Below are 99,486 nucleotides of genomic sequence, written 5' to 3' on the forward strand. Positions count from 1 at the left end.
ATCAGCTGGGTCACGGTGGTCTTGCTCATGTGCAGGGTTTCGGCGGCTTTGGTGAAACTCCCCGCCTCTACTACTCGGGCGAAGGCTTGCATCGCGTCAAAACGGTCCATATCCCACCTCTGACAGGGGCTCGATTGTTTGGTATTTGCAAACAGTGATCGCCAAGGTTGCGCGTTTATCGCGCCGAGGCAAGTCCCTACAGTTGCTCCATCACCGGTTTTCAACCCATTGAAGGAGAAACCCCATGACCCTTGCCCAGCCAAAACGCGACGTGGTCTTCCCGCCCGGACGCCATGCCCTTTACGAGCGCAATCGTTATTCTCCAGCGGTCCGTTCCAACGGTTTTCTGTTTGTCTCCGGCCAGGTCGGCAGCCTTGAGGACGGCTCACCGGAGCCGGATCTGAAACAACAGGTGCGACTGGCCTTCACCAACCTCAATGCCGTTCTCGGCGCGGCCGGCGGCAGCTTCGATGACGTGGTGGACGTGACGGTGTTCATGGTCGACCCGCAATCGACCTTCGAAACCATCTGGGAAGTGGTGCCCGAGTTCTGGGGCGAGGCGCCGCATCCGACCATCACGGCGGTTGGCGTGACGTGGCTGTATGGGTTTCAGTTCGAGATCAAGGTGATTGCCAAACGGCCGGAATGACCTGATATCGCGTGGATTTGCAGCACGGGCCGACGGCCTTCAGACTGTCGGCCCGCATTCCTTTTGCGATCCATCGCCCTGTCCGACACCTTGCTGGAGCCCAGTCTGCCCGGCATCGCCCTGCGCCGCCGGCACTGGAATTCGTCACTGGCCGCAACGACTCGAACCTCGTGCCCATCCGCGAAAGCCTGTGCCGCTGGACGCGGATCGCGCTGTCGGACGGCACCGCCGTACGGCTGGTGGAAACCCTGTAGACCGGAACACCCGAGAACGCATGAACACAAACATCACAATCCGCAACGAACGCCCCGAAGACATCGACGCCATCGCCCGAATCACCGAGGCCGCGTTCCAGCACGAAGAACACTCCAGCCACACCGAACAATTCATCGTCAACGCCCTGCGCAGCGCCGGCCAGCTCAGTGTGTCGCTGGTGGCGGTGGAAAACGACACGGTGGTCGGCCATGTCGCCATTTCCCCCGTGACGATTTCCTCCGGTGCTCAAGGCTGGTACGGCCTCGGCCCGATCTCCGTATGCCCGACCCGCCAACAGCAAGGCATCGGCTCGGCGCTGATGAAAGCCTCGCTGGCGCAATTGCAGCGCATTGGCGGCGTTGGCTGCGTGGTGCTTGGCGATCCGGGCTACTACAGGCGTTTTGGCTTCAAGGCCCATGCCGGTCTGGAGTTGCCGGGGATTCCGGCGGAATACTGTCAGGCGTTGGCGTTCGAAGGTGAGTTGCCGGTCGGTGTCGTCAGCTACCACGAGGCTTTTGACGCCACCGAGTAGGGCCCGGACCGCTTAACGCACCAACCACCGCGCCATCAACCGCGAACTCTGCGGTATCAGCCAATACACCATGTTGAACGAAATCAACCCGGCCACCAGCATCTTGAACAACCACCCCGGCAATCGCAGGTCCGCCAGTTCCAGCAGCGCCGCCAGTGCCCAGGGCATGGACACCGACAGCGGCCACACCACCAGCCATGACACCAGCCATTGCTTCCAGCGTGCGCCGGCCTCGGTGGTCATGGTTGTTGACGCCGCAGCACGGCGCGATGGTAGATGCGGTCGCGGGTCAGGGTCATCGGGTCGCGGCTCAGGGCGATGCCGTCGAGCAACCGACCGGGGCTGAAGTCGAGGCGTTGCTGGGCGGTTTGCTGATCATCGGCGGGCACCACAGAGTCGAGGGTGAAGATGCCCAGTTCGACTTCGCGGCGGTTTCTTGGCCACGGGATCGAGCCGTCTTCAATCACGTCGCCCGGCGCTGCCAGTTGCGCGATCAAACGCATCTGCGCGGGGCCCTTCGCCAGTCGTGCCGTCAGTTCGTCCTGCAAGTACTCGGCTGGCATACGGGCGGCTTGCTGGTCGCTGAGCAGCGATTGGCCGGTCAACGGTTCGATGCGATAGCGAACGATCTGCTCCCGGTTTTCCCGGTTACTGAAAACCAGCGCGTTCACGCCGAAGTATTCGATGCTGGTGTAGCTCGACGGCGCCGGTTTCGGCGTTTCCAGAAAGTGCCTGGCCCTCGGATGCTCTGCCAGAAACGCCTGCAACGGCTGCGGATCCCGCGGCGTCGCGACCGTTGCAGCAATGCCTTTCAGGAAGCCGAGAAATTCCAGGGGCGTGGCCACCGGAAAACCGTCGAACGAGTGGCCGACAATGTCGGTGAACTCGCCGTTCGGCAGCTTGAAGCGCACCGCAAAGCCGCGCGGGCTGGCCAGCGGATCGCCGTCCACCGTGGCCGGCACGCCGCTGAAGTTGGAGAACCGCAGCACCACCGGTACCGGTTTCCCCTGCAAATGTGCTGCTCGGCTGAGGGTCGCCGCCGCGGGTGAAGCGGTGAAGGTCCCGTTCACCAACAGACCTTTGGCATGGGTCGCGCGAAAGCCTGGATGCTTGCCGAACGTGGCATACAGCGCATCCAGCAGCGCGTCGTAGAGTTTGTCCTGTGACACCGGATCAGTCCTTGTGAAAGTCAGAGGTTGTTCGCCCGCGGCATAAGCCGGGGACGCGTTAAGCGCCCCCGCCAGCAGCGCGACGATCCACGGTCGGGATAATCGCATCGGGGTCACTCCTGACGCCGACCGGGGTTGAGCGCGATGTGTTTGTACTCGACAAAATCATCCATCGCCCCCACACCGTTCAGACGCCCCTGCCCCGACTGTTTGAAGCCGCCCTCCTCGAACTCGTCGTAGACCACCGCCCAGTCGTTGACCCACACCGTGCCGGCCTCCAGATCCCGGGCGACCCGCAGCGAGCGGTCGATGTCGCGGGTCCAGACGCTGGCGGCCAGGCCGAACTCGCTGTTGTTGGCCAGTTCGATGGCTTCGGCTTCGCTGTCGAATACCTGCAGGGTCAACACCGGTCCGAAGGTTTCGCGCTGGACGATGGCCATCTCCGGATCGCTGACCCGCAGCAGTGTCGGCCGATAGAACGCGCCCTTGGCCAGCGGCCCGTCAGTCACAGGCCCACCGCGCACGATGACTTGCGCACCGGCAGCAATCGCCTCTTCCACCACCTGATTGACCCGTTGCACGTTGGGCTTGTCGATCAGCGGCCCCATGTCACTGGCCGGATCCGCCGCCGGCCCGACCCGAACGGCTTCGAGCCGAGCAGCAAGGCGTTCGGTCAACAAGTGAGCGATGTCCCGCTGCACCAGCAGTCGCGAACCGGTCATGCAGAACTGCCCCGAAAACACTGTGAGCGCCTTGACCAGCGTCGGCACCACGGCGTCGAGGTCGGCATCGTTGAACACCAGCATCGGCGTTTTGCCGCCCAGTTCCAGGCCGAAGCGCTTGAGGTGTGGCGCCCCCGCCGCCGAAATCGCCCGACCGGTGCCGGTGCTGCCGGTGAAGCTGATGACCGGCACCTGCGGTGACTCCACCAGATGGATCGAACCGGCCGCGCCCTGCTCGCTGAACAGGTTGATCACGCCACGCGGCAGCGACGGCGCTTCACTCATGATCCGCGCCACCAGCGCGTTGGTCTGCGCGGTCTGCCCCGGCATTTTGATGACCGTGGTGCAACCGGCGGCCAGGGCCGGCGCCAGCGAGCGGATCATCAGCACCACCGGCGAATTCCACGGCACGATAATGCCCGCTACACCGACGGCCTGACGGATCACCAGAGATATCTTGCCGGGCCGGGGTTGCGCGGCGCGGCCATATTCGGTGCGGGCCAGCGCGGCGTAATAGCGCAATTTGGACGGCACCATGCCGACTTCGAAGGCGGCCTCGGGACGGATTTTGCCGTTCTCCAGCGCCAGGGTGTCGATCAGCTCGGCGGCGTTGAGTTCGAAGACGTCCGCCAGTTCCAGCAAGACCTGCGCACGCAGCTGACTGTCGTCTTTCCATGGGGTGTGCGTGAAGGCCCGTTGCGCGGCGTCGATGCCTTGCTGCGCTTCAGCCAACCCGCCTTCGGCGTAGCGACCGATCAGCTCATAAGTCGCTGGGTCGATGGAATCTTTGTAGTCACCGGAATCCAGCCACAGGCCGTCGATCCAGTTCAAAACCTTGGTGTTGTTCATGGCGAAAACTTCCTTGGATTCAGGCATAGAGACCGGCGATTTTTTCGGCGGTGGCGATCACGGTGAGGTTGGTGGCAACCGACGGCACGTCCGGGAAGATCGAGGCGTCGACCACTCGCAGGCCCTGCACGCCGATCACTCGGGCTTCAAGATCGACCACCGCATGCGCATCTCCCGGCCGGCCCATCGGCGCGGTCGAGGTCGGGTGGTGATAGGTGTCGAGCGTGGCCTTGACGCTGGCCAGCAAGGCGTCGTCGGAATCGTTGCCCTGCCCCGGATTCAACTCCGAATGAATCAAACCCTTGAGCGGCGCCGTCGCCCCGATCCGCCGCGCCAGACGAATACCGTCCAGCAGACGCTGGCGATCCATCGGCTCGGCGAGGAAATTCAGATCAATGTTCGGCGCCACTGACGGATCGCGACTGGCCAGCGTGACCTTGCCCCGTGACAGCGGCCGGGTCAGCGCCACCGCGAGCACGAAACCGACCTGGGTCGGGCTCTGGTCGTGGGGGAACAGGTGGGTCGCGGTGATGTGAATATCCAGATCGCCGTGTTCGGCGCTGCGGCTGTGAGTCCAGAGTTTGGCGCCGATGGCCGGTGACTGGCGGCCGATCAGGTCGGGTTTAGCGGCGTAGGCGTTGTAGTAGAACGGGTGATCCGCCAGGTGTTGCCCGACCGGCAATTCGGCGACCGGCTCAATGTCCAGCGCGCGCAGATCGTCGCCAGGGCCGATGCCGGAGCGCAGCAGGATCGCCGCGCTGCCATAACTTCCCGCCGAAAGAATCACTTCGTTGGCGCGCAATTGCTCGCCATTGGCCAGTTGCACGCCCACCGCACGTTTGCCGTCGAACAGCACCTTGTCCACCACACTGTCGGCGCGAATCTGCAAATTGTCGCGGGCGCGCACCTCGTCCGTGAGGTAAGCCATGCCGGTGTTGACCCGCACGCCGTCGACGATGTTCATCGGGTACGGGCCGACGCCGTTGGCATTTGCGCCGTCGAAGTCGTCGATCATCCGGTAACCGTTGGCGACCGTGGCGTAGATGAAGGCTTTCTGCATTGGCGTGACGTCGGCGCTGCCGAGCTGACGCACCGGCAGCGGCCCGTCGTGGCCATGCAGTGCGCTGGCGCCGCCGCTGTGGTTTTCCAGTTTCTTGAACGAGGGCAGCAAGTCCTCAAAGCTCCAGCCCGGCAGATCCCAGCGCTGGAAGTCCGTTGCTCGGGCGCGAATCGCTACCGCGCCGTTGATGGCCGAACTGCCGCCCAGCACTTTGCCGCGCAGCGCGCCGATCGGGTGTTCGACGTAGCCTGGCCGGGAGGTGTAACCCCACTCGAACTGGCGATTGCCATTGGCACCGACCACGTCGCTGCTGGCGACGATTTCGGGGTACTTGCCCGGGGCAAAACTCTGGCCCGCCTCCAGCAACAGCACCTGGCGCCGGGTGTTTTCACTCAAGCGACGGGCCAGCACTGCGCCGGCGGAACCGCCGCCCACCACGATCACATCGACCGGGGCACGCCGGGCAGAATTTACAAGGGTATCGTTCATCGGTTTCTTCCCTGTCAGGCGTCAAAGCGCGCCTGTTGAGGAAGAGCTTATTGAAGGGTTCGAGGGCTCATAAGCCGGGACAAACCGAATCGCGGTTTCGCTTTTCCCGAACGGCTCAACCTGTCGAATGGGCCGCGAGCAATTGCTCCCACACCGGCGGACTGCCGATCTGTTCGCAGAGAAAATCGGTCAACGCCTGCAACTTCGGTGAGGCCCGCTGGGAGCGCCGATACACCGCTGAAATATTCCCGCCCCGGGGCGCGTAAGGCGCCAGCACCTCTTGCAGTTCGCCGTCCACGATAGCTTGCGCCGCCAGAAACGTCGGCAGGATCGCCAACCCCATGCCGGCCTTTGCCGCTTCCATCAGTTGATGGCCGTTATTGGTGCGCATCCGGCAACGCACGCGAAACGATTCCAGCGCATTGTTCACCGGCAACGTCCACATGCCGTGGGGTTCGCGGTTCACGTAGAGCATGGCGAAATGCTCGGACAGTTCCTGCGGCGTTTGCGGCGTGCCATGGGCGGCCAGGTAATCGGGACTGGCGCAGATGATGTGGCGATTGGAGGTGATGGTTTTCGCCACCAGCGAGGAGTCCGGCAACTCGCCGATGCGGATCGCCGCGTCGTAACGTTCTTCGTGCAGGTTGACGTGGCGGTCGTCGAATTCGATGTCCAGCCGCAACTCGGGATAGCGCACCGCGAACGACGACAGGATCGGCGTCAGGTAACGAATGCTGAACGCCATCGGCGCCGCCAGTCGCAGACTGCCGCGCAGGCTCGATTGAAAGGCCAGCACCGCGTCCTCGGCCTCTTCTACCTCCGACAGAATCCGCACGCAATAACGATAAAACACTTCCCCGGCCTCGGTCAGCCGGGCCTGCCGTCCACGTTCGAGGACGATGCTGCCGAGGCGTTTTTCCAGTTGTGCAATCCGCTGGCTGACCATGGATTTGGCGGTGCCCAATTGCCGGGCTGCCTCGGTGATACTGCCGGTGTCGACCACCATAACGAACGATTGCATCTCGCAAAGCTTGTTCAAGTTCTACATCCAGTGTGTGCAAGGTCAGACGGCGCAATCTACGGCTCGTCCGGCATCGCCCACCAGAGCCGAAAACGGGCCGCTGCTTCCCACACAATGGACAATCGGGCTTGTATAGTTGGCGTCCCTTTTCCAGCGAGTCTCGCCCCGTGCTAGACCTCAATGACTTGCAGTATTTCGTGATGGTGGTGGACCACGGTGGCTTTGCGCCGACGGCGCGGGCGCTGGGGATTCCCAAGTCCAACCTGAGCCGGCGCATTGCCTTGCTTGAGGAGCGTCTGGGCGTGCGCCTGATCATCCGCAACACCCGGCACTTCTCGGTGACGGAGCTGGGCCAGACCTACTACGACCATTGCCGCGCAATGCTGAAACAGGCCGAGGCTGCCGAAGCCGCGATTGCCATGACCCGCGCCGAACCGGGCGGCGTGTTGCGCGTGACCTGCCCGACGACGCTGCTGGAAGAATGCGTCGGCGGGATCATCACGCGTTTCATGGCGATGCACCCGCGCGTCGAAGTGCATCTGGAGGCCAGCGACCGGCAGGTCGACGTGGTGGCCGAAGGCGTCGATCTGGCGTTGCGGGTGCGACCGCCACCCTTGCAGGATTCCGAGCTGGTCAGCCGGGTGCTGTCGCAGCGGCCGCAATGCCTGGTCGCCAGCCCTGCGCTCTTGAATCGACTGGGCGAACCCCGTGAGCCGCGAGACCTGTCGCGCTTCCCCAGCGCTCACCACGGCAGCCCGCAGCAGGTTTACAGCTGGACGCTGTTTCATCAGGACGGTTCTGAGTTCACCCTGCAACATCGCCCGCAGTTGATCACCAAAGGCTTGCCGATGCTGCGCTGCGCGGCCATCGACAGCGTGGGCGTTGCGCAGATGCCGATGTCGCTGGTGCATGACTTCATCGAGCGCGGCCAATTGGCGGTGGTGCTGCCCGACTGGGCGCCGCGCACGGAGATGATCTACGCGGTGTTTGCCAGCCGTCAGGGCATGCTGCCGTCGCTGCGGATGCTGATCGATTTCATGGCCGAGCAGTTCGAATTGCTGGACGATCCTTTGCGCGGAATGCGTGCAAAGGCCTGAGAGCATTGCTCACGCTTTGTGTTCAACCGCTTCACCAAAGCGCTATGGATGCCATTTCTGCGATCAATATTCTGTCCTCATGTTGTTTTTGCCCCGGACAGAAAAGAGCGCAAGCCATGCCCAGCCCGAGAACGCTGTACCAGAAGCACATCGACAGTCACACCGTCTGCACCCCGAGCCAGCAGCTTGCTCGCCAGCGTGGTTTCCAGCACCGAGATGCGTTTACTGACGTAGGCCGGCGAATAGCCCAGCTCATCGGCGGCGCTGGCAAAGCTGTTCTTGCGGATGACGGTAAGAAAAACCTTGAGGTCTTCGGGCAAGGGAAACTGGTCACGATTGGTGTTCATTGATCGGCTTTTTTCCAGACTGAGTGTCGCAATCCGTGAAAAATAGCCGCGGCCATGACCGTTCGGCGCTTTTTCTGGCAGCCCTGCACAAACGGGTCTAGGGTTGCGTGGCTGGCATAATGCTGGCCACTTGGCAAACGTCGCTCGACGTGCGCCATCAGCGGCACTGGAAGAAAAATCAGGGATGGTTTTTGTGCTTGCGCGGGTATTGCACTCTTGAAGAGTGAACGACCTATCCCTGTGTTTCGTTGCTTTCTATCAAGGACAGAAAGATGACCAACGTACAGGCGAAATTCCTCCGTTTGCCCCTTCGGCAACTTCTCTCATTGATGCCCGAGGCCAGACCCGACGGTTTTGGCTGACGACGCTTGCGCGTGAGCCGGCGCTGCGGCGTCGCCCCTGCGCGAACCCGATTTACGGATTGATCAGATCCCGACGGATCAGGCAGTCACGTCGCCGAGAATCCCGGCTGCCGGTGATTCTGGCGGATGTCGTTCGCCTGCCTGTCAGGAAAGGCGCCCCTTCTGCGCAAGGGGTCGAGCGGTAAATACCCACGAGGAAGGCCTCGATATGACCGGTTCAAACCACAACATCCCGCCCTACGGCGTCGCCATCCAGAGCGCGATCACCGACGGCGACCTGCAGCAGATGAAGACTTTGTTGAAGCAGCGCGATTCAACGAAGCCGGAAGCGAAGGCGCTACAAACCGCGTACGAAAAACTGGCCAAAGAAGTTTCTCGACTGGAAAAACCCTAAGGCCAATTCCCACATTGCAATGGAGGCAATCAACATGTCAGCAACTCAGCAAAATGTCGGCTTGTTCCCGGTGAGCTACCGGATCGGTACCGGCCAGCCAGGGGCGCAGAGTCTTGCGCTGAACCTGCTGGTGTCGACGCCGCAGCAGCAGGTCACCGGCAACGCCGCCGTGACTCAGGCGACCAATCCGCCGCTCGACATCGACTCGGACGTCTGGGGCGAATACACCTACATGACGGTGATGAAGCCCGGTGTCAGCAAGATCCTGATCACCGCCCAGGGCAACCATGGCGGCCCCGGCTCCAACTCGATCATCAACTTCAAGATCCATCTGGTGGTCGGCACCGACTGGCGCGAAGGCGTGGCCAACTATGAATACTTCGACGGCCAGCGCTGGCACGAACTGAACAACGTACCGGCGCATCTGGTGGAGGTGCCTTCGAACGTCCTCCAGCCGTTCAATCCCGGCCCGGTGATCGAGCCGCACAAACCGGTTCTGCCGCTGTATGCCGCGCCGATTCAGGGCGCCATTGCCAGCGGTGACCTGGCCCAGATGAAAAGCCTGTCCGCGCAGGCCAGGCAGCAGCTGGAGCAATTGCCGCAATTGCGCATAGCGGTGGACTCCGCCAAGACAGAAATCAGCCGCTTGCAAAGTCGCTGATCGGCTATCGGACCCATTACTTTCACAAGGAGCAGCATCATGTCGATCGGACTTTTTCACACCCGCCTCATCGCCAGCAATTCACTGCTGGGCGCACCGGTCCTGACCCTCGATATCGTGGTCGATACCGTCCGCAAAAAAGTCAGCGGCACCGCCAGCGTGTTTCAAAGCACCTGGCCACCGGTGAATTTCCATGCCCGGGTCTGGGGCGACTATTCCGAGGCCAGGCTCACGCCATCCACCGAGACCTACCTCATTCTCACCCTCGACGGCAGCCCGAGCGGCCCGCTGAGTCAGATCGCCCAGACCTTCCACCTCAAGGGCATTCTGAACGACTGGACCAGCGGTTTTGTCGATTACCGCTACAACGAAAGCGGCCAGTGGCAGGACGTGCGGCACGTCGCCGTGCATCAGGCACCGAGCGTCGAGCCACTGCCGCCCGAGCATCACGTCCAGCCGCTGTATGCCGTGGCGGTGCAAACGGCAAAGGAAAGGGGCGATCTGGCGCAGTTGAAAGTCGCCGTGCAGCAAGGCGAGCAACAACTGGCCCACGAGGGCGCACTGCGCAGTGCCCTTGAGCAACTGAATGCGGAAATCGCGCGACTGGAAGCGCGCTGAGGCGTACGGCCCGGGCGCGGTCATGGTGACCGCGCCCGGTCTTCCAGCCAATCGAGGTCAGTCCAATCGTGCCGCGCACAGGCCCGTGCGCAAGGATCTCCCATGACAGACAACCGCCCTGCCCGCTACCTCAGCGACACCGACCTCAAACGCTACGTGCCGGTGCACGTGGTCTGGGAAATCACCCTCGCCTGCGACCTCAAGTGCCTGCATTGCGGCTCCCGCGCGGGGCATCGGCGTCCCGATGAACTCAACACCCGCGAATGCCTTGATGTCATCGACTCCCTGGCTGCGCTCGGTACGCGGGAAATCACCCTGATCGGCGGCGAAGCCTACCTGCGCAAGGACTGGACGCAATTGATCCGCGCGATCCACGACCACGGCATGTACTGCGCGATCCAGACCGGCGGGCGCAATCTGACCCCGGCGAAGATGCAGGCGGCGGTCGATGCGGGGCTCAACGGGGTCGGGATTTCCCTGGACGGACTCGCCCCGCTGCACGACAAGGTGCGCAATGTGCCAGGCTCGTTCGACAAGGCTGTCGACACCCTGCGCCGGGCCAAAGCCTCGGGGCTGGCGGTGAGCGTCAACACCCAGATCGGCGCGGCCACATTACCGGACTTGCCGGAACTGATGGACACCATCATCGAACTCGGCGCCACCCATTGGCAGATCCAGATCACGGTAGCCATGGGCAATGCCGTCGACCATCCGGAACTGTTGCTCCAGCCGTACAAGCTGTTGGAAGTGATGCCGCTGCTCGCCCGGTTGTACCGCGAAGGTTTGGATCGCGGCCTGCTGATGAACGTCGGCAATAACATCGGTTACTACGGCCCTTACGAACATCTTTGGCGCGGTTTCGGTGACGAGCGGGTGCACTGGAGCGGCTGCGCGGCCGGCCAGACCGTGCTCGCATTAGAAGCGGACGGCACGGTGAAAGGCTGCCCGTCACTGGCCACCGTCGGTTTTTCCGGTGGCAACGTGCGCAACATGAGCCTGCACGACATCTGGCATTACAGCGAAGGCATGCACTTCGGTCGCCTGCGCTCGGTCGATGATCTGTGGGGCTACTGCCGAAGCTGTTATTACAACGACGTCTGTCGGGGTGGCTGCACCTGGACGTCGCACTCGCTGCTGGGCAAACCCGGCAACAATCCCTACTGCCATTACCGCACCCTGGAATTGCAAAAGCAGGGTTTGCGCGAGCGCATCGTCAAAGTCGAAGACGCCGCCCAGCGCTCGTTTGCCGTCGGACGCTTTGACCTGATCACCGAACGCATCGACACCGGCGAAAAAGTCAGCAGCGTCAGCGACAGCGGACAGGTGATCAAACTGGCCTGGATCAATCAGGGCCAATCCTCCCCCGAAGAAGGACGCCTGCCGACGCAATTGGCCCTGTGCCGCAGCTGCCTGCAATACATCCACCCGCACGAATCGATCTGCCCGCACTGTCGCGCCGATGTTGCCGCCGCCGAGGCCCGCCACCTGACCGACCGGGCCCGGCAGCAGGCGATCATGAAGACGCTGAGCGATTTGCTCGCGGGAGTGCCGAGTTCGTTGAGCTAAGACGGTGGCAGCGGCCGTTCGCCCGCTCGCCGCGAAAAATCTCGAACTCGCTCGGTGGCGCTGCATCCAACTTTTAAGCCAACGGAGGTCAGCGCCATGAACAACGACAACAAAGCCCAACCCACGGATACGTCCGGCAAACCGGTCGATGTGGTCAACCGCGATCTTGAGGACCGGGACCACGATACCCGCGGCGTGGATGAGGTCATCACGCCCTCGTCCACTCGCACCAAGGAACAGGACGCCGAGACGTTACAACGCAAGGTTGACGAAATCGAACGCAAGGTTGCGGACGGCAACTGATCGGTTAGCCCGAGCAGGTCTTTCGGGCTTCATCGGTGGCCCTGATTGTCAGGGCCATCGCTGGAAACGCCCGGAAAACCTGACCGGCGATGCCATTCGGGAAATAAGTAGCTGTTTTCCATGAAATTTATTGTCTTGAGGGGTTCCCAGATCGGAAGAACGCTGGTAAATTGCCGCCCACTGTTGCAGAGGTCCTCCCGGGACTGAAACCAATAGCTACAGGGGCGTCGCCAAGCGGTAAGGCAGCAGGTTTTGATCCTGCCATGCGTTGGTTCGAATCCAGCCGCCCCTGCCATTTTTCCTCGTTTCACCCTCCTCCGTTTCATCTCTGCCTCAACGGCACATCATTTCTTTGTATTCAACGTAATCGCCGAACGCACCAGTGCTTTCAAAGCCTTGGCATCGATCGTGTCGTCTTCGTGAACATCAATCGCCCGCCGGGTATTGCCTTCCAGACTGGCATTGAACAGTCCTGACGGATCCTCCAGCGCCGCGCCTTTGGCGAAGGTCATTTTCACCACAGCCTTGTAGGTTTCCCCGGTGCAGATGATTCCGTTATGCGACCAGACCGGAACACCGCGCCACTTCCACTCCTCGACGACCTCCGGATCCGCCTCATGAATGATCGTGCGAATCTCGGCCAGTTTCTGGCCACGCCAGTCGTTCAGTTCCTTGATTCTCGCGTCGATCCGCACAGACGGATTCTCAGTCGCCACGCCGCCGCTATCCTTCTTCATTTCCTTTTCCTCCCGAAAAACCTTGTCCGCTATCCAGCCTAGCGCCGACTGCGCCAAACGCCGGGCAAAAAAAGCCCCGCAAGGTGCGGGGCAAAGGAATTGGTTGGTTGCGGCCAACCAAAGGAGCATCGTCAAAAGCGTTAACCGTCAGGCGTTACAGGCACTCCTGGGCAGCCCGTTCAAAACTCGACGGCAGGAAACTCGACGCCAGCAAGTGGCGCTCATACAAAAACACCTTGCCGCCGTCCGGTGCCTTGTAGGCTTCAAGGACGTTGTCCGCCGCCACCTTGCTCGGCACCACGATCCGGTAGCTGCGCTGGGTCTGCGACACGGTCGGGTTCAGCGCACTGCCCTGCAGTTTCGGCACCACGCATTCGGCGTACTGGGCGGGCGTCTTGTGCGTCTGCAGGGTCAGCGTCGGGTCGTTCGGCGCAGAGGCGCAAGCGCTCAGCAGTAAAGTGACAGAAGCCATGGCAGGGATAAAAAAAGCACGCATGGATGAAATCCTGAAAATAAAAGGTTCGGTTATTCGGCAACGTTCAGTGTCACGGGCACTGCCGTTGCCGTTTTTGATTAAGGTGTTCAGCCTGCACTCACCAGGGCCTTGAGCGAATCATCGAACTGCTTCAACGCACTCAGTTGCAGGTCGCGCTGCTGTTCGATCCCGGCAGCGATTTCAGGCGCGGCCTTGTTGTGTACCCACACCGACGGCAGCTCCTTCTCCACCGCGCCTTCGGCCTTGCCGATGTATTGCAGGTTGGCGTCGTAGAAGCGTGCGGCGAACCGCGCTTCGACCTGACTGTTGCGTTGAGTCAGCAGACGGTTGTGGGTGTCGAGCATCACCACTACGTCTGGACGGGCCTGCACCAGCGCATCAAGGTTTTCGTAGACGGTCACCGAGAGAAACTGGTGTTGCAGCGAACTCATCAGCCAGTCGATGGCCAGTTCCGGGTCGGAGCTGTCAACGAAAGCCTCACGGATCCGCGCATCGAGCGCATCCTTGGCACCGTTCACCGCAACATCGTGGTAACGCTCGAGGTATTGCAGGTTGTCCAGGGTGTTTTCGCTGTACAGCACACCGACGGTTTGCGAGTGCTGCAGCGCGGCACTGCTGGCGGCGACGGGCAGAAAATGGCACGACTTGGCGTCGTCTGCGTAAGCCGGGGCTACGGTAGCGGCCACCCCGCCCATCAGCAGGGCGACGACAGCCAGTCGGGTCAATGTCTTCATCGCGCAAATTCCTTCAGCAGCGTGTTCGATGGAGGCGATTTTCCGCCCATCGGCGCCAAAGCAGAACTTGCGTTTCTTGATGGTCACTATTACTTGAACCAATAGTTACGCAGCGTGCAGACTGCAGCACACTCAATCACAACGAAAACAGATGAGGATTACCCGTGCGAACCTTTGATCTGATCCGCGATGCCGTCGTGCCAGAATTTCGCGACCGCGTGGCCGAATACCTTGTCGAATACGAAACCGTGCTGGGCCAGTCAGCGGACGATTCGGAGTCGGTGCGGGCCGTGGCCAATCAATTGCGCGGCTATCTGCGCGGCCTCAACACCACGCGAGTACTGGGCATGGCGGACTGGGAAGAACTGGACCGGCGCGTGCTGAACACCTGGCTGGCACCTGCTCGATGACACGCTAGCCTCTTCAGGCCGGGAGCCACCACCTCGGCCGGCGTGCCGCTGCAGCGCGTCAGTCAGGAGCCGTCGCCCCTCTGCGCAGCGGCAAGTTGAGGATGAATTTCTCGCAGTCGTCGGAATAGGTCAGGTCGACCGGATCGTCCGGGTTGATCAACAGCAATTCGCCCGGCACCAGATGATGCTCGCGCTGGTGCCCGCGCCACAGGCAGTTGCCTTGCAGCAGGACTTGCAGGTGATACACCGTTTCCAGTGCAAGTGAAGTGACGCGAACGCTGCCGCCATAGCTGATGCGGCACAGGTCGAGGTCGGCGAGTTTGCGGTGGTTGAGGCTGGCTTGCGGATGGGTGGTTTTGGACAGGCCGATGAAATGCTGGCCGACGTGCTGATTCACATAGTCGGAGACGGCATACGGGTCAGCGTGGCGAAACACGCTGCTGCGGTCACTCAGCAGGCGGCTGTCCATGGGCAAGGCACTCGATCTTGTCGTTATGGTGATGGTCACGGTTTACGCCATCACCGGTCACAGTACGCCGGCGAGCAAGATCGGGCAATTGGACGAAGGTTCGGGTGTCCGGTGATCGAACGGTTTCATCGAGCAGATATGTTCAGGCCAATGTATGCCAGTAGAAATGAATGAATTCGTCTTCATATTCGGCGAAAAGCGAGACGATGAAATCCGTTTTCATCGAGTACATCAATAACGCACCGATGAAACCGGAAGGCTCGTGCAGTGGTTGCTTGAGCGGCACGATCAGTTCGACCGCCCGTTCTGCCACCAACTGGTTGAAAACCTCTTCGGAAATCGGTTCAAACTGCGCGCCGCCAACGTATTCCGGGAAGCTGTGATCCCCACCTGGTTGACGTTCGTGCCACTCGGCATTCAGCCACACATTCAAGCCGTTCGTATGATGCGATTTGCTCACACGGGTGATTCGAATGTACTCCTGACCGCAGGGGACGAGGAAGGCGCTCGATGGATACGTCAGGTAGTAAAGACCGGGACAATCGTTGTGGCAGGGCCAAAAAAGCAGCTGTTGTCGCGTGAGTTGGTCAAAGTCGTTTCTGTCGAACATGGGAACCTTTGGCTGATAAGGGGATGAGCATACATTTGCAGCGCCAAATTTTTTTCAGGTGGCAGGACAACGCGGCTCTGCAAGGTGAACCCAGCCCCTCAAAGCAAACTCCACGACACCCCGACATACATCGCCATGCCCTCGCCCGGTGTGGATCGTGCCGCGTCCAGTCCTTTATCGTCATAGCCCGGCGTAACGGTAGCGGCGTAGTGTTTGTCGGTCAGGTTGCGCATGTCCAGCCAGGTCTGCCAGTCGCCTTTCGGTGCGTTGTAGCCCAGTGTGGCGCCGAAGGTAGCGTAAGGATCGGCGTAATAGCTGTTGGCGTAATCCACTGCGGTTTTCGAGACCAGTTGCGTGTTGACCGCCGCGAAGAAACCTTGCGGGAAGTCATAGCGCAGCTCGCCCTGGTAGTAATGCATCGGCAGGCCCGGCAGGCGGTTGTCGCCGAAGCGGTCGTCGTCGCGGTAGTGGAAGTCGCTGAAGGTGTAGGCCTGACGCAGGCTAAACTTGCCGCCATCGTTCGCTGACCACAGGTTGCTGTTGAGGCTGGCTTCGACACCTTGGTGTACGGTCGGGCTGGCGTTGAGTTCGTAAGGCGTGGTGGCGTTGGCGTCCGGCAACACCGAAAGCAATTCGTGGCGCACCTGCGCGTAGTACCAGGCCAGGCTCCATTCGCCGAGGGCGCTGTCGCCACGGCCGCCGAGTTCCAGGGTGGTCGCGGTCTGGTTTTGCAGCTTGACCGGATCACGCTGGGTGCCGGTGGCGGCGCCGCTGCCGGCCGGGAACCGGACGTTGGAGCTGTAGATCAGCGACCACGGATGCGGCGCTTCGACCGAGCGGCTGAGGTTGCCGAACAGTTGCAGATCCGGCGTCAGCTGATAGCGCAGGCCCAGACGGGGCGCGTAGTCCCAGTCGCCGAGGCTAGTCTTGCCGCCACCTTCCGGATACGTGACCGCGCTTTCGCGGCGGGTGTAGATCGCGGCGAGGCCGGTGGTCAGCCACAGGTCGTCGGCGATTTCCAGGTCGTTGCCCACGTGCAGGACAGAATCCGAACCCTGATAAGTGAAGTTGCGCATGTGAGTGCCCGGCGCATAACCGGCAGTATTGCCGGTGGGAATCCGCACCAGCTCGCTGGCACCGTCGTTGGGCAGGTGTTTGGTTACCCGTAAGCCCACCGTGCTGTGGCTTTCTAGACCCCAGAGCGTGTCGCGGCGCTTGTAGTCGAACGTGCCGCTGACATCGGTGTACGCCACCTTCAGGCGATTGGGGCCTTCGCGCAGATCCATCGGGTAGTCGTGATAGACCAGACCGGTCTGGATGCTCGAATCGTCGTCGATGTAGTACGTGGTCTTGTTGCCGATGAAGGTGCTGCCGGGCTGATCGCGGCTGTCGTTGCGCGTCACGTAGGCCGGGTTGGCCGCACGCGGATCGTGCTCGATGGCGTGTTTGGTCACCCGCCCGGCGAGGTCGTTGTCGGTTTCGCGATGACGGATGTAGAAGCGGGTTTCCAGATTCGGATTGAAGCGATAACCGAAGTTGGCGATCACGCCCTGGCTCTTGCTGGCGGTGTGATCCTGATAACCGTCGGAATGCGCGTCGGTCATCGACAGGTAGTAATCGAAGTCGCCCAGCACCTGACCGGAGCTGACTTGCCGCTGGGCATAACCGTGGCTGCCCATGACGTAACGCACATTCAGCAACGGCGCGTTGTAGCCGGTGTGGCTGACGTAATCGACGGCGCCACCGAGGGCCAGCGCACCGCGATCAAAACCGTTGGCGCCGCGCAGCACTTCGACATGGTCGAGCCACAGGGGCTCCAGCAATTCATAAGGCGTGCCGCCGGGGCCGGTCAGCGGCAGGCCGTCGAGCATCGTGTACAGCCCTGATGCGTGGGCGCCGGGAGCGCGGTTGATGCCCGAGCCACGGATCGAGATTTTCGTCCCTTCGTTACCCGCCGACTGGGCATAGACACCGGGCTGATACGCCAACACGTCCTGATTGCTGGCGACCCTGCCCTGCAAAGGCTGGCGCATATCCACCACGTTGCTGCCACCCGGCACCCGAGCCAGACGAGCCTTCGCCTCTTCCACCGACGCATCTTCACCGCTCTGATCCTCGGCCCCGATCAGCACTTGCCCCAGTTCCAGCCCCTGGGATTGCGCCTTGAGCGGACAGACAAGGGCCAGTCCCAGCAAGGCAGCGGGCAGGGTTTTGAGCGAAGGCATCGGGTGAACTCCAGACAGGCGGGAACGGACAGTGACAACTGCGACGCAGGAAAGAACGAAGGAAACACATGGCGATTTTGTTTTTTGTCAGGTAAACAGGCGGCTGAAATTCGGGACATTGATTTGAACAAGGGAGATGCAGGGATGGCCGAAGAAGTTCTGAAGTCGAAGATGGTCAACTTTCTGGTGACCGATGCTGAACTGAACTACGAAGATGTAGGCGAGTTCTACGAGGTCGTGGGGAGCGGCAATGTCGGCGTACTGGCCGGGGTGCTCGAGGGATTCAGAAATCACTATGGCGGATTGTGGGTGGGCGGCAGAGTCACCGTCACCGAAAACGCCGTTTACTTGAATGCCAATGCCATGAACCGCATGGTTCAGGACGGGACACTGGATGTCGAGATACCGATGCCGACGATCCGCAAGGTCACCGTCGAAGGCGGTTTCCTGACGAAGATCGTCCGTCTCGACACAGACGCCTACAGTGTCAAATTCCGCTGCTACGGTGCCAAGGACGTTGCCTCGCTGATCGCCAGGCAGGCCCTTTCGCAGTCGTTGAAACGCGCGCGTTAATAAGGCCTCGCCTGAATGCCCGGGTCGAACCCGGGCTCAGAGGGAGCCCGCGAAGTCAGCGTCCATCGCGGGCCGGTCGTAATCGAGAAGATACGTCTGATGCCGGTGATACAGCCTTGAAAGTAGCGCCTTGTTGGGCCCGACCACGTCCATCCCTCGGTCGTCGTAAGGGAAAACCATCACTCCGGCCTTCAAGTTGAACAGGTAGACCGCGCAGCGAGGATTCGGCGCGATTGCCCCAAAATCCGCAGCCAGTGCACACCAGAGCAATGCCTGAAGCAACCTTGCGGGCGTTTCGAATGCGAGATTGATCCAGTACTCGGGTTCGCTTTCGCAGAACCAGTCATCCGGGTCAGTGGGTTCACTCCAGATCGAGCGTTGTGCAGGTATCTCGATGCCTGCCGAACGAAGGGACTGAAGCAACGATCGATGGGCAAATCGTTGGCCATCGGAGTGGAAACGCAGGCAGGTCACCAGCGTGGACTCACCACTGAAAATGTCGGCGCAGATCTCGGTCGACTTTCGCAAGGCCAACAGGAACTGCTCGATCATTCCTCCCGTTTCGGAGAGTTCGAAACGCAGTCCTCCCGGGCAGGAATAAAACAGAGGCCTTGCGAAGGCCTGATCGGTAAAAATCCGCTCGATTTCAAGATGAAGATTCACTGAAGTCCTTTCCGGTCAATGTGGCGTGGGCGGCCATGCCGCCCTGTTAATTCTTGCACTTGGCCAACACCACCTGACAGGTATTGGGCGTTCCGCCCGAGCGGCCGGCGTAGCGCATGCAGTTATTCATGGATTTTTTTTGCGCGATCCCCAGGGTCGCTCCCCACGCAAGACCGCCCTCGCCTGACGTCGGCACCGCTTTGGCATAGCAGCGATCACCGGTGGTCGCGTAGTGAGCCTTGCTCGAACAGGACGCCGTCAGGATCAACAGGAACGCGCACAGGCCATACGAGCATCGGCGTACCCAGAATTTGCTCATCTCGTTTCACCTGCAGCAAGTGGGGCTGACCTGTTCAGTCTAGCCGCAATGACTCGGTAGCCGCTCATTGCTCCGTCGCCTGTCGATACTGACGTGGCGTGAATCCGGTCGACGCCTTGAACTGGCGGGTGAAAGCACTGTGATCGGTGTAGCCACATTGCAACGCCACCTCGGTGATCGGCAGTTCGGTGTGCAACAGGCGATGGGCCTGTTCCAGCCGCACTTTCTGAATCATCTGCCTCGGCGTCAGGTGGAACACACGTTTGCAGTAGCGCTCCAGTTGCGCCACCGAGATACCGGCGATCCGGGTCAACTCGCCCAGGGTCACCCGTCGATTGAAATGCGCGCGGATGTGTTCGTCGACCGCCGCCAGGCGCTGAAACGCGGGATGGGTTTCGCTGGCCGATTGCAGGTCCACCGAAATCCCCGCGAGGCCGATGATGTCGTCGTCACGGTTGTACAGCGGACGCTTGTGCGTCAGGCACCAGCCTGGTTCGCGACTGCCGTACAGGTGCAGTTCCAGCTGATCCTCCAGCACAAATCCCTCTTCCAGCACCCGTCGATCCTGCTCGGTATAGCCCGGCCCCAACTGCGCTGGAAACACCTGCGCACTGGTTTTGCCGAGCAGCGGTTTCAGGTCTTTCAGGCCGCAGCGCTGCACCAGCGTGCGATTGGCCAGGACGTACCGCGCCTGCACATCCTTGATGAAAATCGCCGCGTTCGGAATCACGTCCAGCATCGGCAACAGCGGCGCCACCCCCGCCAGCAGTGCCTCGAGGGTGTGGGGACGATTGTGCTCATCGTCCTGGCACAGGATCGCAAATGCGTTGTGCATGGTGACGGTTTTCCCCGGTGAGTGGATCGGGCTGAGGCGTTCGCGTGCAGATTGCAGCAACGATCCAAGCGTGTCGAGCGCCGCTGTCGTTCTTCGCAACTGTGCCGATTTCGTCATCCAGAGCTGCGCAAAACATCAATCGCCCGACGCCTGATGAGTTCACTGTTTAACCGTTCCTGTGACTCACACCTGCCTATCCAATAACTCACAAGAAGGCGATGCCATGTCAGGCCAAGGCAAGTTCAAAAAACAACTTTCATTGATCGACCTCACCTTTATCGGACTGGGGGCAATCTTCGGTTCCGGCTGGTTGTTCGCAGCCAGTCACGTGTCGGCGATTGCCGGGCCGGCGGGGATTTTTTCCTGGTTGCTGGGCGGGTTCGCCGTGTTGCTGCTGGGCATCGTCTACTGCGAACTGGGCGCGGCATTGGCCCGCGCTGGCGGTGTGGTGCGTTACCCGGTTTACAGCCACGGGCCGCTGCTCGGTTACCTGATGGGTTTCATTACGCTGATCGCGTTTTCCAGCCTGGTGGCGATCGAGGTGGTTGCCTCGCGCCAATATGCGGCGGCCTGGTTTCCGAGCCTGACCAAAGCCGGCAGCGGTGATCCGACCCTGCTCGGCTGGCTGGTGCAGTTCGGCCTGCTCTGCGTGTTCTTCCTGCTCAACTACCGCAGCGTGAAGACCTTCGCCAAGGCCAACAATCTGGTCAGCGTGTTCAAGTTCATCGTGCCGCTGCTCGTGATCGGCGTGCTGTTCACCTTCTTCAAACCGCAAAACTTTCAGGTTCAAGGCTTCGCCCCTTTCGGACTCTCGGGCATCGAGATGGCCGTCTCCGCCGGCGGTGTGATCTTCGCCTACCTGGGCCTGACCCCGATCATCTCGGTGGCCAGCGAAGTGAAGAACCCGCAACGCACCATTCCGATTGCGCTGATCCTGTCGGTGCTGCTCTCGACCGCGATCTACGTGCTGCTGCAAATCGCCTTCCTCGGCGGCATCCCGACCGAATTGCTCGCCAATGGCTGGGCCGGGGTTTCCAAGGAGTTCGCCCTGCCGTATCGCGACATCGCCCTGGCGCTGGGCGTGGGCTGGCTGGCGTATCTGGTGGTGGCGGACGCGGTGATCTCCCCGAGCGGCTGCGGCAACATCTACATGAACGCCACGCCTCGGGTGATCTACGGCTGGGCGCAGACCGGCACGTTTTTCAAGGTCTTCACCCACATCGACGAAAAGTCTGGCATCCCGCGTCCGGCACTGTGGCTGACCTTCGCCCTGTCGGTGTTCTGGACCCTGCCGTTCCCGTCGTGGGAAGCACTGATCAATGTGGTCTCCGCCGCGCTGGTGCTGAGCTACGCCGTGGCGCCGGTGACCGTCGCCGCGCTGCGGCGCAATGCGCCGGACATGCCGCGCCCGTTCCGGGTCAAGTGCATGGGCGTGCTGGGGCCGGTGTCGTTCATCATCGCTGCACTGATCGTCTACTGGTCGGGCTGGAACACCGTGTCCTGGCTGCTCGGCCTGCAAATCCTGATGTTCGTCGTCTACCTGTTCTGCGGCCGCTTCGTACCGACCGCCCACCTCAGCCTGTCCCGGCAAGTGCGCTCATCCGCGTGGTTGATCGCCTTCTACGGCGTGACCATCGTCCTGTCGAAACTCGGCACCTTCGGCGGCCTGGGCATCCTCACCCATCCGTTCGACACCCTGGTCGTCGCGGCCTGTGCGATGGGCATTTATTACTGGGGCGCCGCCACCGGCGTACCGGCGCATCTGCTGCGTCTGGAATCCGAAGAGGATGAAAGCGAAGTCGCTGCGACCTCCCCCGCCGCCTCCACTAACCCGCGCACTGCCGGCGCTTACTGAAATCACTCAACGGGACCTGTCCATGAAACGAGTACACGTCATTGATTCCCACACCGGCGGCGAACCCACGCGCCTGGTGATGAAGGGTTTCCCCGATCTGCCCGGCCGCACCATGGCCGAGAAACGCGACGCCCTGCGCAATCAGCATGACCAGTGGCGCCGCGCCTGCCTGCTGGAGCCGCGCGGCAACGAGGTGCTGGTGGGCGCGCTGTATTGCGAGCCGGTGTCACCGGACGCCACTTGCGGGGTGATCTTCTTCAACAACGCCGGTTACCTCGGCATGTGCGGGCACGGCACCATCGGCCTCGTTGCATCGCTGCAACATCTGGGGCTGATCGCACCGGGCGTGCACAAGATCGACACGCCGGTCGGCCCGGTCAGCGCCACGTTGCATGAAGACGGCGCCGTTACCCTGGGCAACGTGCCCGCCTATCGTTCACACAAACAGGTGGCGGTGGAAGTGCCGGGGTACGGCCGCTTTCTCGGTGACGTCGCCTACGGCGGCAACTGGTTTTTCCTGGTCTGCGAACACGGCCAGTCGCTGACGATGAACAACGTCGACACCCTGACCGACCTCACCTGGAAAATGCTCAAGGCCCTCGAAGACCAAGGCATCCATGGCGAGGACGGCGCGCTCATCGACCATATCGAACTGTTCGCCGATGACGCCGAGGCCGACAGCCGCAACTTCGTGATGTGCCCCGGCAAGGCCTACGACCGCTCCCCTTGCGGCACCGGCACCAGCGCCAAACTCGCTTGCCTGGCCGCTGACGAAAAACTCGCGCCCGGTGAGCGCTGGGTGCAGGCGAGCATCACCGGCAGCCAGTTCGAAGGCCGCTTTGAATGGGAAGGCGAGCGCATCCGCCCCTACATCACTGGCCGCGCCCACATGACCGCCGACAGCACGCTGCTGATCGACGAAACCGATCCGTTCGCGTGGGGCATCTGAGCCGCCGCGCTGCACTTTCAAACCCCTCTGAATGACCGTTCCAAGGAGAACAATAATGAGCGACAACATCTTCACCGGCTGCATGCCCGCCCTGATGACCCCGTGCACCGCCGCGCGCAAACCGGACTTCGACGCGCTGGTGGCCAAGGGACGCGAGTTGATCGACATCGGCATGAGCGCGGTCGTGTATTGCGGCTCCATGGGCGACTGGCCGCTGCTCACCGAAGCCGAGCGTCAGGAAGGCGTGGCGCGGCTGGTGGCCGCCGGGATTCCGACCATCGTCGGCACCGGCGCGGTCAACACCCGTGAAGCGGTGTCCCACGCGGCCCATGCGGCGAAAGTCGGCGCGCAGGGCTTGATGGTGATTCCTCGGGTGCTGTCCCGTGGCGCTTCGGCGGCAGCGCAAAAAGCCCACTTCGCGGCGATTCTGCAAGCGGCGCCGAACCTGCCGGCGGTGATCTACAACAGCCCTTACTACGGCTTTGCCACTCGCGCCGACCTGTTCTTCGAACTGCGCCGTGAATACCCGAACCTGATCGGTTTCAAGGAATTCGGCGGTGGCGCCGATCTGCGCTACGCCGCTGAAAACATCACCTCCAAGGACGATGACGTAACTCTGATGGTCGGTGTCGATACTCAGGTGGTGCACGGTTTCGTCAACTGCAACGCCACCGGCGCCATCACCGGCATCGGCAACGCCCTGCCCCGCGAAGTGCTGCAACTGGTGGCCCTGAGCAAACAGGCCGCCAAGGGTGACGCCAAGGCCCGGCGCCAGGCCCGCGAACTGGAATCGGCGCTGGCGGTGCTGTCGTCCTTCGACGAAGGCACGGATCTGGTGCTGTATTACAAACACCTGATGGTGCTCAACGGCGACAAGGAATACACCCTGCATTTCAACGAAACCGATGCCCTTAGCGACTCACAGCGTCGTTACGCAGAAGCCCAATACGCGCTGTTCCGTCACTGGTACGAAAACTGGTCGGCGGAGCAAAACTTCGACTGACCTGCCGCTGCGCTCAAGCCCGTCGCCCCCCACGGCGGCGGGCCTTATTCGTGACCTGTTTTATTGATAAGGAATGCGCCATGACCCTGACGGGCCAACTGCTGATCGGTCAGCTAACCCTCACCGGCGACCGCGACGTCATCCACGGGATCAACCCCGCCACCAACACCCCATTGGAGCCAGCCTACGCCGGCGGTTCTGCCGAGCATGTCGAGCAGGCCTGCGCACTGGCCTGGGCGGCGCTTGACCGTTATCGCGAGACATCGCTCGACGCTCGGGCCGAATTCATTGAAACCATCGCGGGCGAAATCGAAGCCCTCGGTGATGAACTGATCGACCGCGCCCTGGCCGAAACCGGCCTGCCGCGCCCGCGCCTGCTGGGTGAACGGGGCCGTACCTGCCAGCAACTGCGACTGTTTGCCCGCACCGTACGGGCCGGCGAATGGCTGGATGTGCGAGTCGACACCGCCCAACCGCAGCGCCAGCCAATGCCGCGTTCGGATCTGCGTCAGCGGCAGATTCCACTGGGGCCGGTGGCGGTGTTCGGCGCGAGCAATTTTCCACTGGCGTTCTCGGTGGCCGGCGGCGATACCGCTTCAGCGCTGGCCGCTGGCTGCCCGGTGATCGTCAAGGCCCACGGCGCCCATCCCGGTACCAGCGAACTGGTTGGCCGTGCGGTGGCACGGGCAGTGAAGGCCTGTGGTTTGCCGGAAGGTGTGTTCTCGTTGCTCTACGGTTCGGGCCGTGAAGTGGGCATTGCGCTGGTCAGCGATCCACGGATCAAGGCCGTCGGTTTCACCGGTTCGCGCAGTGGCGGGCTCGCGCTGATCAAAGCGGCCCAGGCCCGGCCCGAGCCGATCCCGGTGTATGCGGAAATGAGTTCGATCAACCCGGTGTTGCTGTTCCCGGCTGCGCTGCAGAATCGCGCCGAGACGTTGGCCCAAGGCTTTGTGGCTTCGCTGACGTTGGGCGCCGGTCAGTTTTGCACCAATCCCGGTCTGGTGATCGCCCACAAAGGGCCGGCGCTGGACGCCTTCATTGGCGCCACCAGCGAACTCATCCAGCGCAGTCCCGCGCAGACCATGCTCACACCGGGAATTTTCAATGCCTACGAATCCCGCGTGAATGCCCTGGCGGAAAACGCCCGGGCGCGTATTGCCGCCGTCGGCCAGCAAGCAACGGATCCGAATCAGGGCCAGGCTCATCTGTTCGTCACCGACGCCGCCGACTTTCTCGCCGATCACACCTTGCAGGCCGAAGCCTTTGGCGCCGCTTCCTTGATCGTGCAATGCGCCAGCACCGCGCAAACCCGTCAGGTGCTCGAACAGCTGGAAGGCCAACTGACCGCCACGCTGCATCTGGATGACGAGGATCTGCAACAGGCCCGCGCATTGCTGCCAACCCTGGAGCGCAAGGCCGGACGTCTGCTGGTCAACGGCTGGCCCACCGGCGTTGAAGTCTGCGATGCGATGGTGCATGGCGGGCCGTTCCCGGCGACTTCCGATTCGCGCACCACGTCGGTGGGCACCGCGGCGATCCTGCGTTTCCTGCGCCCGGTCTGCTATCAGGATTTCCCCGACAGTCTGCTGCCGACCGCGCTCAAACACGCCAATCCGCTGTCGCTGCGCCGCTTGCACGATGGCCAAAGGGAAACCGCGAAAAATGCCGAATAACCCCCACGACATTGCTGTGGTCGGCGCCGGCATCATCGGCGTCGCCAGTGCCCTGCGCCTGGCCCGTCAGGGCATGCGGGTGGTGGTGATCGACCCGCAGGAACCGGGCCACGGCGCCTCGTTCGGCAACGCCGGGCACCTGGCGACCGAGCAGGTGTTTCCGATTGCCGACAGCTCGATCCTCAAACGTCTGCCAACCATGCTCCTGGACCCGATGGGCCCGCTGCGTCTGGACTGGAAATACCTGCCCCGCGCCCTGCCTTGGTTTACACGACTGTTGCTGAACCTGCGCTCGGCGCCGTACCAGCGCACCGTTGCCGGGTTGCGCGCGCTCAATGAAAGCTCCCTCGACGCCTGGCACCGTTTGCTCAATGACATCCAGCGTCCCGACTTGCTGAAGATGGAAGGGTCACTGCTGGTGTTCGAACGCCCCGACTCACGCCCGGCCCTCGAAGCATTGCAGCGACGCCTGCAACAGCAACAGGTGCCCGTCGAAGGGTGGCAGGCCGGAGCGGTACGCGAGGCCGCGCCGCAACTCAGCGAACAGATTCAGGGCGGTCTGTTTTTCCCGAACACCGGGCATTTCATCGATCCCTACCGCGTCGTGCGTGAATTGGTCGAGGCGGCGAAAGCCCGCGGCGTGCAATTTTTGAAGCAGGCGGTTCAGGGCGGGCAACTGCACGAACATGGCGTCAACCTGATGACCGAAACCGGCACGCTGTCCGCTCGCCAGGTACTGATCGCCTGCGGCGCCCACTCGGCAAAACTCACCGCCGCACTGACCGGCAAAAACGTCCCGCTGGACACCGAGCGCGGCTATCACCTGATGCTGCCTCACGAACACAACCGACTGCCCTTCCCCGTCACCTCGCTGGAGCGCAAATTCATCATGACCCCGATGTCCGAAGGGCTGCGCCTGGCCGGCACCGTCGAATTCGCCGGCCTCGAAGCCCCACCGACCATGGCCCGCGCCTGGCAGTTGCATCGGTTGAGCAAGGGGTTGTTTCGTGATGAGTTGAGTATCGAGACGGCCACGCCGTGGATGGGATTTCGGCCGTCGCTGCCGGATTCGCTGCCAGTGATCGATCGGGTGTGTGACGGCAAGGTGCTGCTTGCGTTCGGGCATCAGCATCTGGGGCTGACGCAGGCGGCGGTGACGGCGGAGATGGTTGGGAGGCTGGCTTTGCCATCGGTGCAGGACACCGCGCGCATTCTTCCGTTGAACGAGCCCTATCGACTGGATCGCTTTTGAGTGGCCGTCTATCGGGCGCCCTGCTGATATTCACGGGGCGTACAACCGAACTCTCGACGGAACACCGTGTGCAGGTACTGCGCGGATTTGAAACCGCACGTGCGGGCCACGTCCGCAATCGCCGTGTCGGTTTTTTCCAGCCCGCGAGTGGCCGCCGCCAGTTTGAAACGCAGAATCTCGTCATGCACGCTGCAGCCTCGCACCGCGCGAAAGTGCGACTCCAGCGAGGAACGCGACACGCCGACATAAGCCGCCACTTGCGCGGTCTTGATGCCCTGGCAGGCATATTGGCGGATGAACAGCAGCGCCTGCATCACGTAAGGGTTGCCCAACGGTTGATGCAGGCTCGACACCTGCACGTTGACCGCATCAGGCGGAATCAGAATGTGCGTGCCCGTGGACGGTTTGCCATGCAGCATCTGGTGCAGCAAATGCGCGGCGGTGCGGCCCATGGTTTCGGTGCCCTGAATCACTGAACTCAGGGGGACCCGGGTCAGACTGCGTGTCAGCGGGTCATTGTCGATGCCGATCAACGCCACCTGCTCCGGCACGGCGATGCCGGCGGTCAGGCAGGCTTGCAGCAACTGCCGGGCGCGGGCATCACTGACCGCGATGATGCCAATGGGTTTGGGCAGGCTCTGCAGCCAGGCGATCAGTTGTTCGACGGCGCTGTCCCACAGCGGTGCGCTGGTGCCCATGCCGCGATAGACCTCGGCGTGCAGGCCGTCCCGTTGCATCAATCTCAGAAAGGCTTTTTCGCGCTCCTGAGCCCAACGATTGGCCTGCGCCTCAGGCAGGCTGAAGCAGGCGAACCGTTGCAGCCCGGCCTCGACCAAGTGTTCGTAAGCCAGTGTGATCAGCGCGTTGTTGTCGGTGGCGACGTACGGGATCCCTTTCGGATAGGCCCGCTCATCCTGATAGGAACCACCCACCGCCACCACGGGCAGCTTGATATCGGCCAGCGCCTCGCCAATCAGCGGGTCGTCGAAGTCAGCAATGATGCCGTCACCCTGCCAGCGCTCGATGCCTTTCAACCGGCAGAGAAAGTCCTCTTCCAGAAACAGATCCCAGGAGGCGCGCGTGCTGCTCAGGTAGTTGCCGATGCCGCTGATGATGCCGCGGTCATAGATCTTGCTGCCGTTGAACAACAGGGCGATGCGGTGAACAGGCGGTACGGTTTTCATTGTTTTCAGGCTTGTTCCGGGCCTCTTGCCGTAGAGGCGGTTTGCACAGACTAGGCGCGCTGACGGTGAATCTCAATACGCAAAATCGCACTGCGTGTTGGTGATTTTCGTAATCGGCAGGCACAGGGCCGTTGCTAGTATCGGGACACGCCCAAGAACAACAACCAAGAACAAAAAGGACATTGCCAATGCCGTACTTCCCCGATGTCGAGTCGATCCGCTACGAAGGTCCTGCCAGCGATTCTCCCCTTGCCTTCCGTCACTACGACGCCGACAAAATCATCCTCGGCAAGCCCATGCGCGAACACCTGCGCATGGCCGCCTGTTATTGGCACACCTTTGTCTGGCCGGGCTCCGACGTGTTCGGTGCCGGGACGTTCAAGCGCCCGTGGCAACACGCCGGTGACCCGATGGAGCTGGCCATTGGCAAGGCGCAGGCCGCGTTCGAGTTCTTCTCCAAGCTGGGTATCGACTACTACTGCTTTCACGACACGGATGTCGCCCCCGAAGGCAATTCACTGAAGGAGTACCGCAACCACTTCGCCCAAATGATCGATCACCTGGAACGCCATCAGGAACAAAGCGGAATCAAGCTGCTGTGGGGCACCGCCAACTGCTTCAGCAATCCGCGCTTTGCCGCCGGCGCCGCCAGCAACCCGGATCCTGAAGTGTTCGCCTGCGCCGCGGCCCAGGTCTTCAGCGCCATGAACGCAACCCAACGCCTCAAAGGCTCCAACTACGTGTTGTGGGGCGGTCGCGAAGGTTACGAAACCCTGCTCAACACCGACTTGAAACGCGAGCGCGAACAACTGGGTCGCTTCATGCGTATGGTGGTCGAGCACAAGTACAAGATCGGATTCAAAGGCGACCTGCTGATCGAACCCAAACCGCAGGAGCCGACCAAGCACCAATACGATTACGACAGCGCCACGGTGTTCGGTTTTCTCCAGCAGTTCGGTCTGGAAAAGGAAATCAAGGTCAACATCGAGGCCAACCACGCCACCCTGGCCGGTCACAGTTTTCATCACGAGGTGGCGACGGCCGTCTCGCTGGGGATTTTCGGCAGCATCGATGCCAACCGCGGCGATCCGCAAAACGGTTGGGACACCGATCAGTTCCCCAACAGCGTCGAGGAAATGACCCTGGTCACCTATGAAATCCTCAAGGCCGGCGGGTTCGGCAATGGCGGGTTCAACTTCGACTCCAAGGTACGGCGCCAGAGCCTCGACGAGGTCGATCTGTTCCACGGTCACGTCGGCGCCATGGACGTCCTCGCCCTGTCGCTCGAGCGGGCCGCCGCCATGGTCCAGAACGATCAGCTTCAGCGGCTCAAGGATCAACGCTATGCCGGCTGGCAGCAGCCGTTCGGCCAGTCGGTGCTGGCGGGTGAGTTCAATCTCCAGACATTGGCCGAGCACGCCTTCGCCAACGAGCTGAATCCGCAGGCCGTCAGCGGCCGGCAGGAAATGCTCGAAAACGTCGTCAACCGGTTTATCTATCGCTGATCGCCAACGGGAACTGCAGACGCTGTGACATTTGCGCGACAAATCTGTAGTCCGTTGCGTCTGCTGATTCTCTACAGTTCCACCAGCCCGATATTCATCGTCAGGCCGTGTCTTTCAAACAAAAATAAAAGGACGCACCACCATGAAGAACGTAAAACGCACGCTGCTGGCCAGCGCCCTGGCGCTGTTGTCGCTGCCGGTTTTGGCCGATGCGGCCCATCCGAAAATCGGTTTCTCCATTGATGATCTGCGGCTGGAGCGCTGGTCCCGTGACCGGGACTACTTCGTTGCAGCAGCAGAAAAAATGGACGCCAAGGTCTTCGTGCAGTCGGCCGATGCCAACGAGCAGAAGCAGATTTCGCAAATCGAAAACCTGATTTCCCGTGGTGTCGATGTCATCGTCATCGTGCCATTCAACGCCACCGTGCTGACCAATGCCGTGGCCGAGGCGAAGAAAGCCGGAATCAAGGTCGTGTCCTATGACCGTCTGATACTCAACGCCGATATCGACGCCTACATTTCCTTCGATAACGAAAAGGTCGGTGAAATGCAGGCCAGCGGCGTGCTGCATGCAGCGCCCAAGGGCAATTACTTCCTGCTGGGTGGCGCGCCCACCGACAACAACGCGAAAGTGTTGCGCGAAGGTCAGATGAAGGTGCTGCAACCGGCCATCGACAAGGGCGATATCAAGATCGTCGGCCAGCAATGGGTAAAGGAATGGAACCCGACCGAGGCGCTGAGCATTGTTGAAAACGCCCTGACCCGCAACGACAACAAAATCGACGGTATCGTCGCCTCCAACGACGCCACGGCCGGCGGCGCCATCCAGGCCCTGGCCGCTCAGCAACTGGCCGGCAAGGTGCCGATCTCCGGGCAGGACGCGGACCTGGCAGCGGTCAAGCGGGTCATCTCCGGCACGCAAACCATGACGGTTTACAAACCGCTGAAACTGATTGCCTCCGAAGCCGCCAAACTCTCGGTGCAACTGGCACGCAACGAGAAACCCGCCTACAGCTCGCAGTACGACAATGGCAGCAAAAAAGTCGACACCATCCTGCTCACCCCGACGCCCTTGACCAAGGACAACATCGACCTGCTGGAACAGGACGGTTTCTATACCAAGGCGCAGCTCGCCGGAAAGTGACACTCACTGCGTGATACCCCCGCAGGAGCCCTGCTCCTGCGGTTTCAGTCCAGTATCGGCCGCTTGTGAGTCTCTGCCATGTCCGACTATCTGTTGCAAATGAACGGCATCGTCAAAACCTTCGGCGGTGTCAAAGCGCTCAACGGCATCGACCTCAAGGTCAAGCCGGGTGAGTGCCTCGGGCTGTGCGGCGAGAATGGCGCCGGCAAGTCCACGCTGATGAAAATCCTGTCTGCGGTCTACCCCCATGGCACCTGGGACGGTGAAATCCTCTGGGAGGGTCAACCGCTCAAAGCGCAATCGATCAGCGAAACGGAAGCCGCCGGCATCGTCATCATTCACCAGGAACTGACGCTGGTTCCCGACCTCTCGGTGGCCGAAAACATTTTCATGGGCCATGAGCTGACGCTGCCGGGCGGACGGATGAATTACCCGGCGATGATCCACCGCGCCGAAACCCTGATGCGTGAACTGAAAGTGCCGGACATGAACGTGTCGCTACCGGTTTCGCAGTACGGCGGCGGTTATCAGCAACTGGTGGAAATCGCCAAGGCTTTGAACAAGCAGGCACGCCTGCTGATCCTCGACGAGCCGTCATCAGCCCTGACCCGTTCGGAAATCGAGGTGTTGCTGGACATCATCCGCGACCTCAAGGCCAAGGGCGTCGCCTGCGTCTACATCTCCCACAAACTCGATGAAGTGGCCGCCGTGTGTGACACCATTTCGGTGATCCGCGACGGTAAACACATTGCCACGACCGCCATGGCGGACATGGATATTCCTCAGATCATCACCCAGATGGTCGGTCGGGAAATGAGCAACCTCTACCCCACCGAACCCCACGCCATCGGCGAGGTGATTTTCGAGGCGCGGCACATCACCTGCTACGACGTCGACTACCCCAAACGCAAACGGGTGGACGACATTTCGTTCAGCCTCAAACGCGGGGAAATCCTCGGCATCGCCGGGCTGGTCGGTGCCGGCCGCACAGAGCTGGTGACCGCGCTGTTCGGCGCCTACCCCGGTCGCCACGAAGGCGAAGTCTGGCTGGACGGCCAACCCATCGACACCCGTACGCCGCTCAAGTCAATTCGTGCCGGCGTGTGCCTGGTGCCCGAGGACCGCAAGCGTCAGGGGATCATTCCCGACCTGGGTGTCGGCCAGAACATCACCCTGGCCGTACTGGACAGTTTCTCGAAACTGACCCGCATCGACGCCGAAGCGGAACTGGGCAGCATCGATCGGGAAATTTCGCGCCTGCACCTCAAGACCGCGAGCCCGTTCCTGCCGATCACCAGCCTGTCGGGGGGCAATCAACAAAAAGCCGTGTTGGCGAAGATGCTGCTGACCAGGCCCCGGGTGCTGATTCTCGATGAGCCGACCCGAGGGGTGGATGTCGGCGCCAAGTACGAGATCTACAAACTGATGGGGATGCTGGCCGCCGAAGGTGTGTCGATCATCATGGTGTCTTCGGAGCTGGCCGAAGTGCTCGGTGTGTCCGACCGCGTCCTGGTCATCGGCGAGGGTCAACTGCGAGGGGACTTCATCAACCATGAACTCACCCAGGAACAGGTGCTCGCCGCCGCACTCAGCCAGCCTGACAGCCATAACAATAAAGCTCGGAAATCCGCGTAAATGAATCAGGTCAAACAACTCTTCACCCGCTACAAGATGCTCGCACTGGTGTTTGCCGTGGCGTTGATCTGGCTGTTCTTCAGCTGGCAGACCGAGGGCGGATTCCTGACACCGCGCAACCTCTCCAACCTGCTGCGTCAGATGTCGATTACCGGGATTCTTGCTTGCGGCATGGTGCTGGTGATCATCAGCGGCGAGATCGATCTGTCGGTTGGCTCATTGCTGGGCCTGCTCGGTGGCGTGGCAGCCATTCTCGATGTCGTCTATCACATACCGCTGCTGGCGAACCTCAGCCTTGTGGTGGTGTGCGGCCTGCTGATCGGCCTCGCCAACGGCTACATGGCGGCCTATCTGCGCATTCCGTCGTTCATCGTGGGGCTTGGGGGGATGCTGGCGTTCCGGGGGATTTTGCTGGGAATCACCGGCGGCACGACCATTGCGCCGGTGTCGCCGGAGCTCGTTTACATTGGCCAGGGTTATTTACCACATTCGGCCGGCGCGGGACTGGGTGTCCTGCTGTTCGCGCTGACGTTGTTCCTGACCTGGAAACAACGACGCAATCGCGCCCTTCACGGCCTGGCGGCACACTCCCTGGTGCGGGACGTGGCACGCGTGTTGTTGATCGGCGCGGTGCTGGCGGGTTTTGTCCAGACCCTCAACAGCTATGACGGCATTCCCGTGCCGGTCCTGCTTCTGTTGATTCTATTGGGCGGATTCAGCTACGTGACCAGCCAGACCGTGTTCGGCCGACGTGTCTATTCGGTGGGCAGCAACATGGAAGCGACGCGCCTGTCCGGTATCAATGTGCAGGCCGTGAAACTCTGGATTTTCGGGATCATGGGCGTGATGTGCGCCCTCGCCGGCGTGGTCAACACTGCGCGCCTGGCCGCCGGCTCCCCCTCGGCCGGCAGCATGGGCGAACTCGACGCCATCGCCGCCTGCTTCATCGGTGGCACCTCGATGCGCGGCGGCTCCGGCACGGTCTACGGCGCCCTCCTCGGCGCGTTGGTCATCACCAGCCTGGACAATGGCATGTCCATGCTCGACGTCGACAGTTACTGGCAGATGATCGTCAAGGGCAGCATTCTGGTGTTGGCTGTCTGGGTGGATGTGAGTACCCGGACCGGGCGGCGTTGACAGGCTGCTCGTTGTTTCCAGTGTTGCGCCATCCCAGGCCTTTATCCGGAGCAGACCAAAGCCTACATTGGCGTCCATGGCACCGGATCACGCCGGTGCAATTTCATCGATAACCGAGGAAGTCAACATGGCACGCATTGTCAGGACTCATGAATACGGTGACGCCAGCGTCCTGAAACTGGAAAACGTCGACGTCCCGGCGCCCGCTGCGGACGAAGTGCAGATCGAGGTCAAAGCCTTTGGCCTGAATCGCGCCGAAGTGATGTTCCGCAATCACGCCTATTTGCAGGAAGCGGAGTTTCCCAGCCGTCTCGGCTACGAAGCCGCCGGTATGGTGGTCGCGGTTGGCGCCAACGTCAGCGAATTCAACATTGGCGATGCCGTCAGCCTGATTCCGCCGCTGGACATCGCGCGCTGGGGCACTTACGGCGAGCTGGCCAACGTGCCCGCCCACCTCACCGTCAAACACCCGCAGAACCTGTCGTTTGAACAAGCGGCGGCGGCCTGGATGCAATACGTCACCGCGTGGGGTGCGCTGGTCGAACAGGCCAAATTGCAGAAGGACGATTTCGTGATCGTCACTGCCGCTTCCAGCAGCGTCGGCCTGGCTGCCTTCCAGATTGCCAGAATGGTCGGTGCCACTTCGATTGCCGTCACCCGGACCCGCGCCAAGAAACAGGCCTTGCTCGACGCCGGCGCGGCGCACGTGATCGTCAGCGACGAAGAAGACATGGTTGCAGCGGTCATGGCGCTGACCGACGGCAAAGGCGCGCGGGTGGTGTTTGATCCGGTGGGCGGCCCGTCGTTCGAACCGCTGACCCAAAGCATGGCCCGGGGCGGCATCCTGCTGGAGTACGGTGCCCTGAGCCCGGAACCGACGCCGTTCCCGCTGTTCACCGTGCTCGGCAAATGCCTGACCCTCAAGGGCTACCTTTACTCGGAGATCGTTTCCGACCCGGCCACCCTGGCACGCGCCAAAACTTTCATCGGCGACGGGCTGGCGTCCGGCGCGCTGAAACCGATCATTGCCAGGACATTCGCCCTGGATGACATTCAGCAAGCGCATCGCTTTCTTGAAGCCAATCAGCAGGTCGGGAAGATTGTTGTCACGGTTTGAGGTGACGAATCCCCTGCTCTACTGTTTGCGGTAGAAACGACGAAAGCCTGCTTTTTTCAAAGCAGGCTTTCGTCCATTCAGCATCCGGTTATTTCTGATGCGCCGTCAGTGCGGCATAGCCGTTCATCAAGTTACGGTAGTTCGGGATGCGCTGGGACAGCAGGTTGCCCAGGCCTTCAATGTCGTTGCGCCAGTCGCGGTGCAGTTCGCAGGCCACCGAGAACCAGTTCATCATCTGCGCGCCCGCCTGGGTCATGCGGTTCCACGCGGCTTGCTGCACGGTGGTGTTGAAGGTGCCGGAGGCGTCGGTCACCACGAACACGTCAAACCCTTCCGCCAGCGCCGACAGGGTCGGGAACGCTACACACACATCGGTCACGACACCGGCAATGATGATCTGCTTGCGGCCGGTGGCCTTGATCGCCTTGACGAAGTCTTCGTTGTCCCAGGCGTTGATCTGTCCTGGGCGGGCGATGTATGGCGCGTCCGGGAACATTTCCTTGAGTTCCGGCACCAGCGGGCCGTTCGGGCCTTGTTCGAAGCTGGTGGTGAGGATGGTCGGCAATTCGAAGAATTTGGCCAGATCGGCCAGCGCCAATACGTTGTTCTTGAACTCGTTTGGCGAGAAGTCCTGAACCAGAGAAATCAGACCGGTCTGGTGGTCGACCAGCAGAACCACGGCGTCGTCTTTGTTCAGGCGGTTGTAGGTTGGAGTGCTCATGTGTGAATCCCTTTTTAGTTGTGCAAGTGCGTTTGCGTTCAAGATGGGCACAGATTACTGACTCGCCTGAAAGCGATAAATCGGCTGAAAAGCGTTACACCGTCAACCGAAACAGGACAATAAATTCAAACTGCCGAGCAGATCACACCGCCATCCCGACCTCCCCGCCGATCCTTGTCACACTGTTCCGATCGCTCACAACGACCTTCAGGGAAATGTTGATGCCCGGACGCAACACGCAAGCACCCACGCCGGATGAAACACCGCGCGCCCCCCGCCAAGGCGCGAAGGCCGGCTCGACCTTTCGCTGACCGTCAGTTTCATGCTGATGGTCGTCGTGGCTTTTCTGGATCTGGAAAGCCATGTTCAAAAGGCCAGGCGACGCATGTAAGCTCAAGATCGTAACGAAAGCGAACACCTCTACTGTCAGTATCGACGCACGGAAGCGTGAGCGCCTCCAGTCCGGTCACCCACTAAACTGCGCACAGATTAAACGTTAGTTGTTTCAATTGGAGAATGAGCGTGAATTTCAAGGATGCAAAAAGCAAGTCAGTAAGAAAACGTCTACTAGGCGTGGCAATAACTATCCCGGCAGTTGTATCTACCGGGGTATCGTTTCTGAAAATGATTTATTTCCGTCTCGATGATGGATCACAGCTAGGAAGCATGATTGCCCGACCATTCAAGGAGCTCACAAGCTGGGCATATCAACATACGCCCTATCTCAATTTTTTCTGGGAACACTCACCGCTCCCAGATCACCTCAACTTCTCAGAAGTACAAAATTATTATTTCCTAGCCATTTACCTACTGATTTTCATTGGCGCTGCTTTATATGCATCCGGTGCAAAGCTTTCTTATCGCCTCGCAAAAATCAGTGAAAAAATCGAGGACCAGATTTTAGAAGAGTCAATCAAAGGCACGGCAGCCCGCAGTCGAGAAGAAATTGAGCGCTCTACGGAGATACCCTCGAACAGTGTCTTTTCCCAATTCCACCAACTGTATTTAGCACCTGTCGTAACAGCGCTATTAGGTGCTGCACTGGTGAAAATACTTGGTATTTGAATTAATGCCGCGAATGCAATGCTGATTTATGGAGGGATCAGCCTTGCAATCGGCCCACACTCCCTCATATCAAGGAACATCTGCGACCCATTCGAGAGGAAGGACATGCCATGACCACTCAAACCGAAACTGCCATTCTCGCCGGCGGCTGCTTCTGGGGCATGCAGGATCTGTTGCGCCGCTACCCCGGCGTACTGCAAACGCGGGTCGGTTACACCGGCGGCGATGTGCCGAACGCCACTTACCGCAATCATGGCAACCACGCCGAAGCCATCGAAATCGTCTTCGACCCTGCCGTGATCAGCTATCGGCAGATTCTCGAATTCTTCTTCCAGATCCACGACCCCAGCACGCCCAACCGTCAGGGTAACGACCTTGGCCCGAGCTATCGTTCGGCGATCTATTACCTGAACGAGCAGCAACGCGATATCGCCGAAGACACTGCGGCCGACGTCGACGCATCGGGCCTGTGGCCGGGTCGTGTGGTCACCGAAATCGAACCGGCGGGGCCGTTCTGGGAAGCGGAACCGGAGCATCAGGATTACCTCGAGCGGATTCCGAATGGCTACACCTGCCACTTCATTCGCCCGAACTGGAAGCTGCCGAAACGCGGTTGAGGTGCAGCGGGGTCGGTGCGCAACGCGGTGTTCGTCGCATTGCGCCTGATCCCTTTCTATTGTGCGGCCTTACGATCGAAAAGCGCCCATGCCCTCCACGCTCATCAGCTTCGTCACCTGGCTTGCCCTTGTAACGCCGGCCCAGGCTGACCCATGCCCTGCCGGCGAAAAACAAGTGTGCCTCGACAGCTGCATTTGCCTGCCGGACCCGGGGCGTCTGTCTGAAGACCTCTTCCGGATCGCGGCCCCGGCTCTGGCGCTGGCGTTGACTCAGGCCCACGCCGAAGCCGCCAGCACCGACATCAAACCGATTCCCCCGCACATCCGGGAGCAACTGCTGCGCTGGTATGACCCTGGCGTCCTCGATGCCGTGCACTACAAGGTCACCGACGACGGCCAATACAACGCTGCCACGGCCATCCTGCAAAACCCGGATGTCGGTGCGGTGACGCTGATCGACATCATCCTGTTCCGCGACGCTGAAACCGCAGAACACAACGTTGCGCTCTGGGCCCACGAACTAAAGCATGTGCAACAGTTTCAGGAATGGGGCGTCGACGGGTTTGCGCAGCGCTACACGCAGGATTTCAATGCGGTCGAGGCGCCAGCGTATGCGATACAGGGCGAAGTCCGACGTTGGCTGCGAGCCGAAGCCCGGTGATCGGACATCCCCTGCGTCCATACCGGGGATAGCTCCCACCGTTCAAGCACCAGAAAAAACCTAAGCCTTGCCCGCCGCAACCGCCGCCCGCGCCTGCCCATGTTGCCGCGAGGTCACCAGCCCGATAAAGGAAATCGCCAGCGCCAGGCCGATGGTCGACGTCACTTCCAGACGATGCTCGGGCGTCACCATCATCACTGCGAGCGCGGCGCAGATGAAGGCGATCACCAGCCACGTCAGCCACGGAAACAGCCACATGCGAAACGTCAGCTCGACATTCTGCCGACGCAGCATCCGGCGCATGCGCAATTGCGAAACCGCGATCACCAGATACACCAGCAACGCAATCGCGCCGGAGCTGGCAAGCAGAAACTGGAACAATCCTGCCGGCATGAAATAGCTGAACAGCGTCACCCCCGCACCGATCACGGTGCTGGCAATCACCGCCGCTCTCGGTACGCCCGCCGCGGAGGTCACCTTCAGCGGTTGCGGAGCGTCACCGCGACGCCCCAGCGAGAACAGCATCCGCGAGGAAATGTAGATCGAGGAATTCATGCAACTGGCCACCGCGATCAGCACGACCACATCGACCAGGAATTTGGCGTGGGGAATGTTCATCAGCTCCAGCGCTCGCTGGTAAGAGCCGACGGACGCCAACAGCGGATCGTTCCAGGGCACCACGGAAATCACCACGAAAATCGACAGCAGATAAAACACCCCGATGCGCCAGATCACCGAGCGCGTGGCCTTGGCGATGTTCTGCGCCGGGTTGCTCGATTCGGCGGCCGCGATGGTTACCGCTTCCGTCCCGATAAAGCTGAACATGATGGTGATAAAGGCCCCGACCACCGCCGACAAACCATTGGGCGCGAACCCGCCGTGCTCTTCCATCAAGCGGCTCAACCCGCTGGCCTCACGCTCTGGAACCCAGCCCATCAACACCGCAAAACCCAGCCCGATGAACCCGATGATCGCCACCACCTTGGCCATCGCGAACCAGAACTCGAACTCGCCGTACTTGGACACACTGAACAGGTTGGTCACCACCAGCAAAATGATCGACAACAACGCGAACAACCACGCATCGACCTGGGGAAACCACTGATTCAACACATGCCCGGCGGCCAGCGCTTCAATCGGAATGACCAGCACCCAGAACCACCAATACAACCACCCGATGGTGAACCCCGCCCAGCGCCCGATGGCCTGATCGGCATAGGTGGAAAACGATCCCGTGTCCGGGTGGGCGACGGCCATTTCACCGAGCATGCGCATGACCAGCACGACCAGCAGGCCGGAGAAGAGATAAGCGAGCAAGACGGCCGGGCCGGCGGCGGCAATGGCGTGGCCGGAGCCGACAAACAGCCCCGCACCGATGATGCCGGCAATGGAAAGCATGGTGACATGACGCGGCTTGAAGCCCTGCGCCAACTGACCGTTCGAGTCCTTCGAGTTCAGGCTATTCATTGTTTTTGTTGTTCTCTGGTGATCGACATTTGGGCGTACTGACGACATGTCAGGCGATCATCATTTCTTCCTGTTGCCCTGCTCCAGAGCGGCGCACCTCAAGCGCTGCAGCGTTACAAATCGGTCGGACGACGACGCAGGGCGATGAAATGATGCGTCACCTTACGTGCCCGGCGTTGATCGCAAATAGCCTGGGAGCGGCATGGGGGCGTCTGATTTCGACATGGCGACGGCAGCGCGTTTAAGCGTTTTTCGAATGATGTTTAGAAACGCCCGGCATTACTTCCCCACGGCTACAGCGTCTTGCGTCATTGCCTACGACTGCGCCAGAATCCGCCGGCTTGTGCGTCTGGGGTGCGGGTTTTATCGTTTCCGGGTCACTGAAAAACAGTGATCGGGTTTGGTAGCCCGCAGCGCTGACGCATCGCGTCACCTCATGCAGTTGCATTCATGCGACTGGATTTATGGTGGCCATGCTCAGGGCTTCTTCGGAAGCGCCGGTTCCAGTGCTCCGGTCTACCAACCTGCGTATGGTCGCCACCCCTCGTTTGGTAGCGAGAGTGGATGACTCCCATTTAATAAGTGCTGGAGATTCATCTATGTTCAAACCAACACCGAACCCACCGGAAACCGATCCGGTATCGCCCTACAAATTCCCCGATTCTCGAACCCTGAACGAAGCGGCAGAACGTGCGCTCGATCACTACCTCACCCCGCAGCAACGGATCATGGGCAGCCATCACAAACACGACCCCATGTACATGGCCAACCCGGCGTACAACACTGAATCCCTCTTGGCCAATGCCAGCGAATCATTGGGATCGGCCAGTGAAATGCTCAATAACTTCGCTGCCACGCTGGAGCCTGGCCATCGCAAGACTGCGATCGGGATTGCGCAGTTGGTGATGTTGAGTGAGTTGGCGGTGAATCAGGCGCTGGATCATGTTGAGGTGAAGACCTGAAAGCCGACTCCTCTGTCATGACTGATTAGTAGAGGGCATGAGAAAACGATGCTAGCCGGAGCTGCCACAGTAAATGGCAGCTATCGGCCAAGTGCGGACTGACGGACTCCGTCAATTAGCGCGAACCGGCGAACTGCTCCGTAACAACCGCGGCACCTAACGACTTTCGTAGATAGGTTGCCGATGCCGGACACAAATGCTTGAACTGGACGGTTTGACTGATAGCGACCGGCGCTTCACCCCTATCGAAAATTTCATACCCGTTGGCTGTAAAAAATCCAGTCGCGCTTTGAGTTAACAAGTGCAACCGAAGCCCCCCCTGGAAGGCAGCATATTGTTCCAGCTCTGACAGCACAGCTTTGCCAAGCCCTTTCCCACGATGCGAATCACTAACGACTAGTGAGCGAAGCAGCATGTCTTGACCAGAACCCTCCAGCCCGCCTTACGCGATCCAATTTCCGTCCATCTCAAAACGGAAAAACTGCCTACCCGGTTCGCTTAAATCATCAAAAGGCAATGCGGCTTGACTCAGAGCCTCACGGAGCTGACTCAATCCGTTCGCCTCGATTTTAAACATCTGCATTATCGGTGCCTTCTATAGCTCCCAAAGCACTCAACGCTAGCAGACTTAGCCGTTTTTGGCCTTGTCGCCGGTCGACACGGTATTGGACCCTTTGGGGGCGATTTCTGCCAGTCATGACAGGCAGAAATCGGCCAAAAGCGGTATTCCGTGAGCGGCAGCTTTCGGCCCAGGCTGTGTGAAAACGGATTCGGTGGGACGCGTCGCCGGTTTGTCAAAAAATGCGGGGAAAAAAATGGAAAAAGATGGGGACGCATCTATTTTCGCCCAAGCTGCTATTGAACAAAACGCTCATTCCAGCGAGGTCACCAAGCAAGTTTCGATACCCTCCAACCTCTTGGGCCATTCGTTAATCAGAACGACTGCATCGTCACCTTGATTCAGGTAGATCAGGTAGTCGCCTGTCTCGAAGGCAACTTGAAAGCCGACAAGCCAAACCTCTCCGCCCGCCACTTTATCGACAACACCTTGAACCGCTGTGATGATTTTGTCTTCGAGGAAGAGAGCTGACCTATTGCTAAGCAGATTTTCCCTACGCCACGAGCAAACGCTGGCGGCATCAAGCGCGAAGGGTGTGGGCGGTCCCAGATCGGACTCATCAGCTCCCACACGCTCCCCATCGTTTAGCAGGTACATCGCAACGTTCTGATGTTCGCCACACCGCCAGAGCAACGGGCCTACGTCGGACAGGCATTTTTCCTCGTTGAAGTAATATTGGTCATGCAATAACTCAACAAGTCGCTGCCCCTGCAGCAGCTGCGCATTTCTCAAGTCATTCGCCATCCTCTCTCGGGAGGCGGCATAGCGGTTAAACACTGGGCACTTCCCTATTTATTCGCAATCCAGGCTCTCGGAATCGCCCGATGATTCCGACAAAATCGCCTGATATCCACCCTTTTCAGGAACATATGAAACGAACTGGTTACTCGCGCCTTTTTGCACCCAAAGACGCCCACAGTTCGTGCATTCATAAACATCTAACGTCCGGTGGATGTGGAGGCTCGATAATCGGCTTACCAGTTCGTCGGTCGCGTTGACCCAAGGCGCAAACTCACCGAACGCCTCGGCAATCACGGCCTTGTCACCCGACTCGGCAGCAGTCATCAGAGGCTTGAGTTCATGGTTTACCTTTTCCCAGAATGCATCCTCTACTTCATCGCGAAGCAGGCTCGCCTTATAGGGCAAGCTGTCAGTCTGATCGACAATCACGTGCCCACATCTGCAACCCAATTTGCTCATTTGCGGTTCGATACCTTTGTCTGCCAGCCATCGGATTCCTGCCAAAGTTCATGAATCATAGAGATTGTCACTCCCGCTCAAACCGCCCCACCGAAAACGACGAAAGATCCAGTTCACTCTCCCCCCGCAAACACCACTGCGCAAACGCCTCCCCCAGCGCCGCCGAGTGTTTGAACCCATGCCCGGAGCACGCCGACACCACCAATGTGTGCTGCAACCGTGGATGCTCATCAATGATGAAATGCCGATCCGGCGTGACGGTGTAGGCGCAGACCGCTGACTTCACCACCCGATCCGTCAGCCCGGCAATCCGCCCCTGCACCTGCTGCTCGTACATCTCGCGTTCTTCCTCGGCCGAGATTGTGCGATCCAGCGTCTCGGGCGTGGATGTGCTGTGATATTGCGCCGTCGCCACTTTCAAACTGCCCTCCCCCGGCAACGCGGGAAAGCCATAGAAATCGTCGTCCGGGCCGTGAGTGAAGATGAACGTGGGTGAGTGGCCGACCAGTTGCGCGTCGGGCTCGGTTTCGAACCAGAACAGTTTTTGCCGATAGACGCTGAGCAGTTTGTCGAACGGTGCGCCCAGCAGGCCGCCCGCCCAGTTGCCGGCGGTGACCATCAGTTTGTTCGCCCGCACGGTGCGCTGGTCGGTGGTGACGGTGACGCCCTGTTCGTCCGACCGGATGTGGGTCACGGTCTCGCCCTTGTAGAGCGTGGCGCCGTGTTGTTCGGCCAGTCTGAGCTGCACGTCGATGCAGCGTTCGGGCCGTACAAAACCGCCTTCGGGCTCGAAGTAGCCAATGGCGTCGTCGCGCACCTGGGCAAACTGCGGGAAGCGCTGGCGGATCTGGGCAGCGTCGAGGACTTCGTGTTCGATGCCGTAGGTCTGTGCCAGGGCGATGGTGCGCAGGGTGAAGTCGGTTTCGTCGGCGGGATCGAAGTCGGGGCGGGAGGTCAGCACCAGCAGGCCGGTCTGTTCGAACAGGGACTCGCCTGACAGCGCTTCCAGTTCGCGCCAGATGCGGTGGGAGTTGCGCACGATGGGAACGTATTGCGCGCCCTCGCCCACGGACAGCCGGGTGATGCGGGTGTCGCCATGGCTGGAGCCGAATGTGTGCGGCGGATGGTGGCGGTCGATGCCGACCACGTTGACCCCGGCCTTCGCCAGTTGATACACCGTGGCCGCGCCCATGGCGCCGAGACCGATGACCAGTGCTTCGCATCGTTCCATGATTGATTTCCGCTCAGGCAAAAGAGCCACAGTGAAGCGGATCAGGCGATGGAAAACAATCCGCTGAAAGCCGCGCTCTGGCAAAAATGCGGGAAGCGAGCTGATGGGCGTCCCACTTACTGTCAATCAGCCGTCTGTCGGTGCTAGCGGTAGTCGAACGAAATTTGATAGTCGTTTGTACTCAGAGCGATCTGGTGCTGAAAATACGGCTGAATGGTCGCAACCCACTTTTCGACGACGTTGAAGCTGCCATTATTGATGTTGCCCTCCACTGGAATGCCTAAGGCATTCAATACTGACTCATCATCCCCCAGATCTTTTGACGTCTCCTCGCCCTGGAATTCCAGGGCTGCTGTGTCATACCACTCCAGTCTCAGCTCCAGTCCCATCTTTTTCTCACAAATATCTTTTTTGACGAAAAAAGGGACGGTGGCCCCGTCCCCTTTGCTCTCCGCAGTATCAGTACTTCGCACAGGTGCCCATGAAATACTCCAGACCGCTCGGGAAGCTGACATTCAGCAGGGCTCCCAGTGCCGCTACCTGATCCTCGCGCAGTAACAACTCACCTGGTTCCAGTTCACTCAGGGGCTTGGATTCAATGAGTTGCGCAACTTTTTCATTCATTTCGCTACCGTCGATATCCAACTCGAACTGCAGCGTGTCGTCTTGGACGTCATCGGGATAAAAGCCGGTTATTGAAAGGAAGAGCATGGTTTCATCCTTAATTCTTGGTGGTTCTTCTATCAGGCTCTGCTGGTCCGGTTTGCTCACCCGTCAGGTGATTGAACTCACCCAGATGTGTGGTTCCTAGTTTGTCGTATTTTTCTACAGCATTACTTTTGTAGTCCCACTCATAAATTCGGCCTTTACGGTCTACCCAGCGTGCTCGCCGCTTTCCTCCACCTTGTACCGATGATTTCGACTTCACCCTGACTGCATCGGGGAATGCTGGTAGCGTCTTTGGATGACCGTAATAAGCATGGTCGGATGGGCGGCTGAGAACAATGTACAGCGGCCGAACCCCGGACTCCGCCGGAAACACCAAAATGAAATCCCGATACTCCGGCGGATAAACCGGATTCACCAGAATCCCGTCCGCCGCTTTCGTCGGCGGGTACACCCAGATATGCGGCGCTTGCGGAGCAGCCTCCAGCGCTGGAATTCCGAGGATGTCGGAGCCGTCTACAGCTGGCGTCCAAACCAGCTCAACACCTTCGCCAAGGTCTGCAATAAACCGGCTACCGCGTGCCGCGAACTGCACAACATCAACCATCTCCCAATCGCGATTCTTGCCGGTGTAGAAGCCGTAACCCTTGAGGCTGCCATCGGCCTGCTGTTCGACACGCAGGCGTACGCGAGTTCGGGCCTGTTTGAGGGCGAGCAGCTGGTCTTCGGTGTAGAGGGCGCTGTCGCCCAGGTTCGAGGGCATGAACATCGCCACCAAACCGAGCAATGGGCTGATGACGGCAGCAGAGGCCATCGCGGGCAATGCCTTGAACGCTTCACCCGCGAGGGCAAAAGTGCCCAGCCCCGCAGGAATGGCCGTGCCGCTGATTTTCTTGAGCTCAACCCCACCGCTGTCATCGGCCTCACGGCCACCGAGCAAAATCAGCTCGCCGTAATCCTTGAGGCTGTCAGTCGGCACCATCCCCGCAGGATTCGCGTAATCGATGATCGCGTCCGGCAACTTGCAGGACTTGGCAAACACGCAGCCGGCGCGCACCGGCTCAGGCTTGTTCGCCGCTATCTCGCGGCTGCGCTCGAAGGCGTCCTGCCTCGCCAGCATGGCGTCGTACTTGTCTTGTCGGTCTTGCTGATCGGCCAGTTCGGTGGCCGTCATATAGCGGTAGGTAACGTGATGCCCGTCGCCTGCCGGTGGGTTGGGAACCCGGGAAATGTCCTTTTGACCAGCCACTGATTGTCCTTTCGTTCATGCATCGGCAGCCCCTCGCAAGGGGCTGCACGACGTTAACGAAGCAGGAAAATCGTGGCTGTAGGACGTCTCTCTAAAGACGTGGAGATTGTTCGACGTGAATGGATTGCATCTCGGCAACGACCGCCTCGATCAAACACAAGGCCGTCGGCGACAGGCTTCTGCCCTGCAAACTCACCACGCCAATTTCAGAATGAAATCCCGGCCTGTCCACAACATGCAGTTCGATCAAACGCCCCACCCGAATGTCTTCGGCCACGGCGCCATGGATGACGCCGAGGATGGTGTCGGTTGAACCAGCGACAGTTTTGAGCAAGGCCACGTCGTCGCACTCCAACACGATAGGCAGCGCCTGGCGGGTGGAGATGCCGAGGGTTCGGGCGGTTTCGAGTTTCAGCACCTCCGGCAGGCGCGTCGTGGCGACGCCGTAGCCTTCCAGTTCGCCCATCGCCACTTTACGCCCGGCCAGTGGGTGCTCCGGACGTACGAAAAAGCCTGCCGACACCTGGCCCAGCGAACGGATCAGCAGATCGGATTCCGTCGTGAAGTTGCGGATATCGGCAACGAAGAATTCGATCGCTTCAGCACGCAGCCGCGCTTCGAGAATCTGCCAGTTGTTCACTTCCACCCGCAGGGTGACTGCCGGGTGATCCAGGCGCAGCCGCGGCACCACTTGATGCATCAACATGGCCGCCGGGAACGGCCCGACGCCGAAGGCGAGGCTGCCCAGTTGGCGGTCGCTGTAGAGCGCCATGTCCCGCTCCAGCGAACGGGCATCGAACAGCAACCGCCGCGCCCGCTCGATCAGAAAGGCCCCCGCCGGCGTCGGACGGACGTCGCCGGTGTCGCGATCGAACAAGCGCTGCCCGGTTTCGCTCTCCAGCGCCTGAATGCTGCGGCTCAGGGCCGGCTGGCTGAGGTGCACGCGCTCGGCTGCGCGACCGAAATGGCGTTCATCGGCCAGTGCGAGCAGGTGTGACAGTCGTTTGAGGTCCATTCGCCCGATGCTAGCGACGCATTATCCGGATGTAAACAATGCATTGGATACATCGCCGCCCTGCCCCTAGGCTGGAGCGCATTCGACCCTCGGAGAACAACAAGAATGAAACCGACCCTCTATACGATCATCGCCCTGACGCTGGTGTCCCTCGGCGGCTGCGACAACCAGCCCGGCGTCGCAGCCGGCGACGCCACGCCTGCCACGGCCGCGGTGATCCAGGCGTCGATCAAGGGCCTGGACCTCAGCGACAACCGGGACATGGAAGATGCCCAGCGCGGTTTCATCGCCCGGCCCACCGGCAAGATCCTCGGCGCTGACGGTAATGTCCTGATCGACTTCGATGCCTACCGCTTTGTCGAAGGCCAGGCGCCGGCCACCGTTAACCCGAGCCTGTGGCGGCACGCGATGCTCAACGCGCAGATCGGTCTGTTCAAGGTCCGCGATGGGATTTACCAGTTACGCGGTTTCGACATCGCCAACATGACGCTGATTGAGGGGCAGACCGGCTGGATCGTGGTCGACCCGCTGACCTCTAGGGAGTCCGCCGCCACGGCGCTGGCCTTCGCTCGCGAGCATCTGGGCAACAAACCCGTCACCGCGATCATTTTCACCCACGATCATGCCGACCATTTCGGCGGTGTGCTGGGCATCACTTCGAGCAGCGAAGTCGCCCAGCGCAACATTCCCATCGTCGCACCCGCCGGTTTCATGGAGGAAGCCACCAGCGAAAACATCCTGGCGGGCCCGGCGATGGCGCGGCGGTCGATGTATCAGTTCGGCAAGAACCTGACACCGGGCGCCACCGGCATCGTCGACACCGGGCTGGGCAAAAACGTCGCTTACGGCAGCATGGGCATCCTGCCGCCGACGCAGATCATCGACCAGCCGATCCAGCCGCTGGTGCTCGACGGCGTCAGCTTCGTGTTCCACAACATGCCCGGCGCGGAGGCCCCGGCCGAGCTGACCTTTTCGATCCCCGCGCTCAAGGCATACGGCGGTGCGGAGCTGCTGACGCAGACCATGCACAACCTGCTGCCGATCCGTGGCGCCAAGGTGCGCGATGCGCTGCGCTGGTCCGACTACATGCAAATCGCCCTCGACGAGCTGGGCGACACCGAGGTCTATTTCGGTCAGCACAACTGGCCGATCTGGGGCAACGAGCGGATCCGCGAATTCATTACCAAACACCGCGACGTCTACAAATACCTGCACGATCAGACCGTGCGCCTGATGAATGCCGGTTACACCCCCAACGAGATCGCCGACAAGATCCAGCTGCCGGACTCACTGGCGTCGTACTTCGGCACCCGTGGCTATTACGGCGACCTGCGCCACAACGTCAAGGCGATCTACCAGCTGTACCTGGGCGCCTACGATGGCAACCCTGCACACTTGAATCCTCTGGTGCCCAAAGAATCGGCAAAGCGCTACGTCGAATTGATGGGAGGCAACGCTAAAGTGGTCGAAGCCGCTCGCGTGGCCTATGACAAAGGTGAATATCGCTGGGTCGCCGAGCTGCTGGATCAGGCCGTGCTCAATAAGCCCGACGACGCGGCCGCCAAGGAACTGCTGGCCCGCGCGTACGAACAGATGGGCTATCAGGCGGAATCAGCGACCTGGCGCAACAGCTACCTGACGGCGGCGATGGAGCTGCGCAACGGCCCGCCGGCCAAGGGCGTCAAACGCTCCGACCTGATCGAACTGATGAAGCAGACGCCCACCGAACGCTTCCTCGAAGCCATGGCCGCAAGCCTCGACGGCCCGGCGGCGGATGGCAAGCACTGGACGTTCAATCTGGTGCTGACCGATACGAATGAATCGTTCGTGCTGTGGATCGAGAACGCCGTGCTGCACTATCGAAAAGGCCCGACGGCAGAGAATGCCAACGCAACGCTGACAGTCACCAAGGACCTGTTCGTCCAACTGCTCGGCGGCACCGCCGGGCTGAAGGAAGCGCTCACCTCCGATGATCTGAAGGTCGAAGGCAGTAAAGTCGATCTCATGAGATTCCTCGGGCTGCTGGAAAAGGCGCCGGGGAATTTTGCGATTGTCGCCCAGGCGCGTGACTGAACCGGTACGTGTCGACGGTGGGTTGCACGGTTCGAAAACAGGATCAGGCAAGCAATCCACAGAAATGCACAACAGCCTGTACGAGCAATCCGGGAAAAATGGTCCCTCGACACATTCATCAAGGACCACTCCCATGCTCGTACACGCCTACGGTGCCTACGCCGGCGACCAACCCCTTGAGCCGATGCAGATCCATCGCCGCGCGCCCGCAGCCCATGATGTGCAGATCGATATCGCCTTCTGCGGCATCTGCCACTCCGACCTGCACCAGGTGCGCGCCGAATGGGCCGGGACACAATTCCCCTGCGTACCCGGGCACGAAATTGTCGGTCGCGTTTCGGCAGTCGGCGCGCACGTTTCCGACTACAAGGTCGGTGATCTGGTGGGTGTCGGCTGCATCGTCGACAGCTGCAAACACTGCGACGACTGCGAAACCGGTCTGGAAAACTACTGTGACGGCATGATCGGCACCTACAACTTCCCGACCCCGGATGCACCGGGCTGGACCCTTGGCGGCTACTCGCAAAACATCGTGGTGCATGAGCGTTACGTGCTGCGCATCCGCCACCCCGAAGCTCAACTGGCCGCCGTCGCGCCGCTGCTGTGTGCGGGCATCACCACTTACTCGCCACTGCGTCACTGGAACGCCGCGCCGGGCAAAAAAGTCGGGGTGGTCGGCATCGGTGGCCTGGGCCACATGGGCATCAAACTGGCCCATGCAATGGGCGCGCATGTCGTGGCGTTCACCACCTCCGAGTCCAAGCGCGAAGCCGCCAAGGCACTGGGCGCCGATGAAGTCGTGGTGTCGCGCAACGTTGAAGAAATGGCCGCGCACACCAAGAGTTTCGACTTGATCCTCAACACCGTCGCCGCCCCTCACGATCTCGACGCGTTTCTGGTGCTGCTCAAGCGCGACGGCGCCCTGACGCTGGTCGGTGCTCCCGCCTCGCCGCATCCGTCACCGAACGTGTTCAACCTGATCATGAAACGCCGGACCATCGCCGGTTCGATGATCGGCGGCATCCCGGAAACCCAGGAGATGCTGGACTTCTGTGCCGAGCACGGCATCGTTTCCGACATCGAGCTGATTCGCGCCGATCAGATCAACGCGTCCTACGAGCGGATGCTGCAGGGCGATGTGAAGTATCGGTTCGTGATCGATAACGCGACGCTGGCTGGCTGAACCGTCACTCCGGCAACCCCGCCAACCGCAAACCTTCGGCAAACCGGGCAACGTCTTCAGGCCGTTGAATGGGCAGCCACGCGCTCAGGCTGGACACCCGCAACGTCGGGTCCAGCTGACGCACCCGTTCCATGGCCTGCCCGGCTTTGTCGGCTCGCCCATTGAGCGCGTGGCTCGCGGCGATCAGGGCCGCCGCTACCAGCAGACAGGGCAGGTTGCCCTGCGCTTTCTCGGCCCACGAAGTCGAGAGTTCGAAACGACCGGCGAAGAAGTGCGCCAGCGCCATCCCGACCTGCATGCGGAACATTTCCGGATCCAGCGGGCTAAGGCGCACGGCGTGCTCAAGGTTGGCGATGGCGGACTCGGTTTCGCCACGCAAGGCACGCAGGATGCCACCCAGATACCAGGCCGGCGCCAGATTGGGGTTGAGCAATCGAGCTCGATCAAGCAAGGCGATGCCGCAGTCGACATCCCCGGTCAGATGGGCCAGGGCATGACCGCAACGGGTCACGCCCCAGCTCCACGCCCATGCGCGCCAGCCGCGCACCTTCGGCGATTTCCCGGGGCCGGTCGGTCATCCAGCCGTTGAGCTTGCGCCAGAAGTGGCACCACGCGGCCATGCCGTATGCCGAGGCAAATTCCGGATCCAGTTCGATTGCCCGGTAGAACAACGCCAGTGACTGCTCGATCGCCTCACGGGTGCCGATGTGCAGCTTGGCCGTGCCCCGCAGGTAGTAATCGTAGGCATCGAGGCTGTCGGTGGGCTTGCGTTTGGCCCGCTCGATTTCCGCGCGCTCCAGCTGTGGTGCGATGGCGCCCACGACGCTCTCGGCCACCTGATCCTGGAGTTCGAAAATATCGTCCAGCAGACCTTCGAAGCGCTCGGCCCACAGGTGCGTGCCGCTGCACGCATCAATCAACTGGCCGGTGATGCGGATCTTGTTGCCGCACTTGCGCACGCTGCCTTCCAGCACGTAACGCACACCCAGTTCCTGACCGACGCCTCGCGCATCCACCGCCCTGCCCTTGTAGGTGAAGCTGGAGTTGCGGGCGATGACGAACAGCCAGCGCAGACGCGACAACGCGGTGATGATGTCTTCGACGATGCCGTCGGCGAAGTAGTCCTGCTCGGGGTCGCCGCTGAGATTCTGGAACGGCAGGACGGTGATCGAAGGTTTTTCCGGCAGGACAAGTGTCGTGGCCACTTCGGGTATCGCAGGCGCTTCGGGTACATTGACGGGGCTGTCGCACGGGATGATTTCACCGACAAAGCGATAGCCCTTGCGCGGCACCGTACGCACCAGGCGCTGCTGCTCACCGGTGTCGCCGATGGCCTTGCGCACAGCGTTGATGTGGCTGGTGATGGTCGACTCGGAAACGATCCGGCCACTCCACACGGCGTTCAACAGTTCGTCCTTGCTCACCACCCGCTCGCGGTTGCTGACCAGCAGCAACAGCAGATCGAAGACCTGCGGCCCGACCGTCACGACTTGTCCGCGCCAGGTCAGTTCCCGGCGCTGCTGGTCGAGCAGGTAGTCTTCAAACACGAATTGCACGGTGGCTGTTCTCCGGTCTGGCGCCCCCGACTCTGTGTCCGAGCGGGCGATTGTCGTGCGCCCAATGGTACGGCAGACCCTGGGCCCTCGCACCGGTCTGGGCATTGGTCTACGCATCTGCCGACGGATTGGCCTGTCTGGACAAAAAACCAAGGCAAACCCAAGGTCACCACAAGGACTTGCCCGAGCGCCGCAAGCATGCTCAACCCACATCGACAGCAACGGTTGCCGTCGGCAAGTGGAGAGATGTCATGAAGATAGTCGTTATCGGAGGCACCGGCCTCATCGGATCGAAACTTGTGAACAATCTGCGCGAACGCGGCCACGATGCACTCGCCGCCTCGCCTAACACCGGCGTCAACAGCATCACCCGCGAAGGTCTGGCCGATGCGATGGACGGTGCCCAGGTGGTGGTCGATGTGTCCAACGCCCCTTCGTGGGAAGACCAGGCCGTGCTCGATTTCTTCGAGACCTCCACCCGTAACCTGCTTGCCGCCGAAGCTGCCACCGGGGTTCGCCATCACGTAGCGCTGTCGATTGTCGGCAGTGAGCGCCTGCCCGCCAACGATTACTTCCGTGCCAAGGTCGCGCAGGAAAATCTGATCAAGGCGTCCGGCATTCCGTACAGCCTGTTACGGGCCACGCAGTTCTTCGAATTTGTCGGCGGCATTGCCCAGTCCGCCACCGTCGGCGACGAAGTGCGCCTGTCGCCGGCATTGATCCAGCCCATGGCCTCCGACGATGTCGCCGCTGCACTTACCGACGTGGCACTGGCCGCGCCGATCAACGGCACGCAGGAAATTGCCGGCCCCGAAGCCATGCCGCTTGACGAGCTGGTCCGCCGCTTTTTCCGCGCCACCCACGACTCCCGCAAAGTGATCCCGGACGTCCACGCCCGCTACTTCGGCGACGTGCTCGACGACCAGTCGCTCACCCCCGGTAGCAGCAACCCGCGCCTGGGCTCGACGCGCTTTGAAGACTGGCTGGCGCAATCGATCCAGCGCTAAAACACCCCACCTGTTTGAAGGAGTATCGCCATGTTCAGCCGAATCCTGCTGGCCGCCACGTTTGCGGCCCTTTCAATCTCATCCGTCTCGGCCGCCGAGCCGCAGGGTGGCAAGGTCACCGTGGTGTTCGACCGCGCCCTGCCCAACGTTCCGGGCAAATCCATGCGGGGCGTGCTGGTGGAATACGCGCCCGGTGGATCTTCGCCGGCGCACTTTCATCCGAAGTCCGCGTTCATCTACGCCACGGTGCTTGAGGGCGCCGTGCGCAGCAAGGTCGGCGACGGGCCGGAGAAGGTCTACAAGGCCGGGGAAAATTTCGTCGAGCAACCGGGTGATTTCCACGCGGTGAGCGCCAATGCCAGCACCACCGAACCGTCCCGTCTGCTGGCGGTGTTCGTGCTCGACAGCAACGAGACCGACCTGGTCAAACCGGTCAAGCCGTAACCGATCCATTCGCCGATCCACCTTCGGCAGCCCGGCTGCCGGGGGCCACCGCTTATGGAGGCAATCAGGGTCGGCTTTGCAAACCATGCCCGATCAAAGCATTGATCTTTCGCCCCACACCCAGTAAAAAACCGTCTCCCCTTCCCACCCTTGCAAGGAGCAGCGGATGCTCGAACTCGCCACGCAACGCCTGGACCTGCGCACGATGGTCGAATCCGACTGGCCGCTGTTCCTCAGGCTGCATTCCGAGCCGCAAACCATGCAGTACGTGTTCGGTGAAATTGCCGAAGAACAGGTGCGCAAAGGCTTCGAGCATCGGCTTCCGGCCTGGGGGCCGCAGTCGGATCACTGGTTGTGTCTGGTGGTGACCGACAGGGCCAGCGGGCAGGAACTGGGCGTGACCGGATTCCGTATCCTGTCGCCGGGGCATGCCGAGGTGGGTTGCCTGTTGTTGCCCGAGCATCAGGGCAAAGGCTTCGGCACCGAGTCGCGGCAGGCGATCATCGACTATGCCGCCGCCATCGGCCTGGATTCGTTGGAGTCGACCGTGACCGACGGTAATATCGCGTCCTGCAAGGTGTTGGAGAAATGCGGTTTTGTATTCGAGCGCCGCGTGCCGCAGGCCTATCAGATTGGAGATCGGTGGTTTGACGACCTGATCTACCGCTATCAAATCAGCTGACCCCGTTTTATCAGCGACCGCCAAGGAGGCCCTCGTCGTGAATCCTTATCAATGCCTGCCACCCCGCGCTTTCTGGCGCACTGCCGTGGCTGACAAGCCCGCGCTGAACATCGATCAACTGTGGACGCCACGATTCGAAATCGGCAACAAGGACGCCATCGTCACCGCCGGCTCGTGTTTCACCCAGCACATCGGCCGGGCGCTGGTGGAACGCGGCATGAACTGGCTGGATGCGGAACCGGCCCCGGCCGGTTTGCCCGAAGCCGACTGCAAGGCCCACAACTATGGGGTGTTCTCGTTCCGCACCGGCAACCTGTACACCCCAGCGATGCTGTGCCAGTGGCTCGAATGGGCGCTGGGCGTGAGCCTGCCACCCGACGAAACCTGGGCCCATGACGGGCGATTCTTCGACCCATTCCGGCCCGCCGTGGAACCCGACGGATTTGCCAGCGAAGACGCGCTGTTCGCCTCGCGCGAAGCCACCCTCGACGCCATCCGCACCGCCCTGCGCCGGGCCAAAGTGTTCGTGTTCACCCTCGGCCTGACCGAAGCCTGGCAAAACCGCCAGACCGGTCTGGTGTATCCCGTGTGCCCCGGCACCGTGCGCGGTACTTTCGATCCGCAGCTGCACCACTTCTGTAATTTCGGCTTCATGGACACCTATGGCGACATGGTCAGGGCGCTGGAGCTGATGCATTCGATCAACCCGCAACTGCGTCTGCTGCTCACCGTGTCACCGGTACCCCTGACGGCAACGGCCACGGGCGAGCATGTGCTGAGCGCCACCACCTATTCCAAATCAGTCCTGCGCGCCGTCGCCGGGCAACTGTGCGAAGACCTGCCCGACGTCGACTATTTCCCTTCTTACGAAATCATCACCGGCACACCGTTCAAGGGCGCGTTCTACCAACCCAACCAGCGGGAAGTCACGCCCGAAGGCGTGGCGTTCGTCATGCAGCAGTTCTTTGCCGGGCTCGACGCCGTTCAACCGCTGCAGGTGCCGGCCAGCATTCCCCCCACCTGCGTGCCCAGCGAGGAGCTTGTCTGTGAAGACGCCGTGCTCGATTACTACGCCTAGGTTTCTGCTGCTGGGCGACTCCCATGCCGGGGTCATCGGCAAGGCGGCGCAGGCCCGCGAGCTGCCGTTCAGCGGCGGCCCGCTGGGCACTGGCCGGGATTTCGCGGTGGATTTTTTCAGCCTGACCCGCGATGACGTGGTGTTTCGGGACGCCGAGATGGAACGCCTGTATCGCCAGGCCCTGGCGCCGTTCGACGTGCCGCAACTGGCGAAGGTCGGGGTGCCGCTGGTCAGCACCCTCGGCCTGAGCCTGCACTACCTCGCCACCGCGCCGAACTGGACCTGCTACCAGACGCCGGACGGCGAATTCGACGAAGGTTTTCTCGCAGGTCCCCTGTTCGAATCCATCGTCGACACCTTGTCCAAACCTGCGCTGGCGTTCTATGAACAGGCCCGGGCGATGAACCTCAAGGTGTTTGCCGTGCTGCCGCCGCAGCGGGTGCCGGAGTTGTCCGACTCGCGGGTGTTCATGGCCGCGCAGGCGCTGCTGATCGAGCGCCTGCAAGGGCTGGGCATCGAGCTGATCGACGTGCGCGCGGCAGCGAATGATGAGCAGGGTTTTCAGCTTCCGGCGTATTGCGAAGTGGATGACCCGCTGCACGGCAATCTGGCGTTCGGCGAGTTGATCGTCGAGCAACTGCTCAAACAAGGTCTGTGAATGACCGGTGGGAACGGCACCCGCTCCCACCGGTTTTTCTCGATTCAAGCCTTGGGCTGCGTCCCCAGAATCGTCACCCGCTCGCCATACCGCGAGTGCGGGAAATAATCCCAGACCGCATGGTGCTGGGTGCAACGGTTGTCCCAGAACACCAGCGTATTTGGCGTCCAACGCACGCGACAACTCAAAACCGGCTCTCGAGCCACCCGATCGAACAGCATGTTCAACAGCACCTGGCTTTCACCGCCGGACAACTGGACGATGTGTGACGTGAACCCGGAATTGACGAACAACGACTTGCGCCCGGTTTCCGGGTGGCGAACCACCACCGGGTGTTCGGTTTTCGGCAGGTTGGCCGGCGCCTCATAACCCTTCCACGGAATCGCGCCGTCGTGGATCGCGGTCAATTCGCCGAGAAACTGCTGCATCGTCGGCGACAGCATTTCCAGCGCCAAGTGCATGTTGGCGAACAGCGTATCGCCGCCGGTGCCGATGGCCGGGGTTTCCTTGACGTACAGCATCGAGCCCATGGACGGTGCCAGATCGGCGGTGCCGTCGGTGTGCCAGGTTTCGCCGGCCACGTAGCGCGATTGCGCATTGGCGCGGATCACCACCAGCTCCGGGTCATCGCCGTCGATGTCCTCCACCGGCAGCGCTCGCAGTTCACCGAACAGCCGGCCAAACGCCTTGTGTTCGTCCACCGTCAGGTGCTGATCGCGGAACACCACCACGTGGTTCTCCAGAAAGGCCCGGCGGATTTCCGTGAGTTGTTCGTCGCTCAGCGGTTGCGAAAGATCGACGCCGCCGATCTCGGCCCCGATGATCGGCGTGATTCGCTCGACCGTGATGTGCTGATACGGCGCGCGCCGTTCGGCGGCGATGCGCTCGATTGCCTTGAGTGCCAACTGATCCATGTTCCCTCACCTTTTTTATTGGAACGACACCGACGACTGCTCGCGCAGCGAACGCGGGCGCATGTCGATCCAGTGCTCGTTGATGTAATCCAGACAGACCTGACGCTCGCCGCGCATCCCCGCCTCGCTCCAGCCGCAGGCCATCGGCTTGCCCGCCGGCCACAGGGAATACTGACCCTGGGCGTTGATCACCACATCGAATTGCAGGTGTGCGTCATTCATGTCGTTCTCCTGTTGAACGGGATTGCAGTGTGGCCAGACTCCGGTCGAGCCCGGCGGCGAGATGGTTGAGTGCGGCATGCCGCTGTTCGTCGCTCGAAGCGCAGGCCCCGACGTACACCCGCACGGACGCCCCGCAGACCTGCGCGCAGGTGTCTGCATCGTCGCCCGCGAAAGCCCGGGCCGACACCTCGGCGTTGGCGCTGGCATGAGCCTGGGCAAACGCCGTGGCGGCGGCCTCGGTATTGAGTTGCGCGTAGTACTCGGCGAACGCCTCGGCATCGCCGAAGTGCTCGGCAATCATGGCGCTGTTGGCCGGTGCGAGGCCGTAGGTCATCGCACTGGCGTGAGCCTTGGCGTAAGCCGCGTCGTAGGCATAGGCCTTGCGATACAGCGCCAGCAACACCGGTTTGAGCGTGGCCCGCCATTCGCCCTGACGCCCGAGCACGCCGAGTGCCGCCCGCTGATGCAGGCTTTGCAAAGCGAGCAGCGCCTGCCGATGTTCCGGCAAGGCTTCGCCGAGCATCGGCAGGACCACGTCGGCCTGCCAGAGATGAAACAGCTGAAACGGCACCTGCTCGTTGAACCGGCTCAAACGCAGACGCAAGGCCTCGTCCGGCTCGGCTTCGCACAGCACCTTGGTCAAGGCCAGCCACCATTGCGGCATCGAGGTCGGTTCACTCATGGCGCAGGCTCATCCGTACCAATGACCTCGGCCAGCAACCGCGCCCAGCGGCCCGCCACGATGCCGTAGTGATCGGTGTCCAGGGTTTGCCAGCTGCGCAACTGCGGCAGCAGGGCCTGCCAGTTGCGTTGCAGATCATCCGGATTCCAGGCATTGCCCAGCCCATAAGGATTGGCCTGCCCGGCACTGAACAACCGCACCGTCGTGGTCACCAGTGCCGGCGGCTGGAAGTCGATCATGCTGGCCATGTTATTGCGGCAACACACCGTCAGCCGTTGCAGATACGCCTGACGTTCTTCGGCCATACCCTGCCCTTCGACCTCCGGCCAGCGCTGGGCGAACTCGCGCTGGAACACCTGCTCGATGGTCTGTTCGTCGATGCCGGCCAGTTGCGCACCGGCATCCGGCGCGGGCGGGTCGATCAGGTACAGCAACGGTTGCCTGAAGCGGTCGGCCCGGGCCTGATGACACAAGGCCTGCGCCACCCACGCCCCGAACGACCAGCCAGCCAGACGCCAGGTGCTGCCGTGCGGAAGGTGGGCCTTGATCGCCTCCAGATACTGGCTTGCACGTTCGTCCACGCTGATGTTCGGCAACTGCGGCACACGCAGCGCCGGGTCGGCGATCACGCACACGCCCAACTCCGCCGGCAGTGCCGAGACCAGTTCCCGATAGGCCTGAACATCGCCACCCACCGGGTGGATCAGGTACAGCCAATCGCGGCCGGCACCAGCATGCCATTGATCGATCCGCACCGCGTCGTGCCAGCCGTGCGGTGCAGCGTTGGGCGCCTCTTCAACCGTGGCGGTCGAGACCAACCCCAGCACTTCGCTCAGGCTGACCTTGTGGCTGAATTGCGACAGCTGGAACACCTCACCGGTGGCCGCTTGCAGCTCGTCGATCAGGTCGAGCAGCGTCAGCGAGTCCGCGCCCAGGTCGTACAGCGAATCGTCATCTTCAAGCTCAGCCACACCGAGCCACTTGCACAGGCACTCACGCAGGCGCGCCGACAGATCCACGCCCTTCGGCGCCTCGACCGCTGCGGCCACTGCACCATGGCGAACCGGATAAAACCTTCGCGCCGTGTCGATGCCGGTGGTCGAGATCAGCAGCTGCGGCAACTGCGTCGCCATCGCCAGATCGAACACCCGACAGCCCTCTTCGGCCGACAGACCGACCGTCAGATGCTCCAGATGCGCGGCGTCCCCGCCGTTGCTGGTGGTGGCCATGCCGATGTCACGCCAGATGTCCCAGTTGATCCCCAGGCGCAGGCAAGCGTCGGCCGGGTTCGGGCGATAGTGGCTGAAGCCGTCGAGCACCCCGCTGGCCGCTGCGTAGTCCAGATGCCCCGCGCCGCCGAACAGCGCCGACATCGACGAGCAGTACAGGACAAACCCCGGTTTCAGATGCTCGATCAAGGCTTCGACCGCCAGCATGCCGCGAGTCTTTGCAGCCATGGCCTCGGCCATTTTCCGGGCATCGCGATGGCGAATCAGGCTGCCCGCACCGACACCCGCCGCATGAATCACCCCGCTCAGACGACCGTAACGAACGGCCAGTTGATCAAGGACCTGCGGCCAGCGCAGCAGGTCGGCCATATCCGCGTTGATGCAGTCGATCCGCGACGTGTACGCCGCCAGCGACGCGGGCAATTGCCCTTGGCGCGAAATCAGCACCACACGGCGTGCAGGTGCCTGCAACAGGTGTTCGCACAAGGTCCGGCCGATGCCGCCGCTGCCGCCCAGCACCAGAAACGTACCGTCTTCCGGCAGAAGCCCTGATGTCGTTGCTGGGCCGGTCAATGGCTGAGGCAGCAAGCGTGGCTGCCAGAGGTAACCGTCACGCACCGCCATTCGCCGAGGCAGTGAGGCCGGATCGGCAAGCAACGCTGTCAACTCGCCGGCCTGCGCTTCGAGGCGCGACGACGGCCAGTCCAGCCAGTGGCAACGCACCGGGTATTCCTGCGGCACCACTTCGGTGATGCCGGCCAGTGCTGCCAGCTCGGGACGCTGAACCGCGCCGTCCACCGGGCATGCCTGCCATGACATCAACCACAACCGTAGACGTGCCGTGCGCGGGGTTTGCTCCCAGGCCTGCATCAGCGCACTGACCGTGTCCAGACTGGCCCACTGCGCCAGATCCAGCGATTGCTCGTTGACCGCGCCCGACACCGCCAGTGGCAAGGCATGCAGCCAGTCGAGTTCGCCGAGTTCAGGTTCTGCAACGTCGGTGAGCAAATGGTTCAGTGCGTCAGTGTCCAGCGGATCCAGCTCGAATCGGTCCGAGCTCAGGCGCTTGAAGCCATTGCCGGTGCGCACCTGAATCACCCGTCGATAGACAGTGTTCAGGCTCGCCAGCAACGCCGATTCCGGCGCTTCATGGCTGCACAGAATCAGCACCTCACGGGATTCCACCGTCGCTGTCGCGCTCAGGCGTCGGATGCGCACCCACTGTCGTTGGTGGAACCAGTCCGCCAGCGGTTGTCGCGCAAGGGCTGGCGTTTCAGGTTCAGCAGCTACAGGCGTCGGGAAACGATACGGCTGAAGATCGAACGATGACGGCGGCAGATCCCACGGCGGCGGTGCCGAGCGCTGCGGCCACTGGATATTCGCGCCTTCGTACCAGGCGTCCAGCAGCTCCTGCGGCGATTGATCGACGATTTTAAGTTGCGCGCCCGAAGCGGTGACTTCCTTGATCGCTGTCGGCTGCAACGGAATGTCGTCACCCGACCGGCAGACCATCGCGAAGCGCCAGCGCAACTGCCGGCGACCCGACTGCAAGTGCCGCAGCAACGCAGTGCGCTGTTCCGGGTTCGCGTGCAGGTATTGGCGAATCGCCGCGACATCGCGCAGCAACTCCGCTCGACTGTGGGCCGAGACCATCAGCAGCGGCAACGTTTCCTCGACCCCATCCTGCACCTCGGGCGCAGCGCCGACGATGACATGCGCATTGGTCCCGCCAATCCCGAAACTGCTGACACCGGCCAGTCGCCGCCGCCCTTGCGGCCATGGCCGGGACGTGGTCGGCACGTAGAACGGCGAATGCTCCAGATCGATCTGCGGGTTGATCCGGCCAAAACCGAGGTTCGGCGGCAGCATGCCATGGAACACCGCGAGGCTGGCGCGAATCAGCCCGACCACCCCCGCCGCCGCGCCCAGATGACCGATCTGGCTTTTCACCGAGGCCAGCGCGCAACTGCCGGCCGGCGCATCGCCGAAAGCCTTGGTCAATGCCGCGACCTCGATCGGATCGCCGAGCAAGGTGCCGGTGCCGTGGGCCTCGATGTAGCCGATGTCGGCACCGGTCAAACCGGCCCGGTTCAAGGCATCGCGAATAACCGCGCTCTGCCCGGCCACCGACGGCGCGGTGTAACTCATCTTGGCCCGACCGTCGTTGTTCAGCGCCGAGCCTTCGAGCAGCGCATAGATCCGGTCGCCATCGGCCCGCGCCCTGGCCAGCGGCTTGAGCACCACCACCCCGTAACCACTGGCGCCGAGGGTGCCGCTGGCGTCATCGCTGAACGGACGACACAGACCATCGGCGGAAAAGATGTGTTGCGAGCGGTGCCGGTAGCCCTCGGTCAGGGTCGGGTCGATCAGCACCCCGGCCGCGAGCATCACGTCACTGTCGCCCTGACGCAGCATCGAACTGGCCAGGTGCACGGCGATCAGCGAACTGCCGCAAGCGGCCTGCACACTCAGGGCCGGGCCGTTGAGGTCCAGGTGATACGCGGCTTTGGTCGCCAGAAAATCCTTGTCGTGATGCAGCGCCAATTGGAAGCCGTCCGGCAGATCGTCGTCGGCGGTTTCGCGCAGCATTTGCTGGAAGTACGTGGTTTCGCCGCAACTGGCGATCAGACCGATGCGCGGACCATCCGCCGACGGGACGATGGCCGCGTGTTGCAGGGCCTGCACGCACGCCATCAGCAGGTGCCGCTGTTGCGGGTCCATCAGGCGCGCTTCCTGGCGGCTGATGCCGAAGTACTCGGGATCAAAATCGAGCATGCCGGCCAACTGACTGCGGGCGCCGACCAGGCCTTCGTCAGCGGCAAAGTGTTCGATGCCCAACTCATTGCCTTGCACCATCGCCCAGAACTCGGACAGGTTCTGCGCCCCGGCCACATTGACCGCCATGCCGATGATCGCCATCGGCGGGTGACCTGCATCGGTGGGCCGTACACGCGCCGCCACGTCCATCGATCCAGTCGAGAGGTGCGCCGCCAGACGTCGCACCGTGACGTGTTCAAACAGGTCGGCCATCGTCACCTTGTGCGGCAGTTCTTCGGCGTAACGGCCATGCAAACGCATCAGGCCGAGGCTGGTGGCGCCGGCCTCGAAGAAGGTCTGCTCCGGTTCGATGTCACGACCGATCACAGCCTGGAACAACTCGCTCAGTTGTCGTTCCAGCGCGGTCAATTGAACAGCCGGTGCTGGCGTGCTGCGCCGCTCCAACGCCTCGCCCAGATTCAGCAAAGCCTTGCGGTCGATCTTGCCGCTGGGCGTGCGTGGCCAGAGGTCGAGCCGTCGGTATTCATCGATTCGCACATGGGCCGGCATTAGCCGCGCCACCTGACGATCCAGTTCATCGGAAGTCGCAGGCTCACCCTCAAGCTGCAGCCAGGCGATCAGCCGTGGTGGATCGGCCTGCACCGCCACCACCGCGTTGACCACTTCCGGCACCTGCATCAGCGCCGCCTCGATCTGCCCCAGCTCCAGCCGATGGCCGCTGAGTTTGATCTGCTGATCGTCACGTCCCAGGTAATGCAGGCAGCCTTGGGCATCGGCCCACGCCAGATCGCCGGTGCGGTAGTACAAACAGCCGTCTGCCAGCTCGACGAACCGCGCGGCGTTCAGCCCAGGATCAGCCAGATAACAGCGGGCAACCATCGGCCCCGCCACCAGCAGATAGCCGCGACGGCCCATCGGCACCGGGCGATCATGCTCATCGACCAGCAGCAGCCGGGCATTGCCAACGGCATGGCCGATCGGTGCGCGCAATGGCCAGTCCCGCGCCACGGGCGGCAGGCGCAAGGCGCTGACCACGTGGGTTTCGGTCGGGCCATAGTGATTGAACAGCGTGGCGTGCGGCATGCCGCCGAACCAGTGGCGCAGCGCATCCGTGCAGAGCAATTGCTCGCCCGCCGTGATCACCTCGCGCAACGCCGACGGGTAAATGCCCCGGGCCACGGCGGTTTGCGCCAGATGCTGCAAGGCCACGTACGGCAGGAACAGGCGCTCGATCCGCGCCTCGACCATGTAATCCAGTAACGCCTCGGCATCCTGACGCCAGCGCGGCGTGATCAGGTGATAACAACCGCCGCCGCACAGGGTGCTGAAAATCTCCTGGAACGACACATCGAACGACAGCATCGAGAACTGCAGGGTCACCGCTTTGGCCGGCAACTGCCCCTCGGTGCGCTGCCATTGCAGCAGGTTGCACAGGGTGCGTTCCGACACTTGCACCCCTTTGGGCGTGCCGGTCGATCCGGAGGTGAACAGCGTGTACAGCGGCCGTTCACCGACGTGGCGTGGACGTTCGAACGTTCCGGCATCGGCGCGCAGATCGACCCGATGGGTGGCGAATCGTCCGGCGTTCAGGTCATCCAGTGCGGCCTTCGTCATATCGCTGAACAGCACACAATGCGGCTGCGCCTGTTCCAGCACCTGCTGCTGGATCGCCACCGGATAGGCGGGATCCAGCGGCACGGACGTCAGATTGAGTTTGGCCAGCGCCAGCAAGGCGACGATGTGTTCCACCGAGGCGTCGAGGAACAACACGACATGCAACGGTGCGAACCCGGCCGGCAACGGATGACGCTCGAGCAGGTTTGCCGCCAGAGCATCGGCCAGCGCATTCAGTTCGCTGTAGGTGAGGCGTTGCTGGCCTTGAACCAGCGCGACCGCCTCCGGTGTGCAATGCACTTGATGCTCGAACCCGTCCGCCAGTGTGTTGAACGGCAGCGCAATCCGAGGGCCCTCGCTGGCCGGTGGCAGGCTGCGTCGATACGGCTCCAGCAAATCGTTGAGGTTGGCCGCCGGGGTTTCCAGCAACAGGTCCAGGCCTCGGCGAAACAGCGCATTCAATGCCCGCATCTGTTCGCCATCAAAATAGCTGCACTGATATTCCCACCAGCATTCCAGTTGCGACCCGCTGCCCACCATCAGCAGCGTCAGCGGGCACTTGGCGTGCAAGTGTTCGTTGAATTCCAGCGTCGCGCGCAGGTTCGAATCGGCCAGCGCTGCGTAATCGGTGTTTTCCAGCACGAACATGAAATCGAACAGCGAGGGGCTCGACGACAGCCGCAGGTCTTCCACCAGATCCGCCAGCGCCACGTCCTGCAACGCCAGCACTTCGCGCACTGTGACGGTCTGCTTGCGCACCTGCTCGCTCAGGGTCAACGCCTGTTCAACGGCGGTCGGGATCAGCACGGTGTTGGCAAACATGCCGACCGTGTCTTCGAACTCCACCAGTGGCCGGTTGGACACCGGGCTGGCGATCCGTGGCCGCTCGCACCCGGTCAGGGCGTACAGGCTCCAGGCGAAGACACTGAACAGCACTTCGAAACGGGTCAGCCGCTGCTGGGTGCAAAAGCGTTCGAGGGCCGCGCTGCGCAGTGGGCCCAAGGGTTCCCGGTGCAACCGGGCGGCGGGGCTGATTTCGCGCATTGGCATCAACGCCGGCGACGGTTCCTCCTGCCGGCGATGCAATTCGGCGAGGGCGCGGCGCTGGTCGCGGTAATGCGGATCGACGCTCCACTGGCGCTGCCACTGGCCAAACTCCAGCGTCGTCAGTCGGGCGGATGGCTGCGGGCTGTTGTGGCCGTGCAGGACATCGGTGTAAAGCTGATTCAGGTCGTCGAACAGCAGGTTCACCGACCAGCCATCGACGATGATGTGGTGCAGGTTCAGCAACAGCCGGCAGCTGCCATCGGCAAACGGCAACAGCCAGGCTTGAAACAGATTCGGGGTGGTCAGGTCGAACGGCGCGGCGAACACCAGCTCGGCGAAGGCTTGCCAGTTGGCCTCGGTGAAATGACCGACCGCAAAGGTGCGACAGACCGGACCCTGTTCGGCAATCACCTGATCGAGCTCATCGGCACCCGCCACGAATGCCGTGCGCAATCCCGGATGACGCTGCACCAGATGCCCCAAAGCCTCGGCCAGTGCCGCAACGTCGACACCTGCCGCCAGATGAAGAATCAGCGGCACGCTGTAGGCGGTCGAGGTCGGCGAGCGTTGTTGCAACAGCCACAGCCGGCGCTGTTCGGCGGTCGCCGGCAGGCGTTTGGCGTTACTGACCGGGGGCGCAGGTGGGTAGATCGAATCACCGTTCGTTTCACCGGTCAGTTGCTCGGCCAATGACGAGAAAGTCTCGTTGAGCAACGTGTCGAGAGCAATCTCGCGCTGCCAACGGACACGGATCGCAGAACGCAGGCGCATCGCCTTGAGCGAATCGCCGCCGCTGCCCAGCCAGTCGTCCTGCGCGCTCAAGGACGGTTGGCCGAGCAGCGAGCGGGCTTCTTTCAGCAGCCAGCCCAAGGCAGGCGAAATACTGCCATCGTCAACGGCATCCATCACTGGATGCCACGGACTCAACCCTTGGGCCAGCAAGCCGTCACGATCAATCTTGCCGTTGGCCGTCAGCGGCAGGCGCTCCAGCAGGAACAGCTGATGCGGCCGCATGTAGGGCGCCAGTTGTGCCCGCAGATGATTTTCGAAGGCGTGATAGTCCAGATCCCCGCGAGGCACGATGAACGCCAGCAACTGATGATCTTCAGCCGCCTGACGCCGCGTGCAGACGTACACCTGCGCCACGCCTGGATGCTCCAGGATCCGTTGCTCCACTTCCCCCGGCTCGATCCGGAAGCCACGAATCTTCACCTGCCGGTCGATCCGCCCCAGGTATTCGATCAAGCCTTCGGTATTGCGTCGCACCAGATCGCCGGTGCGGTAATGCACCTGCGCGCCACCGTCGAGGCCGGGCAAACGGACGAACTGGCGGGCGGTTTCTTCGGGCCGGTTGCGGTAGCCACGGGCGACACCGCTGCCACTCAAATACAGCTCGCCGACCTCGCCTGCCGGCACCGGTCGCTGCCGATCATCCAGCACCTGCACGCCGGTATCCGGCAACGGTCGGCCAATGGGCGCCGAGTCACCGGCAAAGTCACGGCTGATCGGCCAGCACAAGGCAAACGTGGTGCATTCGGTCGGGCCGTAGACGTTGAAGATCCGGCAGCGGCTCTCAGGATTGGCCCGATACCAGCCGCGCACGGCGGCAGCGCTGATCTGCTCACCGCCGATCAGCACCTGACGCACGCTGGAGAAACACGACGGCCACTCGGCGATCAAGGTGTTGAACAGCGACACCGTCATGAACAGATTGTCGACCTGCGTGCGCTCCAGCACCTCGGCCAGACGTCGCGCATCCAGCACGTCCTCGTCAGCGATCATCACGCAGCAACCGCCGTTGAGCAGCGGCGCACACAGCTCGAAACTGCAGGCATCGAACGCCGGGTTGGACAGGCAGGCAAACCGGTCCGTCGGACGAATCTCGATATAGCCGTCGGTGTGCGCCAGCCGCAGCAAGCCGCGCTCGCCCACCTCGACCGCTTTTGGCGTGCCGGTGGTGCCCGAGGTGTAGAACAGGAACATCACCTCGGTGAAGTCTTCGGCCAGCGCTTGCGGCGGAGCGTCCGGCTGATCGAACAAGGCCTCGACGCCGGTTTGCCAAAGCGAAGCCGACCACAACGGTTCTTCGTCCAGGGTCATCAGGCCGACACACGCCGCATCCGCCAGCATCAGTTCCCGGCGTTTGCGCGGACTGGCCCGATCCAGCGGCACCACCACCGCGCCGACTTTCAGCGCGCCGAGAATCGCCGCCAGCCATTGCCAGCAGCGCGGCATGCACAGCGCCAGCGACTGGCCGGGCTCGACGCCGCGCGCCAGCAATCCTCGAGCGATGCGCTCACTGGCGCTGGCCAGCTCGGCGTAAGTCAGGGTGACCGACTGATCGATCACCGCCGGGGCTTGCGGATTTCGCGCCACTTGCTCGGCAAAACGCGCAAGCAACGGCCTGTCTTTGGACGCACTCATCATTTCGCCTCCTGCGCGTCGAAGCGGTGCAGCTCCCGACGGATGATTTGCGAGACTCGATGGATTTCCGCGCTTTCGAGCATGTCCCAGTGCCCGCCGCTGACCAGTTTCGCCAGATAGCCACTGCCTGCGCGGCGACGCCAGAAGCCGCGCAGCTCATGCAACTGATGGCGGCTGAAATCTTCCCGCGCCTGGATCAGCACCACACGACCGGTGCGCGGCGCGCAGTCATAGGCGGCCATCGCGAGCCGGTTGTGGTTGTAGATGTTGAAATAGCGCTCGACCTGGGCGTCTTCGATGCCGGGATACATGCCGTTGAAGCGCACCAGTTTGTCGCGGAACTCGGCCATGTCCACGGTGCCGATCTGCTCGCGGAAACCCGGATCGTCACTGCCCTGGGTGTCGAGCAGCACCACCGTCACCTGACGATGCCCCGCCGCCGTCAACCGCCGCGCCATTTCATAGGCCACCAGACCGCCGAACGACAGCCCGGTGAGAATCAGCGGTTGCTGCGTCAGCGGTTCGATCTGGCGCAAGTAGGCCTCGGCCATCGCTTCGACCGTCGGCTCGGTGTTCTCCCCCGGATTCAGTCCCGGCGATTGCACCCCGTAAACGCCGGTTTCATCCGGCAGCACCTTGGCCAGCGACAGGTAACAGAACGCCGTGCCGCCCGCCGGGTGAATGCACACCACGTTTTTTTGGCCGGTGCCGCGCCGGAATTCGATCAGGTTGCTCTGGGCCAGCGCCGGGTTGGCCCCGACCCGCAGCCAGCCGCCCAGCGCTTCGATGGTCGGGTAGCTGAGCACCACGCGCACGGGCACTTCGACCGAAAACTGCTGGCTGATTTCATGGGCCATTTTGATCGCGGCGATCGAGGTGCCGCCGACATTGAAGAAGTTGTCGCGAATGCCGATCTGCGGCGCCAGCAACAGGCTTTTCCAGATCTGGTACAGCGCCAGCTCGATGTGATCGCGCGGGCTGCTCAGGTTGACCTGACGGTTGACCATTTCTTCATCCGCCAAAGCGGTCAGCGCCGCACGGTCGACCTTGCCATTGGCGGTCAGCGGCAAGGCGTCGAGCCACAGGTAGCTGCCGGGGATCACCGCTCTGGGCAACGTCGTCGCCAGATGGGCGTGCACCGCTGCTTCGTCCACGGTGTCGGCCACCACGCAACAGGCCACCAGCCGCTGATCCTGCGCCGCTTCGCCGACCATCAACACCACGGCGCTGCGGATACCCGGAAACGCTTCGAGCCGGGCTTCGATCTCGCCCAGTTCCAGGCGCACGCCGCGCAATTTGACCTGAAAGTCGTTGCGACCGAGAAACTCCAGCTGACCGTCCGGGCGATAACGCGCCAGATCGCCGCTGCGATAGAGCCGATCCCCTGCCACAAACGGATTGTCGATAAAGCGCTCGGCACTGAGCTGCGCCAGCCCCAGATAACCCCGGGCCACGCCCACGCCGCCAATGTGCAGATGCCCGGTCACGCCCACCGGCACCGGCTGGTCGCGGTCATCGAGCACGTAAAAACGGTTGTTGGCAATCGGCCGACCGATCGGCAGTTGCCGGGCCGGCACCTCGGCGCCGGGCTCCAGGGTCCAGATGCTGTTGATCACCGTGGTTTCGGTCGGACCGTAGACATTGTGCAGCCGCGCATGGGGCAGACGTTCCTGAAAGCGCCGGGCCAGGGCTGGCGGCAGTTCACCGCCACCACTGAACACATCGGTCAGCGACGTACACTGGCTGACCTCGTCGACCTCCAGAAACAGCTGCAACATCGCCGGCACGAACACCAGCGCCGTGACTTTCTGCTCGCGCACCTCGCGTGCCAGGTACGCCGGCTCGTAATGCCCGCCGGGCCGCGCGATCACCAGCCTTCCGCCGGTTGCCAACGGCCAGAATGTCTCCCACGCCGAGGCATCGAAACCGAACGGGATCTTGTGCAACATCGCCCCCGCCTCGCCGCAGACCTGCAAACACCACAGCAGCAGGTTGCTCAGGCCACGGTGGGCGACCATCGCGCCCTTGGGCAAGCCGGTGGTGCCGGAGGTGTAGATCACGTAGGCGAGATGGTCAGGGGTAACGCCGACACTGCGCGGATCGAGATTGTCCGTCGGCAACGATGCCCAGCTCGCGGCGTCTTTTTCGAGGTCGAGGACTGGCGCTTCCCAGTTCGAGCCTTGCACGGCCTGGCGCAAAATCCCGTGCGCCGAGCCGAGGGTCAGCAGCACCGCCGGCGTACTGTCGCCGAGCATATGACTCACGCGTCCCAGCGGATAATCCGGGTCCAGCGGCACATAGGCGCCTCCGGCCTTGAGCACCGCCAGTAGCGCCACCGGCAATTCCAGCGAACGCTCGATGCACACCGCCACGCGCACGTCCGGGCCGACGCCCAGCGTGCGCAAATGCCGCGCCAGACGGTTGGCCTGGGCATTGAGTTCGGCATAGCTCAGGGATTCACCTTCGAACACTACGGCGCAGGCCTGAGGGTTGCTCGCGGCCTGCGCTTCGACCAGTTGGTGCACGCAAGGCGCCGCTTGCGTCAGCGGCGCGGCGCGGTTGAAGTCCACCAGTACCTGTTGACGCTCAGCCTCGTTCATCAACGGCAAGGCATTGATCGGTTGCTTGGCATCGGCGGCGATCTGTTCGAGCAAGTGACGGTAGTGCCCGCTCAGGCGTTCGATGGTTGCGATGTCGTAGAGGTCGGTGTTGTATTCCACCAGCAAGTCCAGCCGCCCTGCCCGCTCGACCCATTCGAACGCCAGATCGAACTTGGCCGTGGCACTGCTGGTGCCGTACGGCGCCAGTTCCAGGCCGGGCATCTGCAGCGCGTTGCCTGGGGTGTTCTGCAGCACCAGCATCACCTGGAACAACGGCGAATGAGCGGGATCGCGTGGCGGGTTGACGGCCTCGACCACGCGGTCGAACGGCACGTCCTGATGGGCATGGACGTCGAGCATCTGGCCACGCACCTCGCGCAACAGCTCGGCGAAGGTCTGCTGCGGATTCAGGCGTTGACGCAGCACCAGCGTGTTGACGAAATGACCGATCAGCGGCTCGACTTCCGGGCGATTGCGGTTGGCGAACGGCGTGCCGAGGCACAAGTCCTGCTGGCCGCTGTGGCGCCACAGCAACACCGCCAATGCGCCCAGCAGCACGTTGAACAGCGTGCCTTGGGTCTGGCGGGCCAGCGCCGTGAGTTCGCGCAAGGTGCCGCCATCGACGGAGGAACTGAACGTGGCCCCGACATAGCGCTGCACCAACGGGCGCGGCCGGTCGGCGGGCAGGGTCGACAACAGCGGCGCGTCGTCCAGGGTGCGGCGCCAGTAATCGAGCTGCGCGTCCAGCACCGCACCGCCCACCCGCTGTTGCTGCCAGCAGGCGTAGTCGGCGTATTGCACCGGCAACGGCGCAAGTGACGGGGTTTTGCCACGCAGATAATCGCCGTACAGCGTCGCGACTTCATGCAGGATCACGCCCATCGACCAGCCGTCGGCGATGATGTGATGCACGCTGTACAGCCACAGATGTTCGTCGTCGGCCACGCGCAGTAACGACGCCCGCAGCAATGGGCCGGTGGCCAGATCGAATGACGCCCGGGCATCTTGCTCGACGGCGATTCGCACGTGCTGCTCGCGCTCGTCGGCAGACAACTGGCGTAGATCCGTCACCGACAATGACAGCGGCATCGACGAATGCACCACCTGACGCGGTTCGCCGTTCACGCGGCAAAACGTCGTGCGCAGGACTTCGTGGCGGGCCACCAGTTGGTTCAGCGCCCGCTCCAGCTGCACGACGTCCAACTGCCCTTTGAGCGTTACCGCCGTCGGCACGTTGTAGAACGGATTGCCGGGTTCCAGTTGATCGAGAAACCACAGTTGCCGTTGCGAAAACGACAATGGCCAGGACCCGTGCGCGCCGGATCGGCGGGGAATTGCCGCGTCACCCTGCCCGCCGAGCAAGGCGATCAGTTCCTGCTTGTGACGCTTGAGCGCCTGGGTCAGTTCTTCGGTGAGAAACCCGCGCGGCGCCTTGCAGCGCAGCCTGTCACCGTCCACCTCGAGCACCACGCCATGGCGAGCGAACAACGCCAGCAATTGATCGGCATTCATACTTCGAACTCCTCCATGTCTTCATCGTCCAGGCTGGCGGTCACAGGCTCGATGGCAAACGCCTCGACTGGCGCGCGGTGTTGTTCATCGGCCGTGCGCAGCCCGCCGATCATCGAGTAGATCAATTCATGGCTTGGCCCGAGGTCGAACAGCATGGTCAGTTGCTGCTCCTCGACCGAGCCGATGCCGCACAGACCCAACCCGTGCTCGACGGCGGTCATGCTCAGCAACTGGGCCATGGCGCCGCTTTCGATGTGGCAGAAGTCGCGGCTGCGCTCGCCATACAGCGGGTGGATCGCGGCCATGTCGGCAATGAAAAACAGCGAGAACGCGGCGTTCTCGTACACCGGACGGTTGACGAAATAGTCGTAGGTGTCCGGGTCGAGTGCGCCGCTCTGGAGCGCCAGCAGACGATGCTGGCGGGGATCGTAGTAATACGCGCCGCCGGGCACGCCAAGCACGCGATCCGGCTTGACGTAGAGGTACGCCTGAATCGGGTACAGCCCGCCCGCCGACGGGAACTGGTATTTCACCTCGCCGTCGAGTTGCCCCTGGGCCAGTGCCGCCAGTACATGGGCAAAGGCCTGGGTGGCGATCGGTTGCAGAGCGTATTGACGCACCGAGCGGTAGTCGCTCAAACGTCGGGCGAAGGCCGGGTCTTGCGGCAGGTCCAGCGCCAGCGCCGGCAGGGTCTGAGCGAAGTCGCGGCGTCCGCGCTGTTCGGCCTTGAACTGCGCCCGCTGCTGCGGATCCTCGATGATGTCCTGTACGGGTTCCTGAGCCTGCTGAACGTTGCCAAGCAGATCCTGCCGCGCCCGGTTCTGGCGGTACATGCCGAGCAGATGCAGCAAGGTCGGCTGGGCCAGCAATTGCGCCACGTGCGGGCGGAACTGCAAGGCGCCGGACAAGGCGTTGCTGATCCGGACGATATCGATCGACGTTGCGCCGAGGTTCAGCAGATTGGCGTTGGCGGCAATGGATTCGCGCTTGAGCACGTCCTGCACGATGTCCACCAGCCGTTGCTCAAGCGGGCCCTCGACTTCCAGCGCCGGCCCTTGTTCCTCGATTTGCTCCGGTTCAGGCAGGCGTTTCTTGTCGACCTTGCCGTTGGACGATAACGGCCACGCTTCAACAAAGGTGAACGACGGCGGAATCATGTAGGCCGGCAGTTTGTCGCTCAGGTAGGCGCTGAAATCGCTGGCCTGCAACGCCGGGTCGGCCTTGAGCACATAACCCGCCAGACGCTTCTCGCCCAGCGTGCTGCCCAGAATCCGCACCACCGCGCTCTGCACGCCGGGATGGCGATTGAGCGCGGCTTCGATCTCGCCCAGCTCGATGCGATAGCCCTGGACCTTGACCTGATTGTCTTCGCGACCGAGGAATTCGATGTTGCCGTCCGGCAGCAAGCGCCCCAGGTCGCCGGTGCGATACAGCCGCTCGCCGGTCAGTGGATGATCGAAGAAACTGCCCGCGCTGAGTTTTTCATCGCGCCAGTAACCTTTCGCCAGACCGATACCGCCGATGTACAACTGGCCCGCGACCCAGGTCGGGCGCACTTGCAGCGCTTCATCCAGCACGTAGAAGCGCTGATGATCGAGGGCCTTGCCGTAGGGAATGCTGCGCCAGGCCGGGTCGACGTGTTTCACCGGATAATAGATCGACCAGATCGACGCCTCGGTGGCGCCGCCCAGGCTGATCAGTTGCAAGTCCGGCTGCAAGGCCCAGGCCCGCTCGGGCAGGGTCAGGGGAATCCAGTCGCCGGACAGCATCGCCACCCGCAGGCACACGGGCAACGCGCCGCCCTCGCCCTCCACGTACTCGACCAGCATGCCGAGCAGCGCCGGTACCGAGTTCCACAGGCTGACCCGATGACGTTCGATCAACGCCAGCCAATACGCCGGATCGAGCGACAGTTGCGGCTCGAGAATGACCACCGCCGCGCCCACCGCCAACGTGCCGAAGAAGTCATAGACCGACAGGTCGAAACTCAGCGACGAGATCGCCAATACGCGGTCGTTCGGGCCGACGGCAAAGCGCCGGTTGATGTCGAGCAAGGTGTTGACCGCGCCGCGATGGTCGATCACCACGCCTTTCGGCTGCCCGGTGGAGCCCGAGGTGTAGATCACGTAAGCCAGGTCGCTTTCGTTCACCTGCACCGGTTGCAGTGGCAGTGCATCGTTTGAAACGTCATCGCTCACGGCAATGGCCGTGACCTGCGCCGGCCATTCGATTGTGTCGAGCAGCGCCGGTTGGGTCAGGGCCAGACTCGCCTCGGCCCGCTCCAGAATATGCCGCAGCCGTTCCGCCGGCTGAGTCGGTTCGATCGGCAGGTACGCACCGCCGGCATACAGAATCGCCAGGGTCGCCACCACTTGCTGCCAACCGCGCTCCATCACCACCGCGACCAAGCGGTTCGGCAGCACGCCCTGCGCTTGCAGGCGGGCGCCGAGTTGTCGGGCTTCGTTGCGCAGTTGCATGTAAGTCAGCTGCCGCGTGCCAATCACCGCCAGTGCATCCGGTGTGGCGAGAGCCTGACGCTCGAACAGTTCGTGCATCAACGGCAGTGTCTGCGGATTGTCGACCGGTGCCGGCAACCGCGCCTGCGGCAACAACTGTGGCGTGTTCGCGCCCCAGGTTGCCGGCTCGCACAGGCTGTCGAGCAGCGCGTTGTAGGCGACGAACATCTGCTCGATCATGCCTTGCGGGAACAGTTCGTCGATGCTGTCCCAGTTGAACAACAGGCGCCCTTCCAGCTCCAGCAACGTGTGGTCGAGCCACACTTGCGGGGTCTGGGTGATGCTGTGCATGTGTCGGGCGTTCAATGCGTCGGCCAGGTTGAATTCGGCCAGCTCCGGCGCCGCTTCCGACAGCGTGCTGTTGAACACGATCGGCATCGCCGTCTGCTGCACGCCCCGGGCCTGGGACAATTCGCGCAGCACCCGCACGCCGCTGACCACCGAATGGTCGATGTCGCGCCACAGTTGCGCCTGCACCGCGCGGGCCTTGTCGGTGAAACTCTTCGAACCGTCGATACCGACTTCCAGCAGCACCAGCGAGGTGAAGTCACCGATGATTTCGTCCACATCGGGATGCAGCGGCATGCGGTTGAACAGCGGCAGGCTCAGGGTGAAACGCGGCGTGCGGCTCCACAGCGCCAGCACTTCGCTAAACGCGCTCAGGAGCATCACCGACGGCGTCACCGCAAACTGTTTGGCCACGGCTTTAAGCTGCGTCCACTGCGCTGCCGACATGTCGCGGTCGCGACGGGTGAAGTGCGGGTTGGCGATGCTTTCGGGTTGACGTACCAACGGCAGGTCCGGCGCCGGGGCCAGCGTGGTCACCCGCTCGCGCCAGTAGCCCAGCGCCTGCTCGTAGCGGCGGCCATTGCGCAGTTGCTGTTCGGCCAGCACGTAGTCGCGGAAAGTCAGGCCCGGTTCGACCAGCTCCAGGGTCGGATCAACGTAAAACGCCATGAGTTCGCGGGCAAGAATCTGCGTACTCGCGGCGTCGACGATCAGCGCATCGAGGCTGATGTGCAGATGGGTGATGCCGTCATCAAGCAGCGACAGGCTGAACTCGAACAGCGGCCAGCGACTGGCGTCCAGCACCTGATGGGACTGGCGTTCGCGGGTTGCCTCGAGGGTGCGTTGCGCTACGTCAGCGGGCAACCCGCGCAGGTCGCTGCGGGGCATGCGATAGGTCGGCACCTGCGCCAGCACCTGTTGCGTGCCGTCGCTGAGGAACACCACGCGCAGCATGTCGTGGCGCTGGATCATGCGGTTCAGAGCACGCTCGAAACGCTCGGCGTCGAATTCGGGAATGCGCAGTTCTTCGTAGCCGTGAGCACTGACGCCGCCGAGGCTGACCGTGGCCTCGCGACCGAACCAGTAGGCTTGCTGGATATCGGTCAGTGGGAACGGTTCATGTCGATTAGCGCGATCCGGCTCGATCTGGATGAATGCCGGCTCAACACTTTGATCATCACGCGACACCTGCGCCGCCAGATCCCGCAACACCGGCGTCTGGAACAGACTGCTCAGGGACAGTTGCGCGCCCATGCGCTGGTTGATCGCGTAGATCATCCGCGTCGCCAACAGCGAGTGGCCGCCGAGGTCGAAGAAGTTGTCGTGGATGCCGACCCTTTCGCACTTGAGCACTTCGGCCCAGATCTCGACCATGTGCCGTTCGGTGTCGTTGCGCGGCGCCTCGTAAGTCGCTCCGGCGCTGCGTTCCGGTGCCGGCAGCGCCTGGCGGTCGAGCTTGCCGTTGCGGGTGAGCGGCAGTTGCGACAGGCGAACCCAGGCACTCGGGATCATGTGTTCGGGCAACTGGCGTTGCAGTTCGGCACGCAGGCCTTCAGGGGTCGCGGTGCCGACCACGTAGGCCACCAGACGCTTGTCCCCGGCCACGTCTTCGCGCAGCAACACGGCGGCTTCCTGCACGCCGGGCTGCTGATGCAACAGGCTGTCGATCTCGCCGAGTTCGATGCGAAAGCCGCGCAGTTTCACCTGTTGATCGATGCGCCCCAGGTACTGCACGTTGCCATCGGCCAGGAATTTTGCGAGGTCGCCGCTGCGGTACATCCGCGCGCCCGGCTCGTCACTGAACGGATCCGGCAGGAAACGTTCGGCGGTCAGGTCCGGGCGGTTCAGGTAACCACGGGCCAGACAGGCGCCAGCGATGTACAACTCGCCCGCCACGCCGACCGGCACCGGATTCAAATGCTCGTCCAGCACGTACAGCCGCGCATTGGCGATGGGACGGCCGATGGGCGGCGCGTCCGGCCAGGACTCGGCCTCGTTGCAGTCAAGGCTGAACTGGCTGACCACATGGGTTTCGGTCGGCCCGTACTGGTTGTGCAACTGCGCACCGCCGAGCCCCCGGACAAAACCACGCAGTTCGTCATTGATTTGCAAGGCTTCACCGGCGGTGATGATCTCGCAACCACCGGCCGGCATCGGCGCATCGGCCTCGGTCAGGCCGGCGAGTTGCTGCAACACGGCAAACGGCAGAAACGCCCGCTGTACGCCTTCGGCCACCAGGGTCGGGCGCAACGCGGCGAGGTCCTTGCGACGGTCTTCGGTCATCAGCAACAGGCTGCCGCCCTGGCAGAGGGTGCTGCAGATTTCCTGGAACGAGACGTCGAAGTTCAGCGAGGCGAATTGAAGAACGCGCGGCGGCGTTGTGGCTTGAGCGAGCTGCCAGGCGATCAGGTTGTCCAGCGCGCGGCGGCTGTGGGCCACACCTTTCGGACGCCCGGTGGAGCCGGAGGTGTAGAGCACGTAGCCGAGGTTTTCCGGACTCACATTGATTTGCGGGTCATCCGTCGGGTGTTGCGCCCATTGCGATGCATCGGTGTCCAGGCAGCAGATTTTCGCCTCGTTAGCCGGCAACCCGGCCTTCAGACTCGACTGCGTCAGCAGCAGGATCGGCGCGGCATCGCTGAACATGAACGCCAGACGCTCGCTCGGGTAAGCCGGGTCGAACGGCACGTACGCCGCGCCGGCCTTGAGGATCGCCAGCAGGCCGATGACCATTTGTGGCGAGCGTTCCAGGCACAGGCCGACGCGATGCTCGGGGCCGACGCCTTGCTCGATCAGGTAATGCGCGAGGCGGTTGGCCGCGCGATTGAGTTTGCCGTAGCTCAACTGCTCACGATCGGCGAGCAGCGCAACGGCGTCGGGCGTCTGCCGGGCGAGGGCTTCGAAGCGCGCCACGCAACCGGGCAGTGACGCGGTATCCCGCGCCGTACGGTTCCAGTCATGAACAATCTGCTGATGTTGCTCGGCGTTCAGTAACTTGATCGCGGCCAGCGACTGTTGGCTGTCGTCGACCATCTGCGTCAGCACCCGGCGCAGGTACTCGCCGAACTGCTCGACAGTGCCGCGCTCGAACAGGCCCGAGGCGTATTCGAGACCGCCGACGATCTGCCCGTCGCGCTCACTGAGGGCCAGTTGCAGATCGAACTTGGCCACGAGATGACTGCTTTCGACTGGCGAGACGTCGAGCCCGGTCAACAGCAGGTCGGAATCCTGATCCTGCTCCCAGGCAAACAGCACCTGAAACAACGGACTGTGGGCCAGACTGCGCGGCGGGTTGAGCAATTCCACCACTTGCTCGAACGGCAGGCCCTGATGCTCTTGAGCCTCCAGCGCCACTCGCCGCGCCTGTTGCAGCCATTGCGCCACCGACGGCGTGCCGGACTGAGTCATGCGCAGCGCGAGGGTGTTGACGAAGAAACCGATCAGCCCTTCCAGTTCCTGTTGCGGGCGGTTGGCCGATGGCACGCCGATCACCACGTCGCTCTGCCCCGAGAGGCGCGACAACAGCAGCGAAAACCCGGCCAGCAGCGTCATGAACAGCGTGGTGCCTTGCTGCATGCCCAAGGCTTTCAATCGCGTGGTCAAGGCTTCGTCGAAGACCAATGGAACAAAGCCGCCGAGGTAATCCTGCACGGGCGGACGCTTGTGATCGGTCGGCAACTCCAGCAGCACCGGCGCGCCCGTTAGGGTTTCGCGCCAGTAACGGCTCTGCTGCTCCAGCACCTCTGCGGACAGCCATTGCTTTTGCCACACGGCGTAATCCACGTACTGCACCGGCAACGGCGGCAGCGGATCGTCGCGATCCAGCAACGCCGCCGCGTACAGCTGACCCAATTCGCGGGTGAGCACACCCATCGACCAGCCATCAGAGATGATGTGGTGCTGGGTCAGCAGCAACACATGGTCATCCGCCGCCAGCCGCAGCAGGCTGACCCGCATCAGCGGGCCCCGACTCAGGTCGAAGGGTCTGGCGCCCTCTTCGTCGATCAAGCGGGTCAGGCGTTCTTGCGCATCGTGCCCCTGCACGTCCGTCACCGTCAGCCGGATGCTGTGCGCCGGCGGCGAAACCAGTTGACGCCCTTCCCCTTCAACGGCGATGAACGTGGTGCGCAGCGCAGCATGACGCGCCACCAGTTGGTTGAAGCTGCGCTCCAGTGCCGGCACGTCCAGCGAACCACGCAAACGCAGGTTCAGCGGCATGTGATACGCCGCGTTGCCACCCTCCATTTGTGCCAGAAACCACAGGCGCTGCTGAGCAGACGACAACGTTTGCGCGCCCGTCCGTTCAAGGGCCGTGATGGCTGGGCGAGCCACCGCCTGACTGGCTTGCAGCCGTTCGGCGAACGCCGCCAGAACCGGTGCGGCAAACAGCGTCGAAGGCGCCACTTCCAGCCTCAGCGTGTGGCGAACCTGCGCCAGCACGCGCATCACCAGCAACGAGTGGCCGCCGAGGGCGAAGAACTGATCCTGACGCCCGACCCGCTCGACGCCGAGCACGTCGGCCCAGATCGCGGCGAGTGCGGTTTCCAGCGAACCTTGTGGTGCCTGGTATTCCTGCTGATCAAATGCCTCGACGTCCGGTGCCGGCAGATTGGGCCGGTCAACCTTGCCGTTGGCGGTCAGCGGCAGTGCATCGAGACGCACGAAGGCGGTTGGCACCATGTAGTCCGGCAGGCTGATCTGCAGCTGTTCACGCAAGGAACGCGGGCTTAGCGTTGAGTCTGGTTTTTCGCAGTAGTAGGCAACCAGACGCGGTTCACCGGGACTGTCCTGGCGCAGCAGCACCACGCTTTCCCGCACGCCCGGGATGTCCGCCAGCCGGGTTTCGATTTCCCCCAGTTCCAGACGCAGGCCACGCAACTTGGCCTGGGAATCGTTGCGGCCAAGAAATTCCAGTTGGCCGTCGGCCCGATAGCGCGCCAGGTCGCCTGTTCGGTAAAGACGCTCGCCCGCCATGAACGGGCTGTCGATGAAACGCTCGGCGGTCAGTTGCGGCAGGTTCAGATAACCGCGTGCCACGCCGACGCCACCGATGTACAGCTCGCCCGCGACACCTTCGGCAACCGGTGCGCCGTCAACGTCGAGCAGGTAAATCCGGGTGTTGGGCAGTGCCCGGCCGATGGGCAGTACCGCGTCGATCTGGCTACCTTCGGTGAACTCGAAACAGGTGCTGTCGATGCTCGCTTCGGTCACGCCATAGGCCTGGACGATCTGCACCTGCCCACCACACAGCCTGCGTAATTGTCGCGCGCTGTGGGCGGTCCAGATGTCGGAGCCGCAGACCACGGTGCGCAGGAACGACAAGTCACGGCCGGTCTCTTCGACCCACGCCAGCAGCGGATTGAGCAGCGCCGGTACGAAATCGGCAAAGCCAATCTGCGCCTCGCGCATCCGCCGATACAGGGCCGGCGGGTCCATCAGGGTGTCCCGTGGACACAGCACCAGCGTGCCGCCGAAACCCAGAGCACGGATCACGTCCGCGCTGAAGACGTCGAAGGAAAACCCGGCCATCTGCAGGTGGTTGATCGGCTCGCCCAACTCATAGAGCCGCGCCCAGTCAGCGCTCACGGCCACCAGTCCGCGATGCTCGACCATCACGCCTTTCGGGGTGCCGGTGGAGCCAGAGGTGTAGATCACGTAAGCCAGATGTCGGGGTGTCAGGCCGATCGCGTGAGGATCGGGGTTGTCAGCCGACAGCGCAGCCCAATCCCGGGCGTCGGCCAGATCCAGCAGCGTCGGGGTGGTCGCCGACTGTTCGAGCGCTGCCCGCAAAACACCGCGCACCTGGCCGTGAGTCAGCACCACCGACGGTGCGCTGTCGGCCAGCATGTGCGCCAGCCGCGCCTGCGGGTACGCCGGGTCCAGCGGCACATAGGCGCCACCGGCCTTGAGCACCGCGAGTACGCCGACCAACATCTCCAGTGAACGCTCCAGACACAGCCCGACCCGCACGTCCGGCCCGACCCCGAGCTTGCGCAGGTGATGGGCCAGCCGGTTGGCGCGGGTGTTCAGTTCACGGTAACTGATTGCCTCCTGCTGCCAGCGTGCGGCGATGGCCTCGGGGGTGCGCAGCACCTGCGCTTCAAACAGACCGTGCACGCACAGGTCTGCATCGAACGGTTTCAAGGAGCAAACGTCGGGCTGCGCGGAATTCGTCCCACGCAAGGAAGTGTTGTCGAACATCGGAGGCTACCGTCCATGACTACTTTATTTTTGTGATCAGGCGGAACAGAACATGCCCCGCCAGTCAGGCCCCGGCTTCAAGGTGCCGGTACGGTCTTTCGAATTCAGGAGGATGGCGCGGCGCGCGCGTGCAGACTCGCGTTGAACGCGGGCACACGCAGAAATTCGGGGGGAGACAGGCTGGAGAAAAATGCCGCCGCGCGGTCGGCGCAGGCAACTGGAAAGTGGGCCGGATCATTGGCGACAGAGGTCGCCCCGTTCATTGCATCGACGATTGCAAACCGCGTGACCAATTGAAACCTCGACTTCCATTTGAGGGTCAACGACGAGGAACAACCTGCGCGGGGATGACAGCGCCAGGGTGGTCCCGATCGGCTGCGACTGCCGGGTCTGTGGACACGCGGCAATCTTCTGGCGCCGGGTTTGTGACCCGAAGCGCCGGCGGATAATAACCACGTTTTTTGTTAGGGAGGCAAACAAAATGTAGGAATTTTGCGAAATAAATATCGGATGTTTCCTACTCGATTGTGACGATGGCAAAGAGACAGGGATGTCAAAAATGCGCCAATGCAAGCCTCTGGCATGTTGAAACGAAGGAATCCGCAAAACATCGCGCCGGCCGCGCGAAACGCGCTTCAGCATCCGCTGTGCGCCCGGGTTTCAGCCCTTTATTTCACCCTTGCGAATGGCAATCTTGATGGCCTGGGCGGTGGTGGCCACGCCGAGATGCCGACGGGCCGAACGCAGGTGATTTTCCACCGTGCGCCCGGACAAACCGAGGGTGGCGGCGATGTCAGCCTGCCGCCGACCGGCGGCGACCCACGCCAGCACTTCGCGTTCACGGTTCGACAGCCTGCCGGACGCCTCGTCCAGCGGCGCTTCGAGCAATCGCCGGGCGGAGTAAAACGCCACCGAGGCGAGCATGCCCAGCGCCAGACGAATCCGCGCCGAGGCATCGATCTGTTCGCCGCCCAGGCTCATGGCACCTTCAAGCCCCTGCGGGCCGAAGACCGGAATCTGCAAACCATGCACGCCCGGGCCACTCGGCACGCGAACCACCCGATACAGTTCGCCGTTCTCCTCCTGCACTTTGCTCCAGAAGAAGGATTCGCGGACGTCCAGCAGGTGGCGAGTCACGGGGCAGCGTTGAACGTAGGTCTCGGCGTCGACGCCAATACCGTCGCCAAACCAGTTGCCTTCCACCCAGTAAATGCGCTCGACCACGTCCTCCGATGCCGAGGTGGCGGAAAACAGGACGAATCGATCGTAACCATAGGCCCCGGCAAAACTGCGGACGACCTTCTGGATCGTCGCCAGCGTGGGCGCCGCCTCGATGTCGAGGGCGGCGCGCAAGAGTGCCTCGGCAGGTCCGGAGCTCACCCCGAGGTGACCTCTTTCAGGAGCGCGGCCGCCGCCAGTTTGCCCAGTGCATTGCCCGCCAGCGGACTGTCACCGGTCAGCAGTTTGCGATCCTGAAGCGTGGCCCCGGAAATGCCCTGGTTGGTGATTTCCACACCGAGCGCCTGCAACTGCTCGCCGAACTTCCAGGTCAGGTGGCCGGGCATGTAACCGATGTCGGGGGTCGTCGCGTCCAGGGCATCGGGAAAGGCGCAAATCCGGTAACCGTTGAAGATGCACGAGTCTTTTGTTTCACCGAGGCCGGCCGCCAGCAACGCTGCCGGGCCGTGGCACAGGGTGATGACGAATTTGTCCTTGGCGACGGCCCATTGCAGGACCTTCTTCACGTCCTCGCTTTCCGGCAGGCCGATCAGCGCACCGTGCCCGCCGGGAATGAACACGCCGATGTAGTCCGAATGTTCGCCCAGCGCTTGTTCGATCACCTGGGACAGCTTGAGCGGACGCTTGAACTGATCGCGGTATTGCTCGTAGAAGCCCTTCACTTCGGCGTCTTCGGAGGGCATGGCCCAGAACTCGAACTTGACCGGGTTGCCCGACAGCGTCGCGACGTCGAAGCCGAAACCGGCCTTGTCCAGGTGATACATCGGCAGCAGCGTTTCAACCGGGTGATTGCCCGTGGAGAACATCGTGCCGTTGTCGGTCAACAGATAGCGCTCGTCCGCGCCGATCATCAGGACCTTCCAGCGCCCGCCCTTGTAACGGTTCGGGTATTCGGCATCACTGAGATCGGATTGGGGTGAAGTGAACTGGCTGAGGGAATACGGCGAGGGGAAAAACGCGTTGTCCTCGGCAGGATCAGGGGTTGGGCGCTTGTCGTCAGTCTGCGTGGTAGCCATGGTGCTCTCCATCGAGTGGGTCAACGTCGGAGTTCATGCTAGTAAGGCGTCAGCGTTACAACAATGAGGGTTTTCCCTCAAAAGATCATGCGCTGAACCTGCGGCCCCTCAATGTGATCGATAAGTGGCAGAATCCCCCGCAACTGATGAATTCGGAGACCCCCAATGCTTCGCCTGTTTGAACAACGGCTCGACCCCTTCCCGCCCGACGAAGCGCCGCCACCGCCGGTCGGTCTGGCGCGATTCCTGTGGGCCTGCACCCGTGGCGCTCGCGGCTATATCCTCGCGCTGGCGCTGCTCAGTGCCGGTGTGTCGATCTACGAAGCCTGGTTGTTTTCCTTTCTGGGCCAGGTCGTGGATCTGCTCTCGACCTGGCAGGCCGGCGGCGCTGCGAACGGCCAGGAGAGCCGTGTGCTGTGGGGCATCGGTATCGTGTTGCTGACCAGCGTCGGGCTGGTGGCGCTGCGCACCCTGGTTCAGCATCAGGTGTTGGCGATCAATCTGCCGCTGCGTCTGCGCTGGGATTTTCATCGGCTGATGCTGCGCCAGAGCCTTTCATTCTTTTCCGACGAATTTTCCGGCCGGGTCACGACCAAGGTGATGCAGACCGCACTGGCCGTGCGCGAGGTGCTGTTCACTGTGATCGAGATCGCACCGGGCATCGGCGTTTACTTCATTGCGATTATCGCGCTGGCCGGCGGCTTCGCCCTGAAGCTCATGCTGCCGTTCATTGCCTGGGTCGCGCTGTTCGGGCTGGCAATGCTGTATTTCGTGCCACGCCTGGGCCAGGTCGGACAGGAACAGGCCCATGCACGTTCGTCGATGACGGGCCGGGTGTCGGACGCCTACACCAACATCACCACGGTGAAACTGTTCTCCCACTCCAAACGTGAAGCGCACTTTGCCCGGGCGGCGATGGAGGATTTCAAGCAGACCGGTTTCCGCCAGATGCGTCTGGTCAGCCAGTTCGAGATCGTCAATCAGGCGCTGGTGGTCGGGCTGATCATGGGCGCCGGCGGCTACGCCTTGTGGCTGTGGCATCAGGGCGACGTCGGCACCGGGGCCGTGGCGGCGATCACGGCCATGGCGTTGCGCATCAACGGCATGTCGCACTGGATCATGTGGCAGATGACGTCGCTGTTCGAAAACATCGGCACCGTGCAGGACGGCATGGACACCCTGACCCGTGGCCCCAAAGTGCAGGATGCGCCGGACGCCGGCGTGCTGGTGCCTTCCGGCGGCGCCGTCGAATTCGACAACGTGAGCTTCAACTACAACGGCGAACGCCAGGTGCTCGACGGCTTGAGCCTGAGCATCCGTCCGGGGGAAAAAATCGGTCTGGTGGGCCGCTCCGGCGCCGGTAAATCCACGCTGATCAACCTGCTGCTGCGCTTCTATGACGTCGATCGCGGCGAGATTCGCATCGACGGCCAGAACATCGCACAGGTGACACAGGACAGTCTGCGCAGCGCGATCGGCATGGTCACTCAGGACACGTCCCTGCTGCATCGCTCCATTCGCGACAACATCGCCTACGGCCGACCGGACGCAACCGACGAACAGATCCAGCGTGCCGCCGCCAACGCCCAGGCCGACAGCTTCATCAACCAGCTCAGCGACCGCCAGGGCCACACCGGCTACGACACGCTGGTGGGCGAACGCGGCATCAAGCTTTCCGGTGGCCAGCGCCAACGCATCGCCATCGCCCGGGTGATGCTCAAGAACGCGCCGATCCTTCTACTGGACGAAGCGACAAGCGCCCTCGATTCGGAAGTCGAAGTCGCCATCCAGGAAAGCCTCGATGAAATGATGCAAGGCAAGACTGTGATCGCGATTGCGCATCGACTGTCGACGATTGCGGCGATGGATCGCCTGATTGTCATGGATGAGGGGCGCATCATCGAGCAAGGCACCCACACCGAACTGCTGGCGAAAAACGGCACCTATGCGCGGCTGTGGCAGCACCAGAGTGGCGGGTTTCTGGGTGAGGATCAGGGCGTCGCCGAGGCGATGGATCAGGCGTAAACGGTGCTGCCCCGTTACTGCCGGGGCAGAAGACGAGGGCTCAGGCGCTCGGGTGGGTGTGGTAGATCTTGCTGACGATCGTCCACTTGCCGTCTACCTTCAGCAGGTTGAAGAAGTCGGTGAAACGGAACCCCGACACGTTGTCGGTATCGACCCGGGCACTCGCAGCCGTGCCGACGATATCGATGCGAACGATGGCGGCTTCGGCTTCGGGGGATGGACGGAACGCGGTGTCGATGACGTCATACAGATTCTGGATCGCGCCGCCGACTAGCTTGCCGTCGTCAACCCCCAAACATGGTCGCCTGCGCATTGAACGCGGGCTTCATCAAGGCGCTGTCAGCCTTTGCTCCACCTTCGTTGTACTGGCTGAGCACTTCGACGATTGCGTTGTATTCCTGCACGTAAGTTGGATGGCTCATGATGAACTCCTGTTTGCTGTGAATGTTTTTTCAATCAAGCCGCCCTGCGCCGATCCGGTGCAGGGCGCACAAATCAATGGTCAGCCGCTGGCCAGTCGGTGTAGCCCTTGGCGCCGCCGCCGTAGTAGCTCTCGCGTGGCGCGATGGTCAGTTCGGTGCCCCGACGCAGGCGCTCCACGAGGTCGGGGTTGGAAATGAACAGACGCCCGAACGCCACCGCATCAACCCGGCCCAGTGCCCGGCGCTCCAGTGCCATCTCGAGGTCGTAGTTGTTATTGCCGATAAAGGGGCCTTCGAACTGCGCGCTCAATGCATCCAGATCAACGCGATCAGGAACCGTACGCGAGGTCGCGGTGGCGCCTTCGACGAAGTGCAGATAGGCCAGATTGAGCCGGTTGAGCTGCTGAATCAGATATCCGTAGGTCGCCATGACATTGCTGTCGGGAGGTGTGTTTCCGGCATCGGGCGTGACCGGCGAAAGACGAATGCCGACGCGGTCACTGCCCCAGATCGAAATCACCGCTTCAGTGACTTCAAGCGTCAGTCGGGCGCGGTTCTCAATGGTGCCGCCATACCGGTCAGTGCGCTGATTGGTCGAGTCACGCAGAAACTGGTCGAGCAGATAGCTGTTCGCCGAATGAACCTGCACCCCATCGAAACCGGCACGCCTGGCATTTTCAGCGGCGCGCTTGTATTGCTCGATGATGCCGGGAATCTCCGATGTCTCCAGCGCTCGGGGCATCGACACTTCGACAAAGCCGTTCTCGGTGTAGGTGCTGCCTTCTGCCTTGATCGCCGACGGCGCAACGGGAGCGGCGCGGTCGGGCTGCAACTCGACGCTGGAAAAACGCCCCACGTGCCACAGCTGGCTGACAATCCCGCCACCTGCGGCATGGACGGCGTCCGTGACTTTTCTCCAGCCCGCCACCTGCGCGTCCGACCAGATCCCCGGCGTCATAGCGTAGCCGCGCCCCTGCGCCGAAATGTTTGTAGCTTCGGCAATGATCAAGCCGGCACTCGCGCGCTGTGCGTAGTAAGTCGCGTGCAGTTCGTTCGGAACGCCGTCTTCAGCCATCCGGCTGCGAGTCACGGGCGCCATGACAATCCGGTTGGCCAATTGCAGGGCGCCCATTTACATGGGAGAAAAAAGATCCGTGTTGCGACTGTTATCAATCATGTTGCATACCTTCAATATCAGACCGGTCGTCTAGTAACTTGATGAAAAAAATCGCCTGTACATCAGCAGGCGTTTACTCGTGCAGCGCCGCCAGCGCTCCTTATGATCGTCAGGCCTTTTGTACGTCCGGGAGGGTGCGCGAAGGCTCTAGAGTCACCCTCTCCCATTTGGCGATCACCAGGGGCGCGATCGCATTGCCCAACACATTCAGGGTGGTGGTGCCGCTGTCGATAATCCTGAAGATGCCGGCGATCAGTGCCACGCCCTCCAGCGGGAGACCGGCAGACGCCAACGTGGCCGACAGGATGACGATGGCGAATCCAGGCACCCCGGCAGCACCTTTGGAGGTCAGCACCATGGTCACCACCAGCAGGACTTCCTGAGAAAGCGACAGATCGATTCCATAAAGCTGGGCGATGAAAATTGTCGCCACGCCGAGGAAGATCGACGCGCCATCGAGGTTGAACGCGTACCCCACTGGCACCACAAAACTGACAATGCGCCGTGGTACGCCGTAGTTCTCCAGCTTGCTCATCAACTGCGGCATGACCGCTGCAGAGGCAGCACTGGAGAACGCAAGAATCAACTCGTCGCGGAAATACCTGATCAACTTGAAGATGTTCTCGCCGATCAGGTAACTGATTCCTCCGAGTACCACCAATACAAAGACGATCAGCGCCAGATAGACCACTCCAATCAACTTGAGCAAGGGCAGCAAAGAGGCAAAGCCGAAGGTAGCGACGGTCGCACCGATCATGCCGAACACCCCTATCGGGGCATAGGCCATGACGATCGAGACGATCCTGAACATCGCATCTGAAATGCCTTGGACCAGCGCAACCACAGGTGCACTTTTCTCCCTGGGCAATGCGTTGAGCGCGACACCGAACAACACCGCGAAGAACAGCACAGAAAGCAACTTCGCCTCGGACATCGCCACCAGAAAGTTATCCGGAACGATGTTTTGCACAATCACGAGCGCGCCCTTCGAAGGCTCCATCGTGATGGCGGCAGCACCGTGTGCGATGCCCGAAATATCGGTGCCCGTACCGGGTTCGAAGAGGTTCGCGAAACACAGGCCGATCACGATGGCCAGGCCGGTGATCGCAAAGAAATAGCCCAGCGACTTGATGCCCATCCGGCCGAACGACTTGTTATCCCCGCCTCCGGCGATACCCAGGATCATGCAACAGAACACGATAGGCACGACCACCATCTTCATCATCTTGATGAAGATATCGCCAAGCGGTTTCAGGATCTCCGTGCTGACCCACGACTGATACTGCGGATGGGTATTGAAGTACCAACCAACGAGCACGCCAAGCAACAGCCCGGCAACGATTTGCCACACCAGGGGAACACGTTTCATGTCTAGCCTTCTTGTTGGAATGAAAGGACTGCATCAATCGGCAGTTGCTAGAGTCATGAGCTTCCAGCTCACTTGAGATCAAATGGCACAACGCCGTTGTGCCATTGCGTTTCTTACTTGGCGAAGAGCTGGCTCATATCCTTGAAGGCCTTGAATTCGAGGGCATTGCCGCAAGGGTCGAACAGGAACATGGTGGCTTGCTCGCCAACCTGTCCTTTGAATCGAATGTAAGGTTCGATCACAAACTCGGTACCGAAAGACTTGAGGCGCTCTGCCAGCGCTTCCCACTCTTCCCATCCCAGGATGATGCCGAAGTGAGGAACAGGAACGTCGTACCCGTCGACCGGGTTGCTGTGAACGCTTTCCTGAGACGCGGTTTTCGGGTGTTCGTGAATCACCAGTTGATGCCCGTAAAAGTTGAAGTCGACCCATTGGTTACTGGAACGACCCTCTTCCAGGCCAAAGACCTCTCCGTAAAAACTGCGGGCTGCAGCCAGGTTGTAAACGGGGATGGCGAGGTGGAATGGCGAAAGGCTCATCAGGACTCCAATACGGTTTTTGTGGTTGGTGAGCACATCGTAGGGCGACACTGACAGCAAAAAAATCAATATATATTTCTCAGAAACACAACTAATATTTGTGAATGATCAAAGAACTCAAGACCCTCATTGCCGTCGCCCGGGAAGGCACTTTCGCGGCTGCCGGCAACCGGATAGGCCTCACCCAGGCGGCGGTGAGCGCCCAGATTCAACGCCTGGAAGCCGAGCTCGGCTTTGAAATATTCGACAGAAAAGGACGCTCGGCCCACCTCAACAGGATGGGCCAGCAAGTCCTGCTTCAGGCGCAGGAGCTGCTTCGTCTTTACGACAACCTGGGATCGACCACCGTCGGTCTTTCCACCAGCATTCTGGTCAACGTCGGCGCTATCGCCTCAGTCCAGCGATCGTTTCTCCCGGACGCACTCGCCAGGTTTCACCAGCAGTGCCCGGAATGCCGAACGCGTGTCGTGCCCGGTCTTTCCATGGAGCTGGTGAATCTGGTGGACATCGGCGAAATCGACATGGCAGCGATCATTCGGCCGCCCTTCTCGCTTCAAAGCGATCTGCGCTGGACCACGCTGGCGCTTGAACCCTACCGTCTGATCGTGCCCAAGGACGTACCGGGAGAAGACTGGATCGAACTGCTCTCAAGCCTGCCGTTCATTCGCTATGACCGCTCATCCTTCGGCGGCAGGCAGGTCGATCGTTTCCTGCGACAGATGCATTTCACTTTGCGTGAAGTCTCTGAGCTGGATGAGCTGGAGGCCATCATCAGGCTGGTGGAAAATGGCGTAGGGGTCGCGCTCGTGCCGCAGACGGCCACCCATCAGCAATGGCCGTCAGGTGTGCGGGCGCTTGATCTCGGCCAACACACCTTCCATCGTGATATCGGACTGGTGCACAGGCCTCGGCGAAGTTTCACCGAGCCTGTCAGGACATTGGCTGAACTTATTCTCGAGCAATTCAAGGTGGCGGCTGAGTGAGGGTCGATGGCTCAGCCCTCAACAAGCCGCCCCGCAACCCACGCACGACTATACCCAAGCACTTTCCCCGCCAACCCCAGCGGAAAATGAATCACCCCATGTGCGGTTTCCGGCAACAGATGTACCTCCACTTCCGCCGCCCTACCCCAACGCTCAGCCAACTCAAGCGTGTCATCCCTGAGCGGATCCAGTTCCGCAGCAAACATCAACGCTGGCGGAAAACCGGTGAAGTCACCGTACAGCGGTGACAACGGCGCCTGCCGGCGTTCTTCATCGTTCAATCCCGGAGTGAGCATTTGCAGCGCTTCAACCATCCCCGGCCCGTCCAGCAGCAAGGTATCGGGCCCGGCGTTGCGTACGCTGGGGGTTCCGGTCAGGTCGTAGACGCCGTAATACAGCAGCGCCCCGCTCACCCGTTCGAGCAGGTCAGGCCACTGTTTGAGTTGCAACAGGGTCGCGGCGGCGAGATGGCCGCCTGCCGACTCGCCCACGACGATGACGGGCAGGTTCGCAAACTCGCGGCAGTCATCGCTCAGCAGCCAGCGGGCCGCCGTGAGGCAGTCCTGCATGACGCCCTCGATCGGAGTCGAGACCACAAGCCGATAGTCGACCGAGACCACTGCCACATCGCAGGCTTTCACCATGGCGATGTTGAGGGGATCGTTCATCTGCGCGTTGCCGATGACCCAGCCGCCGCCATGGAAATCCAGCACTACGCCTTTGGCCTTTGTATTTGGCCGAATAATCCGCACCGGCACTGACGCGCCGTCGACACCCACCACTTTTCGTTCGGCCTTAAGCCCGTGCTTGAGCAACTTTCTTGCGCCGCCCAATTGGCTTAGGCGCAACAACAACTGAATCGCCCGTGGGGTGATGCGATTGCGGATGCGAAAGCGCGGCAGCCGGGCAAGCTTGCGGTTGAACGCGCGCAATTGCGCCAACTCTTTATCGTCTGCGGGCCAACGGGTTGATGTCTTCATTTCGTCCTGGCTCATCGGCGGTTGTTGCGCAGGATATCAGCGGTTGCGGTCTGTTCCAGTCTGGATGCCTGGAGCAACGCAAAAAGCTCATTGGCCGTTTGTCGCGCCGTTGATAGGAATAGGCAATGATCAAAGACAAACCGACATAGGTGAGTGTTTCTTCGATGGATACCATGAGTTGAAACCGCATTAACTGGAGCCCGTCATGACCACCACCAAAACCCTCTTCATCACCGGCGTCAGCAGCGGCTTCGGCCACGCGCTGGCCAAGGAAGCACTGGCCGCTGGTCACCGCGTCATTGGCACCGTGCGCAGCGAAGCCGACTTGCAAGCCTTTCAGGCGCTGTCCAGCGACAATGCGTACGGCGTGCTGCTGGATGTCACAGACTTCGAGCGGATTGAGAGTGTCGTGGCGACTGTGGAAGCGACCCACGGCCCGGTCGATGTGCTGGTCAACAACGCCGGCTACGGCCACGAAGGCATTTTCGAGGAGTCGCCGCTTGAGGACATGCGCCTCCAGTTCGACGTGAATGTGTTCGGCGCGGTCGCGGTGACCAAGGCGTTTGTGCCGTTCTTTCGCCAGCGGCGGGCGGGTCATATTCTCAATATCACGTCGATGGGCGGCACGATCACGATGCCGGGCATTGCCTACTACTGCGCCAGCAAGTTTGCCCTCGAAGGCATCTCCGATACCCTGAGCCAGGAACTGGCGCCGTTCAATATCTTCGTGACCGCCGTCGCACCGGGTTCATTTCGCACCGACTGGGCCGGTCGTTCGATGCAGCGCACGCCCCGCAGCATCGCCGACTATGACGCCAGCTTCGATCCGGTGCGCAAGGCCCGCGAAGACAAGAGCGGCAAGCAGCTCGGTGATCCGCGCAAAGCCGCGCAGGCGATGTTGCAGATCATCGCCAGCCCCGCTCCGCCAGCGCATCTGTTGCTGGGCAGCGATGCATTGAGCCTGGTGCGCGACAAGTTGAAACGTGCCGCCAGCGAGATCGATGAATGGGAAACGCTGACCCGCTCCACCGACCATTGAACGGCCCACAGAGAGAACCCGATGAAACAGGCCGACCCAGGCATTTCGCGCATGGTGCAACTCATGGAAACGCTGGCGCCCGTCGAGGGCTACAACCTCAGTGCGCTGGAAGGCGTGCGCTTCCTGCGCTCGAACCGCCCATTGACCCGCACGCCGGTGCTGTACGACCCCGGCATCGTGATTCTCTGTCAGGGGCAGAAGCGCGGGTATCTGGGCGATGACGTCTACGTCTATGACGCCCAGCACTATCTGGTGGTGTCCGTTCCGATCCCCTTCACCATGGAGACCGACGCCTCTGAAGATGAGCCGATGCTTGCGATCTATCTGCAACTGGATTTCCAGGTGGCCAGCGAGTTGATGCAGCAAGTGGATGAGATTCACGGCCCGAGTGATGCGCCCCCCAAGGGCATGTACGCCTCGCCGATGGACGACCGCCTGCGCGCATCAACGCTGCGCTTTCTCGAAGCCATGAGCATTCCGGGTGAGGCGCAGATATTGGGGCCGTCGCTGTTGCGGGAAATCTATTACCGCATCCTGACCGGCGAACAAGGCGGCTCGATGCGCGCCGCACTCAATCGGCAAGGGCACTTCGGCAAGGTGACGCGGGCGATCCGCAAGATCCACAGCAGCTATCAGGAGCGTCTGGACGTCGAGCAACTGGCCCGCGAAGCGAGCATGAGCGTGCCCAGTTTTCATCTGCATTTTCGCAGCGTGACGGACGCCTCCCCCATGCAATATTTGAAGTCGACGCGCCTGCATCAGGCGCGATTGCTGATGCTGCGCCACGCCATGACTGCATCAGCGGCGGCGTTCAGTGTCGGCTATGAAAGCGCTTCGCAGTTCAGCCGCGAATTCAAACGTTTCTTCGGCCGGACACCGCAAGCGGAGATCGAGTGGATGAAGGCAACGTACGCGTTGCCTGCGCCGACGTCGCCCTCGGTCTATGTTTCGTCGCATTAAAGCGTTGAGCAGCTAATCGCACGCAGGAGGATCGAGACCTCTTCCAGATCCATCGGATCGCACTGCAAGTGCGCCAACACAAAGGTCTGGGAAACGTTGATCACCACGAATTGGCTGTTCGCCGGGTGTGGGATCACCTGCACGCGGTGCGGCAGGGTGAATCCCAGTGCGTTATGCGCCAATGTGCCGCACCCTGTCGCCACCGAAGTTGATCAGGATCTGGAAGTATTCGTGTCGATGCCGGCCGGCGTTACCCGCGCCGTACGGACTACAAGGTGTAAGAAATACCGACCTGCACCGTTCTCGGCGCCCCCGGATAGGCGTAGACGTTACCGAATGCACCCTCGTCATAGTCCCGGTCAAACAGATTCTTCAGGTCCAGATTGAGGCGTACCTTGTCATTGACCTTGTAGTACCCGAGCAGGTCGACAACGGTGTAGCTCCCCATCGAAAACGCGGTGTTCGCCGTTTGACCCGCGCGCTCATCGACATATTTGAGGCCGGTCCCCAGACCCAGACCTCTGAGGGCTCCGTCCTGAAACTCATAGACATTCAGCAGGCTGAAGCTGTTTTTCGGGATGTTCATCAGTCGCGTGCCGGAGCGGATCACGTTGTCCTTGGTCACCTCGGCATCGACGTAAGCGTAACCGCCGATGACACGCCACTCGGGGGTCAGGTTGCCGGCGACATTGAGGTCAAATCCTCGGCTGCGCACTTCCCCGGCAGCGACGCTGAACGTCGAGTCCACAGGGTCAGTGGTCAGGACATTGCGCTTTTCAATCTGATAGATCGCCGCGTCAACGCTCAGCTGATGCTCCAGCGCTTCCCATTTGACCCCCATCTCCCACGACTTGCCTTTCTCCGGTTCGAAGCCCCCGCCCTGTCGGCTTGCGCCGGTATTGGGTTTGAAAGAGCGTGCGGTGTCCGCATAGACCGCGAGGGTGTCGGTCAGGTCATAGGTCACACCGATGCGCGGCGTGACGGCATTGTCGCTGGCCTGCCAGTTTTTGCCGCCGGGCACGTAGGTTTCGTAGTCGTGCTCGAAGCGTTCGAAACGGGCACCGGCCAGGACCTTCAGCCGATCGGTCAGCGCCACCTGGTCCTGCACGAACGCGGCGTAGGTCTTGAGGTTTTCCTTGTCGTGGGTCGGGGTGCGCGTCAGGGCCGGACGGGGCTGACCATAGACCGGATTGAAGATATCGATCGGATAGGCACTCACCGCGCCGCTGGAGCGCTGGATGATCGACTGGTAGTCGTAATCTTCGTATTCGATACCGGTCAGCAACGTGTGCTGCAGGCCGCCCGTGGAGAAGTGACCGGTCAGGTTGAGCTGGGTGTCCTTGTCCGTCCACTCCAGCTTGCGATAGTTGAAATTCCGTCCCAGGGTCCGGCCATCGGCGGCAATGCCGTTGGCTTCGATGGCATTGCCCTGCAAGGTTCCGTCGAGCCACTGGAAGCCACCGCCGAGCGTCCAGTCCTCATTGAGCACATGCTCGAAGCGCAATTGCGCCATGTTGTTGTCGTTGTGCAACTTGCCAGCGTCCGGTTCTCCGAAGAAGGTGTCGCGGGAGGCCGTGCCGATCTGCCGTGGATAACGCGTCGCGCCCCGGTCCAGCGGATGGTTGTTACGCATGAAGTCACCCTCGAAGATCACGCGGGTGTCATCGCTGGCTTGCCAGGTCAGCACCGGGGTCACGCCGTAGCGTTCGGTTTCGACGTGATCGCGGAAGGTTTCGCCGCCCTCGCCCACCACGTTCAGGCGGTAGGCCAGACGTCCCTCTTCATCGAGCGGGCCGGAAGCATCCAGGGTACCGCGCTGCATGCCTTGGTCATTCAACTGGCTGCCCAGTGTGACCGTGCGCTCAGGCAACGGTTGTTTGGAAACGACATTGAAGGTACCGCCGGGATCGCCACGGCCGTAGAGCATGGTCGCCGGCCCGCGCAGGACCTCAAGACGCTCGATGGTGTTGGCATCCGGCATGTTCGGATAACCGCGGTTGATCGGGAAACCATTACGGTAGAACTCGCCGGTGGTAAATCCGCGCACGGTGAACGTGGTCAGTCCCTGGCCGCCGAAATTGTTGGCACGCCCGACTCCGCCCGCGTAATCCAGTGCGTCCTGCAACCGAGTGGCGCCGATGTCTTCGACCGCATCTTTGGTGACGACACTGATCGATTGCGGGGTTTCATGGATCGAGGTATCGGTTCGGGTGGCGCTGGCCGAACGGGTCGCGCGATATCCGACTACCGGGCCGTCCGCTCTTTCGTAATCCACGGTACCGACCACATCGGTTGCATCCAGCTCCAGCACTGATGCCGTTGAATCGGAGGGCTCGGCCCACGCAAAGGGAGACAACGTTTGCAACACACAGATGGACAGCAGAGTTCGACGCATGAGGGGAGAACCTTACGGATAGGCCAGAACGAAGGGTATAACTGCCAGCAAAACGCGGCGGATGGTATACCACTCGCCGCGCAATTGATAGGCATTCCCATTCGTTTGTGCAGCTGACTCTCAACCTCTTGCGTTTATCCTTTCCTCACACGGTCAACAGGCGCTTCGTGGTCGCCATCGACGTACTCAACGATTGCCCTGTGCGTTGCAGTTTGTTCAGCAAACTGGCCCCCAGCCACAGCTGGTACAGAGTTTCGGCCAGTTGTCGGGCATCCCCCTCAGGCAAGCTTTTTTCGACCTGGCCCTGTTCAATGCTCTCGGTGATACGCGCCACCACTCGCTCGGCGCCGTCACGCAAGGTCAGGCGCATGGTTTCGGACAGGTCAGCCACCTCGGCACTGAGTTTCACCACCAGGCATTCGTCACCATGGCCTTCCAGGGTGCAGCGATCCTGCCAGCCCTGCCAGTAATCCATCAGCCGCTCACGAGCACTCAAACCCGGCAGCGTCAGGCGTCGCTCCATGTCGGCCAGGTAGTCGACGAAGTAATCCTCGAGCAACGCCTGGCCGTAGAGTTCCTTGGATTTGAAGTAGTGATAGAACGAGCCCTTGGGCACGCCGGCGGTCTGCAGGATCTCGTTCAGGCCGACACTGGTGAAGCCTTTTTCGGCCATCATCCGGTGGCCGGTGTCGAGCAAATGTTGGCGGGTGTCGTCGTAGGTCGGTTTCATGGGGCGCGAATTACCAGGCAATAGACCAGTCGTTTATCTCAAAGGAACGCGAGTTTGCCACACCTGTCCATGAAAAAGCTTCAGAGAAAAAATTACTAGACGACTGGTCTATTTGGAAACTATGCTGCGCTCCGACAAACCTTTTCCCCGGTGTCGATCCTGTGCGAATCCCTTGCTCATGAACGCCGCCAGACCAACCCAGGGTGCTCTATGAAAATCTTGATGGTTCTGACTTCCCACGATCAACTCGGCAACACCGGCAAGAAAACCGGCTTCTGGCTCGAAGAGTTCGCTGCCCCCTACTACGCCTTCAAGGACGCCGGCGCCGACATCACCCTGGTTTCACCCGCAGGCGGCCAGCCACCGCTGGATCCGAAGAGTGACGAGCCCGACGCTCAGACGGCTGAAACCGAGCGTTTCCGCCAGGACCCTGCGGCCCAGCAGGCACTGGCGAACACCGGCCGCCTGGCCGATGTCCACGCCGAAGACTTCGATGCCGTGTTTTATCCAGGTGGGCATGGCCCGCTCTGGGACTTGGCCGAAGACAAGCATTCGATTGCCCTGATCGAAGCCTTCGCGCGCCGTAACAAGCCCCATGGCTTCGTCTGCCATGCGCCGGGGGTGCTGCGTCATGTCGTCGACGCAGATGGCAAACCGCTGATCCAGCATCGCGAAGTGACGGGTTTCACTAACTCCGAAGAAGCAGCGGTCGGTCTGACGGACGTAGTGCCGTTCCTGATCGAAGACGAGTTTCAGCGTCTTGGCGGCCGCTATTCCAAAGTCGCCGACTGGCAGGTACACGTGGTGACGGATGGCAAACTGGTCACCGGGCAGAATCCCGCCAGCTCGGCAGCGGTCGCCGAAAAATTGCTGAAGCTGCTCGGCTGAAACTTTTCGCTCCACCCTCGAACGACTGATCCGGACACCGTGTGTGTTGCACGGTGTTCTTTTTTCGTCCCTCAAATAGTTGACCGGTCTAATAAGACCATGACCAGGGTACATCCATGAACCGCAGCCGCTTCTTCACCCCCGCCACTCTGGGCCACCACACCCTGAAAAACCGTATCGTCCTGCCGCCCCTGACTCGTCAGCGCAGCACTCAACCGGGCAATGTCGCCAATGAATTGATGGCCGAGTATTACCAACAACGCGCCGGTGCAGGTTTGCTGGTGACCGAAGGCACCCAGATCGAACCCCGTGGCCAGGGTTACGCCTGGACACCGGGTATTCATACGCCTGAGCAAATTGCCGGTTGGCGCCAGGTCACCGAGGCCGTTCACGCCAAGGAGGGGGTGATCTTCGCCCAGCTCTGGCATGTGGGACGCGTATCGCACAGTGCTTTGCAACCCGATGGCGCCGCGCCAGTGGCGCCCTCCGCCGTCGCCACCGATCGGGTCAGCGTTTTCATCGAGACCGGGCCTGGCATTGGCACTCTGGTTCCACCGTCCACGCCTCGCGCACTGACCACCGAGGAAGTCCAGGAACTGGTTCAGCTGTACATCCAGGCGGCGCGCAATGCCATGGACGCCGGTTTCGACGGTATCGAGCTGCACTGCGCCAATGGTTATCTGGTGAACCAGTTCATCTCCGCCCACAGCAACTTGCGAACCGACCCATACGGCGGTTCGCTGCATAACCGTCTGCGCTTTCTGCGCGAAGTGGTGGCCGGGGTCGCCGAGTGCATCGGCAAGGAAAAAGTCGGTGTGCGCTTCGCGCCGCTGTTCACCACCACCGATGAAGCGCGGACTTATCTGGGCATGGTCGAGGATGACCCGCACACCACCTACATCGAAGCGATCAAGGTGCTGCAAGACGTCGGCATCGCCTACCTGTCCATCGCCGAAGCCGACTGGGACGACGCGCCAGTGATGCCGGAGACGTTCCGTCGAGCGGTGCGCAACACCTTCAGCGGCGCGATCATCTATGCGGGCCGCTACAACGCCGAAAGCGGGGCACAGTTGCTTGAATCCGGACTGGCCGATCTCGTGGCTTTCGGTCGCCCGTTCATCGCCAACCCGGATCTGCCCGCACGCATCGCCAATGACTGGCCGCTGAACTCGCTGAACCCGGCCACGGTGTATGGCGGTCAGGCCGAAGGCTATGTGGATTACCCGGTGTACGCAGAGTAGCTTTCGCTGGCGACACGCTTGGCGAGCTGGTTACGGCCCGCTGCTTTGGCTTGATACAGCGCCTGATCTGCCGCAGCGATCAGGCCTTGTACCGTGTCCAGTCGCGACCCTGTGGCGGCCGCGATGCCGATACTCACACTCACTCGGCCAAATGGACTGGTCGGATGAGCAATGGGCTCGTGCGCCAATCGTTCCAGAATCAGTCTCGCCACGACTCCCGCACCGTCACTGTCGGTCCCGGGCATGATCACCGCCATCTCTTCACCGCCATAGCGCGCCACCAGATCGGACGGCCGGCGCACGCAGGTTTCGAGGATTCTGCCCACCTGCCGCAAACATTCGTCGCCGGCCACATGCCCCTGGGAATCGTTGAACAGCTTGAAATAGTCCAGATCAATCATCAGCAATGCCAGTGAAGTCCCGTCACGCTTCGCCCGGCGCGCTTCCATCTCGAGGGTCTGATCGAAGCACCGCCGGTTTGCCAGATCGGTCAGCGCATCCTTCATCGCCAACAATTCCAGCTGCCGGTTCGTACCGAGCAATTGCTGTTGAGTGTCCCGCAGTTCGCCTTCCACCTGGGTCCTGCGACGGATATCGAGAATCAGAAACCAGCCGATGATGCCGGTAAGCCCCAATAGCGTGGCGACCACACCTATCGACAGAAGCGCTTCGAGTCGCCACGCTGTCAGGGCTTCGCGCTTACCGAGCGCAACCGTAGTGATCAGTGGCAACGTTTCACTTTTGCGAAAGGCATAGAGCCGTTCAACGCCGTCCAGGCTGGAGGTGAAGGAAGCGGTACCGACCGATTGGTCCACCAGGTATTTCGCATAGATCGGCGACTTGGAGAAGTTGCGCCCCATGTCCTGTTCGCGGAAGGGATAACGAACCAGCAGTGTACCGTCGGTATAGGACAAGCCGATGGCACCCTCCTGCCCCACATCGAGTTGCCCGAACAGCCGCAGGAAGTTTTCCACCCCCAGGGTGACCGCCACTACACCGGCAAACTCCCCGTGATCGTCATTGAAACGCCGGCTGATGGTAATCACCCATTCCTGATTCGAGCGACTGCGGATCGGCGGGCCGATGAAAGGCTCGCGGGATGGATCATCGCGGTGATGAGTGAAATAGGCACGGTCGCTGCTGTTGGCACCGACAGGAATCGGCCGGCTGGATGACATCAACCAGTGCCCCTTGTTGTCGTAGATAGTGATGCCACTCATCTGCGGCATCAGCGGTTGCTGCCGGTTGATCAGTGTTTTCAGCCGTTCGACCTGCGCAGGGCCACTGCCCTCGGTTTCCAGACGTTCGACGAGTCCGAGCAGAAGCAGAGAGCTCTGCCGGACAATGCCTTCGGAATAAGTCGCCAGTGCCTGCGTCAGGTTCAACCCGTCGACGTTGACCTCATCCAGTGCTCGATCCCTGGAGCCCAGCACCTTCCAGATCGTCAGCGATGCCAGGGAACAGCCGATGACCAACAGCAAGAGCATTACGAGGTGAGTATCACGCTTCACGACAGTACCTTATGGAAAGTCCGATTTCCGTCACCGCTACTATTTGACCAGTGCATTACATCGACCGCACGTCCTTGGCGGCATGTCCGCCGCGGTACCGTCGTTTTGGTTTTTGCGCAAGAATTCGAAATGTGCCGGACGACGGCAGGCGACGCGAGGATCTCCTGCCGTCCCTCTTCTCGACTAGACGATTTTCAAAGCCTTGAGAATCACCAGAGTACTCTCGGCAAACGCTTGAGCCTGCCCGGTCAGTTCGGCAAGATTTTCTTCAGCGGTGGTCAGGACCTTACCATCCTTGAGCAGACCTTCGCCTTGACCACCGATGATGGCCCATGCCAGTTGCGCCCATTCAGCCGGGTGTTTTTTACCTTGCTTGATTGATATCAGGAACAGCTGCTGGAAGCGACTGACCGTCACGCCACCTCCGGTCACCGGACTCGCCAGAGTCTGAATCTTGTTGTCATACAACGAACGCTTGCACAGCTGCAGGTTGAGGCTATTGCAGCGGGCCTGCACCAGTTTTTCGGCCGCTTCGCTCTGACAGGGCGCCACGGCGCTCATGGCGATCAGCACGTTGAGGGCCTGCTCCGCATCGCCATAGGCCAAGGAGGGCAAAAGATCCAGCAAATGCCGCAAGGTCTTCGGCACATAGGCGTCCTCCGCCAGTGCGGCGAGTACTGGGCCATAGATCTCTGCCTGCAAGGTGGCTGCGCCCGCCGGACCGGTGACGTTGGCCGGCACGCTGTCGGCGGCCTGCAACAGGACGAAGCGCGTGCTGAGCATACGCTCGCGGTGCTCGAAGGCGGACAACCTGTTGGCGCCGCGCACATACAGGTCCCGGCGGAAACTCTGGTTCACGAAATAGTCACGCGCCTGCTCACGCATGACGGGATGGTCGATGCCCTCCAGAAAGTCCATGCCTTCGGCGCTCAGATTGAGTGGGTCGACCGAGTCCAGCGGCACCGCTGTCGTGGCGTAATCGAGCTTGGCGGCCGCCAGGGCATCAACCACATCGGTGAAATACATGCAGTTCCAGTCGCGGTTGAAATACTCATGGGCGACGTACTGGCGATCCTGACCTTTGACGCTCTGGAGCTTGGAGTCCAGCCCAGGCGCGGAGTTGACATATTTAGGATTTGCCGCCAGCAGCGCTTCGGAAAACTGCAGCGCGGCGTCGATACGTTGATCCGGACGCAAAGAGGCCTGGCTGACGAAACGGTCGTGCAGGCTGAACAGTTGGCGCAATGGTGCCTGAGGTGACCAGCCCGGGAAGCAGTTGTAACTGACGTACAGCAGGCCACCTGGCTTGAGATGACGACGGGCGAACTCGACGATCAACTTGTGGTTATCGCGGCTGACCCAAGTCCAGATGCCATGCAGGCTGATACTGTCGAACTGAGGCAAATCATGACGGGCCAGTAGCTGCTCGAAGCTGTCGTCATACAGTCGCGCATCGCTGCCCCAGTCGCTTGCAAGCGCGATGGCATGGGACGCCTGACCTGGGTGAAAGTCGGTGCCGACATAAGAGCCCGGATTGCCCGCCGCATGGATGTTGATCGAAACACCCTGACCAAAACCCAGCTCACAGTGGTGACCGTCGCTACTCTCCAGCGTGGCAAAACCGCGCAACAGCAGACAATATCGCTGGAAAACCGGATTGATTTCCCGGCTGTAGCTGTAGGTGTAGCCTTCGTCCGTGAAGTATCCCTCGTTCCAGGCATTGCTCATGCGTGCACCCTTTTCTTATATCGGAAGTGAAAGTCGCTCTTATACGGGGTAGCCATGGCGTATCACAAGAGGAAAGTGATCAGGCAAACGCCTCCTGGATAAACGCCTCCAGCGTCTGTTCCTCAAGAACCTCGATCGAGAAGTGACCGAACCGTCTGGGCAACCAGATGATGCGTGTTCCTGCCGGCGATTGCAGGTGTTCGCGGGCCAACGGTTTACCGTTTTCATCTTCAGGCTGTACGCCTTCAGCGACCAGTTCGTCGTAGGCTTTTTCGATGTCGGGGGGGCGAAGCATTGCCTGATTCCTGCCGAACGGACGCAGATGGTAACCATCAACGTGATCGCTGACGCGAGCAAACACTTTCCCGCGGACAAAACAAAACCCCAACTGCTTTCGCAATTGGGGTTTCGGAATTTAATCTTGACGATGACCTACTCTCACAT

At 61.6% G+C, this 99,486-nt stretch carries 79 protein-coding genes, 1 tRNA gene and 7 pseudogenes (1 of these 87 only partly in view); 39 read left to right on the forward strand and 48 right to left on the reverse strand.

Translation table 11 applies throughout. The features are described from left to right. A protein-coding gene (locus ACKJSM_RS13965) for a LysR family transcriptional regulator (RefSeq protein ID WP_236181782.1) crosses the window boundary here: on the reverse strand, window positions 1–110 show its 5' portion. The gene continues 838 nt to the left of window position 1, outside the view; the window shows 110 of its 948 coding nt (coding positions 1–110); the start codon lies at window positions 108–110; the stop codon falls past the left edge of the window. Between the two features lie 134 nt (window positions 111–244). Between ACKJSM_RS13965 and ACKJSM_RS13970 the strand changes: the two genes are divergently transcribed. From ACKJSM_RS13970 to ACKJSM_RS13980, 3 genes and pseudogenes are all read left to right on the forward strand, one after another. Further along, window positions 245–649 carry a RidA family protein gene (locus ACKJSM_RS13970; protein WP_410237929.1) on the forward strand — a complete coding sequence of 135 codons (405 nt, stop codon included), beginning with the start codon at window positions 245–247 and terminating at the stop codon, window positions 647–649. 122 nt (window positions 650–771) lie between these two features. Then, window positions 772–903, forward strand: a pseudogene (locus ACKJSM_RS13975) (transcriptional regulator); the annotation flags it as partial. Window positions 904–923: 20 nt separating this feature from the next. Continuing rightward, window positions 924–1,436 carry a GNAT family N-acetyltransferase gene (locus ACKJSM_RS13980; protein WP_410237931.1) on the forward strand — a complete coding sequence of 171 codons (513 nt, stop codon included), beginning with the start codon at window positions 924–926 and terminating at the stop codon, window positions 1,434–1,436. A 12-nt stretch (window positions 1,437–1,448) separates the two neighbouring features. On the opposite strand, the gene ACKJSM_RS13985 is transcribed toward ACKJSM_RS13980, so the two are convergent. The 5 genes from ACKJSM_RS13985 to ACKJSM_RS14005 form a co-directional block, all read right to left on the reverse strand. Further along, window positions 1,449–1,679 carry a hypothetical protein gene (locus tag ACKJSM_RS13985; protein ID WP_410237933.1) on the reverse strand — a complete coding sequence of 77 codons (231 nt, stop codon included), beginning with the start codon at window positions 1,677–1,679 and terminating at the stop codon, window positions 1,449–1,451. Further along, window positions 1,676–2,713, reverse strand: coding sequence for a catalase family peroxidase (locus ACKJSM_RS13990; protein WP_410237935.1), 1,038 nt, complete (start codon window positions 2,711–2,713; stop codon window positions 1,676–1,678). The genes ACKJSM_RS13985 and ACKJSM_RS13990 overlap by 4 nt, the downstream gene beginning before the upstream one ends. 5 nt (window positions 2,714–2,718) lie before the next feature. Continuing rightward, a complete protein-coding gene (locus tag ACKJSM_RS13995; RefSeq protein ID WP_410237937.1) occupies window positions 2,719–4,176 on the reverse strand; it encodes an aldehyde dehydrogenase family protein in 1,458 nt (485 codons plus the stop codon). A 19-nt stretch (window positions 4,177–4,195) separates the two neighbouring features. Continuing rightward, on the reverse strand, window positions 4,196–5,725 hold the full coding sequence (locus tag ACKJSM_RS14000; protein WP_339490079.1) for a GMC family oxidoreductase: 1,530 nt from the start codon (window positions 5,723–5,725) through the stop codon (window positions 4,196–4,198). Between the two features lie 115 nt (window positions 5,726–5,840). After that, window positions 5,841–6,764, reverse strand: coding sequence for a LysR family transcriptional regulator (locus ACKJSM_RS14005; protein WP_236181789.1), 924 nt, complete (start codon window positions 6,762–6,764; stop codon window positions 5,841–5,843). A 149-nt stretch (window positions 6,765–6,913) separates the two neighbouring features. Between ACKJSM_RS14005 and ACKJSM_RS14010 the strand changes: the two genes are divergently transcribed. Next, window positions 6,914–7,843 (forward strand): LysR substrate-binding domain-containing protein, encoded by a 930-nt coding sequence (locus tag ACKJSM_RS14010; protein ID WP_410237939.1) that lies wholly within the window; start codon window positions 6,914–6,916, stop codon window positions 7,841–7,843. Between the two features lie 173 nt (window positions 7,844–8,016). Here ACKJSM_RS14010 and ACKJSM_RS14015 read toward each other — a convergent pair. Next, window positions 8,017–8,190 (reverse strand): annotated as a pseudogene (locus ACKJSM_RS14015) (LysR family transcriptional regulator); the annotation flags it as partial. 570 nt (window positions 8,191–8,760) lie between these two features. Here ACKJSM_RS14015 and ACKJSM_RS14020 point away from each other — a divergent pair. The 6 genes from ACKJSM_RS14020 (at window position 8,761) to ACKJSM_RS14045 (ending at window position 12,389) form a co-directional block, all read left to right on the forward strand. Beyond that, a complete protein-coding gene (locus tag ACKJSM_RS14020; RefSeq protein WP_236181792.1) occupies window positions 8,761–8,946 on the forward strand; it encodes a DUF1843 domain-containing protein in 186 nt (61 codons plus the stop codon). 34 nt (window positions 8,947–8,980) lie between these two features. Continuing rightward, window positions 8,981–9,607: a DUF1842 domain-containing protein gene (locus tag ACKJSM_RS14025; RefSeq protein WP_236181793.1), complete on the forward strand. Its 627-nt coding sequence runs from the start codon at window positions 8,981–8,983 to the stop codon at window positions 9,605–9,607. Window positions 9,608–9,646: 39 nt separating this feature from the next. After that, window positions 9,647–10,225, forward strand: coding sequence for a DUF1842 domain-containing protein (locus ACKJSM_RS14030; RefSeq protein WP_410237942.1), 579 nt, complete (start codon window positions 9,647–9,649; stop codon window positions 10,223–10,225). Window positions 10,226–10,327: 102 nt separating this feature from the next. Next, a complete protein-coding gene (locus ACKJSM_RS14035) occupies window positions 10,328–11,791 on the forward strand; it encodes a GDL motif peptide-associated radical SAM/SPASM maturase (RefSeq protein ID WP_410237944.1) in 1,464 nt (487 codons plus the stop codon). Between the two features lie 96 nt (window positions 11,792–11,887). Then, entirely contained in the window at window positions 11,888–12,094 is a 207-nt protein-coding gene (locus ACKJSM_RS14040) for a hypothetical protein (protein ID WP_410237945.1), read from the forward strand. 220 nt (window positions 12,095–12,314) lie between these two features. Beyond that, window positions 12,315–12,389: transfer RNA gene (locus tag ACKJSM_RS14045), tRNA-Gln, on the forward strand. Window positions 12,390–12,438: 49 nt separating this feature from the next. Here the strand turns inward: ACKJSM_RS14045 and ACKJSM_RS14050 are convergent. The 3 genes from ACKJSM_RS14050 to ACKJSM_RS14060 all read right to left on the reverse strand — a co-directional run bounded on the left by ACKJSM_RS14050 (window position 12,439) and on the right by ACKJSM_RS14060 (window position 14,061). Then, window positions 12,439–12,831 (reverse strand): DUF1801 domain-containing protein, encoded by a 393-nt coding sequence (locus ACKJSM_RS14050; protein WP_410238033.1) that lies wholly within the window; start codon window positions 12,829–12,831, stop codon window positions 12,439–12,441. 154 nt (window positions 12,832–12,985) lie between these two features. Further along, the gene (locus tag ACKJSM_RS14055; protein ID WP_236181797.1) at window positions 12,986–13,327 is read right to left on the reverse strand and encodes a hypothetical protein; all 342 of its coding nucleotides are present in this window, start codon (window positions 13,325–13,327) and stop codon (window positions 12,986–12,988) included. Between the two features lie 86 nt (window positions 13,328–13,413). Next, window positions 13,414–14,061, reverse strand: a complete 648-nt coding sequence (locus ACKJSM_RS14060; protein WP_410237947.1) for an ATPase — start codon at window positions 14,059–14,061, stop codon at window positions 13,414–13,416. A gap of 164 nt (window positions 14,062–14,225) precedes the next feature. Between ACKJSM_RS14060 and ACKJSM_RS14065 the strand changes: the two genes are divergently transcribed. Further along, window positions 14,226–14,471 carry a hypothetical protein gene (locus tag ACKJSM_RS14065; RefSeq protein WP_236181799.1) on the forward strand — a complete coding sequence of 82 codons (246 nt, stop codon included), beginning with the start codon at window positions 14,226–14,228 and terminating at the stop codon, window positions 14,469–14,471. 82 nt (window positions 14,472–14,553) lie between these two features. Here ACKJSM_RS14065 and ACKJSM_RS14070 read toward each other — a convergent pair. The 3 genes and pseudogenes from ACKJSM_RS14070 to ACKJSM_RS14080 form a co-directional block, all read right to left on the reverse strand. Further along, a pseudogene (locus ACKJSM_RS14070) lies at window positions 14,554–14,940 on the reverse strand (AraC family ligand binding domain-containing protein); the annotation flags it as partial. 142 nt (window positions 14,941–15,082) lie between these two features. Further along, window positions 15,083–15,550, reverse strand: coding sequence for a hypothetical protein (locus ACKJSM_RS14075; RefSeq protein ID WP_011333744.1), 468 nt, complete (start codon window positions 15,548–15,550; stop codon window positions 15,083–15,085). Window positions 15,551–15,648: 98 nt separating this feature from the next. Beyond that, window positions 15,649–17,775 (reverse strand): TonB-dependent receptor family protein, encoded by a 2,127-nt coding sequence (locus ACKJSM_RS14080; RefSeq protein WP_410237949.1) that lies wholly within the window; start codon window positions 17,773–17,775, stop codon window positions 15,649–15,651. Between the two features lie 144 nt (window positions 17,776–17,919). Between ACKJSM_RS14080 and ACKJSM_RS14085 the strand changes: the two genes are divergently transcribed. Further along, complete coding sequence (locus tag ACKJSM_RS14085; RefSeq protein ID WP_410237951.1) at window positions 17,920–18,348, forward strand: hypothetical protein; 429 nt, start codon at window positions 17,920–17,922, stop codon at window positions 18,346–18,348. A 36-nt stretch (window positions 18,349–18,384) separates the two neighbouring features. On the opposite strand, the gene ACKJSM_RS14090 is transcribed toward ACKJSM_RS14085, so the two are convergent. From ACKJSM_RS14090 to ACKJSM_RS14100, 3 genes are all read right to left on the reverse strand, one after another. After that, window positions 18,385–19,011 carry a DUF3885 domain-containing protein gene (locus ACKJSM_RS14090; RefSeq protein WP_410237953.1) on the reverse strand — a complete coding sequence of 209 codons (627 nt, stop codon included), beginning with the start codon at window positions 19,009–19,011 and terminating at the stop codon, window positions 18,385–18,387. A 46-nt stretch (window positions 19,012–19,057) separates the two neighbouring features. Then, window positions 19,058–19,330, reverse strand: coding sequence for a hypothetical protein (locus tag ACKJSM_RS14095; RefSeq protein ID WP_410237954.1), 273 nt, complete (start codon window positions 19,328–19,330; stop codon window positions 19,058–19,060). A 64-nt stretch (window positions 19,331–19,394) separates the two neighbouring features. Further along, window positions 19,395–20,165 carry a helix-turn-helix domain-containing protein gene (locus tag ACKJSM_RS14100; protein ID WP_410237955.1) on the reverse strand — a complete coding sequence of 257 codons (771 nt, stop codon included), beginning with the start codon at window positions 20,163–20,165 and terminating at the stop codon, window positions 19,395–19,397. 223 nt (window positions 20,166–20,388) lie between these two features. On the opposite strand from ACKJSM_RS14100, the gene ACKJSM_RS14105 reads away from it, so the two are divergent. From ACKJSM_RS14105 to ACKJSM_RS14125, 5 genes are all read left to right on the forward strand, one after another. Continuing rightward, complete coding sequence (locus tag ACKJSM_RS14105; protein ID WP_410237956.1) at window positions 20,389–22,020, forward strand: APC family permease; 1,632 nt, start codon at window positions 20,389–20,391, stop codon at window positions 22,018–22,020. A 22-nt stretch (window positions 22,021–22,042) separates the two neighbouring features. Further along, window positions 22,043–22,969, forward strand: coding sequence for a 4-hydroxyproline epimerase (locus ACKJSM_RS14110; RefSeq protein ID WP_410237958.1), 927 nt, complete (start codon window positions 22,043–22,045; stop codon window positions 22,967–22,969). A gap of 55 nt (window positions 22,970–23,024) precedes the next feature. Beyond that, complete coding sequence (locus ACKJSM_RS14115; protein WP_410237959.1) at window positions 23,025–23,972, forward strand: dihydrodipicolinate synthase family protein; 948 nt, start codon at window positions 23,025–23,027, stop codon at window positions 23,970–23,972. A gap of 80 nt (window positions 23,973–24,052) precedes the next feature. Then, window positions 24,053–25,645 carry an aldehyde dehydrogenase (NADP(+)) gene (locus ACKJSM_RS14120; protein WP_410237961.1) on the forward strand — a complete coding sequence of 531 codons (1,593 nt, stop codon included), beginning with the start codon at window positions 24,053–24,055 and terminating at the stop codon, window positions 25,643–25,645. Beyond that, window positions 25,635–26,897: an NAD(P)/FAD-dependent oxidoreductase gene (locus ACKJSM_RS14125; RefSeq protein WP_410237962.1), complete on the forward strand. Its 1,263-nt coding sequence runs from the start codon at window positions 25,635–25,637 to the stop codon at window positions 26,895–26,897. Before ACKJSM_RS14120 ends, ACKJSM_RS14125 begins: the two co-directional genes overlap by 11 nt. Before the next feature lie 8 nt (window positions 26,898–26,905). Here the strand turns inward: ACKJSM_RS14125 and ACKJSM_RS14130 are convergent, their stop codons facing one another. Beyond that, window positions 26,906–28,081: a XylR family transcriptional regulator gene (locus ACKJSM_RS14130; protein WP_236181811.1), complete on the reverse strand. Its 1,176-nt coding sequence runs from the start codon at window positions 28,079–28,081 to the stop codon at window positions 26,906–26,908. A 188-nt stretch (window positions 28,082–28,269) separates the two neighbouring features. Between ACKJSM_RS14130 and xylA the strand changes: the two genes are divergently transcribed. From xylA to ACKJSM_RS14155, 5 genes are all read left to right on the forward strand, one after another. Beyond that, on the forward strand, window positions 28,270–29,586 hold the full coding sequence (xylA, locus tag ACKJSM_RS14135) for a xylose isomerase (RefSeq protein ID WP_410237964.1): 1,317 nt from the start codon (window positions 28,270–28,272) through the stop codon (window positions 29,584–29,586). A gap of 142 nt (window positions 29,587–29,728) precedes the next feature. Further along, on the forward strand, window positions 29,729–30,730 hold the full coding sequence (xylF, locus tag ACKJSM_RS14140; RefSeq protein WP_236181813.1) for a D-xylose ABC transporter substrate-binding protein: 1,002 nt from the start codon (window positions 29,729–29,731) through the stop codon (window positions 30,728–30,730). A 78-nt stretch (window positions 30,731–30,808) separates the two neighbouring features. Next, window positions 30,809–32,365, forward strand: a complete 1,557-nt coding sequence (gene xylG / locus ACKJSM_RS14145) for a D-xylose ABC transporter ATP-binding protein (protein ID WP_410237966.1) — start codon at window positions 30,809–30,811, stop codon at window positions 32,363–32,365. Further along, a complete protein-coding gene (locus ACKJSM_RS14150) occupies window positions 32,366–33,502 on the forward strand; it encodes a sugar ABC transporter permease (RefSeq protein ID WP_236181815.1) in 1,137 nt (378 codons plus the stop codon). A gap of 127 nt (window positions 33,503–33,629) precedes the next feature. Beyond that, complete coding sequence (locus ACKJSM_RS14155) at window positions 33,630–34,619, forward strand: zinc-dependent alcohol dehydrogenase family protein (protein ID WP_410237968.1); 990 nt, start codon at window positions 33,630–33,632, stop codon at window positions 34,617–34,619. Window positions 34,620–34,707: 88 nt separating this feature from the next. Here the strand turns inward: ACKJSM_RS14155 and ycaC are convergent, their stop codons facing one another. Then, a complete protein-coding gene (ycaC, locus tag ACKJSM_RS14160; RefSeq protein ID WP_007958138.1) occupies window positions 34,708–35,340 on the reverse strand; it encodes an isochorismate family cysteine hydrolase YcaC in 633 nt (210 codons plus the stop codon). 142 nt (window positions 35,341–35,482) lie between these two features. Beyond that, on the reverse strand, window positions 35,483–35,704 hold the full coding sequence (locus ACKJSM_RS14165; RefSeq protein ID WP_236181817.1) for a hypothetical protein: 222 nt from the start codon (window positions 35,702–35,704) through the stop codon (window positions 35,483–35,485). Between the two features lie 158 nt (window positions 35,705–35,862). Between ACKJSM_RS14165 and ACKJSM_RS14170 the strand changes: the two genes are divergently transcribed. The 3 genes from ACKJSM_RS14170 to ACKJSM_RS14180 all read left to right on the forward strand — a co-directional run bounded on the left by ACKJSM_RS14170 (window position 35,863) and on the right by ACKJSM_RS14180 (window position 37,683). Next, complete coding sequence (locus ACKJSM_RS14170) at window positions 35,863–36,405, forward strand: YniB family protein (protein WP_410237969.1); 543 nt, start codon at window positions 35,863–35,865, stop codon at window positions 36,403–36,405. A 110-nt stretch (window positions 36,406–36,515) separates the two neighbouring features. After that, entirely contained in the window at window positions 36,516–37,022 is a 507-nt protein-coding gene (gene msrA, locus ACKJSM_RS14175; protein WP_011333723.1) for a peptide-methionine (S)-S-oxide reductase MsrA, read from the forward strand. Between the two features lie 88 nt (window positions 37,023–37,110). Further along, window positions 37,111–37,683, forward strand: a complete 573-nt coding sequence (locus ACKJSM_RS14180; RefSeq protein ID WP_410237971.1) for a DUF4157 domain-containing protein — start codon at window positions 37,111–37,113, stop codon at window positions 37,681–37,683. Window positions 37,684–37,743: 60 nt separating this feature from the next. Here ACKJSM_RS14180 and gabP read toward each other — a convergent pair whose 3' ends face one another. Beyond that, window positions 37,744–39,150: a GABA permease gene (gene gabP / locus ACKJSM_RS14185; protein ID WP_339490139.1), complete on the reverse strand. Its 1,407-nt coding sequence runs from the start codon at window positions 39,148–39,150 to the stop codon at window positions 37,744–37,746. Between the two features lie 599 nt (window positions 39,151–39,749). On the opposite strand from gabP, the gene ACKJSM_RS14190 reads away from it, so the two are divergent. Beyond that, the gene (locus ACKJSM_RS14190; protein ID WP_236181822.1) at window positions 39,750–40,112 is read left to right on the forward strand and encodes a DUF6124 family protein; all 363 of its coding nucleotides are present in this window, start codon (window positions 39,750–39,752) and stop codon (window positions 40,110–40,112) included. Between the two features lie 115 nt (window positions 40,113–40,227). Here ACKJSM_RS14190 and ACKJSM_RS14195 read toward each other — a convergent pair whose 3' ends face one another. The 8 genes from ACKJSM_RS14195 to ACKJSM_RS14230 form a co-directional block, all read right to left on the reverse strand. Further along, window positions 40,228–40,527 (reverse strand): GNAT family N-acetyltransferase, encoded by a 300-nt coding sequence (locus tag ACKJSM_RS14195; protein ID WP_410237973.1) that lies wholly within the window; start codon window positions 40,525–40,527, stop codon window positions 40,228–40,230. A 456-nt stretch (window positions 40,528–40,983) separates the two neighbouring features. Continuing rightward, window positions 40,984–41,508, reverse strand: a complete 525-nt coding sequence (locus ACKJSM_RS14200; protein ID WP_410237975.1) for a hypothetical protein — start codon at window positions 41,506–41,508, stop codon at window positions 40,984–40,986. 15 nt (window positions 41,509–41,523) lie between these two features. Beyond that, window positions 41,524–41,931 carry a hypothetical protein gene (locus ACKJSM_RS14205; protein WP_410237976.1) on the reverse strand — a complete coding sequence of 136 codons (408 nt, stop codon included), beginning with the start codon at window positions 41,929–41,931 and terminating at the stop codon, window positions 41,524–41,526. Window positions 41,932–41,998: 67 nt separating this feature from the next. Beyond that, window positions 41,999–43,162 carry an N-methyl-L-tryptophan oxidase gene (gene solA, locus ACKJSM_RS14210; RefSeq protein WP_410237978.1) on the reverse strand — a complete coding sequence of 388 codons (1,164 nt, stop codon included), beginning with the start codon at window positions 43,160–43,162 and terminating at the stop codon, window positions 41,999–42,001. A gap of 143 nt (window positions 43,163–43,305) precedes the next feature. Continuing rightward, complete coding sequence (locus tag ACKJSM_RS14215) at window positions 43,306–43,677, reverse strand: colicin E3-like toxin immunity protein (protein WP_410237979.1); 372 nt, start codon at window positions 43,675–43,677, stop codon at window positions 43,306–43,308. Continuing rightward, entirely contained in the window at window positions 43,622–43,873 is a 252-nt protein-coding gene (locus tag ACKJSM_RS14220; protein WP_197870734.1) for a pyocin S6 family toxin immunity protein, read from the reverse strand. Before ACKJSM_RS14220 ends, ACKJSM_RS14215 begins: the two co-directional genes overlap by 56 nt. A gap of 10 nt (window positions 43,874–43,883) precedes the next feature. Beyond that, window positions 43,884–45,077: an S-type pyocin domain-containing protein gene (locus ACKJSM_RS14225; RefSeq protein WP_410237980.1), complete on the reverse strand. Its 1,194-nt coding sequence runs from the start codon at window positions 45,075–45,077 to the stop codon at window positions 43,884–43,886. Window positions 45,078–45,168: 91 nt separating this feature from the next. Next, window positions 45,169–46,092: a LysR family transcriptional regulator gene (locus tag ACKJSM_RS14230; protein ID WP_410237982.1), complete on the reverse strand. Its 924-nt coding sequence runs from the start codon at window positions 46,090–46,092 to the stop codon at window positions 45,169–45,171. A 105-nt stretch (window positions 46,093–46,197) separates the two neighbouring features. Between ACKJSM_RS14230 and ACKJSM_RS14235 the strand changes: the two genes are divergently transcribed. Then, window positions 46,198–48,165, forward strand: coding sequence for an alkyl/aryl-sulfatase (locus tag ACKJSM_RS14235; protein WP_410237983.1), 1,968 nt, complete (start codon window positions 46,198–46,200; stop codon window positions 48,163–48,165). Between the two features lie 133 nt (window positions 48,166–48,298). Next, window positions 48,299–49,348, forward strand: coding sequence for an NAD(P)-dependent alcohol dehydrogenase (locus ACKJSM_RS14240; RefSeq protein ID WP_410237984.1), 1,050 nt, complete (start codon window positions 48,299–48,301; stop codon window positions 49,346–49,348). Between the two features lie 4 nt (window positions 49,349–49,352). Here ACKJSM_RS14240 and ACKJSM_RS14245 read toward each other — a convergent pair. Next, window positions 49,353–50,904: pseudogene (locus tag ACKJSM_RS14245) on the reverse strand (winged helix-turn-helix domain-containing tetratricopeptide repeat protein). A 251-nt stretch (window positions 50,905–51,155) separates the two neighbouring features. Between ACKJSM_RS14245 and ACKJSM_RS14250 the strand changes: the two are divergent. The 5 genes from ACKJSM_RS14250 to ACKJSM_RS14270 all read left to right on the forward strand — a co-directional run bounded on the left by ACKJSM_RS14250 (window position 51,156) and on the right by ACKJSM_RS14270 (window position 54,773). Continuing rightward, the gene (locus ACKJSM_RS14250) at window positions 51,156–51,911 is read left to right on the forward strand and encodes an SDR family oxidoreductase (protein WP_410237986.1); all 756 of its coding nucleotides are present in this window, start codon (window positions 51,156–51,158) and stop codon (window positions 51,909–51,911) included. A 30-nt stretch (window positions 51,912–51,941) separates the two neighbouring features. Then, window positions 51,942–52,355, forward strand: a complete 414-nt coding sequence (locus tag ACKJSM_RS14255; protein ID WP_064595669.1) for a cupin domain-containing protein — start codon at window positions 51,942–51,944, stop codon at window positions 52,353–52,355. A gap of 166 nt (window positions 52,356–52,521) precedes the next feature. Then, on the forward strand, window positions 52,522–53,037 hold the full coding sequence (locus ACKJSM_RS14260) for a GNAT family N-acetyltransferase (protein WP_039771072.1): 516 nt from the start codon (window positions 52,522–52,524) through the stop codon (window positions 53,035–53,037). Between the two features lie 37 nt (window positions 53,038–53,074). Further along, window positions 53,075–54,115, forward strand: a complete 1,041-nt coding sequence (locus tag ACKJSM_RS14265) for a GSCFA domain-containing protein (protein WP_410237987.1) — start codon at window positions 53,075–53,077, stop codon at window positions 54,113–54,115. Then, a complete protein-coding gene (locus tag ACKJSM_RS14270) occupies window positions 54,084–54,773 on the forward strand; it encodes a hypothetical protein (RefSeq protein ID WP_410237989.1) in 690 nt (229 codons plus the stop codon). Before ACKJSM_RS14265 ends, ACKJSM_RS14270 begins: the two co-directional genes overlap by 32 nt. A gap of 44 nt (window positions 54,774–54,817) precedes the next feature. Here the strand turns inward: ACKJSM_RS14270 and ACKJSM_RS14275 are convergent, their stop codons facing one another. The 8 genes from ACKJSM_RS14275 to hchA form a co-directional block, all read right to left on the reverse strand. Next, window positions 54,818–55,687 (reverse strand): TauD/TfdA dioxygenase family protein, encoded by an 870-nt coding sequence (locus ACKJSM_RS14275; protein WP_236181832.1) that lies wholly within the window; start codon window positions 55,685–55,687, stop codon window positions 54,818–54,820. Between the two features lie 15 nt (window positions 55,688–55,702). Then, window positions 55,703–55,909, reverse strand: coding sequence for an MbtH family protein (locus ACKJSM_RS14280; protein ID WP_236181833.1), 207 nt, complete (start codon window positions 55,907–55,909; stop codon window positions 55,703–55,705). Further along, complete coding sequence (locus ACKJSM_RS14285) at window positions 55,902–56,591, reverse strand: hypothetical protein (protein ID WP_236181834.1); 690 nt, start codon at window positions 56,589–56,591, stop codon at window positions 55,902–55,904. Before ACKJSM_RS14285 ends, ACKJSM_RS14280 begins: the two co-directional genes overlap by 8 nt. Continuing rightward, on the reverse strand, window positions 56,588–65,683 hold the full coding sequence (locus ACKJSM_RS14290) for an amino acid adenylation domain-containing protein (protein ID WP_410237991.1): 9,096 nt from the start codon (window positions 65,681–65,683) through the stop codon (window positions 56,588–56,590). Before ACKJSM_RS14290 ends, ACKJSM_RS14285 begins: the two co-directional genes overlap by 4 nt. Beyond that, window positions 65,683–69,795, reverse strand: coding sequence for an amino acid adenylation domain-containing protein (locus ACKJSM_RS14295; RefSeq protein ID WP_410237992.1), 4,113 nt, complete (start codon window positions 69,793–69,795; stop codon window positions 65,683–65,685). Before ACKJSM_RS14295 ends, ACKJSM_RS14290 begins: the two co-directional genes overlap by 1 nt. Beyond that, complete coding sequence (locus tag ACKJSM_RS14300; protein ID WP_410237994.1) at window positions 69,792–78,800, reverse strand: amino acid adenylation domain-containing protein; 9,009 nt, start codon at window positions 78,798–78,800, stop codon at window positions 69,792–69,794. The genes ACKJSM_RS14295 and ACKJSM_RS14300 overlap by 4 nt, the downstream gene beginning before the upstream one ends. Before the next feature lie 660 nt (window positions 78,801–79,460). Then, window positions 79,461–80,180 (reverse strand): PA1136 family autoinducer-binding transcriptional regulator, encoded by a 720-nt coding sequence (locus ACKJSM_RS14305; protein ID WP_410237996.1) that lies wholly within the window; start codon window positions 80,178–80,180, stop codon window positions 79,461–79,463. Beyond that, window positions 80,177–81,055, reverse strand: coding sequence for a glyoxalase III HchA (hchA, locus tag ACKJSM_RS14310; protein WP_236181839.1), 879 nt, complete (start codon window positions 81,053–81,055; stop codon window positions 80,177–80,179). The genes ACKJSM_RS14305 and hchA overlap by 4 nt, the downstream gene beginning before the upstream one ends. 165 nt (window positions 81,056–81,220) lie before the next feature. On the opposite strand from hchA, the gene ACKJSM_RS14315 reads away from it, so the two are divergent. Further along, window positions 81,221–83,080: an ABC transporter ATP-binding protein gene (locus ACKJSM_RS14315; RefSeq protein ID WP_410237998.1), complete on the forward strand. Its 1,860-nt coding sequence runs from the start codon at window positions 81,221–81,223 to the stop codon at window positions 83,078–83,080. A gap of 40 nt (window positions 83,081–83,120) precedes the next feature. On the opposite strand, the pseudogene ACKJSM_RS14320 reads toward ACKJSM_RS14315, so the two are convergent. From ACKJSM_RS14320 to ACKJSM_RS14335, 4 genes and pseudogenes are all read right to left on the reverse strand, one after another. Beyond that, window positions 83,121–83,502: pseudogene (locus ACKJSM_RS14320) on the reverse strand (nuclear transport factor 2 family protein). Window positions 83,503–83,575: 73 nt separating this feature from the next. Next, complete coding sequence (locus ACKJSM_RS14325; RefSeq protein WP_410238000.1) at window positions 83,576–84,634, reverse strand: alkene reductase; 1,059 nt, start codon at window positions 84,632–84,634, stop codon at window positions 83,576–83,578. Window positions 84,635–84,788: 154 nt separating this feature from the next. Then, a complete protein-coding gene (locus ACKJSM_RS14330) occupies window positions 84,789–86,048 on the reverse strand; it encodes a cation:dicarboxylate symporter family transporter (RefSeq protein WP_410238002.1) in 1,260 nt (419 codons plus the stop codon). Between the two features lie 113 nt (window positions 86,049–86,161). After that, window positions 86,162–86,587 carry a VOC family protein gene (locus ACKJSM_RS14335; protein WP_410238004.1) on the reverse strand — a complete coding sequence of 142 codons (426 nt, stop codon included), beginning with the start codon at window positions 86,585–86,587 and terminating at the stop codon, window positions 86,162–86,164. A gap of 104 nt (window positions 86,588–86,691) precedes the next feature. Between ACKJSM_RS14335 and ACKJSM_RS14340 the strand changes: the two genes are divergently transcribed. Beyond that, window positions 86,692–87,570: a LysR substrate-binding domain-containing protein gene (locus ACKJSM_RS14340; RefSeq protein ID WP_410238006.1), complete on the forward strand. Its 879-nt coding sequence runs from the start codon at window positions 86,692–86,694 to the stop codon at window positions 87,568–87,570. Between the two features lie 11 nt (window positions 87,571–87,581). On the opposite strand, the gene ACKJSM_RS14345 is transcribed toward ACKJSM_RS14340, so the two are convergent. Next, on the reverse strand, window positions 87,582–88,565 hold the full coding sequence (locus ACKJSM_RS14345) for an alpha/beta hydrolase (RefSeq protein WP_410238008.1): 984 nt from the start codon (window positions 88,563–88,565) through the stop codon (window positions 87,582–87,584). Window positions 88,566–88,755: 190 nt separating this feature from the next. Here ACKJSM_RS14345 and ACKJSM_RS14350 point away from each other — a divergent pair, with 190 nt between their 5' ends. Together ACKJSM_RS14350 and ACKJSM_RS14355 are read left to right on the forward strand one after the other, a co-directional pair. Continuing rightward, entirely contained in the window at window positions 88,756–89,589 is an 834-nt protein-coding gene (locus tag ACKJSM_RS14350) for an oxidoreductase (protein ID WP_410238010.1), read from the forward strand. Window positions 89,590–89,610: 21 nt separating this feature from the next. Beyond that, entirely contained in the window at window positions 89,611–90,549 is a 939-nt protein-coding gene (locus tag ACKJSM_RS14355) for an AraC family transcriptional regulator N-terminal domain-containing protein (RefSeq protein ID WP_410238012.1), read from the forward strand. A gap of 26 nt (window positions 90,550–90,575) precedes the next feature. Here ACKJSM_RS14355 and ACKJSM_RS14360 read toward each other — a convergent pair. From ACKJSM_RS14360 to ACKJSM_RS14370, 3 genes and pseudogenes are all read right to left on the reverse strand, one after another. Further along, a pseudogene (locus ACKJSM_RS14360) lies at window positions 90,576–90,900 on the reverse strand (hypothetical protein); the annotation flags it as partial. Then, the gene (locus tag ACKJSM_RS14365; RefSeq protein WP_410238013.1) at window positions 90,818–92,944 is read right to left on the reverse strand and encodes a TonB-dependent siderophore receptor; all 2,127 of its coding nucleotides are present in this window, start codon (window positions 92,942–92,944) and stop codon (window positions 90,818–90,820) included. The pseudogene ACKJSM_RS14360 and the gene ACKJSM_RS14365, both read right to left, overlap by 83 nt. A 145-nt stretch (window positions 92,945–93,089) precedes the next feature. Then, window positions 93,090–93,674, reverse strand: a complete 585-nt coding sequence (locus ACKJSM_RS14370) for a TetR/AcrR family transcriptional regulator (protein ID WP_410238015.1) — start codon at window positions 93,672–93,674, stop codon at window positions 93,090–93,092. Window positions 93,675–93,884: 210 nt separating this feature from the next. Here ACKJSM_RS14370 and ACKJSM_RS14375 point away from each other — a divergent pair, with 210 nt between their 5' ends. Both ACKJSM_RS14375 and ACKJSM_RS14380 read left to right on the forward strand, forming a co-directional pair. After that, window positions 93,885–94,562: a type 1 glutamine amidotransferase domain-containing protein gene (locus ACKJSM_RS14375; protein WP_236181845.1), complete on the forward strand. Its 678-nt coding sequence runs from the start codon at window positions 93,885–93,887 to the stop codon at window positions 94,560–94,562. A 116-nt stretch (window positions 94,563–94,678) separates the two neighbouring features. Next, on the forward strand, window positions 94,679–95,803 hold the full coding sequence (locus ACKJSM_RS14380) for an alkene reductase (protein ID WP_410238017.1): 1,125 nt from the start codon (window positions 94,679–94,681) through the stop codon (window positions 95,801–95,803). On the opposite strand, the gene ACKJSM_RS14385 is transcribed toward ACKJSM_RS14380, so the two are convergent. From ACKJSM_RS14385 to ACKJSM_RS14395, 3 genes and pseudogenes are all read right to left on the reverse strand, one after another. Further along, complete coding sequence (locus tag ACKJSM_RS14385) at window positions 95,782–97,314, reverse strand: diguanylate cyclase (RefSeq protein WP_410238019.1); 1,533 nt, start codon at window positions 97,312–97,314, stop codon at window positions 95,782–95,784. The genes ACKJSM_RS14380 and ACKJSM_RS14385 overlap by 22 nt on opposite strands. Window positions 97,315–97,497: 183 nt before the next feature. Beyond that, complete coding sequence (locus ACKJSM_RS14390) at window positions 97,498–99,042, reverse strand: class I SAM-dependent methyltransferase (RefSeq protein WP_410238020.1); 1,545 nt, start codon at window positions 99,040–99,042, stop codon at window positions 97,498–97,500. A 79-nt stretch (window positions 99,043–99,121) separates the two neighbouring features. Then, window positions 99,122–99,325 (reverse strand): annotated as a pseudogene (locus tag ACKJSM_RS14395) (methylmalonyl-CoA epimerase); the annotation flags it as partial. Window positions 99,326–99,486: the final 161 nt, after the last annotated feature.

The sequence above is a fragment of the Pseudomonas sp. PHC1 genome, from assembly GCF_046487845.1.
Lineage (GTDB): Bacteria > Pseudomonadota > Gammaproteobacteria > Pseudomonadales > Pseudomonadaceae > Aquipseudomonas > Aquipseudomonas sputi.

Bases quoted from the DNA above. Each gene is read 5' to 3' on its own strand.
- ACKJSM_RS13970 (WP_410237929.1), top strand. From the start codon at position 245: ATGACCCTTGCCCAGCCAAAACGCGACGTGGTCTTCCCGCCCGGACGC.
- ACKJSM_RS13980 (WP_410237931.1), top strand. From the start codon at position 924: ATGAACACAAACATCACAATCCGCAACGAACGCCCCGAAGACATCGAC.
- ACKJSM_RS13985 (WP_410237933.1), bottom strand. From the start codon at position 1,679: ATGACCACCGAGGCCGGCGCACGCTGGAAGCAATGGCTGGTGTCATGG.
- ACKJSM_RS13990 (WP_410237935.1), bottom strand. From the start codon at position 2,713: ATGCGATTATCCCGACCGTGGATCGTCGCGCTGCTGGCGGGGGCGCTT.
- ACKJSM_RS13995 (WP_410237937.1), bottom strand. From the start codon at position 4,176: ATGAACAACACCAAGGTTTTGAACTGGATCGACGGCCTGTGGCTGGAT.
- ACKJSM_RS14000 (WP_339490079.1), bottom strand. From the start codon at position 5,725: ATGAACGATACCCTTGTAAATTCTGCCCGGCGTGCCCCGGTCGATGTG.
- ACKJSM_RS14020 (WP_236181792.1), top strand. From the start codon at position 8,761: ATGACCGGTTCAAACCACAACATCCCGCCCTACGGCGTCGCCATCCAG.
- ACKJSM_RS14025 (WP_236181793.1), top strand. From the start codon at position 8,981: ATGTCAGCAACTCAGCAAAATGTCGGCTTGTTCCCGGTGAGCTACCGG.
- ACKJSM_RS14030 (WP_410237942.1), top strand. From the start codon at position 9,647: ATGTCGATCGGACTTTTTCACACCCGCCTCATCGCCAGCAATTCACTG.
- ACKJSM_RS14035 (WP_410237944.1), top strand. From the start codon at position 10,328: ATGACAGACAACCGCCCTGCCCGCTACCTCAGCGACACCGACCTCAAA.
- ACKJSM_RS14040 (WP_410237945.1), top strand. From the start codon at position 11,888: ATGAACAACGACAACAAAGCCCAACCCACGGATACGTCCGGCAAACCG.
- ACKJSM_RS14050 (WP_410238033.1), bottom strand. From the start codon at position 12,831: ATGAAGAAGGATAGCGGCGGCGTGGCGACTGAGAATCCGTCTGTGCGG.
- ACKJSM_RS14055 (WP_236181797.1), bottom strand. From the start codon at position 13,327: ATGCGTGCTTTTTTTATCCCTGCCATGGCTTCTGTCACTTTACTGCTG.
- ACKJSM_RS14060 (WP_410237947.1), bottom strand. From the start codon at position 14,061: ATGAAGACATTGACCCGACTGGCTGTCGTCGCCCTGCTGATGGGCGGG.
- ACKJSM_RS14075 (WP_011333744.1), bottom strand. From the start codon at position 15,550: ATGTTCGACAGAAACGACTTTGACCAACTCACGCGACAACAGCTGCTT.
- ACKJSM_RS14080 (WP_410237949.1), bottom strand. From the start codon at position 17,775: ATGCCTTCGCTCAAAACCCTGCCCGCTGCCTTGCTGGGACTGGCCCTT.
- ACKJSM_RS14085 (WP_410237951.1), top strand. From the start codon at position 17,920: ATGGCCGAAGAAGTTCTGAAGTCGAAGATGGTCAACTTTCTGGTGACC.
- ACKJSM_RS14095 (WP_410237954.1), bottom strand. From the start codon at position 19,330: ATGAGCAAATTCTGGGTACGCCGATGCTCGTATGGCCTGTGCGCGTTC.
- ACKJSM_RS14100 (WP_410237955.1), bottom strand. From the start codon at position 20,165: ATGCACAACGCATTTGCGATCCTGTGCCAGGACGATGAGCACAATCGT.
- ACKJSM_RS14105 (WP_410237956.1), top strand. From the start codon at position 20,389: ATGTCAGGCCAAGGCAAGTTCAAAAAACAACTTTCATTGATCGACCTC.
- ACKJSM_RS14110 (WP_410237958.1), top strand. From the start codon at position 22,043: ATGAAACGAGTACACGTCATTGATTCCCACACCGGCGGCGAACCCACG.
- ACKJSM_RS14115 (WP_410237959.1), top strand. From the start codon at position 23,025: ATGAGCGACAACATCTTCACCGGCTGCATGCCCGCCCTGATGACCCCG.
- ACKJSM_RS14120 (WP_410237961.1), top strand. From the start codon at position 24,053: ATGACCCTGACGGGCCAACTGCTGATCGGTCAGCTAACCCTCACCGGC.
- ACKJSM_RS14125 (WP_410237962.1), top strand. From the start codon at position 25,635: ATGCCGAATAACCCCCACGACATTGCTGTGGTCGGCGCCGGCATCATC.
- ACKJSM_RS14130 (WP_236181811.1), bottom strand. From the start codon at position 28,081: ATGAAAACCGTACCGCCTGTTCACCGCATCGCCCTGTTGTTCAACGGC.
- xylA (WP_410237964.1), top strand. From the start codon at position 28,270: ATGCCGTACTTCCCCGATGTCGAGTCGATCCGCTACGAAGGTCCTGCC.
- xylF (WP_236181813.1), top strand. From the start codon at position 29,729: ATGAAGAACGTAAAACGCACGCTGCTGGCCAGCGCCCTGGCGCTGTTG.
- xylG (WP_410237966.1), top strand. From the start codon at position 30,809: ATGTCCGACTATCTGTTGCAAATGAACGGCATCGTCAAAACCTTCGGC.
- ACKJSM_RS14150 (WP_236181815.1), top strand. From the start codon at position 32,366: ATGAATCAGGTCAAACAACTCTTCACCCGCTACAAGATGCTCGCACTG.
- ACKJSM_RS14155 (WP_410237968.1), top strand. From the start codon at position 33,630: ATGGCACGCATTGTCAGGACTCATGAATACGGTGACGCCAGCGTCCTG.
- ycaC (WP_007958138.1), bottom strand. From the start codon at position 35,340: ATGAGCACTCCAACCTACAACCGCCTGAACAAAGACGACGCCGTGGTT.
- ACKJSM_RS14165 (WP_236181817.1), bottom strand. From the start codon at position 35,704: ATGGCTTTCCAGATCCAGAAAAGCCACGACGACCATCAGCATGAAACT.
- msrA (WP_011333723.1), top strand. From the start codon at position 36,516: ATGACCACTCAAACCGAAACTGCCATTCTCGCCGGCGGCTGCTTCTGG.
- ACKJSM_RS14180 (WP_410237971.1), top strand. From the start codon at position 37,111: ATGCCCTCCACGCTCATCAGCTTCGTCACCTGGCTTGCCCTTGTAACG.
- gabP (WP_339490139.1), bottom strand. From the start codon at position 39,150: ATGAATAGCCTGAACTCGAAGGACTCGAACGGTCAGTTGGCGCAGGGC.
- ACKJSM_RS14190 (WP_236181822.1), top strand. From the start codon at position 39,750: ATGTTCAAACCAACACCGAACCCACCGGAAACCGATCCGGTATCGCCC.
- ACKJSM_RS14195 (WP_410237973.1), bottom strand. From the start codon at position 40,527: ATGCTGCTTCGCTCACTAGTCGTTAGTGATTCGCATCGTGGGAAAGGG.
- ACKJSM_RS14205 (WP_410237976.1), bottom strand. From the start codon at position 41,931: ATGAGCAAATTGGGTTGCAGATGTGGGCACGTGATTGTCGATCAGACT.
- solA (WP_410237978.1), bottom strand. From the start codon at position 43,162: ATGGAACGATGCGAAGCACTGGTCATCGGTCTCGGCGCCATGGGCGCG.
- ACKJSM_RS14215 (WP_410237979.1), bottom strand. From the start codon at position 43,677: ATGTCAGCTTCCCGAGCGGTCTGGAGTATTTCATGGGCACCTGTGCGA.
- ACKJSM_RS14220 (WP_197870734.1), bottom strand. From the start codon at position 43,873: ATGCTCTTCCTTTCAATAACCGGCTTTTATCCCGATGACGTCCAAGAC.
- ACKJSM_RS14230 (WP_410237982.1), bottom strand. From the start codon at position 46,092: ATGGACCTCAAACGACTGTCACACCTGCTCGCACTGGCCGATGAACGC.
- ACKJSM_RS14235 (WP_410237983.1), top strand. From the start codon at position 46,198: ATGAAACCGACCCTCTATACGATCATCGCCCTGACGCTGGTGTCCCTC.
- ACKJSM_RS14240 (WP_410237984.1), top strand. From the start codon at position 48,299: ATGCTCGTACACGCCTACGGTGCCTACGCCGGCGACCAACCCCTTGAG.
- ACKJSM_RS14250 (WP_410237986.1), top strand. From the start codon at position 51,156: ATGAAGATAGTCGTTATCGGAGGCACCGGCCTCATCGGATCGAAACTT.
- ACKJSM_RS14255 (WP_064595669.1), top strand. From the start codon at position 51,942: ATGTTCAGCCGAATCCTGCTGGCCGCCACGTTTGCGGCCCTTTCAATC.
- ACKJSM_RS14260 (WP_039771072.1), top strand. From the start codon at position 52,522: ATGCTCGAACTCGCCACGCAACGCCTGGACCTGCGCACGATGGTCGAA.
- ACKJSM_RS14275 (WP_236181832.1), bottom strand. From the start codon at position 55,687: ATGGATCAGTTGGCACTCAAGGCAATCGAGCGCATCGCCGCCGAACGG.
- ACKJSM_RS14280 (WP_236181833.1), bottom strand. From the start codon at position 55,909: ATGAATGACGCACACCTGCAATTCGATGTGGTGATCAACGCCCAGGGT.
- ACKJSM_RS14285 (WP_236181834.1), bottom strand. From the start codon at position 56,591: ATGAGTGAACCGACCTCGATGCCGCAATGGTGGCTGGCCTTGACCAAG.
- ACKJSM_RS14290 (WP_410237991.1), bottom strand. From the start codon at position 65,683: ATGAGTGCGTCCAAAGACAGGCCGTTGCTTGCGCGTTTTGCCGAGCAA.
- ACKJSM_RS14295 (WP_410237992.1), bottom strand. From the start codon at position 69,795: ATGAATGCCGATCAATTGCTGGCGTTGTTCGCTCGCCATGGCGTGGTG.
- ACKJSM_RS14300 (WP_410237994.1), bottom strand. From the start codon at position 78,800: ATGTTCGACAACACTTCCTTGCGTGGGACGAATTCCGCGCAGCCCGAC.
- hchA (WP_236181839.1), bottom strand. From the start codon at position 81,055: ATGGCTACCACGCAGACTGACGACAAGCGCCCAACCCCTGATCCTGCC.
- ACKJSM_RS14315 (WP_410237998.1), top strand. From the start codon at position 81,221: ATGCTTCGCCTGTTTGAACAACGGCTCGACCCCTTCCCGCCCGACGAA.
- ACKJSM_RS14325 (WP_410238000.1), bottom strand. From the start codon at position 84,634: ATGGGCGCCCTGCAATTGGCCAACCGGATTGTCATGGCGCCCGTGACT.
- ACKJSM_RS14330 (WP_410238002.1), bottom strand. From the start codon at position 86,048: ATGAAACGTGTTCCCCTGGTGTGGCAAATCGTTGCCGGGCTGTTGCTT.
- ACKJSM_RS14335 (WP_410238004.1), bottom strand. From the start codon at position 86,587: ATGAGCCTTTCGCCATTCCACCTCGCCATCCCCGTTTACAACCTGGCT.
- ACKJSM_RS14340 (WP_410238006.1), top strand. From the start codon at position 86,692: ATGATCAAAGAACTCAAGACCCTCATTGCCGTCGCCCGGGAAGGCACT.
- ACKJSM_RS14345 (WP_410238008.1), bottom strand. From the start codon at position 88,565: ATGAGCCAGGACGAAATGAAGACATCAACCCGTTGGCCCGCAGACGAT.
- ACKJSM_RS14350 (WP_410238010.1), top strand. From the start codon at position 88,756: ATGACCACCACCAAAACCCTCTTCATCACCGGCGTCAGCAGCGGCTTC.
- ACKJSM_RS14355 (WP_410238012.1), top strand. From the start codon at position 89,611: ATGAAACAGGCCGACCCAGGCATTTCGCGCATGGTGCAACTCATGGAA.
- ACKJSM_RS14365 (WP_410238013.1), bottom strand. From the start codon at position 92,944: ATGCGTCGAACTCTGCTGTCCATCTGTGTGTTGCAAACGTTGTCTCCC.
- ACKJSM_RS14370 (WP_410238015.1), bottom strand. From the start codon at position 93,674: ATGAAACCGACCTACGACGACACCCGCCAACATTTGCTCGACACCGGC.
- ACKJSM_RS14375 (WP_236181845.1), top strand. From the start codon at position 93,885: ATGAAAATCTTGATGGTTCTGACTTCCCACGATCAACTCGGCAACACC.
- ACKJSM_RS14380 (WP_410238017.1), top strand. From the start codon at position 94,679: ATGAACCGCAGCCGCTTCTTCACCCCCGCCACTCTGGGCCACCACACC.
- ACKJSM_RS14390 (WP_410238020.1), bottom strand. From the start codon at position 99,042: ATGAGCAATGCCTGGAACGAGGGATACTTCACGGACGAAGGCTACACC.